This is a genomic window from Pedobacter soli (assembly GCF_900101435.1).
Lineage (GTDB): Bacteria > Bacteroidota > Bacteroidia > Sphingobacteriales > Sphingobacteriaceae > Pedobacter > Pedobacter soli.
This window is the reverse complement of the sequence record NZ_FMZH01000006.1, coordinates 2,902-118,244: the sequence shown is the minus strand read 5'-3', so window position 1 is coordinate 118,244 and position 115,343 is coordinate 2,902. Positions and strand designations below refer to the sequence as shown.

Annotated in this window: 86 protein-coding genes and 4 tRNA genes (1 of these 90 running past the window's edge); 49 read left to right on the top strand and 41 right to left on the bottom strand. The window is 41.7% G+C overall.

What is annotated here, in order from left to right; translation table 11 throughout:
• Window positions 1-5 carry the 3' end of a DUF3570 domain-containing protein gene (locus BLR37_RS14425; protein WP_090769719.1) on the top strand. It extends 1,207 nt beyond the left edge of the window, so the window shows 5 of its 1,212 coding nt (coding positions 1,208-1,212); the start codon falls outside the window, past its left edge; it ends in the stop codon at window positions 3-5.
• A 637-nt stretch (window positions 6-642) separates the two neighbouring features.
• On the opposite strand, the gene BLR37_RS14420 is transcribed toward BLR37_RS14425, so the two are convergent.
• Both BLR37_RS14420 and BLR37_RS14415 read right to left on the bottom strand, forming a co-directional pair.
• Complete coding sequence (locus BLR37_RS14420; protein ID WP_244154669.1) at window positions 643-1,392, bottom strand: LytR/AlgR family response regulator transcription factor; 750 nt, start codon at window positions 1,390-1,392, stop codon at window positions 643-645.
• Between the two features lie 104 nt (window positions 1,393-1,496).
• Complete coding sequence (locus BLR37_RS14415) at window positions 1,497-3,104, bottom strand: sensor histidine kinase (protein WP_090770087.1); 1,608 nt, start codon at window positions 3,102-3,104, stop codon at window positions 1,497-1,499.
• A 1,243-nt stretch (window positions 3,105-4,347) separates the two neighbouring features.
• Between BLR37_RS14415 and BLR37_RS14410 the strand changes: the two genes are divergently transcribed.
• From BLR37_RS14410 to BLR37_RS14390, 5 genes are all read left to right on the top strand, one after another.
• Window positions 4,348-4,914, top strand: coding sequence for an RNA polymerase sigma-70 factor (locus BLR37_RS14410; protein WP_090769716.1), 567 nt, complete (start codon window positions 4,348-4,350; stop codon window positions 4,912-4,914).
• Window positions 4,915-5,002: 88 nt separating this feature from the next.
• Entirely contained in the window at window positions 5,003-6,163 is a 1,161-nt protein-coding gene (locus tag BLR37_RS14405; protein WP_090769714.1) for a FecR family protein, read from the top strand.
• 207 nt (window positions 6,164-6,370) lie between these two features.
• On the top strand, window positions 6,371-9,766 hold the full coding sequence (locus tag BLR37_RS14400; RefSeq protein ID WP_167356613.1) for a TonB-dependent receptor: 3,396 nt from the start codon (window positions 6,371-6,373) through the stop codon (window positions 9,764-9,766).
• 10 nt (window positions 9,767-9,776) lie between these two features.
• A complete protein-coding gene (locus BLR37_RS14395; protein WP_090769710.1) occupies window positions 9,777-11,558 on the top strand; it encodes a RagB/SusD family nutrient uptake outer membrane protein in 1,782 nt (593 codons plus the stop codon).
• Window positions 11,559-11,727: 169 nt separating this feature from the next.
• Window positions 11,728-12,642, top strand: coding sequence for a metallophosphoesterase family protein (locus BLR37_RS14390; RefSeq protein ID WP_090770085.1), 915 nt, complete (start codon window positions 11,728-11,730; stop codon window positions 12,640-12,642).
• Window positions 12,643-12,923: 281 nt separating this feature from the next.
• On the opposite strand, the gene BLR37_RS14385 is transcribed toward BLR37_RS14390, so the two are convergent.
• The 3 genes from BLR37_RS14385 to fucP all read right to left on the bottom strand — a co-directional run bounded on the left by BLR37_RS14385 (window position 12,924) and on the right by fucP (window position 16,851).
• Entirely contained in the window at window positions 12,924-13,706 is a 783-nt protein-coding gene (locus BLR37_RS14385; RefSeq protein WP_090769708.1) for an L-fucose dehydrogenase, read from the bottom strand.
• A gap of 165 nt (window positions 13,707-13,871) precedes the next feature.
• On the bottom strand, window positions 13,872-15,509 hold the full coding sequence (locus tag BLR37_RS14380; protein ID WP_090769706.1) for a UxaA family hydrolase: 1,638 nt from the start codon (window positions 15,507-15,509) through the stop codon (window positions 13,872-13,874).
• A gap of 31 nt (window positions 15,510-15,540) precedes the next feature.
• The gene (gene fucP / locus BLR37_RS14375) at window positions 15,541-16,851 is read right to left on the bottom strand and encodes an L-fucose:H+ symporter permease (RefSeq protein ID WP_090769705.1); all 1,311 of its coding nucleotides are present in this window, start codon (window positions 16,849-16,851) and stop codon (window positions 15,541-15,543) included.
• Window positions 16,852-17,211: 360 nt separating this feature from the next.
• On the opposite strand from fucP, the gene BLR37_RS14370 reads away from it, so the two are divergent.
• Complete coding sequence (locus BLR37_RS14370; RefSeq protein ID WP_090769704.1) at window positions 17,212-18,081, top strand: AraC family transcriptional regulator; 870 nt, start codon at window positions 17,212-17,214, stop codon at window positions 18,079-18,081.
• A 182-nt stretch (window positions 18,082-18,263) separates the two neighbouring features.
• The gene (locus BLR37_RS14365; protein WP_090769703.1) at window positions 18,264-18,476 is read left to right on the top strand and encodes a hypothetical protein; all 213 of its coding nucleotides are present in this window, start codon (window positions 18,264-18,266) and stop codon (window positions 18,474-18,476) included.
• A gap of 379 nt (window positions 18,477-18,855) precedes the next feature.
• Here BLR37_RS14365 and BLR37_RS14360 read toward each other — a convergent pair whose 3' ends face one another.
• On the bottom strand, window positions 18,856-19,815 hold the full coding sequence (locus tag BLR37_RS14360; RefSeq protein ID WP_090769701.1) for a GlxA family transcriptional regulator: 960 nt from the start codon (window positions 19,813-19,815) through the stop codon (window positions 18,856-18,858).
• Window positions 19,816-19,950: 135 nt separating this feature from the next.
• On the opposite strand from BLR37_RS14360, the gene BLR37_RS14355 reads away from it, so the two are divergent.
• From BLR37_RS14355 to BLR37_RS14320, 8 genes are all read left to right on the top strand, one after another.
• Window positions 19,951-20,445: a DinB family protein gene (locus BLR37_RS14355; protein ID WP_090769699.1), complete on the top strand. Its 495-nt coding sequence runs from the start codon at window positions 19,951-19,953 to the stop codon at window positions 20,443-20,445.
• Window position 20,446: 1 nt separating this feature from the next.
• Window positions 20,447-20,962, top strand: a complete 516-nt coding sequence (locus BLR37_RS14350) for a DinB family protein (protein ID WP_090769697.1) — start codon at window positions 20,447-20,449, stop codon at window positions 20,960-20,962.
• Between the two features lie 4 nt (window positions 20,963-20,966).
• The gene (locus BLR37_RS14345; RefSeq protein ID WP_090769695.1) at window positions 20,967-21,386 is read left to right on the top strand and encodes a hypothetical protein; all 420 of its coding nucleotides are present in this window, start codon (window positions 20,967-20,969) and stop codon (window positions 21,384-21,386) included.
• A gap of 8 nt (window positions 21,387-21,394) precedes the next feature.
• A complete protein-coding gene (locus BLR37_RS14340; RefSeq protein ID WP_090769693.1) occupies window positions 21,395-21,790 on the top strand; it encodes a DUF1801 domain-containing protein in 396 nt (131 codons plus the stop codon).
• 33 nt (window positions 21,791-21,823) lie between these two features.
• Window positions 21,824-22,246, top strand: a complete 423-nt coding sequence (locus BLR37_RS14335; RefSeq protein ID WP_090769691.1) for a VOC family protein — start codon at window positions 21,824-21,826, stop codon at window positions 22,244-22,246.
• 253 nt (window positions 22,247-22,499) lie between these two features.
• Complete coding sequence (locus BLR37_RS14330; protein ID WP_090769689.1) at window positions 22,500-22,877, top strand: DoxX family membrane protein; 378 nt, start codon at window positions 22,500-22,502, stop codon at window positions 22,875-22,877.
• Window positions 22,878-22,973: 96 nt separating this feature from the next.
• Complete coding sequence (locus tag BLR37_RS14325) at window positions 22,974-23,405, top strand: DUF2147 domain-containing protein (protein WP_090769687.1); 432 nt, start codon at window positions 22,974-22,976, stop codon at window positions 23,403-23,405.
• 7 nt (window positions 23,406-23,412) lie between these two features.
• Window positions 23,413-24,426 (top strand): WD40/YVTN/BNR-like repeat-containing protein, encoded by a 1,014-nt coding sequence (locus BLR37_RS14320; RefSeq protein WP_167356612.1) that lies wholly within the window; start codon window positions 23,413-23,415, stop codon window positions 24,424-24,426.
• A gap of 278 nt (window positions 24,427-24,704) precedes the next feature.
• Here BLR37_RS14320 and BLR37_RS14315 read toward each other — a convergent pair whose 3' ends face one another.
• The 4 genes from BLR37_RS14315 to BLR37_RS14300 form a co-directional block, all read right to left on the bottom strand.
• Complete coding sequence (locus BLR37_RS14315) at window positions 24,705-25,556, bottom strand: dienelactone hydrolase family protein (RefSeq protein ID WP_090769685.1); 852 nt, start codon at window positions 25,554-25,556, stop codon at window positions 24,705-24,707.
• 62 nt (window positions 25,557-25,618) lie between these two features.
• Complete coding sequence (locus BLR37_RS14310; protein ID WP_090769684.1) at window positions 25,619-26,623, bottom strand: phosphotransferase enzyme family protein; 1,005 nt, start codon at window positions 26,621-26,623, stop codon at window positions 25,619-25,621.
• A gap of 33 nt (window positions 26,624-26,656) precedes the next feature.
• Window positions 26,657-27,379 (bottom strand): LytR/AlgR family response regulator transcription factor, encoded by a 723-nt coding sequence (locus BLR37_RS14305; protein WP_090769682.1) that lies wholly within the window; start codon window positions 27,377-27,379, stop codon window positions 26,657-26,659.
• The gene (locus tag BLR37_RS14300) at window positions 27,376-28,860 is read right to left on the bottom strand and encodes a sensor histidine kinase (protein ID WP_090769680.1); all 1,485 of its coding nucleotides are present in this window, start codon (window positions 28,858-28,860) and stop codon (window positions 27,376-27,378) included. The genes BLR37_RS14305 and BLR37_RS14300 overlap by 4 nt, the downstream gene beginning before the upstream one ends.
• A gap of 224 nt (window positions 28,861-29,084) precedes the next feature.
• Here BLR37_RS14300 and BLR37_RS14295 point away from each other — a divergent pair, with 224 nt between their 5' ends.
• Window positions 29,085-29,981: an ABC transporter ATP-binding protein gene (locus BLR37_RS14295; protein ID WP_090769678.1), complete on the top strand. Its 897-nt coding sequence runs from the start codon at window positions 29,085-29,087 to the stop codon at window positions 29,979-29,981.
• Window positions 29,978-33,496 (top strand): ABC transporter permease/M1 family aminopeptidase, encoded by a 3,519-nt coding sequence (locus BLR37_RS14290; RefSeq protein WP_090769676.1) that lies wholly within the window; start codon window positions 29,978-29,980, stop codon window positions 33,494-33,496. The genes BLR37_RS14295 and BLR37_RS14290 overlap by 4 nt, the downstream gene beginning before the upstream one ends.
• A 950-nt stretch (window positions 33,497-34,446) precedes the next feature.
• Here the strand turns inward: BLR37_RS14290 and BLR37_RS14285 are convergent.
• The 6 genes from BLR37_RS14285 to BLR37_RS14260 all read right to left on the bottom strand — a co-directional run bounded on the left by BLR37_RS14285 (window position 34,447) and on the right by BLR37_RS14260 (window position 43,110).
• The gene (locus tag BLR37_RS14285; RefSeq protein WP_244154668.1) at window positions 34,447-35,388 is read right to left on the bottom strand and encodes a helix-turn-helix domain-containing protein; all 942 of its coding nucleotides are present in this window, start codon (window positions 35,386-35,388) and stop codon (window positions 34,447-34,449) included.
• Between the two features lie 23 nt (window positions 35,389-35,411).
• On the bottom strand, window positions 35,412-36,506 hold the full coding sequence (locus tag BLR37_RS14280) for an efflux RND transporter periplasmic adaptor subunit (RefSeq protein ID WP_090769675.1): 1,095 nt from the start codon (window positions 36,504-36,506) through the stop codon (window positions 35,412-35,414).
• Window positions 36,507-36,523: 17 nt separating this feature from the next.
• Window positions 36,524-39,808: an efflux RND transporter permease subunit gene (locus BLR37_RS14275; RefSeq protein WP_090769673.1), complete on the bottom strand. Its 3,285-nt coding sequence runs from the start codon at window positions 39,806-39,808 to the stop codon at window positions 36,524-36,526.
• A 12-nt stretch (window positions 39,809-39,820) separates the two neighbouring features.
• Window positions 39,821-41,209, bottom strand: coding sequence for a TolC family protein (locus tag BLR37_RS14270; protein ID WP_090769671.1), 1,389 nt, complete (start codon window positions 41,207-41,209; stop codon window positions 39,821-39,823).
• Window positions 41,210-41,394: 185 nt separating this feature from the next.
• Window positions 41,395-41,811 (bottom strand): SRPBCC family protein, encoded by a 417-nt coding sequence (locus BLR37_RS14265; RefSeq protein ID WP_090769669.1) that lies wholly within the window; start codon window positions 41,809-41,811, stop codon window positions 41,395-41,397.
• A gap of 105 nt (window positions 41,812-41,916) precedes the next feature.
• Window positions 41,917-43,110 carry an SGNH/GDSL hydrolase family protein gene (locus BLR37_RS14260; RefSeq protein WP_090769667.1) on the bottom strand — a complete coding sequence of 398 codons (1,194 nt, stop codon included), beginning with the start codon at window positions 43,108-43,110 and terminating at the stop codon, window positions 41,917-41,919.
• A 103-nt stretch (window positions 43,111-43,213) separates the two neighbouring features.
• On the opposite strand from BLR37_RS14260, the gene BLR37_RS14255 reads away from it, so the two are divergent.
• Complete coding sequence (locus BLR37_RS14255; RefSeq protein ID WP_090769665.1) at window positions 43,214-44,032, top strand: alpha/beta hydrolase; 819 nt, start codon at window positions 43,214-43,216, stop codon at window positions 44,030-44,032.
• A gap of 246 nt (window positions 44,033-44,278) precedes the next feature.
• The gene (locus tag BLR37_RS14250; RefSeq protein WP_039481649.1) at window positions 44,279-44,533 is read left to right on the top strand and encodes a hypothetical protein; all 255 of its coding nucleotides are present in this window, start codon (window positions 44,279-44,281) and stop codon (window positions 44,531-44,533) included.
• A 70-nt stretch (window positions 44,534-44,603) separates the two neighbouring features.
• Here BLR37_RS14250 and BLR37_RS14245 read toward each other — a convergent pair whose 3' ends face one another.
• From BLR37_RS14245 to BLR37_RS14230, 4 genes are all read right to left on the bottom strand, one after another.
• Window positions 44,604-46,169 carry a heparin lyase I family protein gene (locus tag BLR37_RS14245; RefSeq protein ID WP_090769663.1) on the bottom strand — a complete coding sequence of 522 codons (1,566 nt, stop codon included), beginning with the start codon at window positions 46,167-46,169 and terminating at the stop codon, window positions 44,604-44,606.
• 111 nt (window positions 46,170-46,280) lie between these two features.
• On the bottom strand, window positions 46,281-48,269 hold the full coding sequence (hepC, locus tag BLR37_RS14240) for a heparin-sulfate lyase HepC (RefSeq protein WP_090769661.1): 1,989 nt from the start codon (window positions 48,267-48,269) through the stop codon (window positions 46,281-46,283).
• A gap of 22 nt (window positions 48,270-48,291) precedes the next feature.
• Window positions 48,292-50,241: a heparin-sulfate lyase HepC gene (gene hepC / locus BLR37_RS14235; protein WP_090769659.1), complete on the bottom strand. Its 1,950-nt coding sequence runs from the start codon at window positions 50,239-50,241 to the stop codon at window positions 48,292-48,294.
• Between the two features lie 15 nt (window positions 50,242-50,256).
• Complete coding sequence (locus BLR37_RS14230) at window positions 50,257-51,456, bottom strand: glycoside hydrolase family 88 protein (RefSeq protein ID WP_090769657.1); 1,200 nt, start codon at window positions 51,454-51,456, stop codon at window positions 50,257-50,259.
• Between the two features lie 377 nt (window positions 51,457-51,833).
• Here BLR37_RS14230 and BLR37_RS14225 point away from each other — a divergent pair, with 377 nt between their 5' ends.
• The 4 genes from BLR37_RS14225 (at window position 51,834) to BLR37_RS14210 (ending at window position 60,031) form a co-directional block, all read left to right on the top strand.
• Window positions 51,834-52,805 carry an ROK family protein gene (locus BLR37_RS14225; RefSeq protein WP_244154667.1) on the top strand — a complete coding sequence of 324 codons (972 nt, stop codon included), beginning with the start codon at window positions 51,834-51,836 and terminating at the stop codon, window positions 52,803-52,805.
• Between the two features lie 708 nt (window positions 52,806-53,513).
• Window positions 53,514-56,666, top strand: a complete 3,153-nt coding sequence (locus BLR37_RS14220; RefSeq protein WP_090769653.1) for a SusC/RagA family TonB-linked outer membrane protein — start codon at window positions 53,514-53,516, stop codon at window positions 56,664-56,666.
• Between the two features lie 18 nt (window positions 56,667-56,684).
• Complete coding sequence (locus tag BLR37_RS14215) at window positions 56,685-58,559, top strand: RagB/SusD family nutrient uptake outer membrane protein (RefSeq protein WP_090769651.1); 1,875 nt, start codon at window positions 56,685-56,687, stop codon at window positions 58,557-58,559.
• Window positions 58,560-58,660: 101 nt separating this feature from the next.
• The gene (locus BLR37_RS14210; RefSeq protein ID WP_090769649.1) at window positions 58,661-60,031 is read left to right on the top strand and encodes a sulfatase family protein; all 1,371 of its coding nucleotides are present in this window, start codon (window positions 58,661-58,663) and stop codon (window positions 60,029-60,031) included.
• Between the two features lie 48 nt (window positions 60,032-60,079).
• Here the strand turns inward: BLR37_RS14210 and BLR37_RS25120 are convergent, their stop codons facing one another.
• On the bottom strand, window positions 60,080-60,442 hold the full coding sequence (locus BLR37_RS25120) for a hypothetical protein (RefSeq protein WP_143009578.1): 363 nt from the start codon (window positions 60,440-60,442) through the stop codon (window positions 60,080-60,082).
• Between the two features lie 1,185 nt (window positions 60,443-61,627).
• Between BLR37_RS25120 and BLR37_RS14190 the strand changes: the two genes are divergently transcribed.
• The 7 genes from BLR37_RS14190 (at window position 61,628) to BLR37_RS14160 (ending at window position 75,702) form a co-directional block, all read left to right on the top strand.
• Entirely contained in the window at window positions 61,628-65,635 is a 4,008-nt protein-coding gene (locus BLR37_RS14190) for a hybrid sensor histidine kinase/response regulator transcription factor (RefSeq protein WP_244154666.1), read from the top strand.
• A 284-nt stretch (window positions 65,636-65,919) separates the two neighbouring features.
• Window positions 65,920-66,513 carry an RNA polymerase sigma factor gene (locus BLR37_RS14185; protein ID WP_090769641.1) on the top strand — a complete coding sequence of 198 codons (594 nt, stop codon included), beginning with the start codon at window positions 65,920-65,922 and terminating at the stop codon, window positions 66,511-66,513.
• Between the two features lie 94 nt (window positions 66,514-66,607).
• Window positions 66,608-67,624, top strand: coding sequence for a FecR family protein (locus BLR37_RS14180; protein WP_167356611.1), 1,017 nt, complete (start codon window positions 66,608-66,610; stop codon window positions 67,622-67,624).
• Window positions 67,625-67,673: 49 nt separating this feature from the next.
• Window positions 67,674-71,276, top strand: a complete 3,603-nt coding sequence (locus tag BLR37_RS14175) for a SusC/RagA family TonB-linked outer membrane protein (RefSeq protein ID WP_090769637.1) — start codon at window positions 67,674-67,676, stop codon at window positions 71,274-71,276.
• An 11-nt stretch (window positions 71,277-71,287) separates the two neighbouring features.
• Window positions 71,288-72,682 carry a RagB/SusD family nutrient uptake outer membrane protein gene (locus BLR37_RS14170; protein ID WP_090769635.1) on the top strand — a complete coding sequence of 465 codons (1,395 nt, stop codon included), beginning with the start codon at window positions 71,288-71,290 and terminating at the stop codon, window positions 72,680-72,682.
• A 22-nt stretch (window positions 72,683-72,704) separates the two neighbouring features.
• Window positions 72,705-74,627, top strand: coding sequence for a TlpA family protein disulfide reductase (locus BLR37_RS14165; protein ID WP_090769634.1), 1,923 nt, complete (start codon window positions 72,705-72,707; stop codon window positions 74,625-74,627).
• Window position 74,628: 1 nt separating this feature from the next.
• Window positions 74,629-75,702 (top strand): alpha/beta hydrolase family protein, encoded by a 1,074-nt coding sequence (locus tag BLR37_RS14160; RefSeq protein ID WP_090769632.1) that lies wholly within the window; start codon window positions 74,629-74,631, stop codon window positions 75,700-75,702.
• 86 nt (window positions 75,703-75,788) lie between these two features.
• Here the strand turns inward: BLR37_RS14160 and BLR37_RS14155 are convergent, their stop codons facing one another.
• On the bottom strand, window positions 75,789-77,828 hold the full coding sequence (locus BLR37_RS14155; protein WP_090769629.1) for a PAS domain-containing sensor histidine kinase: 2,040 nt from the start codon (window positions 77,826-77,828) through the stop codon (window positions 75,789-75,791).
• A gap of 91 nt (window positions 77,829-77,919) precedes the next feature.
• Here BLR37_RS14155 and BLR37_RS14150 point away from each other — a divergent pair, with 91 nt between their 5' ends.
• Window positions 77,920-78,666: a DUF92 domain-containing protein gene (locus BLR37_RS14150; RefSeq protein WP_208599662.1), complete on the top strand. Its 747-nt coding sequence runs from the start codon at window positions 77,920-77,922 to the stop codon at window positions 78,664-78,666.
• A gap of 1 nt (window position 78,667) precedes the next feature.
• Here the strand turns inward: BLR37_RS14150 and BLR37_RS14145 are convergent, their stop codons facing one another.
• The 5 genes from BLR37_RS14145 to BLR37_RS14125 form a co-directional block, all read right to left on the bottom strand.
• The gene (locus BLR37_RS14145; protein ID WP_143009577.1) at window positions 78,668-79,033 is read right to left on the bottom strand and encodes a hypothetical protein; all 366 of its coding nucleotides are present in this window, start codon (window positions 79,031-79,033) and stop codon (window positions 78,668-78,670) included.
• A 627-nt stretch (window positions 79,034-79,660) separates the two neighbouring features.
• Window positions 79,661-80,413, bottom strand: coding sequence for an SDR family NAD(P)-dependent oxidoreductase (locus tag BLR37_RS14140; protein WP_090769626.1), 753 nt, complete (start codon window positions 80,411-80,413; stop codon window positions 79,661-79,663).
• Between the two features lie 27 nt (window positions 80,414-80,440).
• Window positions 80,441-80,728, bottom strand: a complete 288-nt coding sequence (locus BLR37_RS14135) for a hypothetical protein (protein WP_090769624.1) — start codon at window positions 80,726-80,728, stop codon at window positions 80,441-80,443.
• 99 nt (window positions 80,729-80,827) lie between these two features.
• Window positions 80,828-81,973 (bottom strand): chromate efflux transporter, encoded by a 1,146-nt coding sequence (chrA, locus tag BLR37_RS14130; protein WP_090769622.1) that lies wholly within the window; start codon window positions 81,971-81,973, stop codon window positions 80,828-80,830.
• Entirely contained in the window at window positions 81,970-82,863 is an 894-nt protein-coding gene (locus BLR37_RS14125; RefSeq protein WP_090769620.1) for a helix-turn-helix domain-containing protein, read from the bottom strand. Before BLR37_RS14125 ends, chrA begins: the two co-directional genes overlap by 4 nt.
• Before the next feature lie 155 nt (window positions 82,864-83,018).
• Here BLR37_RS14125 and BLR37_RS14120 point away from each other — a divergent pair, with 155 nt between their 5' ends.
• Window positions 83,019-84,077: a flavin monoamine oxidase family protein gene (locus tag BLR37_RS14120; protein ID WP_090769618.1), complete on the top strand. Its 1,059-nt coding sequence runs from the start codon at window positions 83,019-83,021 to the stop codon at window positions 84,075-84,077.
• Window positions 84,078-84,193: 116 nt separating this feature from the next.
• On the opposite strand, the gene BLR37_RS25665 is transcribed toward BLR37_RS14120, so the two are convergent.
• From BLR37_RS25665 to BLR37_RS14110, 3 genes are all read right to left on the bottom strand, one after another.
• The gene (locus tag BLR37_RS25665; protein WP_279615740.1) at window positions 84,194-84,328 is read right to left on the bottom strand and encodes a hypothetical protein; all 135 of its coding nucleotides are present in this window, start codon (window positions 84,326-84,328) and stop codon (window positions 84,194-84,196) included.
• 25 nt (window positions 84,329-84,353) lie between these two features.
• Window positions 84,354-84,437 (bottom strand) — tRNA-Leu (locus BLR37_RS14115).
• Between the two features lie 68 nt (window positions 84,438-84,505).
• Window positions 84,506-84,581 (bottom strand) — tRNA-Gly (locus BLR37_RS14110).
• Between the two features lie 392 nt (window positions 84,582-84,973).
• On the opposite strand from BLR37_RS14110, the gene BLR37_RS14105 reads away from it, so the two are divergent.
• On the top strand, window positions 84,974-85,426 hold the full coding sequence (locus tag BLR37_RS14105; RefSeq protein ID WP_090769616.1) for a GNAT family N-acetyltransferase: 453 nt from the start codon (window positions 84,974-84,976) through the stop codon (window positions 85,424-85,426).
• A gap of 10 nt (window positions 85,427-85,436) precedes the next feature.
• Here BLR37_RS14105 and BLR37_RS14100 read toward each other — a convergent pair whose 3' ends face one another.
• The 6 genes from BLR37_RS14100 to BLR37_RS14075 form a co-directional block, all read right to left on the bottom strand.
• Window positions 85,437-86,216 carry a helix-turn-helix domain-containing protein gene (locus tag BLR37_RS14100; protein WP_090769614.1) on the bottom strand — a complete coding sequence of 260 codons (780 nt, stop codon included), beginning with the start codon at window positions 86,214-86,216 and terminating at the stop codon, window positions 85,437-85,439.
• 28 nt (window positions 86,217-86,244) lie between these two features.
• Window positions 86,245-86,901, bottom strand: a complete 657-nt coding sequence (locus tag BLR37_RS14095; protein ID WP_090769612.1) for a Rossmann-fold NAD(P)-binding domain-containing protein — start codon at window positions 86,899-86,901, stop codon at window positions 86,245-86,247.
• Between the two features lie 7 nt (window positions 86,902-86,908).
• Complete coding sequence (locus tag BLR37_RS14090; RefSeq protein WP_090769610.1) at window positions 86,909-87,937, bottom strand: SDR family oxidoreductase; 1,029 nt, start codon at window positions 87,935-87,937, stop codon at window positions 86,909-86,911.
• 292 nt (window positions 87,938-88,229) lie between these two features.
• Window positions 88,230-88,313, bottom strand: a tRNA-Leu gene (locus BLR37_RS14085).
• Window positions 88,314-88,386: 73 nt separating this feature from the next.
• Window positions 88,387-88,462 (bottom strand) — tRNA-Gly (locus BLR37_RS14080).
• Between the two features lie 94 nt (window positions 88,463-88,556).
• The gene (locus tag BLR37_RS14075) at window positions 88,557-89,045 is read right to left on the bottom strand and encodes a regulatory protein RecX (protein ID WP_090769608.1); all 489 of its coding nucleotides are present in this window, start codon (window positions 89,043-89,045) and stop codon (window positions 88,557-88,559) included.
• A gap of 61 nt (window positions 89,046-89,106) precedes the next feature.
• Here BLR37_RS14075 and BLR37_RS14070 point away from each other — a divergent pair, with 61 nt between their 5' ends.
• The 3 genes from BLR37_RS14070 to arsC all read left to right on the top strand — a co-directional run bounded on the left by BLR37_RS14070 (window position 89,107) and on the right by arsC (window position 92,845).
• Window positions 89,107-91,566: a bifunctional UDP-N-acetylmuramoyl-tripeptide:D-alanyl-D-alanine ligase/alanine racemase gene (locus BLR37_RS14070; protein WP_090769606.1), complete on the top strand. Its 2,460-nt coding sequence runs from the start codon at window positions 89,107-89,109 to the stop codon at window positions 91,564-91,566.
• A 331-nt stretch (window positions 91,567-91,897) separates the two neighbouring features.
• Entirely contained in the window at window positions 91,898-92,488 is a 591-nt protein-coding gene (locus BLR37_RS14065) for a DUF502 domain-containing protein (protein ID WP_090769604.1), read from the top strand.
• Between the two features lie 12 nt (window positions 92,489-92,500).
• Window positions 92,501-92,845 carry an arsenate reductase (glutaredoxin) gene (gene arsC, locus BLR37_RS14060; RefSeq protein ID WP_090769602.1) on the top strand — a complete coding sequence of 115 codons (345 nt, stop codon included), beginning with the start codon at window positions 92,501-92,503 and terminating at the stop codon, window positions 92,843-92,845.
• Window positions 92,846-92,908: 63 nt separating this feature from the next.
• On the opposite strand, the gene BLR37_RS14055 is transcribed toward arsC, so the two are convergent.
• From BLR37_RS14055 to BLR37_RS14040, 4 genes are all read right to left on the bottom strand, one after another.
• Entirely contained in the window at window positions 92,909-93,403 is a 495-nt protein-coding gene (locus BLR37_RS14055) for a hypothetical protein (protein WP_090769600.1), read from the bottom strand.
• 24 nt (window positions 93,404-93,427) lie between these two features.
• Entirely contained in the window at window positions 93,428-93,931 is a 504-nt protein-coding gene (locus BLR37_RS14050; RefSeq protein WP_090769598.1) for a hypothetical protein, read from the bottom strand.
• Window positions 93,932-94,277: 346 nt separating this feature from the next.
• On the bottom strand, window positions 94,278-94,985 hold the full coding sequence (locus tag BLR37_RS14045; protein ID WP_029278019.1) for an LOG family protein: 708 nt from the start codon (window positions 94,983-94,985) through the stop codon (window positions 94,278-94,280).
• 18 nt (window positions 94,986-95,003) lie between these two features.
• A complete protein-coding gene (locus BLR37_RS14040) occupies window positions 95,004-96,512 on the bottom strand; it encodes a sodium:solute symporter (RefSeq protein WP_090769596.1) in 1,509 nt (502 codons plus the stop codon).
• A 298-nt stretch (window positions 96,513-96,810) separates the two neighbouring features.
• Here BLR37_RS14040 and recR point away from each other — a divergent pair, with 298 nt between their 5' ends.
• The 3 genes from recR (at window position 96,811) to BLR37_RS14025 (ending at window position 99,376) form a co-directional block, all read left to right on the top strand.
• A complete protein-coding gene (recR, locus tag BLR37_RS14035) occupies window positions 96,811-97,428 on the top strand; it encodes a recombination mediator RecR (protein WP_039481556.1) in 618 nt (205 codons plus the stop codon).
• A gap of 152 nt (window positions 97,429-97,580) precedes the next feature.
• Window positions 97,581-98,399, top strand: coding sequence for an SDR family oxidoreductase (locus BLR37_RS14030; protein WP_090769595.1), 819 nt, complete (start codon window positions 97,581-97,583; stop codon window positions 98,397-98,399).
• Window positions 98,400-98,545: 146 nt separating this feature from the next.
• Window positions 98,546-99,376, top strand: a complete 831-nt coding sequence (locus BLR37_RS14025) for an alpha/beta hydrolase (protein ID WP_090769593.1) — start codon at window positions 98,546-98,548, stop codon at window positions 99,374-99,376.
• Between the two features lie 290 nt (window positions 99,377-99,666).
• Here the strand turns inward: BLR37_RS14025 and BLR37_RS14020 are convergent, their stop codons facing one another.
• Window positions 99,667-100,608: an ion channel gene (locus BLR37_RS14020; RefSeq protein ID WP_090769591.1), complete on the bottom strand. Its 942-nt coding sequence runs from the start codon at window positions 100,606-100,608 to the stop codon at window positions 99,667-99,669.
• 442 nt (window positions 100,609-101,050) lie between these two features.
• Here BLR37_RS14020 and trpD point away from each other — a divergent pair, with 442 nt between their 5' ends.
• The 9 genes from trpD to BLR37_RS13965 all read left to right on the top strand — a co-directional run bounded on the left by trpD (window position 101,051) and on the right by BLR37_RS13965 (window position 113,072).
• Window positions 101,051-102,040, top strand: coding sequence for an anthranilate phosphoribosyltransferase (trpD, locus tag BLR37_RS14010; RefSeq protein WP_090769588.1), 990 nt, complete (start codon window positions 101,051-101,053; stop codon window positions 102,038-102,040).
• A complete protein-coding gene (locus tag BLR37_RS14005; RefSeq protein WP_244154665.1) occupies window positions 102,034-102,681 on the top strand; it encodes a phosphoribosylanthranilate isomerase in 648 nt (215 codons plus the stop codon). The genes trpD and BLR37_RS14005 overlap by 7 nt, the downstream gene beginning before the upstream one ends.
• A gap of 11 nt (window positions 102,682-102,692) precedes the next feature.
• Window positions 102,693-103,874: a tryptophan synthase subunit beta gene (gene trpB, locus BLR37_RS14000; protein ID WP_090769586.1), complete on the top strand. Its 1,182-nt coding sequence runs from the start codon at window positions 102,693-102,695 to the stop codon at window positions 103,872-103,874.
• A gap of 107 nt (window positions 103,875-103,981) precedes the next feature.
• A complete protein-coding gene (gene trpA, locus BLR37_RS13995) occupies window positions 103,982-104,749 on the top strand; it encodes a tryptophan synthase subunit alpha (RefSeq protein WP_090769584.1) in 768 nt (255 codons plus the stop codon).
• Window positions 104,750-105,093: 344 nt separating this feature from the next.
• A complete protein-coding gene (locus tag BLR37_RS13990) occupies window positions 105,094-105,735 on the top strand; it encodes an NAD(P)-dependent oxidoreductase (protein WP_090769582.1) in 642 nt (213 codons plus the stop codon).
• An 841-nt stretch (window positions 105,736-106,576) separates the two neighbouring features.
• A complete protein-coding gene (locus BLR37_RS13980; RefSeq protein WP_090769578.1) occupies window positions 106,577-107,182 on the top strand; it encodes a TetR/AcrR family transcriptional regulator in 606 nt (201 codons plus the stop codon).
• Between the two features lie 72 nt (window positions 107,183-107,254).
• Entirely contained in the window at window positions 107,255-108,457 is a 1,203-nt protein-coding gene (locus BLR37_RS13975; protein ID WP_090769576.1) for an efflux RND transporter periplasmic adaptor subunit, read from the top strand.
• Window positions 108,458-108,478: 21 nt separating this feature from the next.
• A complete protein-coding gene (locus BLR37_RS13970) occupies window positions 108,479-111,676 on the top strand; it encodes an efflux RND transporter permease subunit (RefSeq protein WP_090769574.1) in 3,198 nt (1,065 codons plus the stop codon).
• Window positions 111,663-113,072 (top strand): efflux transporter outer membrane subunit, encoded by a 1,410-nt coding sequence (locus BLR37_RS13965; RefSeq protein ID WP_090770075.1) that lies wholly within the window; start codon window positions 111,663-111,665, stop codon window positions 113,070-113,072. The genes BLR37_RS13970 and BLR37_RS13965 overlap by 14 nt, the downstream gene beginning before the upstream one ends.
• Window positions 113,073-115,343: the final 2,271 nt, after the last annotated feature.

Here is a 115,343-nt window from a genome sequence, read left to right as displayed (position 1 = left end):
AATAGATCGCACAAGCTAATCTAAAGGATGAAATATCATTGATAGCTTCAATATAGGTACAAAGCGTTTGGTAGAACCAAGCGCTTTGTTATTGAATAGCATTAGATTTCAGGGCGTTTAGGATGTCGCTTGCTACTCAGGTGTGCTTAGGTGTCTCAGGTGGTTGAGCGAGTTTGGAGTTTGGAGTCGGAGGTTCGCGAGGAGGAATGATGGAAGATGTAAAATAGACGATGGCATGAAACACCCAGCTCTATACCCTCTGCGTCTTTTTCCTTTGTGTGCTTTGCGGTTAAAAAAGTCGGAGGTCCGGGGTCGGAGGTCTGATGTCTGGGCGTTTAAGATATCGCTTGCTGCTCAGGTGTGCTTAGGTGTCTAAGGTGGTCGAGCGAGTTTGGAGTTGTGAGTTTGGAGTCGGAGGTTCGCGAGGAGGAATGATGGAAGATGTAAAATAGACGATGGCATGAAACACCCAGCTCTATACCCTCTGCGTCTTTTTCCTTTGCGTGCTTTGCGGTTAAAAAAGTCGGAGGTCCGGGGTCGGAGGTCTGATGTCTGGGCGTTTAAGATATCGCTTGCTGCTCAGGTGTGCTTAGGTGTCTAAGGTGGTCGAGCAAGTTTGGAGTTCTTTGTGGTTAAAAAAAATTAAAGCTGCTGCAAAGCCTTTTTTACCGTCTCCTTATTCGGTTTAGAAATCGGGATTTTTTCTCCCGTGCTCAAAAGCAGGATGCCGCCATCTTCCTTTAACCAGCTTTTTACATATTTCGGGTTCACCAGATGACTTTGGTGTGTTCTTAAAAAGCCATTGGGGCGCAGCAAATCGGCATATTCTTTAAGCGATTTAGAAACCAGTATTTTTTCGCCGTCGGCAAGGAAGAAGTGGGTATAGGTATTATCGGCTTCGCAACGGATAATCTCGGTTAAGCCAATGTACCTGATTTCGTTTTGCATTTGCAGGGCAATTTTGCTCACACTCGCTTCGGGCTTTTTGAGTTGCTGCAGTAAAAAATCGAGCTGGGCAGTTGGTGTTTGCGCTACCAGTTTCCGCCCGGTTTTATTTACGGCTTCTTTCAGTTCTTCAATATCAACAGGTTTTAGCAGATAATCTAAGGCTGCAAATTTTACGGCTTGTATGCCATATTGGTCGTAGGCGGTAACAAAAATAACTTCGAAATTACGCATTGGGAGCAGTTTTAATACTTCAAAACCGGTTTGTTCGCCCATTTGAATATCCAGAAATACCAAATCGGGGGTATGTTTTTCAATGGCAGCAACGCCGTTACTTACGTCTTGAGCTGTGGCCGCTACCGTTACCTGCTGGCAATGTTTGTTAAGCAAAGCCTGCAGGTTTTCTAAGTTGGATATTTCGTCGTCTATTAAAACTGCTCTCATCATATTACAGCCAGTCGGTTAAGGTTAATTATTTTTAGCCACAGATAAACACTGATCAACACTGATTCTACAGGTGTCGAATGACTTAAATAAATATTAATTTATTGTTACAGCCAATCGGTTAAGGTTAGGCTTATTTTAGTGTCACCAGGGTTTGTTTGTACAGCCAAAGTAAAGCGATTTTCTTTATAAATATCATTTAACAGGGTTATTCTGTTGTTACTCAATTGAAGCCCTAAACCGCTACTCTTTTTTGCAGTGTCGAAGCCATTTCCATTATCAGTAACCGTTAATACCAGATCCTTTCCCTGCTGCATAAAGGCGATGCTAATTTTACCCTCGGCAGCCTTTTTAGATATACCATGTTTTACTGCATTTTCTACAAAAGGCTGTAGCAGCATGGCCGGTATTTCGGTAATGTCTAAATCGAGGTTTTCGGGGTGATTGATTTCATAATTAAAACCAAAACGCAATTGCTCCATTTGGAGGTAATCGTCCAGTAAAGTTTTTTCCTGTGCTAAACTGATCAATTCTCTGTCGTGTAGTACATTGCGGGTTAAGCGGGCAAATTTAGACAGGTATTTGTTGGCGTTATCGATCTCGTTTTTGTTCATTAAGTTTTGAATGCCCGAAAGCGCATTAAACATAAAATGTGGGTTTAACTGGGAGCGGATAGCGTTAAGCCGGAGCTTTGCGGTGTTTTTTTGCTGCTCATTTTCTGCCAGCTTTTTTTGGTTTCGTTTTTTAATGAAGTAGAGGATAACAAGAAAGGCGAATCCGATAGCAAGTGCTGCAAACAGTACATACATCCAAAGTTCCCTTTTGCTGTAGTTTTCCTGATCCAAAGTGATGGCGAGGGTATACCTGGCGGTGTATTTCTCCATTTCATTTGCCGGCATTTTAAACCGTGAAAAGGTGGAGGGCTGAATGATAATTTCATAATCGCCCGATTTTTTGAAAATACTTTTATCAACCTGCAGGTAAGGCGAAAACTCATTGGCTTCATCAATATAGCCGCCATACTGCCAGGCAGTTGATTCGTAGATTATTTTTTGGGTTTGCTTATCTTTTATGGTGGTGTAGTAGAGGTAATCGATGGCCGATCTGTCTTTCACAAGGGTTAGTTCATCGTCTTTTTCAGTTAAAGTAAGTTGGGTACTTTCTTTAGGGTCAGTTATCGGGCTGTAGTTAACTCCTTTGTCTGTTACCGTGCGCTTTAAAAATGCTTTAATTTTTGCTTTAGGAAGTGACTTACCATATAGCACGGCTTTTTCAATATCAAGCGGCTTTTCGGTGCTGTATACCAAAGTAGTAATTACTTTGCCCTTTACCGGAAAAGTACCCAGTGTTGCAGAACGGAATATTTCTTCGTCGCCACCTGCGTGGGTATCTTCCAGTTGAGCTTCGTTAATCGATTGATTTACAATCGTTGGTTTGTTATCGATGAGTATAGTATACCTGTAATTTTGTATATGGACTTTTTCCCTGAAATTAATCTGAATATTAACCTGGTTAACCTCAGGTAAGTAACTAAAGGAGGTATTGGGTTGATTGGGGAATACATTAGCGTAGTAGATGTTTTTAGCCGCACTATCTACATGCATCAGCAGTCTCCCACCGGCAGGGTAGGTGCGGGAAAAATTAATGCCTTTTTGCGCCTGTACGGTTGATAGCGCAATGAAGAAGCAGAGTAAAGTAAAAAGTATTTTTTTCATGGTGTTAAGTTTAATATGCATCAAACTTGCCGCAATAATAGCAAAACTAAAACCATAAAACAGTAAAGGCAGGGGGCGAAATAGCAGGGGTAGGGATTGATGCAGTATTTGGATGGATGCACTTCGCTATTAATGCGTGCGGCATTAGAGAATGAATTAATGAAAGTCCTTCGACAGGCTCAGGATGACAGTCAAAAGAGGATTCTCTACACATGCTGCCAGCATTTTTTCCAGCGGCATAGGAGATGATGGCAGGAGAAAACGTTAAAGCTTCTGCACAAACGTTCAAATACTACTGCCCAAGGCAGCGTGTTCTTCCCGACCCTTCGGCGGGACTTGCGCTGCCGCTATAAAAGCTTTGGCGATTTTATCCAACATCAGATCCAAGCCTTTCAGTTATGCCATTTTTGTTGTTGTTTTCATCGGCTGGCATGCTTTCGCTGCGCTCAAGTTTGTTTCTTTTCTATCAAGAGAAAAGAAAGAGCGGTTCGGTGGCTAACCGAGGCAAGATTGAGCGGTGGGAAAGCAACCAGCGTTCGCATTAAGATTAGCTTCGCTGAGCACTTCGTGGTTCCCGCCTGCGCGGGAATGACGATCCCCTCTAGCCGTCACCCTGAATTTCCGCCCGGCTGGTCGGATGGGTGTTTCAGGGGCTCTTATTTACCAACGTAAACAAAAAAGCGTTGCTTCGCTGCGCTCAGCATGACAAAGAGATTATTGAAAGGCGTTACGAAGCATTAGCAAATGAGAGATGCTGATCCCGATGTATCGGGAGGCTCAGGGTGACAACCTTTAAACGCCATACTTCTGCACCCTGCCCTCCGGCATAGGAGATGATGGCAGGAGAAAACGTTAAAGCTTCTGTACAAACGTTCAAATACTACTGCCCAAGGCAGCGTGTTCTTCCCGACCCTTCGGCGGGACTTGCGCTGCCGCTATAAAAGCTTTGACGATTTTATCCAACATCGGATCCAAGCCTTGATCTTTTGTTTCTTTTCTATCAAGAGAAAAGAAAGAGCGGTTCGGTGGCTAACCGAGGCAAGATTGAGCGATGGGAAAGCAATTAGCAAAAGCATTACGATCCCTTCTAGCCTTCGGCCCTGTCCCGGTTTACCACTTATCCTGCTCAAAGTACTTTAGTATTTGTATACAAAAATATTTTTATACTTAACAAATTGTTAATACGCAGAGAATTGTATATTTAACATCAGAATAGTTTTTTTGCAAGAAATTTAGGACGGTAATGGGTGATTATAATCTGAATACTGATGATGAGCTTTTACTACTCCTGAAGGAGCGTAACCACCGTGCTTATGCAGAAATTTACCAGCGCTACTGGGCTATACTATTCCGCTATGCACGTAAGGTCCTTCAAAACGACGAAGAAGCAAGAGATGTGGTGCAGGATGTATTTGTAATGCTGTGGTCGAAATCTGAAGCACTCGAAATTCACACTTCCTTATCGTGTTTTTTATATGCTGCCGTGCGTAACAGTATCCTTAAACTGTTTCAACGCGGAAAAGTAAAAAACAACTACTTAAATTCGCTCGAGAAGTTTATCGAAGCCGGCAACAATACCACCGACCACCTGGTGCGCAACCGCGAACTGGCCAAACGGATTGAGCTCGAAGTGGCGCAGTTGCCTGCAAAAATGCGCGAGATTTTTGAGTTGAGCCGCAACGCACATTTATCACACCGTGAAATTGCGCTACGGATGGAAATTTCTGATAAAACGGTTAAAAAACAAATGAACAATGCGCTGAAAATCCTGCGCTTAAAACTGGGTAGTTTGTTCGTTTTCCTCTTCTGATTTTTCAATTTTAATTTTTTTTTATTTTTTTCTACGCCCAACACCCGGGCAAATGTTCATAACCATACATCAACCGATACTGTAAGTTATGAACCATAAACGAGCTGAAGCATTACTGGAAAAATACCTGGCCGGGAATTGTACACCCGAAGAAGCGGCTATTGTAGAGTCGTGGTACCTGAAGGTAACCGAAAACCAGGAGGCATTACCTTCCGAGCCGGATTATGCTTCGCTTGGGCATTCGATGTGGGCAAGCATACAGGAACGTAACCAGCAGCCCAAAAAAGTAAAAATGCCATGGGGTTGGGCAGCTGCAGCAGTCATTTTGCTGGCATTGGGTTTTGGGTTTTATCAATATCTGCATACCCCTAAATCCGGAGTTCAAAATACCGGATCATTGGTGCAAAATGATATCAAACCCGGCGGCAATAAGGCCTTCCTTACTTTAGCCAACGGCACCAGAATTGTGCTCGATGATGTGCAGAATGGTAAAATAGCCGATCAGGAGGGGGTAAGTATTACCAAAACTGCTAAAGGTGAGCTGGTATACACCGCTAAAAATACCACTGCCCAATTACTTGGCGGAAAACCACAGTTTAATACCATCGAAACGCCAAAGGGTGGCCAATACCAGATTAACCTGCCCGATGGTACCAAAGTCTGGCTCAATGCAGGCTCGTCATTAAAATACCCGACAGCATTTGCCAATACCGGTCGCGAGATACAGCTTACCGGCGAAGCCTATTTCGAAGTAGCTAAAAAAACTGACCATGGACAAAGGGTTCCGTTTAATGTAAAAACCGAAACCCAGTTGGTAGAAGTTTTGGGTACCCATTTCAATATCAACAGCTACGATAATGAAGACAATACCAAAACTACACTTGTAGAGGGATCGGTTAGGGTTACACCTGCAGGCGGAACCGGAAATCTGGCCAAAGTTTTAAAGCCTGGCGAACAGTCGGTGCTAAAAGGCACTTCGGTTAAGGTAAACGCGGTAGATACCGAAGAGGCCGTAGCTTGGAAGGAAGGCCTTTTTATGTTCGATGATGAAGATCTGGAAAGTATTATGCGCAAAGTATCGCGCTGGTACAATGTAGAGATAATATTTAAAGATAAAAGTTTGTTAACCAAAGGTTTTAGCGGTACCGTTTCCAGGTTTGGAAATGTATCGCAGGTGCTGAGCAAAATAGAAGAAACAGGATCTGTTCATTTTAAAATTGAAGAAAGGAGGATTGTAGTAATGAAATAAACCTTAAAACTGCAATCCAAAAAAAAAGTCAGCAATGCTACCAACATTACTGACCCTGAGCCGGCCTAAACCGGCGAATGTTTGGATCAGTTCAATATAAACTATGCGATAGAATAATAGAAACCAAAATCAAACAAACAAATGTATATAAATTCTGCTAATAATTTTTGCAGGCATAGCTCCTGCATGACCAAATTTTTGCGCGTGATGAAACTCTTTATAGTTTTAATGGTAACTGCCCTACCTCAGGCAAGTGCCGCAACAAGCAATGCCCAAAGCCTTTCTTTAGTCAATAAACGCATTACCATTAAGCAGGTTTTCAAAGAAATCAGAAAACAAACCGGCTATAATGTATTGTGGGAAGCCGATAAACTGCAAAGCAGCGAAATCATCAATGCCGTTTTTAAAAATGCCCCTTTAGATGAGGTAATGAAAAAATGCCTGGCTGGTAAACCATTAACCTATACCATTGATGAAAAAACAGTGATTATCAAAGCCACCGAAATTTCGGTATTTGAAAAACTGTTAAACCTGTTTAAAAACATCGAGGTGAGCGGTAAAGTGGTTGATGAGAAGGGTGGAGCCATGCCCAATACTTCGATTCTGATTAAGGGAACCAAAATTTTTCATAAGACCGATGAGAACGGAAATTTTAAATTTACCATAGCCGGAGAGAGTGCTGTGCTAGTGGTATCGTACCTGGGCTATAAAACCCAGGAGGTACCGGTAAATAAAAGCGGAAGTTTAACCATTTCGCTGCAACCTGATCTGGCCGATCTGGAAGATGTAGTGGTAGTGGGTTACGGTACGCAGAAACGCGCCAACTTAACCGGTGCGGTTGATGCCATAGGCGCCAAACAGTTAGAAAACAGGCCAATTGCCAATGTTGGACAAGGCTTGCAGGGCTTAATCCCAAACTTAAACATTTCTATTGCCAACGGCAGGCCCAATACGGCACCCGAATTTAACATCAGGGGCTTTACCTCCATTAACGGCGGTACACCTTTAATATTGGTAGATAATGTGCCTTTCAGCAGTTCAGATTTATTAACCCTTAATCCGGCCGATATCGAAAGTGTATCGGTATTAAAAGACGCGGCCTCATCAGCCATTTATGGCGCCAGGGCACCGTTTGGGGTTGTTTTAATTGTTACCCGTACAGCAAAAAGCAGTAAATTAAACGTAGGTGTAAATGCTTATACCGCCTACCGTACAGTGGGTAAACTGCCGGAAGTAGTTACCGATCCTTATCAGGTATTGAAAGCTAAAAACGAAGCTGCTTTTCCTTTATATAACCCGGCCTATAGCGCTGCACTGGTAGAAGCAGCCAGGTTACGTTCCTTAGATCCTTCGCTACCAGAGGTAATTCTCGATCCGACCGACCCGAATAAATGGTTCTACATCGGATCGACAGATTGGCTTAGAGAAGCTTATAATCAATCGGCACCAACCTACAATGTGGGCGTAACCGTAGCTAAAAAAGCCGATCAGGTAAGCTATTACCTTTCTGCCAATTATTACAAACAGAAGGGCATGATCAAGAACGCCGATGAGAACAACAATATTTATAACTTACGTGGAAAGGTAGATTTGAATGTAACCAAATGGCTTACCCTTTCTAACAACACCATGTTAACCTCTACCTATTACGAGGCGCCTACTTTTATAGATGGGAACTATTTCTGGAATATCAACCGGACCAATGTAACCGATATTCCGCGCAACCCCGATGGTTCGTGGACATCAGCCGGTGCTTCTTTATTGGGTGCGGTACAGGAAGGTGGACGCAAAACCTTAAGCTCGAATACGGTGCAAACTACTTTTTCTTTCGATGCTTCGCTGGTTAAAGATATCTGGAGTTTAAAAGGAGATGCAACTTTAAGGCGCGTAAATAACTTAAATAAATCATACGAAATTCCGGTACCCTATAAAACCGGACCTAATTTATCTCCTCCTTTATCTACTTCTACTTCAGCAAGCGATCAGCATGCCAATACCAAATACAATATTATTAACTTATATACCGAAGCACACAAAAAGTTAGGTAATCATTTTGTATCGGGTTTGGTAGGCTACAATCAGGAGGAATTGCGCTTCAATAGCTTTACCGCCTCGCGCAAACTGTTAATTTCCAATAGCCTGCCTTCTATCAATCTGGCTACCGGCGATCAAACTGTAACGGAAAGTATTTCTGAATGGGCCGTACAAGGACTTTTTTACCGTGTAAACTATAATTTCAAAGAACGTTACCTGTTAGAGTTAAACGGCCGTTACGATGGTTCATCACGCTTTGCGCCAGGTAGAAGATGGGTTTTTGTGCCTTCCGGATCAGCTGGTTGGGTATTGTCTGATGAAAAGTTTTTTGCTCCTGTGAAAGAATTTTTATCGATGAATACGTTTAAAATCAGAGGCTCTTACGGAGTATTGGGCAACCAGGCTGCGGCAGGTGAGTACGATTACCTGTCGAAACTAAGCAGTGGTAAAACCTCACAGATTTTGGGCGGTGCACAGCCAACCTATGTGAGTCCACCGGCAGCTATCTCGAGTACCTTTACCTGGGAAAAAGTATCGTCTGTAAACCTGGGTATCGACGCGGCTTTCTTTAAAAACCGATTGGAAGTAAATTTTGACCGTTACACCCGTTTCACCAAAAACATGCTGGTACCGGGTAAGCCTTTGCCGGGAGTTTTCGGTACAGCATCGCCAACTAACAATGCCGCCGATTTAAAAACCAAAGGCTGGGAGTTAAAGCTGGGCTGGAAAGATCAGGCTACTTTAGGTGGTTCGCCGTTTAGTTACAATGTTGTACTGGCATTAAGCGATAGCAGAACCTACATTACCCGTTTCGATAATCCAAATAAGCTGTTGAGCAACTATTACGAGGGTATGGAATTAGGCGAAATTTGGGGACTGGAAGCAGAAGGCTTTTTTCAGAATGCTGATGAATTGAAAAACCATGCCAACCAAACTGCAGTAGGAACTGATGACCAACGTTACCAGTATTTTGTGGGCGACATTAAATTTAAAGACCGCAACAACGATGGTAAAATCGATTTTGGAAACAAAACAGTAGACAATTCGGGCGATTATTATAAACTGGGCAACAACCGGAACCGGCTTCCTTACAGTATCGATTTATCGGGTGCCTGGAAAGGATTCGATTTACGTGTGTATATTCAGGGCGTAGCCAAAAGAGACTGGTATGCCAGTGGCAGTAACATTTATTTCTGGGGAATTTACGCACAACCCTGGACCAACGTTACGGTACAAAACTTAGATCACTGGAGCCCTGAAACCCCGAATGCTTATTTCCCGAGGATAAAAGCCTATGCTGCCGAAGATACTGGTGAGGAGTTGGGTATTCCGAACACCAGATACCTGCAGGATGCTTCGTACATGCGCGTTAAAAACATCACCCTGGGGTATACCTTACCTAAAAGTTTGTTAAAACGTGCTAAGATCGAAAATGTACACTTTTATGTAAGTGGCGAAAATTTATTCGAACACTCCAACCTGAAAGTGAAACTAGATCCTGAAGGTTTGGATGGCAATATCTATCCATTTCAACGTACTTTCTCATTTGGTATGAACTTTAATTTCTAATCCTAAACAAATGAAAACAAAACATTACATCAACATACTCGTGATTATCCTTACTCTTGGCTTGATGGCCGGATGTAAGAAGGATTTTTTAGACCGGATTCCGGAAACCACCATTACCCCGAACGAGTTTTTTAAAACTACAGCCGATTTAGAAACCTATACCAATGGCTTTTATGGCATGTTTGGCGCCGGTACCAACGATCTTTTTTCCGATAATATCTCGGTTTATCTGGGCGGACACGAATTGGATAATATGATCAGGGGCAAAATCACGCCTGCAAACGTGAGCGGCTGGAATTGGGGCAACCTGCGCACCATCAATTACATGCTTAATAACCTGAAAAATGTAACAGGTGATGCAGCTACCATTAAACACTTTGTGGGTATTGCCCGGTTTTATCGTGGGATATTTTATTACAACATGATCCGCAGATATGGCGATGTACCTTATTACAATACCGTTTTAGGTACCAATGATGAAGCACTGCTTTACAAAGCCAAAGATCCGCGTACACTGGTAGCCGATTCGGTACTGGCCGATCTGGAATATGCTGCAGCAAACGTACTGCCAACCGGAACCAATACCCGCGTAACTAAATGGGCGGCTTTAACTGTATTATCGCGCTTTTGCCTGTACGAAGGTACTTTCAGGAAATACCACGACGAGTTGGGCCTGCAAAGTTCGGCCACTAGCTTTTTGCAAAGGGCGGCGTCTGCATCTAAATCGGTAATGACCGATGGTGGTTTCAGTATTTACAACACGGGAAAAAAAGGAGAAGATTACCAGAAACTGTTTACAAGCGAAGATTTAAGTGGCAATAAGGAAATGATCTTTTACGATGATTATAACCGGGCTTTAAACCGCTCGAACGATACACACTATGTGTTCGATTGGCAATGGTCGTTAAGCAAAAGTTTAATCGATACCTATTTAATGACCGACGGAACCGCTTTTACCTCAACCACAGATTGGGATAAGAAACCTTATGCCGAGATATTTAAAAACCGCGATGCACGGATGGCTGTAACGGTGGCGCCTCCCGGCTTTTCAACTACTTTGGGCGGAGCAGCCAATAAAACAAGGCCAACTTTTGGCGGTTATCCTCAAATTAAATTTTACGCCATCGATCCAACCAGCAAGTCATATACCGAATTTACCGATTTGCCGATATTACGTTATGCCGAAGTATTGTTAAATAATGCCGAAGCAAATGCTGAACTGGGGACTTTAAGCCAGGCAGATTTAGACCAGACCATTAATGTATTGCGTAATCGTGCAGGTGTGGCCCCGTTGAACATGGTTACCGCAAATGCCAGTCCTGATAATGTTTTGGCAGCTATGTATCCTGCAGTTAACGGCATTAACAAAGGTGTACTTTTAGAAATCCGTCGAGAGCGTAATGTAGAGCTGGCTTGCGAAGGTTTCAGATTTGCCGATTTGTTGCGCTGGAAAGCTGGCAAATTGTTAGAAAAACCTACGCAAGGTATGTATGTGGCTAAACTGGGTGCTTATGATGTTACCGGAGATGGGGTAGAAGACGTAGCTATTTTACAAGCCGCAGGACAGGAGGCACCACTGGATGGCTTGCCAGCTGATGTTAAAGCTAAACTGGTAAAATATTATCTGAGCGATAACAGTTTTTACCTGAGTAATGGTACTTCGGGCTTCGTTATGTTCCCCGAAAACCAAACCAGCCCAAGATCGTTTATCGAACCGAAGTATTATTACTTCCCGATCCCGATGCAACAGATTTTGTTAAATCCACAACTTAAACAACCAACTGGTTGGTAATAACCTATTAAGAATCGTCATTGCGAGGTACTGCCTGCCCCGTTTTTCGGGGAAGCAATCTTACAACGATTGCTGGTGTCATACGCTTTAAGATTGCCTGCCTGCAGCAGGCAGGCTTCCATGGCTGAAAAGCCATCTCGCAATGACGATTTTTTTAACACAAATGAACATGAAAAGAAGAAGTTTATTAAAAGCACTGCCTTTGGCTACTGCTGCATTAGCCCTTGGCGATTTAAAAGCAGTTGCTTCAACTGCACCTGCCGAAAAAGATAAAAAAAAGAAACTGGTTTTAACCGTCGCCCATATTACCGATGTGCACATTCGTGAGGGCGATAATGCACCAGCCAGGTTTGAGAAATGCCTGCAAAAAATTAAGGATTTAAAAGTCGATTTTTTTCTCAATGGTGGAGATAGCATCCATGCTGCCGATTATAACGATATTACTCGTGAAAGAGTAGTAGAGCAATGGGCGATTTGGGATAAATGCATTAAACAGCTTGATGGCTACGAATTGCACAGCTGTATTGGCAACCACGATATCTGGTGGGCAGCCCCTTCAAAAGAAGATGAAATGTACGGTAAAGATTATGTGGTAAAAAGGCTTAAAATACCTAACCGCTATTATAGTTTCAGTAAAAATGGCTGGCACTTTATCATTTTAGATGGAAATAATAAAAATACCGCTTTAGATGCCGAGCAATACAAGTGGCTGGAGGCCGAATTGGAAAAACTGCCTGCAAATACGCCGGTACTGCTCATGTCGCATTACCCCATCCTTACCGTTACCGGTACCTGGGAAGGTGGCCAGCATGGCGATCATAAAGAATTGAAACAGCTTTTTTATAAGCATAAAGATAAGGTGAAGGTTTGTCTCAGTGGTCACCAGCATCTGTTGGATAGGGCCTGGTACAATGGGGTAGAATATTATTGCAATGGCGCGATGAGTGGTTTTTGGTGGGGTAAAGGCGATAAACGTTCTGCTCAGCCTTATTATTACCAGGAAACACCTCCCGGTTATGCCATTTTAAAGCTGTATAGTGATGGTACGCTCGAAAACAAATATATAGTAGAAACAGAAAGTTAAGCTACTGTTGATAAAGTGCCGCCGAAAGGTGGCACTTTGTTTTTTATACTTTAAGTAATCCTTATAGTAGATCGTCATTGCGAGAAGGCTTTTTCAGCCGACGAAGCAATCTTTATAGTAAAAGACCCCTGCATGAAAGATTGCTTCGTCGTTCCTCCTCGCAATGACGAATTTCTTTTGGGATCCGTTATTGATGACGAATCCGGGATGACCTCCCCAAACAAAAAAGGATTACCCATTATCCAGGTAATCCTTTTCAATATCTCATTCCATCTATTCTTTTACAACAGCGCCCGGTCTAAATGCACATAGCCACCATCAACATGGATCAGCTGACCGGTGGTATGGCTCGATTTATCTGACAGTAAAAACACAGCTGTATTGGCAATCTCCTCAACAGTGGTCATCCGGTTCTCGAAAGGAATTTTATCGGTAATGCTTTTCAGTTTTTCTTCCGGCTGATCGAAAGAGCTGATCCATTTTTGATAGAGTGGAGTCCAGGCTTCGGCCACAATAATGGCGTTAACGCGGATACCGTAAGGCAATAGTTCTACTGCCCACTCGCGGGTTAGTGCATTACGTGCGCCATTAGCTGCAGCATAACCCGATGTACCTCCCTGACCCGTTTCGGCCGTTTTACTGCCAATGTTTAAAATCGACCCTTTGTTCTTTTTAAGTTCGGGCAAAACGTGCTGTGCCAGTAAATAATAATGTACTACGTTTTTGTGCAGCGATTCCATAAAGCCTTCGTAGGTGCCGCTTTCAAGACCTACACCATCATTAACCCCGGCATTGTTAACCAAGCCATCAATACGGTTGTATTTGGCTAATATGGCATCGATAATGCTTTTGCAACTTTCGGGCGAAGTAAGTTCGGTGGTAAAATAGTCGCCACTCAAGCCAAGGTCTTTAACTTCCTGTAACATGTTCTGGTTATCGCCTTCGTTACGACCAATGATGATTGGAAAGGCGTTTTCGATTGCCAAAGCTTTAACAATTGCTGCGCCAATACCTTTTGCACCACCACTTACCAGAATTATTTTTCCTTTTAAATTTAAATCCATTTCCGGAATATTTTTATTTTTTTAATTTAACCACAGGGGATGGAATGTAAGTTTATAACTGAGGTATAAATGCATTAAGATTCCCGCCTGCGCGGGAATGACGATTTTGCTATGGAAAGCTAAGCTTCCTGATCATCCATCTTACCTCATTCCATCTTCCATTATTTACAAGCTAACACCTCTTTTCCATGGAATAAAATCATCCTGGTTAAGCTGTACAGCTTTAGGTATTTCAAGCCCACTGGCTACTTTAATGCAATATTCTAAAATATCTTCGCCCATTTCGTTAATGGTTTTTTCGCCACTAATAACGGGGCCGGTATCAATGTCGATAATATCGCTCATGCGCTTAGCCAAAACAGCATTGGTAGCCACTTTAATGGTTGGGCAAACCGGATTACCCGTAGGGGTGCCCAATCCTGTAGTAAATAAAATCAGTGTGGCACCTGCAGCAGCCTTGCCTGTGGTGGCTTCTACATCGTTACCAGGGGTACAAACCAAACTTAAGCCTGCTTTGGTTGCCGGTTCGGTATAATCGAGCACATCTACCACCGGCGAAGCACCTGCTTTACGGGCAGCACCAGCCGATTTAATAGCATCGGTAATCAAGCCATCTTTAATATTGCCAGGCGAAGGGTTCATGTAAAAACCCGATCCTACTTTATGTGCCAGGTCATCGTATTCTGTCATTAAGCGGATAAACTTCTCGGCAGTAGGGCGGTCTACCGATCTGTCGATCATTTCCTGCTCTACACCACACAATTCAGGGAACTCGGCCAGCAATACTTTAGCACCAAGTGCCACCAGTAAATCGGCACAATAACCCACCGCCGGGTTAGCCGAAATGCCACTGAAACCATCGCTGCCTCCACATTTTACGCCCACACACAATTTGCTTAAAGGTGCGGCTTCGCGCTCATGTTTATTGATAAACATCAAGCCCTCAAAGGTATTTCTGATGGCATCCTGAATCAGCTGCTCTTCACTTTGTGTTTTCTGTTGTTCAAAAATCAGTAAAGGTTTATCAAAATTTGGGTCGAGTGCCAGCAAATCACGTTTAAAATCGGCCACCTGTAAATGCTGACAACCCAAACTTAAAACCGTAATGCCGGCAACATTGGGGTGATTGGCATAAGCTGCCAATAATTTGCTTAAAGTATCCGAATCCTGTCTGGTACCGCCACAGCCACCATTGTGGGTAAGGAATTTAATGCCATCAACATTTTTAAAGGTACGGGTAGTGCGATCGGCTTTAGGCTCAAAGCTGATGTTGTGGATATTCTCGCCATTTTCGAAAGCCTGAACCAGCTTATGGGTGTACGATTTGTATTTATCGCCCACGGCATAACCCAGTTCGCTGTATAACGATTCGCGGATGATATCTAAATTGCGGTTTTCGCAAAATACCGTCGGGATAAACAACCAGTAGTTTGCGGTACCCACTGTACCGTTTTTGCGGTGATAACCATAAAACTTGCGGTCAGCATATTTTTGTACATCAGGCGCTTCCCATTTGTAATCTACATCGCGGTAAGCAAAAGGTTCGGCAGCATGTTTTGTGTTTTCTACATTCATGCGCATGCCAGCCTTAACATCGAACTGAACTTTGCCAACCAAAACACCATACATCATAACTTCATCACCTGCATGCATATCCTGCATAAAAAACTTATGTTTTGCCGGAATTTCTTCCTGCGTAACATAGGTGTTCCCTTCATGTGCTATTGTAGTACCTTCAGGTAAATCCTGCAAGGCAACTAACACGTTATCGGCATGGTTAATTTTGATGACTAATTTTTTCATCTATAAATTGTGTTTATTATTTTTTATCTGATTAAGCTGCTAAAGTCACCTCTTTTTCAATGTGATTGGGTTTCCATCCTTTCCAACCGAAATAGAATACCACTAAAAAGCAAACAAATGGTACAATGTAGCCATATTGGATATTGTGCGTGGCATCTGAAATTAATCCGAGTACCGGAGGCAGAAATGCGCCACCAACAATCGACATTACAATAAGTGAAGAACCCAGTTTGGTATCTTTACCTAAGCCGGCAATACCCAATGAGAAGATGGTTGGAAACATAATCGACATGAAGAAAGCAACCCCAATTAAGGCGTAAACGGTAATCATACCCGTTGCAAAAATAGAAACAAGGGTTAATACAGCGCTGATTAAGGCATAAAGCATTAGCAGTTTATGTGGAGCCACAAATTTCATGAAAAAAGTGCCGGCAAACCTGCCCAGCATAAACGCAAGGCCTGCTGCACCTGAATACCATGCGGCTTGCTCCTGGGTGAGCCCGGCAGATGAGGTGATGAAACTGATAAACAAGCTTAACACACAAACCTGGGCACCTACGTAAAAGAACTGCCCGATAACGGCCCAACGTAAATGGCTATGACCTAATACATGGCCAAATGTGCTTTTTTCATCAACATGTTCTTCTTCTTTAATATCAGGTAGCTTGGTGAAAATAAAGAGAATAGCTACCACAATAATGAGGATGCCTAAAATTAAATAGGGAGCCTTTACAGTCGATGCTTCCTGTAATACATAAGCTTGTTTGGCTGCAGGTAGCATTTTAGCCAGCTGCTCATCGGTATAAGTCGATTCGGTAAAAATCAGCTTACCACCTACAATAGGGGCTAAAAAAGCTGCTAAACCATTAAACGATTGCGAGAAATTTAAACGCTGTGTAGCCGTTTCAGGAGGGCCCAATACCGTTACATAAGGGTTTGCGGCAGTTTCTAAAAAGGTTAATCCGCAGGCAATAATAAAAAGCGCCCCCAGGAAAAAGACATACTTGGCTGTATTTGCCGCCGGGATAAATAATAAGCAACCAATGGCGAATAAAATCAGCCCCAAAATGATACCACTTTTATAGCCGTATTTGCGCATAATGTAACCGGCTGGTAATGCCAACAAGAAATAAGCAATAAAAACCGACGAATCGACCAGTGTAGATTCAAAAACGCTAAGTTGGAAAGCTTTGCGCAGGTGCGGAATTAATACCGGATCGAGATTGTGCACAAAGCCCCAGAAAAAGAAGAGGCTGGTAACTAAAATTAGCGGGAAAAGATATCCTTTGCCGCTCTTTGCCGCATCGGATGTGGTGAAATTCGTTGATGTACTGTGGCTCATATTGGGTTTTTATATTGGTTATCTGGTTTGAACTGAAATAAAGATAGTTAAACTTCTTGCTCAGTGCGTGCTAAAATGCGTTCCATGAAACAAGTTTGATAACTGGAAAATGGATAGCTATGCCTGTTTTTTCCAGTTGCAATAAGGTAGCAAAGGCTACTTTGGGGTACAGCTGGTCGGTATAGCAAGGAATTCATAAATCCCACCTTCATAGGTATGTTTGTTGAGTTGAAACTTTACAAATTAAGTCCTTAAGCGCTAATAAAAATTTAACTTTATCATCCAATTATTAAATGATATTGGCTAAAATTTATACATTGCGAAATATTACTGCATATTAGATTGATTTTTTAAGATTCTATGAAACCGCATTTACTTAATGTGTCTACTAATTCAGTAGATTCTTTTAGTGCCCGAAGGGATATTATGCCAGATGTAAACAACCTGTGGCATTATCATTCTGCCTTAGAGTTAATTTATATCAAAAAAGGACGGGGAACACAATTTATTGGCGACAGCATTAAAAATTTTAATGATGGAGATGTTGTTTTACTGGGGAGTAATCTGCCACATTACTGGCGCTTTGATCCGGAGTTTTTCGAAACTACAGATGGAGAGCCGGTTGATGTATATGCTGTACATTTTAAAGAGGAATTTTTAGGGAAAGATTTTCTAAACTTACCCGAGAACCAGGAAATAAAACGAATTTTTGCCCAGGCAAAGCAGGGGATTAAACTGGAAGGCGCAGCTAAAGATAAAATTGCTGCTTTAATGCCCCAGATCATCGAGTCAACCGGTACCATGAGGATTATCAGGTTATTGGAAGTGCTAACAGTAATTGCCAATTGCAGCGAAAAGAACATATTGGTTTCACTTGGTTTTAAACCAAACTTCTTAGAAAACGAAAAAGACCGGATCCAATCTATTTATAATTATACCATTAGTAATTACAAAAAGAAAATAGAGCTGAAAGAAATTGCAGCTGTAGCTAAAATTAGCCCGAATTCTTTTTGTAAATTCTTTAAAACCAAAAGCAGGAAAACCTATACCCAGTTCCTTAACGAAATCAGGGTGGGGCAGGCTTGTAAGTTATTAATCGAAAATGATTTAACCGTGAAGGAGATTTGTTACGATTGTGGTTTTTACAACTTTACGAGTTTTCACAAGTATTTCAGAGAGATAACCGGGAAATCGCCACTAAAATACCAGCAGGCTTTTTCCAAACAGTAAATTTTTAAAAAAAATAAATTTTATTTAGAGTTGACACATAAATGTGTTTTACTTGTAATTACACGAAGTTAAACGACAGGAATTAAGATTTCAGGTTTTTTAGCATTAAATCATTTTAATCCTAAACTTATTTTTGATTTCTTGGTTTATAGATTAATTTTGTGCTTCTAACTGAATATTTTATGAGTAATAATTCTAATCCGAAACCGATTAAAAAGGATAATAGGATAGATAATGATCATCATAATCTTGATGAGCCTTATATCCCAGGTTCAAAACACAAATTTGAAGGATGGCCCATTTTGTGGATTTTGATTGCTATATTTTTAATTGCAGCAGTTTTATGGTATACAGGAGCTACCCCTTACTTAATTAAGTGGATAGCAAATAAATAAATATTTATTGATAACCATGAAGGCAGAATGTTTGCAATTAAATACCTGATCTATTTAAGGTATTAATGAGAGGTTAATTTGACGACTAAAAGTAAAGGAATTGATTAAAATTTTTCATCATCGCTGGGAATCTGTTCAGCGGAGAAATAGCAATAAAACATTAATCCAAAGGAAATAATATAAAATGCGGCCGTAATTAAAAGGAATGTGCTCATATCAATTGTTGTTTGGTTATTGTAATAATAATATTAAGTTATCTTAAATTCTGCAGCATTTCGCATTTGTTTGAAAATAATTATCAACAAAATTGATGGTTGTGTTGAAAACTATTTTATTAGTCTGTTTTTGGAGGAGATCTTTTCTACCAGAACATGTATATTTACCTGGCCTGAAACTTTTCCCGGTATTGCCTAGGCGTCATACCAACCGATTTTCTAAATACCTTTCTAAAAGCCTTAGGATCGTTATAGCCTGAGTTATAAATTACCTCGGTCATTTGTTGTGCCGTTTGCTCAAGCAATTTTTTTGCTGCTTCTATACGTGTTTGTTGCAGGTATTCGATAGGGGTAATGCCAATTACCTGTTTAAAGCGGCGCACAATATTCCTCCTGCTCGATGGAATATCTTTGATCATTTCCTCGATTGTGGCTACGTCCTGGTAATTGTTTTCTATTTTTTCTTGTGCAGAGGCTACAATATCGTCGTTATGGTGGCGTATGGGTTGGAAAGTGCTAAAATACAATTGGTTTACCCTGTCCATATCTATGGCGAAAATTTTGGCAACTTTAATGGCCATTTCTTTTCCGCAATGGATTTGTAACAAGTGCAGCAACAGGTGGAAGGTAGAGGTTGCCCCGCCACTGGTAAACAGTTTGCCATCTTGCGTTACCGTTTTATCGGCTTTTAAATGCACCAGTGGAAACGCAGTGGCGAATGCTGCACAGGCATCGATATGTGTAGTGGCGGCCCTGCCATTGAGTAGGCCCGAGGCACCAAGTAAAAAAGCTCCGGTACAAAAAGTGGCAATTTCGGCTCCTGCATGGTGTTGCTCATTTAACCAGGGTAGGAAATGTTTGTTTGCTGCAATACTGGCTGACATGTCATTGGTAGAAAAAGATGGAATTAAAATCAGATCCAGTATTGGTGTATCATGTATTGAAGTTGATGGATGCTCGCTAAAGTTGTAATTTTTGTCATCAAGTGCAATTAAACTAATGGCAAAAGGTGTTTGGAGATTATCATTTCTATAAAAGCCATTTACAGTATCAAATACATCTAAAATGGCGGCTATACTCAGTAATCTGAAGTTTTTGGGCATTAATACACCAACTTGTATCATTTGGTTAAATTTAGGTTCTGGGTACAAGATATAAAAAAATGTCTGAAATGCCCCTCAATATTGACTTTTACGGCAAGGGTAGGTGCTTAAATAAAGCCCTAACTTTATGTTCATAATCAACCTAATCACAATAACATGAAAACAAAACCAATTAGCAACAGAATGTATGGCTTGATGGTGCTGTACGAAATGCAAACCGATTTTTTATTAAGGGCTTTAGAGGGGATTGATGAAAAAGATGCCCAAAAAAGATTAGATACCAAAGCCAATCACCTGGCGTGGATAACCGGCAGTGTGGTAGACGGCCGTTATTTTCTGGCGAAATCGTTTGGAATTGAAATGAAATCTGCCACAGGCGAGCTTTTTGCCGATCACAAAGGGATTGTAGATGATGCTGTTTACCCATCTCTAGCCGATTTTAAAGCCGATTGGGCAAAAATTTCGCCTTTATTGCAGGATGCACTTACCCAGGCTACAGATGAAAAGCTCGATGAAAAACTGGAAATGCCGGGTATGGAAATGACGCTTTATGAAATGATTAGTTTTAATACCTACCGCGAAGCCAATTGCATCGGACAAATTGCTTTATGGCGAAGGTTGTTAAATTATCCGGGAATGAACTACATGTAATATGGAAAAGGTATTTAAAGAAGCAGAAGGAACTTTATCTGCATTGGAAAATCTGTTTTCAAATTTTAGTGCAAAACAAGTTAATGAGGTACCTTTTGCGGGTAGCTGGACGGCTGGCCAGCTGGCCAATCACCTGATTATGGCCAATGGTGGTTTTGTTGAAGTAATTAACGGGCCAACTACCGAGACCAGTAAGCCTGCCGATATTATGGTAGAAAGTATAAAAAACGATTTTTTGAATTTCAATATTAAATTTGATTCACCAGAGTTTATTTATCCTGAAAATAGAGATTACAATCAGGAAGAACTACTGATAAAATTAAAGCAAATCCGCAACAATGTTGCGGAGGTAATTACTAAACTCGATCTTACTAAAACCTGTACCGCATTTGAGTTGCCGGTTTATGGTTTTTTAACCCGTTTAGAAGCTATTTATTTTATCATTTACCATACCCAGCGACACACGCAGCAGTTAAAAAATATTTATAGTAGATTAGATACTGCCGATTTTAACTAAATTTATGAGAAATAAAAAGCTTGATCTGTTAAATCCATATATTGGTAAATGGCAAACCGAAGGGCGAACAAAAAATGGTGAGGTAATTAGTGGTACCGATTGTTACGAATGGGTGGATGGCGGCTTCTTTTTAACACATCAGGTAGATGTGAAGTTTAACGGAAAAGAAATCAAATCGTTAGAAATTACACATTACGATGATATGGATGATGTTTTCAGATCTCAATCCTTTGGTAATGATGGGATTATTTCGATAGCTACGCTAAAAATTATCGACGATATCATTCTGATATTCGGAGATAACGAAAGGTTTAAAGGTAATTTTAAAACCGATACTATAGAAGGGCAGTGGGAACGCTTTGATGGTAAATGCTGGGCACCCTGGATGGATATTACGTTAACTAAACTTAAGGCTGAACAATAGATAAGGCTATGGCAATAAAAAAGAACGTAATTTCGGGCAAAGCCGAAGTGGATCAATACATGCTCCAGTTAACGCATCCTTATAAACAGGAAGTAGCACAATTGAGAGCCATTATTGCCAACGCAAATCCATTGATAATGGAAAGGGTAAAGTGGAATTCGCCCAGTTTTTATTACCTTAAAGATTTCGCTGCTTTTAATTTACGGGCTAAAGATTATGTACAAATCATCTTTATCTTTTACGACGGCAACATGATCGAAGACCCATCGCTCTTGCTGGGCAGTTGGAAAGACCGGCGAGAAGCCAGATTTTATGGTATGGATGACATTGCAGCAAAAAGGCCGGCGCTTGAGGAATTGGTGAACAACTGGATCACTTTAATTAATAAACCAAATCATAATTAAACTTCCCGAAAGGGAACTAACAACAACAAAACAATGGCATCAATTAACACGTATTTAAATTTTAATGGTAACACCGAAGAAGCATTTAACTTTTATAAATCTGTTTTCGGAGGGGAGTTTGCAGTGCTGCAACGCTTTAAAGATTCGCCTGGATGCGAAGGAATGGCTGTTGGCGATCAGGAAAAAATAATGCACATCGCATTGCCGATTGGTGGTAATGTGCTTATGGGAACTGACGTTACCAATCCAATGCCTGCAGCAACTTTTGGTACAGGTATTTCGATTTCTGTTGATGCAGCTACCGAAGAAGAGGCTCACCAGCTTTTTAATGGCCTGTCAGCCGGTGGTACTGTAACCATGGAATTACAAAAAACCTTCTGGGGTGCACTTTTCGGCATGGCAAACGATAAGTTCGGAATCCAGTGGATGGTAAACTACGATTACGAAAAGAAATAAGCGCTAAAGCGAAGTGTATTAGTTGGTTAATGGTTTATAGTCGATCGTCTGTAGCCATTAACCATTCTTTACCGATTTATTATTCAACAAGGGGTATGGTGCTGCAGGAGGATCCAGCTATTAACTTTCAGCCTTTAACTATATACCAATTAAAATATGCAGGGTATTGATTATAGCTATTGACTATTAGCTATTAACCATCAGCCCAATAGCTTTTAATATTTGTAAATAAAGAAACTAAAATTAAATCACTATGAAAATTGCAGTTATTGTTGTACGCGTGCTTTTAGCCGCCATGTATTTATTCGCTTCGGTAAGTTATTTTCTCCATTTAATGCCCAAGGCACCAGAAATGACTCCGGCACAAACCACCTTTATGAGTGGCCTGATGGCATCAGTGTATCTTTTTCCATTACTTAAAGTTACCGAATTGGTTGGAGGTTTACTTTTGCTTATCGGAAGAACAGCGCCTTTGGCAGCGATCATTATCTTTCCGGTTACGCTGAATATTTTCCTCTATCACGCATTTCTGGGACCTAAAGATTTGCCTATGGTTGGTGTAATGTTACTTTTTAATCTTTTCTTGTTTTATGCTTACCGTCAAAAGTATCTGCCAATAGTTGCTAAATAAATTTTAAGGGTTGTAAAACTTTCTTGTATTTTTTAGCTTTAATTAGTGTTGCCTGTAAGGTCAAATGACTATCTTTAAAAACTAACTAGAAAAAATATGAGAAAGTTCCCATTATTAATGCTGCTGTTTTTGGTGGTTTCATTTTCTGCATTTGCACAAAACAAAGATGCAATTGTAGGTAAATGGCTTAATCCATCGGGAGAGGGGCAAATAGAGATTTATAAAAAAGGAGATAAATACTTTGGCAAACTGGCCTGGATGAAAGAACCCAACCTAAACGGTAAACCGAAATTAGATGCCAAGAACCCGGATGAAAACCTGCAGAAACGTGCCTTGTTAAACCTCGAAATCTTAAAAGATTTTGTTTACGATGGTAGTAAATGGACAGATGGTACCATATACGATCCGAAAAGCGGAAAAACATACAGCTGTAACTTAAGCTTAAAAAGTACCGATGTGTTGAACGTTAGAGGTTATGTAGGCATTTCACTCTTGGGTCGCTCAGAAACATTTAGAAGGGTTAAATAATTTATACATGAAGAAAATTTTATGGTGCCTCTTAATGGCACCTTTTTTTTGTGCTGCACAATCGTATTCGATAAAACCATTGAACGAAAGTGCCAAAACGAGTTTGAGGGGTTTAAGTGTGGTTTCTGATCAGGTAATCTGGGTAAGCGGAAGCAATGGCTCGGTAGGTAAAACAACAGATGGTGGTGCAACCTGGAAATGGTTAAAACCCAAAGGTTACGAAAAGATCGATTTCAGAGATATCGAAGCTTTTGATGACCGGCAGGCCATTATTGTTGGTATTGCATCGCCGGCCTATATTTTAAAAACAGTTGACGGCGGCGAAACCTGGACCGAAAATTATAAGAATGTTGATTCGGCCATATTTTTAGATGGCCTGGGCTTTTGGGATAAAAATAAAGGTATCATTTTCGGCGATCCCATTAACGATAAAATGTCTTTGCTCAAAACAACTGATGCCGGGAAAACCTGGCAGGATGTTTCAGCGAATTTAAAATTTCCATTAGCAAAGGGCGAGGCTGGTTTTGCGGCCAGTGGTACAACGATTAAAACCCTGCCAGGCGGCAAAACCTGGGTAGCTTCAGGTGGGAGTGTTTCCAATATTTATTTTTCTCCAGATTATGGACAAAACTGGCAGGTTTTTAAATGCCCGATTTTACAGGGCGAAAACAGCACCGGACCTTTTTCAATTGATTTTTTTAACGAAAAAACAGGTGTAGTGGTTGGTGGTAATTATTTAAAAGATAAAGAAAACTCGAATAATGTGCTGTTAACCAACGATGGTGGCAAAACCTGGCAAAAGCCTGCAACACCTGTACTGGGTTTCCGGTCGGCAGTAAACTATATCAATGCTAAAACCTTAATTGCAACCGGAACCTCAGGAACAGATGTTTCTACTGATGGTGGTCAAAACTGGAAACACATTTCTGATCAAAGTTTTAATGCCGTGCAAAAAGCCAAAAAAGGCAAAAACGTAATTTTAGCCGGAGAAAAAGGATCGGTTTATCAATTGGTACTTTAATTTAATGGCGCTTACTACTTGCTAGTTAGATTCCTCGACTCCGCTGCGCTTGGCTCGAAATGACGGTTACGGAATGGGTGGTACTCAAAATAGGCGATCGTCATTTCGACCGAAGCGCCTGCCCGTACTGGCGGGGAGAAATCTTTTCAAGATAGATTTAATGGCGCTTACTACTTGCCAGTTAGATTTCTCGACTCCGTTGCCCCCCGATAGCCATCGGGGCCGCTTGAAATGACGGGAACTGCGGGATTGTGTTGGAAATGACGATCAGTAATGCACTATCCCAACTTCTGTTTAAACAACTCCATTGTGCGTTGCCAGGCCAGTTTAGCAGCAGCCTCATTATATCGTGTAGGCGATGTATTGTTATTAAAAGCGTGGTTTACCCCATCGTAGATGTAAAGTTTATAATCAATTTTATTGTCTTTTAAAGCCTGTTCATAAGCGGGAATACCGGCATTAATACGTTCGTCCAAGCCACCGTAATGGAGCATTACACTTGCTTTAATTTTGGCAACATCGGTAGCATTGGGTTGCGCGCCATAATAAGCCACAGCCGCTTGCAGTTTAAGATCGTTAACAGCCAGTTTGTTGGCCATACCACCTCCCCAGCAAAAGCCCATACAACCCACCTTACCATTACCATCTTTGCGCTGACGTAAATAATCGAGCCCTTTTAAATAGTTCTGCAGGTTTTTTTCAGCATCCAGTTTCCCAATCAGCTCGCGACCCTTATCTTCATCAGCCGGCGTTCCGCCCAGCGGCGAAAGTGCATCTACACCCAAAGCAATAAAACCTTCGGCAGCCACCCGTTTGGTTACATCAATAATGTGTGGGTTTAAGCCCCTGTTTTCGTGAATAACCAATACACAACCCAGTTTCTTTTTACCTTTAGGTTTAGCTAAAACGGCTTTCATTTCGCCATCTACACCCGGGTAAGTAATATTTTCGACCTCAATATCATCACTGGTAAAACCAGCAGCGGCCACATAATTATTTTCTAGCAGGGGTAAAATGGTTGCCGCTAAAGCAGTACTGCCGGCAAGAATGGCCAGCTTTTTCATGAAATCTTTACGGTTGATCTGGCTGTGGGTGTACGCATCGTACAGGTTGATTATTTTCTGATCCATGGGCTTGATTATGAATGACTATACAAGATAAACAAGCCCGAAGGAATTTAAGCAAGCCTTGCTTAAAAGTTACAATACAGGGATTCCCATTTTTTGATCAGTGCAACACGTTGTTTGACGTACCTTGGTGTTAAAAAAATGTTCGACCAATCGTCGTAATTATCGTAAAAGAATTTTAAAAAGAAAATGTGAAAACAAATGCCCAGATAGGGGATAGCCGCTAATTCATCCTTGCTTAATGGCCTTATTGTTTGATAAGCTTTTAAAAAGACTTCAAAATCTTTTTCAGCCTGCTCTTTGGTGGTGAGCTGATTCATCTGGTGAAAAAAATAATGGTTCAGGAACGACATCAGGTCATTAATGAGGAAACCCTCGCCCGCAAAATCGAAATCAAAGAAAGTAATGTTGCCCTCTTCATCAAAATGAAAGTTTTTCGGGAAGAAATCGTAATGACAGTAACCGCTGCTAAAATTATCTGTATCGAAGGTTTCGAACTTTTTAACCACTTTATTGGCTACTTTACTCAGGTAATCGTATTCTTCGGGCATGATTTCAAAATGTGGCGCCAAAACCCGAAGAGGTTCAAATAAGGTAGTTTCGAAGTTAAATACTGGTCGTGGGTTTTGGAGTTTGATTACCGAAGTAGTTTGGTGCAGTTTGGCTATATCTTTACCCAATTGTACAAGTTGTTCATTTTCTAGCTCGTGGATAACCATTCCTTCGGCATAAGAGAATAAAACACCATTTCTGAGGCCTTCAATGGCATTAAACTGCTGGATTTGTTTCCCCTCATAATCGGTAATGGGATAAGAAACCCGGTTGCCGTTGGCTTTCAGTATGTTGAGTAGTTCAACTTCAGCCTCAATTTCATCTCTTTTCCGGTGAGCATCGCGGTAAATCTTAAAAATGTATTTCTGGCTTTCATTTTCCAGGATATAGGTGTCGCTTACATTTCTGATCAGCAGCCGACAGGTTGATGCCTCATCCAGCTGATAGGCCTCAATTAAATAATCTTTTAAAGCAGCGGCTGATAATGTGGAGTATTGGGCAGGGAAAAAGTTATGCATGAGATCGGTTTGATGAACTCAAATATAAACATTTCAGAGCTGGAGCAATTGCCTGATCAAGGGTTTATAATTTTTACCTATCGGTACCTGCTGCTGGCTTTTGAGTATAATAGAATTGCCTTCAAAATAATCGACCTCTTTCTTGTTAACAATAAACGATTTATGGATGCGTGCGAACATTTGGGTAGGCAACTCATCTTCAAAACTACCCAAGGTGCGTGGGGTGAGCAGAAAGCCATTCTTTTTCCAGACTTTTACATAATTTCCCAGGCTTTCTAAAAAATGTATTTCATCAAGCTGCAGTAAAACATGCTTTTTATCTACTTTGATTGAAATTTGGGCATTTTGCTGTTGTGCTGTGTCGATTGTTTCAATTGGTGAGCCTGATTGCTTTTTTAATTGCTGAAAGGTTAATGCCCGGTTAACGGCCATTAAGAAACGCTCTAATTTGAAAGGCTTTAGCAGGTAATCACAAACGGCAAGATCGAAACTAGCCAGGGCGTATTCTTCGTAAGCTGAGGTAATGATTACCTGAGGTTTGTGTTGCAGTGCACGTAAAAAATCAAGGCCGTTTAATTTAGGCATCCTGATGTCGAGAAAAATCAAATCAACTTCCTGTTTGCTTAAAAAATCCAGTGCTTCAGTAGCCCGGTAACAATGTGCTACAATTTCAATAAAGGGAATGTCTTTGGCATAGGTCAGAATCACTTCGTGCGCAAGGGGTTCATCATCTACAATCAGGCAACGTAAGCTCATGCGAATCGGATTTTTAGGGTTGCCTTAAAGATATTGCCAATCGTGCTAATATCCAAAGTATGTTGATTAGGGTAAAGCAACTCGAGTCTTTTTCGCAGGTTATCAATCCCAATGCCGCTATCGGGACTTATTTCGTCTGGATCAAATGAGTTTTCAGACTGGAAAGTTAATTCACTTTCAGTACTGAATAAGGAGAGTTTAAGGCTGGCGGCACCATCGGCTGGTTCAATACCATGTTTAAAGGCATTTTCGATAAACACAATCAGTAAAAGCGGCGCAATTTCAACCTGATCGTTACTAACCTGCTTTTCAAATTCGAAATGAAGTGTTTTACGCAGCCTGATTTGTTGTAACTGGATGTAATCGCGGATATAATCGAGCTCCTGTGCCAGTTTAACGGTTTTTTCTTTCCCCTTGTAAATGGTATAGCGCATCAGCTCCGATAACTGTAAAATGCTTTCGGGGGTTTTATCTGATTTTTGCAGGCTAAGTGCATACAGGTTATTCAATGTATTAAAGAAGAAATGCGGATTGAGCTGTTGTTTCAATAAATCGAGCTCATTTTGCGATTTTTCTTTTTCTAAAGAAAGGATAATGTTGTTCTGTTTGCCCCATTGTAAGGCCAAAACCACGGGTAAACTAAAAAGCATAATGGCAAAGGCACCAAAGGCATTTTCGAGCTCGAAAGGATTGGCTTCGAATATACTTCTGCCAAAAACAGTATTAATAGGTAAAGAGATAAGGAGTTGTGCGAGTAAAGGATAAAGCAGTGCAACAGTAGCCGAAACGCTTAACAAGTAGATCAACAGCCCTTTTTCTTTAAGTATTTTCGAAACCAGTAATCTACTGTTGATCAGGAAAAGTACGTAGCCGCACAGGTACATGATGAGGAATTGAAAAAAGAAGACCAGAAATGTTCCAAAATTGTGGAACAGCATCTTGATATTAAACTCGAAACCAACCAAACGAAAGCCATTTCTTTGGTAAATCGGGTTGTCTAAACTCGATACGGCCATTACTGAAATGGTTGCCGCAATTAAGATGATTGTAATGAGTACAGCATTCTCCAAACCAATTTTTTTGATCCACTTAATGTGCTGCACCTTTTTTTGATAGTACTGGTTAAGGATGAGCAGAAGCTCGAGGGCTAATGCAGCCATTGCAGTAGTAAGCTTATCCGACAAATCGAGGGGTTCGGTTTGAAACTGAGTGGCCACCAGGGTAAAAATGGGTAGCAGTATTAAAAAGGAACAGCACCAGTAAAGTACATACTTTTTGTTGGGCAATGTTTCTTTCCAAACGGGTTTAAAAAACGCAAAAAGCAATACCGGTAAAAGGCAAAAAACTAAGGTTAAAATGCAGGTGACATAAGTAAGCCAGACATTTGCACTTTGATTATAACAGTTGCATATCGCTACCCAAAGCAAAAGCCCCGTAAAGATGAAAAAGTCCTGGTATTGATAGTTTTTGGTGTTGGGCATAGGGTAAGATAGGTAAAAGCCTGTTAAAATTAGAAAAGGCGCCCTAAGCACTAAAATATTAATGACGAAAGGCTTGTTTTTGATGACGAAAGGCGCGGGAGACCTCAAATTATATCTCAAGGTCAGGTTATTTTACTTTCATCATCACTTTCATTGCCTTCATCACTTAAATATGGAAAACAATTTTCCTGAGCCTAATTTGCGGCCATTCGATATCAAATAACATGGCACGACTTAAAATACAGCAACTTAAAAAAACTTACCCAAATGGCGTAAAGGCACTTGATGAGGTAAGTTTAAATATTCCTAACGGCATGTTTGGTTTATTGGGGCCAAATGGTGCAGGTAAATCATCACTGATGCGTACGCTGGCTACCTTGCAGCTGCCAGATAGTGGTTACATTCATTTCGACGGTAACGATGTACTGCAAAACCCGCAAGAAATGCGTAACAAGCTAGGCTATTTGCCGCAGGATTTTGGCGTTTACCCCAAAATTTCGGCTGTAGATTTATTAACGCATCTTGCTGTTTTAAAAGGCCTGCCCAATACCAACGATTGCAAAGAACAGGTTTTGGCCTTATTGCAGCAAACCAATTTATTTGAGGTTAGAAAAAGATCGGTTGGCACTTTTTCGGGTGGTATGCGGCAGCGTTTTGGCATTGCGCAAGCACTATTGGGCAATCCGCAATTGATTATTGTTGATGAGCCAACTGCGGGCTTAGATCCTCAGGAGCGAAACCGTTTTCACGATTTGCTTAGTGAAATTGGAACAGAGCGCGTAGTAATCCTTTCGACCCATATTGTGGAAGATGTGAATGATCTTTGCCCTGAAATGGCTGTAATGGCCAATGGAAAATTGATTTTGCAGGGTAAACCAGCAAATCTGACCGAAAACCTGGCTGGCAAAATCTGGCGAAAGATTATTACAAAGGGCGATCTGGATCAGTACTCAACTCAGTTCGATGTGATTTCGACCAGGATTATAGCCGGGCAGTTAAATATTTTTGTTTTAGCTGATCAGCTCCCTGCAGTAGGTTTTGAAGCAGTTTACCCGGCACTTGAGGAAGTTTATTTTGCGGCCTTGTTTGGTACAAATGGCAAAAGGGAGGTATTGGTATGATTGGAGCACTACTGAAATTTGAGTTGAAGTACCATTTTAGTCAGATGGCTTTTAAAATAGGCGCTTTGCTGTTTTTAGTTTTGGGCATGGTTTGCGTAGCCAAGGGCGGTTTTGGTACGGACGAGGTACATAAAAACTCACCTTACGTAATTACGAATATCATGGCTTTGCTTTCACTGTTTTCCATATTTTCGGCTACGCTTTTTAGCGCCAATGTGGTATTGAGAGATGCCATGTACAAAATGGAAGCGGTTATTTTTACCACTTCCATTACTAAACGCACTTATTTTTTGGTGAGACTTTTGGGCTTGCTTATTGCTGTTTTTGCTTTGCTGCTACTGGTTGCTGCAGGTATTTTTATCGGTACTTTCTTTGTTGATGCCGACCAGCTGGGGGCTTTTAAGCTTTCGTATTTTTTGCACGCACTTTTGGTATTTGCTTTACCCAATGTGATTTTCTCGGCAGGAGCATTGTACTGCACCAGTTTGCTAAGCAAAAACGTTAGGGCAATTTACGTGGCAGGGGTATTGATTTACATTTTGTATATGCTGGCTTCCATTTTCGGAAACTCGCCTTTACTGGCTACTTCTACCATTAAAGGCACTACTCCCGATGCTTTGCCTATCCTTTTAGACCCTTTTGGACTGGCTTCTTTTTTTGGTGAAACCAGAACGTGGACAAGCTTACAGCGTAACCAGCAACTTTTTCCGGTAAATGGATTATTTCTGGTAAACAGGGTAATGTGGATGGCTATTTCTGGCATACTCCTGGGTTTAACTTACCGCATCTTTAATTTCAGGATACAGCAGCAAAGGCAGGCAAAACAAAAAAATGGCACGCTTGAAAAAGTATCTCTTATTCCATTTAAACATTTACAGGTTATACCAAAAGGTTTAACTTATCAATTGGCCACTTTGAGGGCGCAGCTTCGGCTAGAAATGGTTCACCTGTTTAAAAATATCCCCATTATGGTGATGCTCTTACTTTGGGTATTCCTTTTTGGAGTAGAATTAAAGGATCAGTTATTTAGCGGGGTTTATGGTATCCACAGTTATCCCGCAACCGGCATAATCGTAGAAGAGATCAGGTCGATCAAATTTGCATTGATTTTGATTATATTCTATGCCGCAGAAACCATAGCAAGGGAAAAATCTGTTAATATGCAGTCGCTCATTTATAGCACTCCAGTACGTAGTTCGGTAATGTGGGGGGCTAAAGCGATGAGCCTCTTTGCACTGGTATTTATCCTCGTTTCTTTAAATATTGGGATTGGGATAGTTTTACAGCTTAGTCACGGTTATTTTAACCTCGAACTGCCCATTTATTTTTCACTGTACTATTATAGCGCTTTTCCGCTATTGCTTTTTGTGGTGCTTATTCTGTTTATTCAAAATTTAAGCAGTAATAAATATGTAGGCATGATGTTGAGCATGGTAGTGGTTTTTGTGTTACTTTATGCCGATCGTTTTGGTTTGGAACATTATCTTTTCCGTTTTGCAACGGTACCTGATCTTTTGCATTCTTATTTTAACGGTTTTGGCTATTATGCTGGTGCTTTTAACTGGTACATGTTGTATTGGTTGGGATTTGTAACTATGCTTATCGTATTAACGATTGGGCTTTGGCAAAACAGCATTGAAATTACCGCCGTTAATAAGTGGAGAAAGTTAGCTTCGGCATTAAAGCATTACCGGTGGATATTGATTCCCGCTTTTTTGGTTTGGATTGCGTGTGGTGCCTATATCTATTATCAATCCAACATTGTAGGTGGTTATAAAAATAAAAATGCCTGGTTAAACTGGCAGCTGAACTACGAAAAACGCTATAAGCCTTTGGCCAATGTGCTACAACCTGTTATTAAATCGGTTAAAACTGTGGTCGATTTATTTCCGGATGAAGGGAAATATACCGTTAAAGGTGATTACAAGCTGAAGAACGAAACCCAGCAACCGATATCCAAAATTTGGATCAGCCTGAATCCCGCTGTAAATTCTTTTTCTGCCAATATCGCAGGAACGAAGAAAGCTGAGGTAGACCAAACGTTTAAACAACAGTTTATTACACTAAACAATCCTTTGCTACCAGGCGATAGTACTATGATGAGCTTTGTCATTACTGTCATCAGGAATGGTTTTACCCCCTTTGACAAAGAAAATTCAATTGTGGAAAATGGTACTTACATCGAATTGGAGAAATTTGTTCCACAGTTGGGCTACAGCTCTCGTTTTGAAACCGATGACAAACGTGCAAGGAAGCAACATGGTTTAGCCGCAGAACGTGTTGAACCAACATTTAGCCGAAAATACGAACTAATTGACTTTGAAACCACTATTTCTACCGCGCCCGACCAGCAGGTACTTACAGCTGGTGAATTGCAAAAAAGCTGGCTGGCTAATAACCGGCGCTATTTCAGTTACAAAACGGCTAAACCCGTTAATTTTATGTTTGCTTTAAGTTCGGCCAGATATAATGTGAAACGGGAGCAATTCAAAGGTGTTGACTTAAGTATTTACTACCAGCAAGGGCAGGAGTATAATTTAACAGCTATGTTTAAAGGTATTAAAGATGCATTGGATTACGGAAATGAGAATTTTGCAACTTATCCGCTAAAACAACTCACACTGGCAGAAATTCCACAATATAAGGGTGCTGCAACGGCATATCCTGGTATTATTTTCAGCGCCGAGAACATTAATTTTCTGGGTAATTTTAGTCAGCAAGGAACTATAAACCACAGTTATGCCATAGCAACACACGAAGCCGCACACCAATGGTGGGCGAATATGCTGGCACCATTTGATGGCCCTGGCTATGCCATGCTGACCGAATCATTGGCCAAATACACTGAAAATGTGGTGATAGCAAAAACTTTTGGTAAAATGTACCTGCAGCAATATCTGGATTACGATAACCGCCTCTATTTCTTAAACCGTAACAATACTGAAAAAGAATTACCTCTGGTTAAAACGCTTGATCAGCCTTATGTTAATTACCAGAAAGGAGGCATAAACATGTATGCAGTTAAAGAATTAATGGGCGAACAGAAATTCAATGCGGTATTGAAACAGCTGATTGCCGACCATGCTTACCTAAAACCAAAGGCTTCGGCAAGCGATCTGGTTAATGCCTTGCTTAAAGCAGCTTCACCTGAACAAAGAAAGTTTATTGATGATTGTTTCAACCAGGTAGTTACTTATGATCTTGGTTTGAAACTACAGCAATGCACTTTACTTAAAAACGGAAAATACCAGTTAGATCTGCTGGTTAATGCCGAACGGTTAAGCGATGGCCCGAAACAATCGCCCGATTTTGAAGTTGAAATAGGATGTTTCAATCAGCCCGCACAAGATTGGACCGCCGAAACCAAACCTTTTAATGTGAAGAAATATCACATTAAACAAAATCAAACCCGGTTAACGCTCGTTGTTGATCACAAGCCAGAAACGGTGGCCATTGATCCTTATCGGTATATACTTGATGCTGATAAAAGTGATCATACGGTGGAGTTGAAGTAATGGCATTCCTGTCCGTAGAGTTAAGCGTAGCGTCTCTACGGATTGGTGCATAGAGTTGGGTTTTTGAACTCAATAATGGAACGAGTCAGAGACTCTTATCCATTCTGCATCCGTAGAGCCCTTCGGAACTCTACGGATAGGTACGGCGGAGTTGAAATTGTGCATTCCTGTGCATTCCTGTTCGTAGAGTTAAGCGTAGCTGCTCTCGGATTGGTGCGTAGAGTTGAGTTTTTGAACTCAATAATGGAACGAGTCAGAGACTCTTACCCATTTACATCCGTAGAGCCCTTCAGAACTCTACGGATAGGTATGATCATACGGTGGAATTGAAGTAATGTCATTCCTGTCCGTAGAGTTAAGCGTAGCGTCTCTACGGATTGGTGCATAGAGTTGAGTTTTTGAACTCAATAATGGAACGAGTCAGAGACTCTTACCCACTTACATCCGTAGAGCCCTTCGGAACTCTACGGATAGGTACGGCGGAGTTGATGTAATGTCATTGTCATTCCTGTCCGTAGAGTTAAGCGTAGCGTCTCTACGGATTGATGCATAGAGTTGAGTTTTTGAACTCAATAATGGAACGAGTCAGAGACTCTTGCCCATTTTACATCCGTAGAGCCCTTCAGAACTCTACTGATAGGTATAAGCTATTTTTCTATCGGTCGGTGTCCTCACCATTGCGATTGATGGTTTGTGAAAACGCAATTTGTCATTCCTGTCCGTAGAGTTAAGCGTAGCGTCTCTACGGATTGGTGCATGGAGTTGAGTTTTTGAACTCAATAATGGAACGAGTCAGAGACTCTTGCCCATTCTGCATCCGCAGAGCCCTTCGGAACTCTACGGATAGGTATAAATAAGCTATTTTTCTGTCGATCGGTGTCCTCACCATTGCGATTGATGGTTTGTGAAAACGCAATTTGTCAGATAGAAATATCTGACAACACTATGTTTTAACTAGCTCTGAATCGTTTAGGCGTACACTGCATCTGGCGTTTAAAAAAGATGTTGAAATTGGCAGGATATTCAAAACCGAGGCAATAGGCAATTTGCGCTATATTCCATTCGGTATGTTTCAACAAGGCAACTGCTTCTGTAGTAACCCTTCTCGAAATATGTTCGGAAGTGGTTTTACCTGTCACTTCTTTTACGGCATGGTTTAAATGATTAACATGCACCAATAGCCTGCAGGCAAAATCATGTGCGGTTTTCAATTCGAGTATTTGTTCGGTAGAGCCAATAGGGAATTGCCTTTCCAGTAATTCGATGAAAAGGGCCGTTAAGCGTACCGAGGCATTATTTTGCTTCAACAAGTCGCCCTGTGGTTTAACTTTTAAAGCCTCATGCACAATAAGTTGTACATAGTTTCTCAATAAATCATACTTGTGGATGTAATCGCCATCCATTTCCTTCATCATTTTAGAGAAGATATCGGTCAGGATGAGTTCCTGTTCTTCGCTGATGTGAATCACCGGACAATCGTTAATGCGCCAGAGCAACGAATCGCGCAGGGTTTCGTTGCGGTTATGGATAAAATTTTCGGTAAACAGGCAAAAGTAGCCTGCAGGCTTTGGCGAAGTACTTTCCCAGGAGTATGGAATATTTGGATTGGTAAACAATAAAGCACGACCTTTAATTTCGATCTCGGCATCAGGATAATGCAATATCCCGTTGCCAACAATCAATGAAATTTTATAAAAATCGCGACGGCTAAAAACCGATGGTACGTTGGTACAAACCGTAGCCCGGTTAAAAACGTTAAAATGCCCCAAATCATTAATCATCCCTAAACTTGGCGTAGGGATTTCCGGGCGGTTAATTTTTAACTTATTGTAAAAATCCTCCAGGGTTTCGTTTTTCTGGATGGTAGAAAGCTCCTGATTTTTGGTTAACATCGCTTATTGCTTATTACGTAAAGTTATGGTTTAATCGCCATTCCTTCGTGCATTTCTTCAGTAGGTTCTGCAACTAATTTGTCACCTTCTGTTAAATCGCCAAATATCTCTACACGGTCATCTGCTTCACGGCCTTTTTTCACTTCAACCTTCACTGCCTTATTGTCTTGCACTTTTAGCACAAATAAACCTTCGCTGGTATCTAACAAAGCCTTTTTGTTGATGATGAAGGTACTGGCATTTGCAGGCAGCGGAATATTGACTTCGGCAACCATACCAGGCAACAATATTTTATTGCTATTGGTCACATCCATTTCAATGCGTTCGGCACGTAAGCGTAAATCTAAAGCACCTGATAAACGTTTAACCTTTGCTTTAAATACCTGACTGGGTAAGGATTTAACGGTAAAACTGATTTCATCGCCTGCTTTCAGGTAACCTGTGTAGATTTCTGGAATGGATACCGCCAAACGTAGGTTTTTCTGATCCTGCAAAGTAAACAACGGTAAATCAGACCCTTTACCTGATGGACCTACATAAGCGCCTAAATTTACATTACGTGCAGAGATAATGCCACTGAATGGTGCACGGATGGTCAGATAATCTTGCACAGAGCCTATTTCTTTATAAGCCGCTTTTGCTGCCTCGAGCTGGGCCAGGTCGGCATTCTTTTTCGCCATGGCCTGATCGAGGTCGTTGGTAGAAATAGTACCAGGAGTTTTGCTGGTTTCGTACAAACGGTTATAATTGGCTTTACTGGCAGTATAAATAGCTTCCTGTGCTTTAATGCGCGCTTGACTGGCCGAAAGTTGCGAACTCAACTCCGGTGCTTCGAGGGTCATTAACAGCTGGCCTTTGCTTACTTCCGAACCGATATCCACTTTTAGCGTACGTACGAAACTGCTTACTTTGGCATATAAATCTACCTGTTGTAAGGCAATTAATTCGCCGGGCAAGCTTAATTTGGTCGATAATTTTTCTTTTTTAAGATCGAAAGTGGCAATTGCAGGTGCCTGTTCTTTTTTGGGTTCTCCTTTCGATTCGGCATGACCGCAACCATAAATTGCCGTCAGTACTAAAAAGCCTGCACTTAATAACCCTGTTGAAAATATCTTCATATTCATTTGTGATGATTTTATTCGTTTTCTTCTAAACCTTTAATGTAGTGGATGCTGTCTTTATCTTCCGGATCGAGGGACATCGAATCGGTTGTTTGTTTGCCTTGCACCCAGGCAAAAACCAGTGGTAAAATCAGGAGCACGGCAAATGTCGAAGCCAGTAAACCACCAATTACCGCCCTGCCTAGTGGAGAAACCGCGCCGCCTCCTTCGCCATGCCCAATGGCCATGGGTAGCATACCCGCAATCATGGCAATACTCGTCATAATAATCGGGCGCAAACGTAAAGCCGCTGCTTCACGTGCCGATTCAAGCGCATTTCCATTGTGTTTCCTCAATTGCTCTGCATTAGTGATCAGTAATACCGCGTTGGCAATTGATACCCCAACCGACATGATGATACCCATGTACGATTGCAGGTTTAAAGTGGAACCCGTAATGGTTAAGAGCAGTAAAGCCCCCAAAATAACCGCAGGCACTGTTGCTAAAATAACCAACGGCACCTTAAACGATTGGAAATTGGCTGCCAGCATCAAGAATATCACCACAATGGCTACAAATAGTCCCGATTGTAAGCTGTTTAAAGTATCGGTTAATACAATGCTCATACCAAAGGTAGCAATGTTTAAGCCCCGTGGCAATTCGCCAACATTTTTAATGGCTTTATCTACATCTTTAGCGGCGGTTCCCAAATCGGTATGGTAAAGGTTTGCTGTTACCGAAAGGAAAGGCATGGCGCCAATATTGTCGTTTTCGCCTGCAGTAGTATCGGGTGTAATTTTAGCTACATCGCTCAGCACAGGTCTGGCCGAATTTTTTAATAAAGGTATTTCGCCAATATCATCCTTACTAGCCATCTGGTTCAGTGGTACCTGCACTTGCACGTTATAAGGTAATGATGCTTTTTCATCCAGCCAGATGTTTTTATCCGTATAACGCGATGATGAAGTAGAGGCAATCAGCGATCTTGAAATATCGGCCATATCAATGCCAATTTGCGCTGCACGCGTTCTGTCGATTTCGATATTCAACGATGGATATTTAATCGGTTGCGCAATCTGAACATCCCGCATGTAAGGGATTTCTTTCAGCTCGGCTATAATTTTATTGGCATATTTAGCATTCAGTTTCTTGTTTTTGCCCGAAATACGTACTTCTACTGGGGTAGGAGAACCTTGACTCAATACCTTGTCTGTGAGTTCTATCGGTTCGAACGATAATTTAACATCAGGCAGGAGTTGTTTGATTTTTGTCCTGAACTGATCTTTGAAATCGTCCATGTCGGCTTCGTAATCTTTTAAGCTCACCTGAAATACAGCTTCGTGCGGACCAGCCATGAACTGATAAATGGGGTTTACGGAGAACTGTGCAGGGTGCTGACCCACAAAAACAGAAGAGATGCTTACATGTTCGGCACCAACCATTTTTTTAAGCTCGGCCAAAACCACATTGGCTTTTTCTTCGGTGCGCTCTAAACGGGTTCCATCAGGTGCACGCAAACGCAATTGAAACTGGCTGGAGTTAACCCTAGGTAAAACATCGCGGCCAATGTTTGCCAGTAAGAGTGCTGCCAAACCAATAATTACCACCAGGTAGCCCAATACCACAGGTTTGCGGTAAGGTAAAATCCGGTCGATAAAACGCATAAAGCGGTTTCTGAAACGGTCGAAGACACCAATTTTGCCATCACCACTGAAATCTTCGCGCTCTACCAGCACCCTTTTTTGGTTCAGGGTATCTTTTTCCGATTCGAGGGTAATACCGGTAGCTTTAAAATCGGCTTCATCCTGTGTAATGCCCGGATGGTGTTCGGCACCTTTTTTCGGGTGTGCAATCATCAGCCAGTTGGCCATAATGGGTACAAATGTTTGCGAAAGCAGGAAAGAAACAATCATCGAAAAGCCAATGGCCAGTGCAAGCGGTAGGAATAAGGCTCCTGGAATGCCCGACATGGTAAAGGCTGGTGCAAATACGGCGAGGATACAAAAGAGGATCAATAATTTAGGGAAAGCAATTTCTTTACAGGCATCCCAAATGGCCAATGCCTTGGGTTTGCCCATATCAAAATGCTGGTGTATATTTTCTATCGTAACGGTCGATTCATCCACCAAAATACCAATCGCTAAAGCTAATCCGCTCAAGGTCATGATGTTGATGGTTTGCCCGAATAATTTAAGGAACAATACCCCGGCAATGATAGAAGTTGGAATGGTTAGGATTACAATCAACGCGGCACGTTTATCGCCCAAAAACAGCAATACCATTAAACCGGTTAAAATTGCACCGATAGCCCCCTCACTGATCAAGCTTTTTACGGCATTGATTACATAAACGGACTGGTCGAACTCGTATGAGAGTTTGACATCTTCGGGCAGTGCGTTCTGGATATTGGGTAAGTTTTTCTTTAAGTTTTTAACCACATCCCAGGTAGAGGCATCGCCTGATTTTGCGATACTTAAGTACACCGAACGCTTGCCATTAATTAAGGCATAACCGGCAACTAAATCGGCTCCATCTTTAACCGTAGCCACATCGCGGAGCTGAAGATTTTGTATACTGCCTTTAAACAGGGGAATGTTTTCGAAATCTTTAACCTTTTTGATGGTATAATTGGTAGGGGTAAGGTAGTTTTTATCGCCAATGCGCACGTTTCCTGAAGGGGCAGTTTGGTTATTGAGGCGGATGGCTTCAACTACCTGATCGACCGTTAAGTTGTGCGAACGCAGTAAAGAAGGGTTAACATTAATCTCTATGGTACGCGGGCTACCACCAAAAGGGGCAGGAGAAAGTAAACCCGGAATAGACGAGAAAGTGGGTCGCACATAAGTATTGGCCAAATCCTGAAGTTCGTTATTGGTACGTTTAGGACTGCTCAGCACCAGTTGACCAACGGGAAGTGAAGAGGCATCGAAACGGATAACGAAAGGCGGTTGCGAGCCTGGCGGGAAAATGGCCTGGGCCCGTGTAGAGAGGGCGCTCAGCTCGGCTGCGGCCTGTGCCATGTTGGTACCTTCGTAGTAGGTAAGTTTCATGAGCATTAAACCCTGCGTATTTTTAGTTTCGATACTTTTAATACCATTGGCAAAAAGCAGGATGTTTACATATTGCTTGCCAAAATAAGCCTCCATTTGGTCGGGAGTGTAACCGCCAAAAGGGTGTGCAATGTAAATTACCGGCAGGTTCATTTGTGGCAGAATATCAACCTTAACCTGGTTGATGGCGCCAATACCGAAAAAGAACAGCCCGGCAACTAAAACCAGTATGGAGATGGGTTTTCGGAGTGCGAAACGTATTAAATTCATGGATGGGGCAAATTAAAATTCGTTGATAAATAGGTCGTAGTTGCCAAGTGCTGCAGATTTTAACAGCAAAGCCTGCCAAACATTGGTATAGGCAATATCGCGGTCGGTTTCAGCGCGGTTAAGCGTAAAAAGTGCCTGGGTCAGATCGACCATTGTGGTAAGTCCGTTTTTATATAAGGTGCTTTTTTGCAGGTAGGCGTCAGAAGCTGCTTTTACCTGAACCGGTGCTTCGCGGTAATTGGCCATGGCATTGGTCAGTTTGGTTTCGGCCAGTGCCAGCTGGGCCTTTAATTGCTGATCGACCAGGTTATATTCTGCTTTTAAACCCTCGCTGATGTATTCTTGTGCACGTACCTGCGGATGGTTTTTAAGCAAGGTAGAAAGGTTCCAGCTTATTCCTATGCCAATCAAATAGTTGCCACGGGTTGGGTTAATCCCATCCAGATAACTTGATGAAAAGGCGGTCTGATCTAAAGCATAACCCGGACTAAAACCCGAGCCACGACCCTGCATCACCCCGAATAACGAAAGGGTAGGGTAATAGAGTTTTTTGAAATAACTGGTTTGTTGCTGACTCACTTCCAGCCGGTTCTGATAAAATTTTAAAAGCGGGTGAGTGCTGGTAATGCTATCGCCAAGCAGGTTTTTAGGAATACGCGTAATCGATGCAGTATCTAAATCGTAAGTGGTGGCAGTTAAACCCATTAAAATCCCCAGGCGGTTGGCTTGCTCTTGTTCCAGATCTTTTGCTTTGGTCAAGGCAATTTTAGCGTTCGAAACTTCGGCTTTGGCCAACGATGAATCTACTCCGGCAATCAATCCGTTTTTAGCCCTGATGATGGCCGTGTTTTGAAAGGTAATGGCGCGGTCTAAATTCTTTTGCTGCGATTTAGTGATGCGTTGTGCGGCCAGTAAGTTTAAATAAGCTGCTGAAACCCGGATTTCCTGTTGGAATTTCTCCTGCTCCAGGTCGTTTTTATCACGGTTGTAGGTGGCATTGGCAACTTTTATCCTGTCCTTAATCTTTCCGAAGGTAAAAAAGTCCCAGTTGATGTTGGCCAGGTAAAGCGCACCAAAAGCAGCATTCCAGTTTTGCTTATCTAGTGCCGGACCTGATGAAGCAGTACCTAAACCCCCAAAACCATATTGCGGGCCGTTTTGGCCGTTAATGGTACCGTAATCTTGCTGGGCACTCAGGCTAAAATTGGGTAAATACTCTCTTTTGGCCTGCACCACAGTAGATTTAGATGCATTTGCATAACTATCTTTGGCTTTAATGGTGCCGTAATTGGCCAGTGCGGTGCTAACAGCCTGTTTTAAGCTGAGTGTTTGGGCATTTGCACCAGTGGTAATCGTAATAAATAGAAATAAGGATAGAAAGGATACTGATAAACGGCACATAGTGTATAATTTACACGGCAAATGTAAATTATGGCCACAAAATCAAAGTATTCGGTTCAAATCAAAAATTATGCGAATCAAATAATCATTGAATTGTTACTGTAGGATTATTTTAAGATGATAAAACAGCTAAAAATGGCGTATTCCTTACAGACTTTTCAATCTGTAAGGAATATGCTTAGCGGTTAAGATTCTTCAGTATATTGTTTGAAATTATCCAAAATGGCTTGCCAGCCACCGCGTTGCATTTCAATTGGGTTAGTATCTTCCGGGTCGAAGGTTTCGGTAACGCGGGTGCTTTCGCCCAGCGAATCAAAAATGATGCTCACTTCGCGGCCATCGCCCAGTGCATATTCGATTTTTTTAAGGTGATCTACTGTGGTGTAGGTACCACCAAAATCGAAACTCATGCTGCCGTCTTTGGCTGCCATGGTGCTTTTAAACTGACCGCCAACTCTCAAATCATTATCGGCGTAAGGGGTATGCCAATCGGGCGAAGCAAAACTCCATTTGGTGATGTGCTCAGGATTGCTCCAAAATTCCCAAACTTTTTCTACCGGACTGTTTACTGTTGTTTCGATGGTGATTGCATTGTTTTTCATTTTTTTCTGGGTTTAAATTGTTAATCAAAGTTATTGTAACTTTTGCAACCTGAAAAGTGTAAATGCGACAAATGTAGGGGTGAAATACTCCGCAGGCTTAGCCTTTTAATTCGCGTTTACCAAAAAATGTGCAATCCGGCAGGCATAACCCGATGATTTTTTATTGTGATATTCGCTAATGCGAACGCTCAATTTATGCTCGCCACCGCCTAGTTCATCGCCCAGCAGCAAATACCAGGGTAAATGCAGGCTCGTGCTCCACTGACTAAACAAATCGATTGTTTTTTCTTCTCCGTTATCAATTCGGTAATGCAGCATGCCTGCATCAGGGCCTGATAGCACAGCAATACCTACCGCATTACCTTTAAAAACTAAATCGAAAGTACTGTTGCGGGTAGTGCTTTCGAGTACGGGAATGTTAACGAAACCAGGCCTGGCTTCTAGCGCATCGTTAGGTTTCCAGTTTTTATTGATGTTAAAGGTGTTTAAGTTTTCTGCTGCAGCAACACTCACATACTGCCCTTTGGTATAGGCAAACTTATCTAAAATTTTAGGCAAGCTGCCACTGGCTTTCTTTCCGGAGTTTTTCTCGTTTTCTTCCAGATAGGTTTTAATGGTGTTGAAATAAAGTTGTTGTCCGAAAGGAGCAGGATGCAGGTCTTTAAAATCGCCAGCCCAGGTAAATTCTTTATTGGCAATACGTTTATCTACTTCTAAAGCTAAATTAATAAAAGGCAAATGGTAGTATTCGGCCAAATCGCTATGCACTTTTACCTCTGTGGGTATCTTGCCATTGTCAAAATCATTGTTTTTATCTTCATCAGCAAAAGCCATCAGCACAATATCGGTTTTGGAGTTTTTGCTTAAAGTATGCCTGATGATGCCTTCCAATGCCCGGCGTTGTGTTTTTTCTGCAGTTTGGTTCACATGGTCGTTAACTGCCGATTCGATAAATAAGAGATCTGTTTTACCACTATCCAGTACATCTTGTTGGAGCCTGAAAGCATGTGGCAAACTACCCAATGAAGGGATGCCTGCATTGATGAATTTAAATTTAGTTTGCGGATAGGTTTTAGCGAGGTAATTGCAAACCATTCCGCGCCAGCCCTCCATGTTGGTAATCGAGCCACCTAAAAAAGCAATGGTTACCGGTTCATTTTTTTTGAGTTTTTCGGCGAAAGTATTGCTGTAGCCATTAAAAGTGATGAAACTGGCAGATTGCAGCTTGCTTTGTGCTGTACTTTTAGTAATTAGTGCAGTTACCAGTAAGGCAACGCAAAGGAAAGAGGTAAATTTCATGTTGATTAGAATAAACCAAAAGTAATAAAATTAACACCTGGCAAAGAATGTGGTGTAATTTTATAAATTTAGCATCGTATTGTAACCTCATTAAAAATAACGCATGAAAAATAGCTTTTTAGCAGCCATTTGTTTATTCCTGTTTACCTGTGCTGCCAGCGCGGCAGAAGTAGATACCGCTGTAACTTACAGCAAATCGATGAAAAAAAATATCAAGGCCGTAGTAATTAAGCCGGATAGCTATAAAAATGGAAAATCTTTTCCGGTGGTTTACCTGCTGCACGGTGCTGGTGGTAGTTATGCCGAGTGGGTTAAAAAAGTGCCGGGAATTAAAAATCTGGTCGATCAGTACCAGTTTATTATTGTATGCCCCGATGGGAATGTAACCAGCTGGTATTTCGATAGCCCTATCGACCCCGAATGGAAATACGAAACCTATGTAGCTACCGAGCTGGTGAGTTACATTGATGAACACTATAAAACCATTGCCGAAAAAAAGGGCAGGGCAATAACCGGCTTGAGCATGGGCGGTCATGGGGCGTTTTACCTGGCCATTAAACATCAGGATGTGTATGGCGCCGTGGGCAGCATGAGCGGTGGTGTGGATATTAAACCTTTCCCGAATGGATGGAATATTTCGAAAAGACTGGGTAAAGCGGATGAATTTCCGGAGCGCTGGAAACAGAATAGCGTAATTGATATGATTTACCTGATTAAACCCGGTTCGCTGGCTATTGCTTTTGAATGTGGGGTAGATGATTTTTTCTATAAAGCCAACATCCGCCTGCACGATGAATTGCTTTACAACAATATCCCACACGATTTTACCACCCGCCCAGGTGTGCATAACTGGGATTACTGGGCAAATGCGATTAAATTTCAAAGTGTTTTTTTAAGTAATTATTTTAACCTGAAACCTTAAGCCTGATTGTAACTTGCCCAATCAGGAAATGATTTTCTTTTTGTTGCTGAAAAACAGTGTTTTATAATGTTTTTCCTTACTCGAAAAGTTAATGCGTGGTTCAAATCATACGTTTTGAATTAAAATTGATACACGATTTACCCAAAAAATTAACTTTTAGATTACATGAAAAATACAGACTTCACCTATTTTTGACCGTTCGCGTAATCTTATTTATAAAGCGGGAAACAAAGATTTAAAACAAAAATGAAATACTTAGTCAAAGAAATAAGTGAGGGTAACTGCGATATCACTTTATTGCCGGAAAACTTAAATGACCGAAATCTTTTAGCCGAAACTGCCAAAAACTTTCAAGGCGATTATCAGGAAGCTATTCAAACACACTATGAGCATGCATTAAAGAACGAAGTACACAACAGTGCAGCTTTTGTTTCTTTAAATAATGAGCAAAGTAATTATCCCAAAAGAGTAAATGTAAATTACCAGATCATTTTAAGCTAATTGGCTTAATAATGTTGGAAAAAGGCTTTCTTTAATGGTTAAGAAAGCCTTTTTTGTTTTTTAATCATAACTAAGGCAACGGTAGCACCTGACCATTTACCTGAAAATCGTTAAGCCCTACCAGCAAGTTACCGCTGGTTGCTGTTGCGCCATAAGCATATAACCTGAACGTTACAGCCGTACTGATGTTGGTGAGTGCAGCTGCATTAAACGAAATGAGGGTAGGCGTAGTGGTACCGCTAATGCTGACAGGAGTTGAAATGTTGCTGGCAAAGTTATCAACGCTTGAGCGCAGCACAAAAGTATTAGGATGGCTTGTACCGCCGCGAAGCACCGTAAATTTAATATCGCTGAAATTAAAATAATAACCGCTTTTTGGTGCTAAACGGAGCTCGTAATATTCGGTAAGATCAATTGGTGTGGGAGTACTTGACGATGATGCATTTGCCCAGCCACCCAATAAATAGCGCCCACTCGGGCCCGGCGTACTGCCCGACATACCTGATGCAGCAAGCGTTGATCTTGAAAAATCAGACCACGGCGTACCTACCACATTATCGGCAGGGTTTGGTGCCGGACTGGTGCTATTCACATACACAATATTTTGCGAGTCCTGGTACTGAATATAAGGATGCAGATAAATGTTACTGCTGTTATTGTAATTTGCAGGTAAGCTGATGTTCCCAGCCTTGGTATAAGCGCCGTCTAAGTAGGCTGGGTTGGCATCTGGTATGCTGTTTCCCCAAATCAATCCGGTACTAGTAGGTGGGTAGTTGAGGTTGATAATCCGCAAATCGTCGTGGTACACAATGCGTGTAAGGTTTGGAGGTACCACATAAACGCCCCATTTAACATAGCCCACATTTCCGCTGCCCACATCACCAGTAAAAGTAACCGCATTATTCCTTTCGTTGGCTAAAACAAAATCGGTTTGACCAGGTAATTTCATATAAATCTTCATAGAGCCTGTAGCAGTGGTGGCCCATTTTACATCTACCCTGAAGTGGATCCACTGGTTTACCGAAGGACGCAAATCGTTCAAAATATCTACCACCGTTTTGGTATTATCCATATTGCCATAAACTACACGTAATGCATTTCTTTGGGTACGGATTTGCAGCGGAACGGCTTCACCACCTGACATTTTTAACTGGAAAAAATTGGTTTCATTAATCGGGTCGCCGGTATTCCAGGGCGTCCAGTCTTTTAACAATACGCTAAACTCGTATCGCCGCTCCTCGCCAGGCAGGTAGCAGCTTGCAGGTACGCCATTTGTTGCTGCTTCACTGCGCCAGTTGCCATCAGAGTAGTAGGTAGAATCGCCATAAGTTACTTTGTGTGCAATGGCATAATTTCCCGTAGCCCCGGGCGAAAGAATATAAGCCGCATCAGTAGCTGTAGCATTGGTTGCTGTTAAACCGCTAATGCCCGAATTGAGTGTGCCACTTTCATAATTGATGTTTAAAATGGTATCGCCATAGCCATAGCTGGCCGGGGCTCCTCCACTCATTAACGAAACAGGTTTAAACGTTAAGGTAGGTTGTTCGCTTTCTTTTTCAATTTTACTGCATGCGCTGGCTAAAAATAATACGGCTATAGCCATATACTTTTTAAAGTAAATTGGTTTTTTTCTCATAAATGTTGTTTTGGTTAGTAAGGGATTATTTGAAATTTTTTAGGTCATTTCTATTTTTTTAGGGCTAAATGAAAAGAGGTAATGTTTTACCATTACCTCCTGATTTAATCTTTATGGATTGGTGTTGCCACCGTTCAGTTTTGCTTTTACTATGCTTGTTTTGCCGTTAATGCTAACTGAAATATTGAGCTCGCCGTTTTTATAATCGTTACCGGCATTTTCTTTAATTTTTATCTCTGGTGCTTTGTTGCCGTTGTATGGATAAACTACGCTGATAAACTGTTGTGTTTTATCATCATTTTTTGGCTTTTCGAATACAAATGCAGGGCGTTTCATTTCTTTACCATACTCGTAAGAAACTTTTCCTTCTTCCTCATGCAAAGTAATTTTATCGGTATTGAGCGATTGAATTAACAGGTTATTGCCATCGGCATAAGTGGTGTACACCTTATTATTTGTCCCATCAAATACCGGATTACTATCTTCTTTAAGCTGGAAATGTACGCCCAGGTTGCCTGTAGCGGTGCCCAAAGCTTGATCGATAACTAAAAAGTATTTTTGATCGATAAACAGTACTGTTCTGCGGTGGTTTAAATCTTTGTAGCTGGGATTGGTATAAGTTAAAATATCCAGGTTTTTACTGCTTTGCCATTTGTTTTGTACCGCTTTGGTAATCAGCATATTTTGGTTATCCAAAGTAAGCGTACTGTGTACCCGGGTTTGGCGGTACCAGTTGCGTTGCTTCATAATTTCAGCATCGCCGCTGTAAACAAAACAACCTGCATCGGGCGTAAAATTGCGGCCGTTTACCCAAAGTTCAAAAGTGCCGTTATCGGGTTGTGCATGGAATTCGCCCGGAGGACTTGCTTTCAGCATTAAAATGGTCGATGTGCTATCCCAGCCATTGCGGAAGGTATAAAAACCCGCTGTGCTTAAGGCATTGGATAACCAGTTTGGTTTTTTACCTTTCTGACCATCACTTGCGAAATATTGAATGAATGGATTCTCGGGAATCATAGCTGACCACGATTGAAACTGTTTTAAACGAGTTTTTTTCTCCCGGATCCACGAGTCGCCAAACATGGGTTGGTTATAGTTAGGGAAGGTGATGTTTATAAAAGCCATGGCCATTTTTTCGATGGTTTGCCTGTAGCTTGGAGGAAACTCGCCTTCAACACCTGCTTTTTGTGCGCCCTGGTAAGCTTTAATAAAAATATCGATGGCTGCCGCATGGTAAACAGGCGATAATTCGTATTGTACACCATCGGGAAGTACTTGTTTTTTAATCTCTGCGTTTAACACCTCTATTCCGCTTTTACGCCAGGCCGGAGCGTTTTTGTACTCAGGTAATGATGCTCCTGCAAATAGTGTACGTTGGGCTTCGAATAACCTGTGATTGCCTTCTACCGCGTAATTTTTAGGCAGGTAATCTGCCTGCTCGGCATAACTTTTTAAAAAGGTTAATAAAAACGCCGGGGTAAAATTGGGCGAGTTGATGAAAAAAGTAAGTGTGGGCACTAAACTTTGTATACGGTCTGATACTTCGAGTGGGCGCCAGGCATATTTATCGTTATCGGCAGATAAGCCTAGAGGATTCTTTTTCATCCAGTCTTCAAACTGGAACATCCATTCTTTGGCATATTGCTCATTATGCGTAGCACGATAAGTCAAGGCCATGGGGAGCCACCATTTAACACGGTGAAGTTGCCAGCGTACTTCGTTATCTTTTACGGGCCAAAGCTGCCAGTTAATATCCTGGCCGAAATCGAAATAACCATAACTTTCCTGCGTTTTAAAACGATGCTGCAGGGCATTATCTGCCACCTCTTTTGTTTTTGGAGCTAATTTGCCGGTATCAATTGGTGTTTCCAGATTACTTAAATCTGGTTTTGTACCTAGTTTTTTTCTATAATATTGTAAAAGTGCTTTACCTGCTTCCTGGTATTGGCCGGCATCAACAGCTTGTTTTACTTTCTGCAGACCGGGATAATCCAGATTGATCAGATCGAAGCTTGCTTTGTTGATGGGACTTTGCGCTTTTGCCAGCGTAGCCACCAGCATAAGTGTACAAAACAATATTTTTGCTTTAAAACGTATCATGTTTATGTTGCTATTGGTGTAGTTATAGTTGTTGTTTAATGGTTTTTTCCTTGCCGTTTATGGTTAAGGTTAGGGCTATTGTTCCGGATTCGTAATTGTTGCCTGCATTTTCTTTTAACGATGCTTTAGGAGCTACGGTACCCGAATAAGGCAATACTAAACTTACAAAAGTACCCGGTTGGTTATTAAGCTTCTCTTTCTCGAAAACAAAAGCAAGGCGTGGTGTCTCTTTCTGGTACTCGTATGAAACAAAACTTTCTTCTGCCTTAAGTTTAGTGCCGGCTTTGTTCAATACCTGAATGCTGAGGTTATTGCCATCGGCATAGGTGGTGTTAAACTGGAGGTTGTTTAGGTCAGCATCAGCTTTTGCGTCTTCACTCAGTACGAAATGGATGCCCAATTTACCTGTTAATGGGCCACTTGCTTTATCAATAATAATAAAGTACGATTGATCGATAAACAGGAAAGTACGCTGATGGTCTAAACCTTTATAACCCGGATTGCTATAGCTCAGCACTTGTACATCGCCATTGGGTACCCATTTTATTAATTTGGCTTTATTTTCTATGGTTTTATTGTCAAGCGTGAGGGTTTGATGTGCTTTGGTGCTGCGGTACCAGTCTCTTTTGCTGTTTTCCTGGTTCCCTACGGTAGCATATATAAAGCTTCCGGCGTCGGGCGTAAAGTTGCGGCCATTTACCCAAAGCACAAAGTTGCCATTGTCAGGGTGCGAGTGAAATTCGGCTGGTGGCCCTGCCTTAATTTGCATTACAGTAGCTTTTTGGTTCCAGCCATTTCTAAAAGCATAAAATCCTGCATTGTTTAAAGCGCTTGATAAATATGCCGGTCGGCTGCCCGATTTGCCATCCGTAGCAAAATAAGCGATCTCTTGATTCTCCGGAAATACTTCTGCCCAGGCCTGGTAATTTTTTATCATTGCGCCTTTACTGGTGATAAACGAATTGCCGTATAAAGGGAAAGTATAATCAGGAAAAGAAAATTTAGGTACAGCAGTAATCATCTTTTCAACCAGGTCGCGGTAGCTTTTCGGAAATTCGCTGGCTATTCCGGCATCTTTTGCCATTTTAAGGGCACGCAAAAATGTACCAATGGTACCAATGTGATAAGATGGCGATAACTCAAACTGCATCCCATCGGGATAAACCTGTTTGGCAATTTCTTCATTTAATACAGTTATACCACTTTTACGCCAGGTATTGGCCTGGGCAAATTCAGCGAAACTGGTGCCTGCCAGCAGCAAATGTTCGGCTTCGTACAGGCGGTGATTACCCATATCAGTATAATTGGCCATTACGTAATTGGCTTGCTCATTATAGCTGTTTAGAAAGGTTAACAGGAACTGCGGCGTAAAACTTGGCGAATTGATAAACTGGTTAAAGAAAGTTGCCCAGTTGTTTAGCCTGAACGAAACCACAAAAGCTTTCCAGGCATAATCTTTATCATCGGCGTAAGTACCTTGCTTGTTCTTTTTAATCCAATCCTGCACTTCAAAAATCCATTCTTTAGCATAACGTTCGTCGCCGGTAGCTAAATAAGCGCTGCCCAGCGATTCCCAGAAAGTAGTACGGTGTAAAAATGTACTCAGCAACTGATCTTTAACCGGGCGGTACTGCCAGTTAATGTCTTTCCCGTAATCAAACGTGCCATAACCTTTGTGGGGTTTAAATTTATGCTGCAAAATATCATCGGCAAGCTGCAAGGTATTGGTATTAACCTTATTGGTAGCCTTGTCTGGACTTAAGGCTGTTTTGCGTTTGCGGAAATAGGCAAGTAATTGTGCAGAGGCCTTGTCGTAATCGTTTTTGGCAACAGCTTTAGCTACATTTTCGAGGCCTGGATGAGATAGGTTGATGCTGCTAAAGCTATTGCTGTCTACAGCTGGCTCCTGAGCAATTAAAGCAAGTGCCGAAAGGCAAAAAATACTGACTGTTAACAAATACTTCTTAATCATCGTCTGTATGGTTTATTAACCTTTAATTTTTTTATAGCGATTTAATGCTTCCAGATAATAGTAATCTGCATAATCGAGCGGTGTATCTATTTCAGAATTGTATAAAAATGCCCCTACGCTATGTTTCAGTAAAAAATATTGGTTTTCTCCTGGTTTAGCCAGATAAGCGTCAGAAGATAAGGTTTTCAAAATATCTTCGGCATAGTTAAAATACTTTTGACCATCTTTTACCTGTGTACTTAAATCGAGCAGGGCAGAGGCAATTACAGCAGCAGCAGAAGCATCGCGGGGTGCCGCACCATCAGTATCCAGATCATCAGCATTATGAACATCCAAATCCCATGCCGGAATCTTATTTTTCTGCAGGCTCGGGTGGTTCATAATAAATTTGGCAATGTTTTCTGCCTGTGTTAAAAAGGCAGGGTTTTTACTGTTTTTATAACACATGGTAAAGCCATATAAGCCCCAGGCTTGTCCGCGGGCCCAGGCCGATTCGTCTGTCAGGCCCTGGTGGGTAGCTTTTTTAATTATTTTTCCGGTTGTTGCATCATAATCTACCACATGGTACGAACTAAAGTCTTTTCGGTAATGGTTTTTCATGGTTGTGGTAGCATGCGTATTGGCTATAGTAGCGTAATTAGGGTTGTTAAAAGTTTTGGCGCCCCAATATAAATATTCGAGGTTCATCATATTATCAATAATTACAGGATAGTGCCACCAGGCGAAATCCCACGAACGGATTACGCCCACTTTAGGGTTAAACCGGGCTGCCAGATGTTTTGCTCCATCGGCCAGTACGGGCAGATAGCTTTTGTCGCCGGTTAGCCTAAAAGCATTTCCGTACGAACAGTAAAGCATAAAACCCAGATCGTGCGTATTGGTAATGTTGCGGATCGAATCAAGCGCCAGTGTAAATTTCTTAGCCTCAGCTGCCAGTTGCTCATCTCCTGTAAGCTCATATCCGTACCATAAACTGCCTGGAAAAAAACCGGTGGTCCAATCTGTTAAACCGGCAAGTCTTACAGTTCCGTTCGGATTAACAGAACGCGGATTTTGACCAGGTTTATAGGTTTGGCTGGCTTTGTTCAGCTGAAATGTAATCACATCAGTAGTTTTTTTAAGCCAGCTGGCTGGTGGATCGTTTTGTACAGGCACAGCATAGCTGTTTAATAAAAGTGTAGTGGCCAGCATTATTAAGCAAAAAGCTTTTTTCATTGTGTTAAGGTTTGAATCTTTGATATTTGTTGATAATTGTTTTATAATTGTGAAATTAGGAGCATCCGGACACAAACACTTTTGATTTTTACCAGAAATATTTTGAATTTGGTTAAAACATCATTTTTAGCAGTTGTTTAATGTATTCGAAATGAAATCGTATTTTCTGGAAGGTATTGAGGGGAACACTAGCCAATGTTAAAATATTTTAAGCCGAAACCTAAGGCCTCAATGCACACTACATTTTATTTTTAGCCCGGATTAAAAAGGATGATTATGCCACCAATTTAATAAGTATGATAAGCATGCCGATTGAATTAGAAAATGTTGTGAGCTGGCAGGCAGACTGAATAAACTAAGACTAAAACCTCAAACAAATGATAACTTTAAACAATGCCAACATGGACCAATCTTATGCGATTGGGATTGATGTTGGTGGCTCATCGCTCAAATGCGGTGTGGTAAACCAGCAGGGAGAAATTTTATATTCCACACTGATTTCGCTTAAAAAGGCCAAAACACAGGGTGCAATTATTGCGCTTATTGTAGAGGCGATCCAAACCTGCGCTTCGAAAGTTAAACAACCTATTCTCGGTGTTGGAATAGGATTTCCGGGTACGATATATAACAACAAAATTATTGCCGGTGCCGATAATTTACCGGGCTTTAAACAACTGGCCCTGGGCGAAATTTTGCAGGATGTAACCCGTTATAACATTATCATGGATAATGATGCCAATTTAATGGGCCTTGGCGAAATGAGCTTTGGTGCAGCCAAAGATTGTAGCGATGTGGTTTTTCTTACTGTTGGTACAGGAATAGGAGGCGCGGTGATGATTGATAATAAACTGTACGGCGGGTTTAGAAACAGGGGAACAGAACTAGGACACATTATTGTACAGCACAATGGTTTAGCTTGTGCCTGTGGTGCCAAAGGATGTTTGGAAGCCTATGCTTCGGTAACAGCATTATTGAAACATTATCAGTTTATTCATCCGGGCATACCCGAAACAGATGAAGTTGATGGCAGATATATCATAGAAAAGTACCTGGCAGGTGAGGAGTATGCAGTGAAAGCAATGGAACTACATTTCGATTACCTGGCTACAGGTATCACCAGTTTTATTAATATTTTTAGTCCCGAAAAAATTGTAATTGGCGGCGGGATAAGTGAAGCCGGGGCTTTTTACACCAGGGAAATAGAACGGAGGATCAAGACATTAGCCGTTCCGGTGGCCTCACTCCATGCATTGGTTGTTCCGGCCAAGTTGGGCAACAAGGCAGGCTTACTGGGCTGTGCCGCCAACGTTTTTCAAAAATTTAAAGCATTCGATTACCTAACCACGTAAAATTTAATACTATAGCCCTCGTGTGCAGCGAGGGCTATTCTTCTTTGTATCCATATAGTCCTCGTTTGTAACGAGGATTATTGAGAAGTGCATTTGCAATGCACATTCCATTAACTCATTCTTCAGCGATAAAATCGCTAATCTCAGGCATCCCCGTTGTTCCAAAGGAAAATAAAGCCTTTACATGGTTCATTAATCTGCTTTCTATATAAAGATTGCCATCCGATAGCTATCGGATCAAGCTGGCAATGACGAATAGGTATAGTCCTCGTTTGCAACGAGGATTATTGAGAAGTGCATTTGCAATGCCCATACTACCAATGTCTGATGTGATAAAGCACATTAAAACAGTTCAACATCCAGCCAATAATACCGGTAATTTCTTTTTTGTAGTATTTATACGGCTATATATTTCAGTAAAAAAATAATTTATTTCTTGCTCATTTTGTTATTAAAAGTGCCTGATACGTGTTAATTTGGCGGTATTAGTCAAATTTGATAGTATTTTAAACAAATTTGAAACTCCTTTTTTACCCCGATTGCTAAATTCGTTTCCGTTGATTTAACCAGATAAAGATATAACCTGAAACAAACTAAAAAAACAACTAACCAGACAGCAGCAGGAGATCATGAAAAGAAGAATCACCTAACTATGCGCATCAGCTCATATGCTTTAAGCAGACTTTTACAACTAACCAAAACCAAAAAATGAAAAGAATTATCATATTAATCGGCTTACTCTGCTTTTTTAAAGGATTACAGGCCCAAAATGTAGTCACCGTAAAAGGTGTGGTAAGAGATGGAACCAACCAACCCATTCCCGGTGCTACAATTACAGAAAAAGGAACTAAAAATGTCACGGTTTCTTCTAATTCAGGCACCTATCAAATCAGCGTTAAATCCGATGCCGTATTGGTTTTTAGTTACCTGGGAACAAAAACAGTCGAACAAAAAATAAACGGTCGCACTACTATTGATGCAAAACTGCAGGATGATGTAAACAACCTGAATGATGTAGTGGTTATCGGTTACGGACAAACCGTTCAGCGTAAAGATTTAACCGGAGCCATATCATCATTAAAAGGAGCGGAGATTGCAAAAACACCCGTAGCCAATGTTGCTCAGGCCTTGCAGGGCCGTATGGCAGGTGTGCAGGTAACCATGCCAAGTGGCGATCCGGGTTCTACACCTCAAATTAAAATACGTGGCGGTTCGTCCATTACACAGAGCAACGAACCTTTGTATGTGGTTGATGGTGTGCCTCAAACCGATGGTTTGGCATTTTTAGACCCCACCGATATCGAATCGGTTGACGTGATGAAAGATGCCGCTTCAACAGCTGTTTACGGTGCAAGGGGCGCTAATGGTGTAATTTTAATCACCACAAAACAATCCAAAGGTGGCAAAACAACCATTAGCTACGATGGCTATGTGGGGGTACAAAAGGCTCCTAAGTTTTTACCGGTACTGAGTCCGTACGAGTATATGCTGTATATTTATGAAAACTCAACCCGTGATGCTACCAGGGCACAGAAGTTTCTAAGCACTTTCGGCACTTTCGAATCGCTAGCTGCTAATTATGGAAACAGGGAGGGTATTAACTGGCAGGATGAAATATTTGGCGGAACTGCTTCAAGCCAGTATCATAAAATCAGTGTAAACGGAGGTAGCGGCGATACCAAATATAACTTATTCTATTCGCGTAACGTAAACGATGGTTTAATGCTTAAAAGCGGTGCCAATCGCGATATCGCTAAATTAACCGTAACCAATACACCGGGTAAAAAAGTAAAACTGAACGGGATTGTTAATTATTCTAACCAGAAAATATATGGTTCGGGCGGTACCCAGGAAGGTGGTAATGCGCGCCTGAGCATGTTACAAACCTTATTGCAATACCGTCCGGTAAATTTGCCAAACGTTTCGGATATTGGATTAATAGATGATGTTTTAGATCCGCTGGATGATCCCGGTAACCCTGCATTTCAAAGTCCGATTGTAACCGTAAATACCCGTTTGCGCGATCAGCGTATCCGTTCGTTAAATGCAAGTGCTACCGCCAGATATGCCATCAGCAATAAATTTACCTACAATGGTTTGGTAGGCTTTACCAATACCTCGAGGGTTGATAAAACTTTTAACGATTCAGAATCCATTACGGCAATCCGGAATAAAGGGGCATCAGGAGGCATAGCTACTACTTTTAATAATCGTTTCAATTATAATAATACGCTTACCTATAGCGATAGTTACGGTAAAGACCACAAATTCGACATTACCGTAGGGCAGGAGTATATTTATAACTATTCGGAAAGTGTGAATGCCGGTGCTACCAATTTTCCCAATATAAATAGTGGTTGGTATAATCTGGGCCTCGGTACCGTTGCAGCTTTCCCTTCGTCTTATGCCGAAGAAGATAAACTATTGTCGTTCTTTACCCGCGCCAATTACAGCTATAAAGGCAGGTATATTTTAGCCGGAACATTAAGGGCCGATGGTTCTTCTAAGTTTGGTGAAGAAAACAGGTGGGGTTATTTTCCTTCAGGCTCTTTTGCCTGGAAGGTAACGGAAGAGCAATTCATGAAGTCGTTAAACTTCCTGTCTGATTTGAAACTGAGGGCCAGTTATGGGACCTCTGGTAATAACCGCATAGCCAATTATGCCGCTTTGGGTATTTTTACTTCCGGCCAATATGCCTCGAATACCAGTATTTTACCAACCGTGTTCCAGAATAGTTTAGCCAATCCATTCCTGAAATGGGAGGCCGTTAAAGCCACCAATATTGGTTTGGATATTGGTTTGTTAAAACAACGCATTGCCTTAACTGTCGATTGGTTCGATAACCGCTCTAAAGACTTGTTATACAATACCCGGATTCCGGCCAGTGCCGGTTTCACCCGCCAGTTTCAAAATATTGGCTCAACTTCGAGCAGGGGTGTAGAGTTTACCTTAAATACCGTAAACATTAAAAAATCAGACTTTAACTGGAGCACCAATTTCAACATCACATTCAATAAAACCAAAGTGTTGAAATTAAGCGATGGCGAAAATTCGTTAATCACCAGCAGCTACAACAACAGCTATCAGGATTACATTTTACAGGTTGGGCAGCCGGTAGGTACCATGTTTGGTTACCAGCAGGACGGACTTTACCAGGTAAGCGATTTTAATTACGATGCTACAGCTAAAACTTACAGCTTAAAGCCGGGAGTTGTTCAAGATGCTATTGCTGTACAACCGGGCTACATTAAATTTAAAGACCTTAACGGCGATGGAAAAATTACTGATGCCGATCGTACTATCATTGGCAATGCCAATCCTAAATTTTCGGGAGGTATTAACAACACTTTTGCCTATAAAGGTTTTGATTTAAGCATATTCCTGAACTTTACCCAGGGCAACAAAATTTTTAATGCCAATGTTAAGAATAACTTAGCCATTGCCAGCGATTTTAGCAATAACCTGGCTTTTCAGGCCGACAGATGGAGGACCATTAATGCAGCAGGGCAGGTGGTTACCGATCCGGCAGAGCTGACAGCACTTAACCAGGGTAAAAACTCGGTTGCATCTATACTGGGTAATACCAGCGGACGTATGTACGACAGCCTAATTGAAGATGGTTCTTTTCTGCGCATAAGCAATGTAAACCTGGGGTATACTTTCCCGAAAAGATGGCTCGAAAAGGTTAAACTAGCCAATGCCAGAATATATGTTACCGCTTATAACCTGCATGTATTTACCAAATATTCGGGTTACGATCCGGAGGTTAGTGTTATTGATAATGCGCTTACACCAGGTGTAGATTTTAGTGCCTACCCAAGACCGCGATCATTTGTAGCGGGAATTAATATCTCTCTATAACCAAAATTATATTCCGTTATGAAAATCTTAACATCCAAAATAAAAACATGTGCGCTGGCCACTGCATTAATGGCCGCATCGTTTAGCTCATGTAAAAAAGCCACCGAGGCCAATCCATATTCATATTTTACTACAGCCAATTTTTTCAGCACAGTAGGTGAAGCCCAGCTGGCTACTACCGGGGTTTACGAAATTATGAAGTACCCATCTACTTATGCCTGGTATGTACCCCTTATTTATGATAACGATTCGGATATCCAGTTTATAAGCGATGGGGTTACACCCGATTGGCGAATTATTCCGCATTACCTGGGAATTCCGGAAACGCCATTTTTATACGAAACCTGGAGTGCCTTTTACAATGGTATTGACCGGGCCAACCTGGTAATAGACCGGATCCCGAAAATGGATGTCTACAATAGTGGCAGCAGCGATCAGAAAGCAGCCTTAAACAGGATGCTGGGCGAAGCTAAATTTTTACGGGGTTTCTATTATTCCGAACTGGTAAGGTTATGGGGCGATGTGCCTTTTAAACTTAAAAACTCAGAAACCGGCGATAATTTAAAATTGCCCTTAACCGACCGTTATCAGATCTATGCGCAGATTATTAAAGATATGCAGGAAGGAGCAGATTTATTACCCGCTGCCCTGCCAACCGATGAGCGCGTAAATAAATTTGGTGCCAAAGCCATCCTGGCCAGGGTTGCCTTGGCTGCCGGTGGCTATTCGTTAAGGGCCGATGGAACCATGCAAAGACCAGCCGACTATAAAACCTATTATCAACTGGCGCAAACACAAATTAACGAGGTAATTGGCTCAGGTCTGTATGCCCTGAATCCAGATTATTCGATGGTTTTCAAAAATCAAAGCATACAAAAGTTCGAGCCCAAAGAAAGCCTTTTCGAAGCAGGGGTTTATACCTCTACGTTGGCCACAACCAATCAATCCAGTTATGGAACCTTTAATGCCCCACAAACTGCAGGTAGTACTACATCTCCTTATGGTACTACGCAAAACCGTTGCTTTGTAACCAAAACTTTTTACGATACCTTTAAAGATGGCGATTTAAGAAGGGATTTTTCGATTGCCAAATACAGTCTCGATGCTTCCGGTAACCGGCTGAGTTTGCTTACCAACAACCGGATATGGGCACCAGCCAAATGGAGCCGGGAGTACCAGAACAATTCTAATTTGGAGCGCGTAAATACAAATATTAATACCGTATTGATGCGGTATTCGGATGTATTGCTGATGCGTGCCGAAGTTGAAAATGAATTAAATGGCGGACCCAATGCTTTGGCTTACGAGGCCATTAATACCGTACGCCGCCGTGCATATGGCCAGGCACTGGGCGGAAGTAGGGTAAATGTTACCCTTAGCAACGGCGGTACCGGTTATACTGCCATTCCGGTAATTAAATTTACCGGTGGGGGCGGTAGCGATGCATCAGCCGTGGCTACCATTAGCGGCGGCAAAATAACGGCTATAACCATGTTAAACAACGGTTTTGCTTATACATCCGCACCTGCAATAACCATTACCAATACAGGTACAGCTAATGGGAGCGGTGCTACAGCAACGGTTACTTTAATGGCGCCCGCAACCGGCGTAGATTTACCCGCTGCCTTAAGTCAATCTGCTTTCTTTCAGGCGGTACAGGATGAACGTGCCTGGGAACTGTGCTTTGAAGGCACGCGTAAAGCCGATTTAATCAGATGGAATGTGCTGGCCGATAAAATTAAAACAACCCAGGCTGCATTAAAAGTAATCAACTCGGTTTATCCATATAATGCAGCCAATAATTTTGTTGCCGGTAAGCATGAGTTATATCCCATTCCGCAAAATGAGAGGGATGTAAACAGTGGCATTACCCGCAATAACCCTAAATATTAAAATTAGTTAATCATTGCAGCAGCTATCCCATCAGGTGAAAGATTTAAAGTGCCCGTGATGTGATGAGATAGTCTGCTTCATTCGTTCCGTATATTTATACTATGAAATTCATCCTGGTTTGCCTCAGCTTCCTTATTGGCCTGCAAAAGCTTTCTGCCCAGCAGCAATCGCGTCCAAATATTCTGATCATCATGACCGATCAGCAAACGGCCGAAGCCATGAGTATTGCCGGCAATAAGGACCTGAATACCCCGGCTATGGATAAACTGGCTAAAAATGGGGTTCGGTTTACCAGGGCTTATTGTGCACAGCCTTTGTGCACACCTTCGCGTACTGCCATTTTTAGTGGTAAAATGCCTTTCGAAACAGGCTTTGTAGGCAACGCAACCGAAAAAGACGGACAGTGGCCCGATAGCCTGCTTATGATGGGTAAAATATTTCAGCAGGGTGGTTATCAAACGGGTTATGTGGGCAAGTGGCATTTGCCCGTACCCACCAAAAAAGTGAGTCAGCATGGCTTTACTTACATTGAAAATACCAACTTCTTAGATTATAACGATGGGGCAACGCCCTCTTTTTGCGCGCGTTTTATTAAAGAGAACAAAGAAAAACCATTTTTACTGGTGGCCTCGTTCCTTAATCCACACGATATTTGCGAATGGGCCCGCGATGAAGATTTAAAAATGGATGTACTTGAAAATGCACCTCCTGCAGACCAGTGCCCGCCACTGCCGGCTAACTGGCAAATTCCGGCTAATGAGCCACAAATTGTACGCGATCAGCAAAAAACAGTAGGCTTACGTACTTATCCATCGGTAAATTACACACCCGAAAAATGGCGCCAATACCGCTGGGCCTACAATCGTCTGGTAGAAAAAGTAGATCAGTACATTGATCAGGTATTGTATTCGCTCAAAAAATATGGCGTAGAAAAAAATACCATCATCGTTTTTACGGCCGACCATGGCGATGGTTACGCCGGGCATAGCTGGAACCAGAAACAAATTTTGTACGAAGAAGCCGCTAAAGTTCCTTTTATTGTTGCTAAAATGGATGGCTCATTAAAACCCCGGACAGATGAAATGCTCGTGTGCAACGGAACAGATATTATCCCCACAATTTGTGGTTTAACCGGTATTCAAAAGCCTGCTTACTTAAAAGGTATGGATATTAGCAAGCGAATAAACAATCCGGCTCAAAACCTGCGCGATACACTCGTTATTGAAACTGATTTTGCCGATAACGAACAACTGCTTGGCATTAACGGACGCGCCGTAATTACCAAAGATTTTAAATACATCGTGTACAATAAAGGAGCGATTAAAGAGCAGTTATTTAATTTAGCCAACGATCCCGGTGAGATTAAAAATCTGGCGGTTGATAAAGCCTATAAAAAGAAACTGATTGCTATGCGCAACTATCTTAAACAATGGTGTAAAAGCAATGGCGATCAATTTACATTAGCCCTATAATCCTATAATTTTCTTCCGTCCACCGATTTATCGCTTGTCACTTAGGTGTTAGAAAGTCTGAGGTCGGAAGTTCAGGTACTTAACATCTTCTTCGCACTCAAGTGTACTAAGGTTGCCGGGGTTCGGAACGGGGTCATTGGTGTTCTGAACAGTGTCATCGGAGTTCGGAACGGGGTCATTGGGGTTCGGAACGGGGTCATTGGGGTTCGGAACGGGCTCATTGGTGTTCTGAACAGTGTCATCGGAGTTCGGAACGGGGTCATTGGGGTTCGGAACAAGGTCGCCGGTGTTCGGAACGAGGTCGCCGGGGTTCGGAACGGGATAGTCGGTGTTCTGAACAGTGTCATCGGTGTTCGGAACGGGGTTGTCGGTGTTCGGAACAGGGATAGTTGGTGTTCTGAACAGTGTCATCGGGGTTCAGAACAGGGGCGTCGAGGTTCTGAACGAGGTCGCCGGAGTTCGGAACAGGGTCATTGGTGTTCTGAACAGTTCCATCGGGGTTCGGAACGAGATCGCCGGAGTTCGGAACAGGGATAGTCGGTGTTCTGAACAGTGTCACCGGGGTTCGGAACGGGGTCATTGGTGTTCGGAACAGTGTCGTCGGTGTTCTGAACGGGGTGATTGGGGTTCGGAACGGGGTCGTCGAGGTTCGGAACAGGGATAGTCGGTGTTCGGAATGGGGGGGGCGAGGTTCGAAACAAGGATCATTGGTGTTTAGAGATACAAAAAAGTGTTTTCTGCCATTAAAATTCATCCCTCACCCCCCTTCAAAGGGGGACGGGATTTCCAACGGGGTAAATGCCGCTTTGATTTCGATTAGCATCTCGATTAAAGTAGATCTTTCCCCCTTTGAAGGGGGCAGGGGGATGATAATTGAGATAATATAGTTAATGAGTAATACACAAATTTATCTCCGAACGGAGTCGCCAGAGTTGGGAAAGTTTGGAGTTTAGAGTTTGGAGTTTGGAGTCTGAGGGGGTGAAAAAGACTAAAGCTAAAAGCTTGGTGCCCTTAGGTGTCTTAGGTGGTGAAAAAGCTGAAAGATGTAAAATGGACGAAGGAATAAAACACCCAACTCTGTGTCCTCTGCGTTTTTTTCCTTTGTGTACTTTGCGGTTAAAAGAAAAGTCGGAGGTCGGGGTCAGAAGTCTGGGTGCTTAAGATATTGCTCGCTACTCAGGTGTGCTTAGGTGTCTTAGGTGGTTGAGCAAGTTTGGAGTTTAGAGTTGGGAGTTTGGAGTCTGAGGGGATGTCGCTTGCTACTCAGGTGTTCTTAGGTGTCTTAGGTGGTGAAAAAGCTGGAAGATGGAAAATGGACGATGTAATAAAACCCCCAGCTTTGTGTCCTCTGTGCCTTTTTCCTTTGTGTGCTCTGTGGTTAAAAAGGAAAGCTGGAGGTCAGAATGTGTGCTGTTCAAAAAACAGTTTCATTAATAATGATAAATGTTTAAATTAATGCAGTAAAGCCAAATATATACTTTTCTAAATGAGGCATCAGCTATGTTGAAGGAGAATAATTACGGGATGATAAAAAATATTAAACATCAGATCAGAAAAGGCTGTGTATGCTTTTGCGCTGCATTAATCCCCCTGCTTGTGTTTTCGCAAGTTGCCCGGGCACAGGTAGATGGCCGGCATTTCAGGAACATTTCTGTCGATAAAGGCCTTTCGCAAAGTACCGTTTTTTCAATTAAACAAGATAGCCTGGGCTTTATCTGGATGGCCACTCAGGATGGTTTAAACCGTTATGAAAGTAAAGGTTTTAAAGTTTACCGTCCGGTAGATGGCGAAAAGAACGGCCTGCAATCACATTATATCCGTTGTTTGTTTGTCGATCATAAAGGCCTAATGTGGATTGGTGGCAATAAAGGCGTTAGCCGTTATAACTATGCATCAGACGATTTTGCAAATTATAAGCTGCCGGGAAGCCTCGGCGAGTGGTATATCTCCTCTATTACAGAAGATGCAGCCCATAGCATCTGGGCAACCACCATCACCGGCAGTGTATTTAAACTAGCAGCTGGCGAGTCCCAATTTAAGCAGGTTAATTTCGATGCTGTTGAACATGGTATAAAAAAGATTACCTACATCAGTGTCTGGAACAAAAATATGTTAATGGGTACCGATGTTGGTCTATTTGAATTTAGCGGACAAGGCCACCGGCTTAAAAAGTTAAATTTAGGTGTAGATAAACCGGCCATAAACGATGTAAATATCGACGGCAGCAATTTGTGGGTAGCCACAGAAGGCAACGGACTCATTAAATACGAAAGCCCAAACGCTAAGCTTAAGTTTTTTACCCATCAATCTGCCCAAAATAGCATTGCCGATAACAATGTCAGGTGTATTGGCAAAGATGAGGAAGGTAATTTCTGGCTGGGTACATTTAAAGGATTGTCTGTTTTAAATCCAGGTAACAACACACTGGAAAATTATTTTCATCAAATTTCGCAGCCTTATACCATCAGTCAGAATTCGGTACGTTGCTTTTTTAAAGACCGGCAAAACGGCATTTGGCTAGGTACATTTTATGGCGGGGTTAATTACTACCACAAAAGCGATATCAAGTTTAACCTCTTAAGTCAGAATACCGGCCGCTTATCTTTAAACGATGAAGTAATCAGTGTAATTAAGGAGGATGCAAAGGGCAATTTCTGGATTGGTACCAACGATAAAGGTTTAAATTACTGGAATCGGGCCGCCAATACCATCAGCTATTTTACCAGTAGCGAAAGCAATGCCAACAGTTTAAGCTCGAATAACATTAAAGCTATTGCCTTTGATGATAACCAAAATTTACTTGTAGGTATGCATAACGGTGGTTTTAACATCTTAAATCCTGCAACCGGTAATGTAAAGCGATATCGCCATAACGAGCAAGATCCCAACAGTATTGCAGGCGATCTGGTTTATGCCATTTTGAAAGATTATAAAAGCCGGATCTGGATCGGCACCCGCTCGGGCCTGGATCAGTTTATTCCCTTGAACCAGACTTTTGAGCATATCCATTTAGACAGGGCAGGTAAAAGACCTGCTTCTGATGATATTACTTACCTTTTTGAAGACAGCAAACACCGGATCTGGATCGGAACTACCAACGGCATTACACTTTTCTATCCCGACAATCTGTTGTTTGATAACGACCTCGCCAGGCAGTTGCACGATGAGGTAATTAGTTGTATTACCGAAGATAAAAAGGGGAGGGTGTGGATTGGTTCGCGTGAAGGACTGATTTTATACGATGGCGGCCGGCAAAGCTTTGTAACCTATAAGGATAGGAAAGATTTTATAAAGGGCACTATTTACGGACTGCAGCCCGATAACGAGGGTAATTTGTGGGTTTCTACCAACCGCGGACTCATTCGCTACAATCCCGATACCAAAACAACACAGGCTTTTGATGAAAGTGATGGCTTACAGAACAATCAGTTTAACGATTATGCTTTTTGCAAGGCAAAAGACGGGATGCTGTTGTTTGGCGGTATTAAAGGCCTTTCTTATTTCTATCCATCGGGTATTAAGCAGCAACAATTGCCCTTAAAGTTAACTTTTACCGGCCTGGCTGTTTTTAATAAGAACGTAACCAGTGGAGATGATACCAAAATACTCGATAACCATATCGATCAGAGCGCCGAACTCAAATTTGCTTCAGCGTATAAACAGTTTACCATTCATTTCAATACTTTCAATTATATTTCTGCCAACAGAACCCGATACCTCTATAAATTGGATGGTTTAGATAAAGACTGGCAAAGTACCGAAGATTTAAAAATAACCTACAATAACCTGCGGGCAGGCAGTTATAATTTTCTGATTAAAGCCGTAGGACCAAATGGCGAAACCAGTGCGGTAAGGTCGTTAAAAATAATCATTTCCCCGCCCTGGTATAATGCTACCTGGTTTTACCTGCTCTTGCTGGCGCTGGCAGGTACTGGTAGTTACGTTGCCTACCGCATTATTGCCGAAAGGATTAAGGCTTTGCAGCAGCTTAAATTAGAGCGGGTTGATAAAGAGCGGGTGCGTTACATCAATCAGGTAAAAATGGATTTCTTTACCAATGTTTCTCACGAGTTAAGAACCCCGCTTACCCTTATTCTTGCACCACTGGAAGAGCTGATTAAGAAACCTTCGGCCGATAAGTTAATTACAAAGCGGCATGAAATGATGCTCATTAACGCCAAAAGGCTTTATAACCTGGTTGATCAGTTGTTCGAATTCAGGAAAACAGAAGCCGGCACACGGAAACTCAAAGTAGGTAAAAGCGATATTGTGAGCTTCATACACGAAATTTACGAGTCGTTTAAACCACTATCAGAAAAGAACGAGGTGCAGTACACGTACTACTCCAGCGAAGCGAAATTAGCCTTCTACTTCGATAGTGATGCCATGGAGAAAATACTGTTCAACCTCTTGTCTAATGCATTCAAGTACACGCGTGCACATCATAAAATCAATGTCGAACTCAGCACACAAAACAATTATGCCCTCATAACCGTAACTGATACCGGCGTGGGCATTGCTGCCGACGAAATAGCCAAGGTTTTCGATCGCTTTTATCAGGTTAACAACCAGGAAATGAATTTAGGCTCGGGCGTGGGGCTGGCTTTTACCAAAAGCCTGGTAGAGTTGCACCACGGAACAATTAAAGCAGAAAGTGAGCCTGGAAAGGGAAGTCGCTTTACCGTTTCCATTCCGATGGATGATGCCGCATATCAGCATGATGTAAGAACTGAAGCTACCCGCTACGAACTTTCTATTGTTACCGGTGAAGAAGCCCTCTCCGGAAATAACGACCTTGATACCGATCAGCTACTAACCACTGAGCCTGATGAAAACGATGGGCAAAGAAGCAGACTGCTCCTGGTTGATGATAACAAGGAAATTTTAGATTATCTGCAGGATTATTTTAAAGAAAGTTATGATATTACCACTGCTTTTGATGGTAAAATGGCATTGGATATTTTAGAAAAAGAACAGTTCGACCTGGTGGTGAGCGATGTAATGATGCCCGAATTGGATGGTTTGCATTTTTGTAAAAGATTAAAGCAGAATATCAATACTTCGCACATTCCGGTGGTGTTGTTAACTGCCAAAACAGAAGTGAGTCAGCAAATTAAAGGCCTTGAAATGGGTGCCGACGACTACATGACCAAACCTTTTTCGGTAGATATGCTGGGCGCGAAAATTGCCAGCCTGTTAAAATCGCGCAAACGTTTAAAAGAATATTACAGCGGAAGCAAGGAGGTTGTGCCTCAAAACCTGGCTTTCAACACGCTCGATGAAGAGTTTTTAAAAGAAGCGATTGAGATTGTAGAAAAATACCTCTCCGATTCTGACTTCTCGGTAGACAAATTTAGCCGCGAGATTGGCATGAGCCGCTCAAACCTCTATTTAAAATTTAAAGCCATAACAGGCGAATCGGCAACTGATTTTATTAAACGGATCAGGTTTAATAAAGCCGTAGAACTGATGCAGAGCAAGCGTTACACTATTGCGCAAATTACCTATATGTGTGGTTTTAATTCGCCCTCGTATTTTTCTACCGCATTTAAGCAGTATTATGGCTGCATGCCGAGCGAATATTTTGAGAAGAAAAGTCAGTAAGAAAGCCAGATTATCTTTTCTACTGGCTGGTGTCCACACCTGCCAGCTTTTGATTATCTGCTTCGGTGGATGATATCCCGACTGATAGACTGCGGATATTTGAAGCCAGTTTAACGAAATAGCTATAAAACACAAAAGCCTCGATTTTCATCAGTCTTTTCAGCTGGTTTTTTACCTTTTGAAGTATAGCAGCGCATTTCGCATTTAAACCAACATGCTTTTTTTATTGAAAATGTGTTATTGCAAGCGGTAATTTCCTAAATTGCTTGCAAATTTATAATTGATTGAAAGCAAATTCCGGTAATAATCAATTTTGGCCTCGTTTATTGCAGGGCGATCGCCAGGCTTTAAATGAAATTTATCGATTACATGCAGATGCCTTGTTTCGATACGGGATTCGCTTGTTACATGATGAAAACGCAGTTCAGGATTGCATTCACGATCTTTTTCTAAAAATATGGAGCAACCACGCCCGGTTAAGCGATACCGATAACGTTCGCTATTACCTCATCTCTTCATTAAGGAATACCATTATTAACTACCGAAACCAGCAAGGTAAAATTGAGCATCAGGAGTTACAGGAACGTGATGGCTTTGCCATGGATTTTACCGTAGAATCTCAATATATTTTAAAAGAAGAACAAACTGAAAAGGCTCAAAGGCTTGCTGAAGCAATGAATCAGCTAACAGCCAGACAAAAAGAAATTATTTATCTGCGCTATTTCGAAGAACTCAGTTATGATCAGATTGCCGAGATGATGGATCTCAGCAAAAAGGGTACCTATAAGCTGAGCGCCAGAGCGCTGGAAGCATTAAGGGAAATTCTGCAGGTTGAAAAAGCAGTTCTCATTGCGCTTTTGGTATCGTTAAAACATTGATTTTATTTTTTTCTGAAAAAAATCATTTTCCGTGGGGTAATTATTTAACTTCTGCTGTTTGTATAGTTGAATGGTTAAAAACCATGAATCAACTATGCCAAACTCAAACTACAATAACTTCAATTCAGAAGATTTTTTAGCTGATGCTGATTTTTTGCGATATGTCAAAAAAGCAAATCAACAGGATGTACAATTTTGGGAAAGTTGGCTAAAAGATGAGCCTGAGAACAAAGCCGCATTTTTGCAGGCCAGGCTTCAGCTGCAAATCATTTTAAGCAGTAAGGATCGGGTTATTTCGGCTACTCAGGCTGATGCTTTGTTGGATCGGATTAACCAGTCTATTGATGGATTGGTACACAAACGCCGTTTACGCATCCGTCGCATGATCTGGAGCTCAGGTATTGCGGCAAGTTTACTTTTGATCCTTTTTGGCGTTTGGTTTTTCAACTCAACAGTACATATTAACACCACATTCGGCGAATCAAAATTGGTGTTGCTCCCAGATGGCTCTGAAGTGCGTATGAACGCAAATTCATCGTTAAGCTACCCAAGGGCATTTAAGTGGACTAAAAATCGTATGGTGTTACTTACGGGCGAAGCTTTCTTTAAAGTGAAACATTTTAACCAAAATCCATCAGCTGTTAAAAACGGTGAGCTGTTTATAGCGCAAAGCAATAAACTTAAGGTTGAGGTTCTGGGAACGGTTTTCAACCTGAAATCGCGGCCTAATGTAAACGAAGTTACTTTGATTAAAGGTAAAGTAAGGGTTAAAGCCATTGGCAGTGGAGAAGCGCGAATACTGAAGCCCGGAGAAATGGCAAGACTTGGTACAGACAGCAGGTTTATGGTAAATGTTACCACTACAGTACCTCAAACATCATGGATTGGCAATAAAATATTAATGACACAAACCCGGGTAGGAGATATCATTGCCGAATTTGAAAACCTCTACGGATATAAAGTGATTTTGCCAGATACCACAATGGCCGATAAAAGGATTGACGGTACTATTTCTACCCTTAATGGAGAAAGCATGCTCTTTGTGCTTAAAAATATTTTAAACGTAAACGAAAGACGAGAAGGAAAAACCATTTACCTGGAAAGACGATGAAAAACTAAGTTTAATAAACCAATACTAACTAACCAACCTAAACAATTTAATGAAACAATTTACACAAACCCTAAAAAGGGGCATTGTGCTTATGCTTGTGGGCGTATCTATTGCTGCGGGTGCTTTTGCACAGCAAAACAGCATACCCCTGGCTGATGCACTTAACCTGATTGCGAAAAAGTACAATGCCAAATTTGCTTACGAACACCGCATTGTTCAGGGCAAAACAGCAGATAGAAATGAAGCATCAAAAGCTAAAAACCTGGAAGAAGCACTTAAAGATGTATTGTATCCAAATAATTTACTGTTTTTATATGTAAGCGAAGGCAACTATACCATCGTAACCCGTGATACGAAAACCAGCTTATCGGTGATTATTGAACCGAATGCTGCAAAAGTAAACGATAAATCCAATGAGCACTATATAACAGGCAGGGTAGAAGACGAGAATGGTAACCCTATGCCTGGGGCTACCTTAAAAACCAATGCTACCAATCAAACTTTTTTAACCAATTCCAGTGGCGAATTCGCCATGTTTGTGAGTCCTGATGCAACAGAGCTTAGTGTTTATTACCTGGGCTACGAACCCTTCTCCCAAAAGATTAACGCCAATACCAAAAGTTTAAGAATGGTGTTAAAAGCAACTGTTAATCAATTGGAAGAAGTAAATGTGGTTTCTACAGGTTATCAAAAAATATCGAAAGAAAGGGCTACCGGAGCGGCAACAGTAATTACGGCCAAAGAACTTGAAAAAGTACCGGTTCCAAATGTACTTTACCGTTTAGAAACCATGGTGCCAGGCGTAAAAATAACCCTCAATTCAGGTGATAATAGTTTTGTGTATGGCAATACCATGAACGCTATAAATGGTGGTACACGTACCAGAGGGACCAGTGATTACGGCATGACCGTTCGTGGCAGGGGATCACTGCCAGGTCCGCAGGGTTCAGAAAGTTTTCCGTTAATCGTTATCGATGGAGCCATTTCTGAAAACGATATCTCAACCATTAATCCAGACGATGTAGAAAGTATAACTTTTCTAAAAGATGCTGCGGCCGCTTCAATTTGGGGCGTGCGTTCCGGAAACGGTGTAATGGTAATTACTACCAAAAGAGGGAAGAACAATCAGGCACCAGTTATCAATTTTTCTGTAAATGCTGCGGTTTCCAATCATCCTGACTTAAATAAGTTACCACTTATGAACGCTGCTCAAACCATTGCTTTTGAGCAGGAACTGGTAAACAAAAACTTAATTATTGCGCCAAGCAACACTACGCCGATGGGGCAGCCTTTAGCTACAGTAACCGATTTAACCTTTAAACTTAAGGCCGGAACGATTTCGCAGAGTGATTATAATACAGCCATTGCCCGTTATTCAACGATGGATAACCGCAGCCAGGTAGCGGATTATCTGTTAAGACCTGCTAACAACCAGGTTTATAATTTTTCGGTAAGCGGTGGTAATAATTATTCAAATTATTTTTACTCAGCTTCTTATGCCAATGAAAACCCTTATGCAGTTGGAAACAATGGTCAACGGCTTACCGTTACTTTAAACAATACATTCAAATTATTTAAAGTAGCAACATTATCAACCAATGTTAAGGGTGCTTTCTTAAAATATAAAAATAATGGCATTAGCTTAAATACTTTATATGCACCATCAGCTACTGCGTTTATGCCTTATGATCAATTGGTTGATGATAATGGAAATCGTGTTGCTTATTCAAGAAGGTATTATGCCGGCTGGGTAAATACTTTATACCCTAAAGGATTTTTAAACTGGGGTTATAATGCCCTGGATGAAGTTGAAAATGCCGATAACACGCAAAAGGATAACAACTATAGCGTTAACCTTAACTTAAGCGTTCCGGTATTTAAAGGGCTAACGGCCAACGCATTTTATGCAAATGAGTTTGGGTTTAGTAATGCCCGGAGGTATTATAATGAGCAAAGTTTTTATTATCGTGATTTTGTGAATGGTTATACACCAATACCCACTACAGGCAATGCAACCAATAGCATTGGGCTGGCTAAAGGCGCAGGTATTTTAAATAGCCAGAATACTACTGCCAATAACTATACGCTAAGAGGGCAGTTAAATTACGACCGCACATTTGGTGCCGATCATCAGGTAACGGCCATTGCAGGTAGCGAAATCAGGGAAACCAATGCCGGCCAAACCACGGGTACACTATACGGTTATAACACCGGAACTGGTTTATCGAGACCGGTAGATTTTTTTACTCCATATCCTACAATTGCAGGTTATAGTAGCTCATTAAGTGGATCTTATCCAACGCTTCAGGATAAAAAAAGAAGGTTTTTATCTTATTACAGTAATGCTGCCTATACCTATAAATCAAAATATACACTGTCTGGAAGCGTGAGGTATGATGATTATAATAATTTTGGGTTAGACCGCAGTTTCAGGGCAACTCCGCTGTATTCATTCGGTGCAAAATGGGATGCCTACAAAGAGACCTTCCTGAAGAACGTTTCGTGGATCTCGAATTTAAGTCTGCGCGGAACCTATGGCGTAAATGGCAATATCTCTACACAGCTATTCCCTTTTACCTGGATTTCTGTTGGAGCTGCCGATCTGACTACAGGCTTGCCTTATGCCAGTATTATTTCGCCGGCCAACCCGGAATTGAGGTGGGAGAAAACTTATATGAGCAATATCGCCATAGATTTCGGTTTCCTGAAAAACAGGTTATCGGGCTCGGTAGATTTTTATCATAAAGATGGAAAAGACCTGCTGTACCAATTTCCGATTAACGGTACTTACGGGGTAACAACATTAACCCGCAATTCGACAAGAATGACCGGCAAGGGAGTTGATGTTGCCCTGAACGGAATTATTTATACCGCAAAAGATTGGGATATTACATCAAGGCTTAATTATGCCTATAATACCAATAATGTAGAGGATACGCGTTTTGTTCCTACATCAAGTTTTTATGCCAACCCGGCTTATGGCTCGCTGTTGGCCGGCTATCCAAGTGATAAAATATTTGTTTACCGCAATGCAGGTTTAGATGCAACCGGGATGACTTTGGTTTACGATGAAAACGGAAATAAAGTGGCCGCTAACCAAAACGTAACCAACGTAGCAGCGCTGAAATATGCAGGCAGGAGTGCGCCAAGCCATTTTGGAAGTTTTATTCAGAGTGTAAGGTACAAAGATTTTACCCTGATGGCAGTTGCCAGCTATCAGTTTGGAAGTGTATTCTTAAAGCCTACAGCAAGCAGTTACTCCAGCTCCAGATTAGGAGTGAAGTATGACCTGCACGAAGATGTAGCAAGTAGATGGCAGAAAGCAGGTGATGAGGCAACCACTAACGTGCCCGGGATGGCAGGCACTTTTGCCGGAACCAGCTTGTTGCGTTATCAGCAATCAGATATCAATGTTTTAAAAGGAGATTATATCCGTTTAAGGGAACTTTCATTGAGTTACAGGATTCCGACAGAAAAAATTACCAGTAAAATAAAAGGAGCAACTTTCGGTTTTAATGTGCGCAATTTAGGGCTTATCTGGACAGCAAACAAAGCCGGATTAGATCCTGATGTATTGCCGAACCTATCCAGCACTACGCTGGGTTTACCGCCAACTGTTTCGTATAATTTTTCGCTTAACCTAAACTTCTAAATTCAAAGGTCATGAAAATCAATTATAAAGCTATCGTTTTAGCCGCAACTGCATTGATCTTTGCAGGTTGCAAGAAATTTGTAGAAATCAAGACACAAGGTAATCTGGTGCCTAACCAAACCATCAATTATCGTTATTTACTTAACAATACTTCTGGTTTCGAAACCAATCCCAATTTATTCGATTTTGCTGCTGATGATATCAATATTACGGATGCTACACAGATGACCTCGCTCTCTGGCAGTGCATTTTATTATTACTACGTGGCTAGCTATACCTGGCAGCCAGTATTTTATGTGGCAGGCAGCACCAATGAAAATGACCTTAACTGGAATGCTTCATACGCGGTTATTTTAAACTGCAATACCATTATTAATGAACTGCCGGGAAGCGATGGCACCCAGCAAGATAAGGATGCGCTAATTGCTGAGGCAAAGGTGCACCGTGCAGATGCTTACCTGACTTTAGTAAATGCTTATGCGAAGCCTTTCAACGCATCAACAGCCAGTACCGATCTGGGCCTGCCTTTACTTACCGTTCAAACGGTGAGTCAGAGTTTAAAACGTGCCTCTGTTCAACAAGTGTATACCCAGATTATTGATGATTTAACATCGGCCATACCAGCTTTGCCCAATACACAGGCGTATAATACCTTGCCTAGTAAAGCATCGGCTTACGCCGAACTGGCCCGTTGTTATTTGTATATGAATAATTATGCTGAGGCAAACCGCTATGCAGATTTAGCACTTGCTTTAAGAAATACCTTAAATGATTTGGCGGCCTATACAAGCACCTCAACGAACTATCCACGCCGTATTGCCGATCCTGAGGTAATCCTGTCAAAAATTACCAATGGTGGTACAATGGCTTATACGCCAACAGCCTTTAAATTAAGCGATGAGTTGTTAAGCTTACTGGGTACTGCAGATCAGCGCTACAATTTGTTTACCGTGCCTGGAGCTACCATTGGAAGCGGCTACACCGGCAGGTTTTTTTACAAAGAACGTTTTGTTGGCGAAACCAGAAATGTTGGTCCATCGGTGCCCGAAATGATGTTGATTAAGGCTGAATATTACGCGCGCAACAATGATGCTGCAAACGCCATGTTATGGGTAAACCGGTTACGCGAAAAACGCTTTAAGGCGACAGATTACGTAGCAATGACGGCAACATCACCGGCAGATGCCTTAACAAAAGTAATTGAAGAAAGACGCAGGGAATTTTTTGGCAGAATGCTGCGCTGGTGGGATATGCGCCGGTTAAAAAGTGAGCCCGCATTTCAAAAAACCTATACCAGAACCTTTAACGGAACTACCTATACTTTAGCACCAAACAGCAATCGTTATGTATTTCCGATAGCCGAATCGTTGAGGCAGTTAAATCCTGAACTTGAAGCAAATCCTTAATTAAAATAACAGAAAACCATAAATGAAAAAAAGTATCATCATTGCAAGTGCCATTTCGGTACTTGCAATTTACACCAGCCGGGCTCAGGAAAATTTTTCTTTAACACCCCGTGCAGCTGTTCCCGGAACCACCGTAAAAGTAGCTTACAATCCGGCCAAAACCGTACTTAATAATAAAAAAAATGTGAGTGCAGAGGTTTACCAGTTTCGCAACTATAAATGGAAGAAAGAAGAAATCAAGCTGACTAAAAAAGATAGCCTGTGGACTGCAGATTACATGTTGCCGGCCGATGCAGCCCTGGTAGCTTTTAAGTTTAAAAGTGGCAAGCTCTCTGATATCGGGCATGCTTATGGCTGGATACTTTCAGATAAGGATGGGAAAAATATTCCTGGTGGCTACGCCGGATGGGCTTTTTTGAGGAACGGTTCGGTACCCGAATTCTTCCCTGATTATACCGATAATAAAGAAATGATTGGCGATGATGTGGTAGTTTACTGGATGGAACAGCAAGTAAGACAACATCCGGCAACCAGAAGATATATCGCTTACCCATGGCTCAAAGTATTAAATAAAATCGATCATCAAAAAGCGCAGACACAGGCAGTAAAAGATATTGCCTACCTGAAAAATCTTCAAAACTTTACGGAGCGTGATCTCGGCGATATCAAAAAGATTTATGCAGAGGTGCTTAACAATAAAGTGGCAGCAGATTCTATGTCGAAAGTAATTGCCGGAATCGATTCGGCAGCCATTAAAAAAGCAAACCCCGATAAACTGGCTGCTTTTAAAGCACTGGGCTCGGAACGTGATTATAAAAAGGTACTGGCGCTGAATATTAATTTTTTAGAACGCTATCCATCCGAAAAAGCCGACAGAACTTTTGATCAGAATAACTGGATTGATTACTCCAGGATTTACAGCACCATTGCGATTATTGCCTCGGTAGAAAAAGATACGGTTACCTACAAAAAATACCTGGCTAAAACACCTTTTGCCAGTTTATCTACCATTTTTTATAAATGTATGCAAGTACCTTACGTTTCATTAAAAACGTTTGATGCACAGCAGGCTTATGTGTACGCCCGTCCGATAGTTGATCGTTTTTTTCAGTTTAGTGATGAAAAACCTGAGCATTTTATGGATGTATACTTTGATAGCATGCCTACCTATGCCGATATATTGATGCATTTGGGTAAAAATGAAGTGGCGTTAAGTCTGGCAACTTCTGCCCAGCAAAAATACCAATATGAAAAAGCTACCCTAAACGAATTGCAGGCTGTTTTATTAGAAAAGTTGGGAAAAACGGATCAGCTACAACAGGTGCTGGAAAACAGTATGCGCAAAAATCAAATGAGCCCGGTAATGTTGGATATGTTGAAGAAAAGTTATGTGAACCGTACCAAATCAGAAAACGGATACCAGGCCTATCTATCTACACTGAAAGATGTGAAGCTCGATTCGGCATTGGAAAACAAGGTAAGACAATCGATGATTAAAAAAACTGTTCCAAATTTCAATGTAAAAAGTAACCGGAACGGCAAAATGGTTTCGTTAAATGATTTGAAAGGAAAAGTTGTTGTATTTGATTTCTGGGCTTCATGGTGCGCGCCTTGCAAGGCTGCATTTCCGGGTATGAATATGGCAGTGCAAAAATACAAAGACGATAAAGATGTGGTTTTCTACTTTGTTGATACACAGGAGAAAATGAAAGACTACGAAACTTATGTTAGCCAATATTTAAAAGACCACAATTTTGATTTTAATGTATTGTTTGATGCAGATGCTAATTTTTCGAAAAGCTATGGTGTAGGTGCCATTCCGCATAAAATGGTTATTGATAAGAACGGGATGTTGCGTTTCTCAGAAGTTGGTTACATGGGAAGCCCGTCAGAACTGGTTGATGAAATAAGTATGATGATTGAACTGGCGCGCAAAGGAGAATAACATGAGAAAATTGATTTTTGTAGTAACCTTGCTGTTTTCGGTAAATGCATTATACGCCCAAAACACCGATGTAACATTTAAAAACGGAGATGGAACCATTACTTTCGGAGGAACCTTGTCTGTTCCTGCTGCTGAAAAAAATAGTGGTAATGCTGTTATTTTAATTTCAGGGACGGGTAAGCAGGATCGGGATGGGAATATGGCGGGCCACCCATGGTTTAAAGTGCTTGCAGCGTACCTGGTTGATAAAGGCTTAACCGTATTGCGTACCGATGATCGGGGAGAAGGTAAAACGACCGGGAAATATGAAACTGCCACCACTGGCGATTTCGCAAAGGATGCACTTTCGGCAGTGGCTTATTTAAAATCCAGAAAGGAGCTAAAACTCAAAAAGATCGGATTACTGGGGCATAGCGAAGGTGGTGCCGCAATTACCATTGCAGCGGCAGCATCGAAAGATGTTGCATTCCTGATCAGTTTATCCGGATTGGCCACAAATGGTTACCAGGCGCAGATTTTGCAAAATGAAGATATAGTAGCTGCAGCCCCCATACCAGACCGTGATAAAAAGCGCTACAATGAAATTAATGCGCTGATGTTTAAAACAGCACTGAAATATGCTGATTCATCGACATTAGATACCATGTTGAACCGGGCATATGCCGCCTGGAAAGTAAAAGATGATGCGCTAATCAAATCAGAAGGGGTTGAGTTTGATCATTTCCGTTATCCGATTTACAGCTATGTAAATAATGCAACGGGGCCATGGTACCGTTATTTTATAAAGTATGATCCTGCACCTTATCTTGCCAAAATTAAAGTGCCGATTCTGGCCATCAATGGCAGTAAAGATATTATGGTTAATCCGGCTGTGAATTTGGCGGACTGGAAAAAACTATCGGCCGCAGGTGGGAATAAAAATGTAAAAACCATCGAATTACCTGGGCTTAACCATCTGTTGCAACACTGCAAAACGTGCCAGATTCAGGAGTACAAAGAAATCAAAGAAGATATTGCCCCAGAAGTATTTTTAGAAATAGGAAAGTGGCTTAAGGAGCAGAAAATAATTAATTAGTTAATGATGACTGTAAACGCGGTTGACGGATGTCGCCGCGTTTTACAATAAATCAAGGAAGGGAAATAAATTTTGGATCAGGGATCCTAATTAAGCGGCAGCCTGAATGAAAATGTACTGCCTTTCCCGAATTCACTGTCTACCCATATTTTTCCCTGGTGCCGTATTATAATTTCAGCACACAGGTACAAACCTATTCCGAAACCAGAGATGGTGCTGTTACTTTCGACACGGTAATATCGCTCAAACAGCTTTTGCTGGTGCTCTGGTTTAATTCCAATTCCCTGATCAGTTACACTAATGGTAATGTGATCGTTTTCAGTTAAGTAGCTCATTTTAACCTCACTTCCGGGCATCGAATATTTGAAAGCATTGCCCAGGAGATTTTGAAGTACCTGGCCTATTTTGTTTCGGTCTGCATAAACCATTACCTCATCGGTAACAGATAGGTTAACCGGATAACCGGTAGTTAAAGCTACGGTTTCTTCACGTACTTCTTTCAGCAACGCTGTTATTTCAAATGCCTGCTTATCAATGGCAATCTTACCCGATTCCAAGCGGGAAACATTTAAAAAGCCATCAATCATCCGCGTCATGCGTTTAACCTGGTTTAAAGATTTTTCAATCGTAGCAAGCATTGTACTTTCCTGATTGCGGTTGGCGTGGTGCTGCAGCAATTGCAGATAAGCGTTTATCGAAGTAAGCGGCGTTTTAAGTTCATGGCTCGCCATCCCGATAAAATCATTCTTGCGTTGCTCGTCTTCTTTTTGTTCGGTGATATCTAAAACAGAGCCAATAAAGCGCAGAGGCTGATCATGAACGTCGAAATAAACCTGTCCCTTTGCCCTTATCCACCTCAGTCTTTTGTCTTCATATCCAATGGTTCTGTATTCTATATCATAAATGCCATTGCTGGCCTGCTTGTCAAAAACATAAGCCAAAACCGAATTTATCCTGTCTAAATCTTCTGGGTGGAGGTTTTGCAAAAAATCGCGCTCAAATTCCACCTCATCTGAATGGCTGATTCCAAATAGCAGCCTGCACCGATCGTCCCACTCCAGGCGGCCGGTAACCATATCCATATCAAAAGTACCCAGTTCTGCAGCCTCTTTCGATAACCTGATTTGTTCGTAAGCCTTTTGAAGTTTATCTTTAGATTTGACATATTCGGTAACTTCAGTAGCGGTTTGCATCAAACCAACCACCTGTCCGTTTTCTTTTAGTGGCGTATAGGTCAGATCATAATAGCCTAACATCGATTCGCCATTTTTTACCAGTGTGATGCCAACAGCGGGCACATGATGCGTAAGCCCCGTCCGGTAAGCGTAAAACAGTTCATCAACTACCGGTTGCCCAACGAGTTCAGGTATTGCCTCAAACCAGGTTTTTCCTAAAACTGAGGCATCCCTGCCAATTAAATTCAACATCGGCTCGTTGATCACATCAAAAACCATATCCTCGCCTTTTGTAATCAGCATCGCAACGGGAGAGGAGTGGACCATATTTTTAAACCATTCGCGGCTCCGCTCAAGTTCCGTCCAGCTCTCTAACATTTCGTCCTGCTCACGATCATGTGCCTGAAATTTCAAAGAAAGTGAATCTCCGGGCATGTTGAACTGGTTTTCCTCAGCCATTTGTATATATTCGATACCGGGACGTTTTACTGAAGCTTCCAGCTGGCCTAAGCTCAGGTTATCAGCAACAATTGCATCTATCTGTTCGATTTGGCCTGAAGTTTTAGATATTAACCAAACCGCGATTTTTGACTCGCCTGAAGTCTCTTCAAGCGCGCTGGCAAAATAGCTATAGCCTGAAAACGGCGCTATGCTTGCTTCCAGCGCCGGAATTTGTACCGGTAGCGAAGCTATTCCCGGAGCCGCTTTTAGCTGATGAAAAAAAGCAGGGAGAGTAGCAGATACATGCTCACCAATAATATTGCCGAAATGTTTACCCAAAATTTCTGCATGGCTTCCATTTACCAAATCCAGAAATTGCTCATTGGCAGCCTCCAGCTTCAGATTATTGGGCTCAATAATACATACAGGTATAGGTGCAAGTCTGATGAAATCGGAAATAATGGTCTTGTTCTGCATTTGGATAATCCCCTTAAATACAAAAGTAATCATTCTGATAATTTAGTCAAGCTGGTAGGCTAATTGATACGCTCAAGTTAATATTTTATCTTAGTAACATTTAATGTGGCGAAAAAGCATAGATTTGGAATTAATCACGCCATACCATAACTATATTTTGTCTGATTTCTTTTTTCCGCTTATTATCATCCTGGGAATGGGCTATGCTATACTTGCAAAAAAGCTAACCATTCCGGCTTCCTTTACCGGTGCTATCCTGGCCTGCATTATTTTCCTGGCTTCGGGTTATACCGGGTTTGCAATGATGACTACCTTTTTTATTTTGGGCACCCTGGCTACTTCGTGGAAACGGCATCAAAAGCAGGCATTTGCCAGCAAGGAGGAAACCAGAACAGGGCGATCTGCCTTTCAGGTATTTGCCAATGCAGGTGTTGCCGGTATTGCAGCTGTACTGGCTATACTATTTCCACAGCTCAGCAACCTCATGTTGCCCGCAATGGGCGCCGCTTTTGCTTCTGCTACAGCAGATACACTGTCGTCAGAATTGGGTATGGTTTACGGACGAAGGTTTATCAATATCATCACTTTTAAAGTTGAGCAATCCGGATTGGATGGCGTAATTAGTCTGGAAGGCACCCTGATTGGTATTGCAGGCAGCAGCATTATTGCAATGATTTATGCCTTGGGGCATGGCTGGAATAACAGCTTTTTCTTTATCATAATTGCCGGTACCATTGGCAATTTAACCGATTCTGTACTGGGTGCCCTGCTTGAACGGAAAGGGCATATAGGCAACAATATGGTGAATTTTTTGAATACCTTAATCGCAGCGTTGGTATTACTTGTGCTAATCAAGGCCGGAACCTGCTAAATTAGCGGTATTGTACTTTTTCGAGTATAGAAACTGTTTGCGACAGGTTCTGGATCATTTTATCTTTGAGTTCGATGGTTTTGTTCTTTTCGCTCAACAGGCTTTTTAATCTTTTAATCTCCTCAGCCGAGGCCTTTATCTCTTTTTGATTGTGGTCTGAAAATAACTTTCCCTTTTCATAGTAGCTGAAAAAGTTATAGCCCAATATCTCGCTTACGGTAGCCAGCAGCGCCACATCCAGGCTGGAGCTATTGATGATTTCCTGTGCCTTATTTTTACTGATGGCCATTTTTTCGGCCAATACGGCAACAGAAATTCCCTTGGTTTTCATTTCCTTCCAGATCATCAATCCTATGTGTACACTCATTATCGTCTCCGTTTTAAAATTCAAATTACCAAAATGTTAATCAATCCCCGAAAAATTCCTGTTAATGATAACCAGTCTAATTATATTCTTGGTTTAGACTGTTATGCTATAAATTGTATCGATTGCCGCTGCTTTGGGAAGGCGCTTTAGAATAGGTGGTTTGATATTTAGTGAAATATCTTGTTTTGCTGAAGCTAGTTCCCTGATTTGTAAACAGGATTGGTGGAGCGAATTTATTTAATGAGTGAAAAGGATCTGAAACAAAAAAGCCTCGATTTTCATCAAGGCTTTTCGTTCGATTTTTTTTTTGTACTCTCAAGTATCCAAATTACAAATCAATTTGAAAATGATTTAAAATTATTAGCCACGATTTTAGAGAAATAGCAAGGTTTGGGCCATTGGCGGCGGGAAATTTATTACATCATCGTAAAACCAAACACTCTTGATCAGGGCCTAACATTGATCCGCTAGGCGGTGGGGCTTTACAATGCCATAAGACCGGACTCTCGTTTGGATACAAAACGACAGATCAGATATGTAAAAAGTCCTCGCCGATATTAATCGGCAAGGACTAATTAACCATAAATAAGGAGCAACCTGTTTTAGGATAAGTCACTCATTTTTAGGTTAATTCCTTCCGGCGATAACTCCGCCATCAATGTCCCATATAGCACCTGTTACCCAGCTTGTCTCATCCGATAAAAGAAAATTAATGGTTTTTGCTACATCCTCAGCTGTTCCTACCCGTCCGATAGGATGAAAGCTATTGAAACCCTGTAAGGTTTCGGTGATCTGATCTGCTTCGATAAATGAACTATAGATGGGTGTAACCACAACCGCAGGAGATACCGCATTTACCCGGATATTATAGTCTGCGAGCTCCATAGCCAGGTGATGGGTCAGACTGTGAAGGCCTGCCTTAGCCATGGAATATGCTGATGATGGGGTAGCCTTAATAGCCTGTTTGGCCCACATAGATCCAACATTGACAATAGAGCCTCCGCCATTTTCTTTCATTACCCTGGCAGCGGCCTGGGTGATCAGGAAGAAAGCCTTATTGAAATCGTGATAGATATCATAATCCTCCAGGCTGTGTTCCAGGAAAGATTTGGGTTTAAAATATCCGGCTGCATTTACCAGGTATTTTAATTCCGGTAGTTCCCTACTGAGCTTTTCAGCGAAATTTTTAACTTCTTCAAGGTTCGAAAGGTCTACGGGAAAAATGCGTACTTTTCCTCTGTGTGATAACTCTTTCTCAGCGGCATGAAGGTTATCACCATCCCTTGCGACAATAACCACTTCAATACCTGTAGCGAGCAATATTTCTGCTGTGGCTTTGCCCATACCGGTAGAACCACCAATAATTAATGCTTGTTTCATTTTCTGTTTTTGATTTTATTTAGGGTATTAGGCCACGGTATAGATTTTAACATCCGGGCTGGCTTGAAGCAGTGGCTTTAGTGAGAGCACCACATCTTTATTAAATAGCTCGCTACCCAGATATTGCTGGGCGCTTTCAACACTGTCGAATCCGTGAAGAACCTGAACATTTTCTACATGTACAAGGAGCTCTTTGGACAATGCGCCTTTAATTGTTTCAAGAAATGGCGCTTTGTATTTTTGGTATATACCTGCTGCATTTGCCCTATCAGTATCCTTGATCTGTAAGGTAATTTCTAAATATGCCTTTGTCATAAAAATTGTGTTTTAATTTCTATACAAAGGTCTGTAGCAGGCAGCTCGCAAAAAATGGAGAGAATGGAGAAGATATGGTAATAATCGGAAACAGGGTTTTTAGACAGGCCAGATGCTTAACAGTAAAAATCCCCCCATGCTCCCAATTAATATTATCAGAACGGTATTCATATTTTTAATTAACATGGTCAGTGCAAAACATACGGCTAATATGACGCTGCTTTGCCAGTGCTGGATCGACGATGTGAAAAGATGAAGGCCAACAACTGCTATTATGGAAATCGAAGCCGCACTTAATCCGTCCAGGAACAAGCGCAGCTTTATACTTTTTCTTGCAGCTGATAATAGTCGGTGCAAAAAGAAGGAGATAAAAAAGGAAGGCAGGAAGATAGCAACGGTGGCCAGAACGCCCCCCATCCAGCCATGAATAAGATAACCAGCAAAAGTTGCACTGGATAGTATGGGGCCAGGGGTAATCTGTCCCACAGCGATTGCGTCCATGAGCTGTTGCCTCAAGAGCCAATGGTTATTTCTCACCAGTGCTTCATCCATATAGGCAAACAATACATACCCACTCCCATACAACACCGCACCAATTTTCAGGAAAATCAGAAACAGCTTAGCATCTGTAACGTGGCTATTTGTTTCTGATGTCATAGAGGATAGCATGAGCCCGGTAAATGCTGGCAAAATGTCTTTCGAGTGATGGATGATGTAGTTGATCAAACCTGCACCAATGATCAACAAAACTTCGTTTAAACCAAATAAAGAACCTGCAAAAACAAAGAGGCAAAGGATGATTAACTTAATATCGCTTTTTACAGTTGCATTCCACAAGCGGAATACTGTTCCTATAACAAGGGCTGTAGTAGCTGGACGCAAGCCAAACAAAAAGCGCTGTACGTCTGGAAGCGCACTGTACTTTTGATAAAAGAAACCAAACATCAGGCAAATAAGCATTGCTGGAAATATATAGCAAATGCCTGCTACCACTAACCCCAATCTTCCGCCTCGTTCTTTACCGCAATGCATGACAACTTCAACAGCATTCGGACCTGGAATGATATAGGATGTCGCCAGCACATCCATGAAATGTTGATGGTCGATCCATTTCCTTTTTACCACCATCTCATTTTCAATAGTAGCTACCATACCAGCAATTCCACCAAAGCCAATCGTTCCCAGCTTCAGACAGGATGCCGCTATTTCTTTTAACCTTATTACTTTGCTATCTGCTGCACTCATGAAATTGACTTTCTAAAATCGGAAGGGGCCGTTTGCGTTTGCTTCTTAAAATACTTTACAAAGTAGGAAGGGTCATCAAATCCCAGGCGATAGGCAATTTGGTTTACATTCAGATTGGAGTGTACAAGCAGTCTTTGAGCTTCCAGAACAACTCGCTCCTGAATCACTTGCAATGGTGTTTTATTTAGTGTTTGCGCAGTGAGGTCTGATAAGGTTCTGGACGAAATATTCATCAGGCCTGCATACTCTGCAACGGACAAGCCTCTGGTAAAATGCTCATCTAAAAGATTGGTAAATCGGATCAGTTGTTCCCTCTTCATATCTGGCATAAATGGGAAGCTATGCTTGTCCTGCTCCAGTTGATTTTTTCTTCGTTGAACCTGTATTAAAAAGGCTGTAAGATAGGACTGGAGCAATTCTTCCCGTGCAAAATTTTCAGAATTTATCAGTTCAGTCTGCATTTGTGCAACGTACTGCGATAGATCGACTGCGAGCTCACTGCCAACACAACAAGAAGGGAATTGAAAGGGATTATTAAATAAATTTGATTTTACCAGGAATTCCACGCCACTTTGGCTTTGGCCTAAGAACAATTCACTGAAATGGATAAGGATTCCTTCATAATCAGTTCCATTGTCAAAGTAATGAACCTGGTTTTTGGCAATAAAGAATATCGCGTTCTCAAAAACATCGTATGATTTGAAGTCGACAAAATGCTTGCCTGTACCGTGGGTAAACCAAATGATCTGGTAAAAGCTATGGATGTGGGGCTTGTTCGCCTTGCCCTGGTTCTGCGCCAAATAACTTTTTAAGTCATGTATTAAAAACTGTGGTTTGTCGGGTTGGTGCCGGTTTAAATGATATTCATGAATTGCTTCCTGTTTTTTCATGTTAATAACGTCTTGGCGCAAGGTAGCAATTTTGAAAAGGATACCTGCCCGTGTTCAAAAACAATATACATTATTGCTTAAACTTACCATCAATATTCCCAAAACTACCAGATATGTGCACCATTCAATATTGACCTTTGCAGCATTACACTACTATGGAAAAGCATCAGCATATCATTATCGTAGGAGCAGGGTTAAGTGGTCTCACCCTGGCCTATTTACTTTCAAGCCATGGGGTTAAGGTATCCATTCTGGAAGCTTCGGCCAGGGCTGGAGGCAGGATTCAAACAATAGCAGGAAAATTGGGAACACCATTAGAGCTTGGTGCAACCTGGTTTTCTGATCAGCATATCCATATGCTGGATCTTCTGGATGAATTGGGCTTAGCAAAATTCCCGCAATATGCTGAAGGTGTCTGCTTGTTTCAAACCAAATCCTTTGAACCACCTCAGGAGTTTTATGTGCCGGCCTCTGATACACCGTCTTACCGCATTGCAGGTGGCACACAAAAATTAACTGATGCCTTATTGAATCGATTGCCAGAAGCATCAGTATTGTTCGATAATAAAGTCATTTCGGTTAAACAGTGTGATAACGAAATTGAAATAGAAACTTCTAAAGGGATTGTACAAAGGGCAGATAAAGTAGTGATATGCATGCCTCCCCAACTTGCAGGAAAAGCAATACGCTTTTTGCCAGCGTTACCCCAAGATATGATGACATTACTTCCTACTGTTCAGACCTGGATGGCCGGTGCAGTCAAATTTGTAGTGGAATATGAAAAACCATTCTGGCGCCAAAAAGGATATTCAGGAATGGTATATAGCCATGCCGGTATAATTACCGAAATGTACGATCATACTAATTTTGAGCAAAATAAATATGGGTTTACTGGGTTCCTGAATGGCGGAGCAACATCATTTTCTTTTGAAACCAGAAGAGAAATAGTTCTTCAACAGCTTGCCTTATTGCTTGGCCCAGAAGCGAAATCCATTTCTCTGTATAATGATAAAATCTGGTCGGACGAATTCATCATTGAAGGTAGTCAGTTTATCCAGATGCCCCATCAGCATAATGGCCATCCATTGTTTCAAGAATCTTTCTATAAAGGAACCCTGTATTTCTGCGGTACAGAAACGGCAACGATTCACGCTGGATATATGGAAGGAGCAATCCAATCTGCAAAATTGCTTTTTGCTAAAATTTGCAAATAATGGGACTGCTTGGGGATTTCCGAGAAAATGCGCTATAGACAGACAATCAAATTGGTAGTCGTTTTGATGGAATGCATTATCGAACCACAAAATTGAATGGGGGAGCAGAATTTTTTCTACTGGCAGGTGTCCGCACCTGCCAGCTTTTGGTTGTCTGCATCGGCAGATAAGATCCCAACCGATGGATTGCGGATATTTGAAGCCCATTTACCGGAATAGCTATAAAACACAAAAGCCTCGATTTTCATCAAGGCTTTTCGTTCGATTTTTGTTTTGTACTCGGGGCGGGAATCGAACCCGCACGCCTTTGAAAGCACAGGATTTTAAGTCCTGCGTGTCTACCAGTTCCACCACCCGAGCATTAGCCGCTACCGATCTCCATCGGCTTGGTTAATGTTAAAATAAATGCCTTCGGTTAGGAAGGCATTTGGAGCGAAAGACGAGATTCGAACTCGCGACCCCGACCTTGGCAAGGTCGTGCTCTACCAACTGAGCTACTTTCGCAATTGAAATACTGATGTGTTGTATTCCGTTGGGGTTGCAAATATAGAAATATAAATATCACAATCAAAAATAATTTTACTTTTTTTGCTTCAAATAGTAGGCTGAGGGGCATTTTTCCTCGAAATAACACATAGAAAAAAGCATTATTTTTTTATGTTTTTGAGCTTAAAATTAAAAGATTATCAGTGAGTTAAAAGCAGGTTTGATCACATAGGTAGAGGAGTTTTTTAGGGGTAAAAAAAATAAAAATATTTTTTCTACAGGGTATAAAAAACAGCAAAACTGGTGTTCTGCTCTCCCTTTCTTTAATAATAAATTATTTTTTTGATTAATATTGGCTCCTGCTAAAAGACAATTTTCTAAAAAAAAACTAAAATAAAAATCAATCAGCCATGAAATATCATACCCTTGTTAAAGCATTTTGCGATTTAAGCCCCGATGAACTCTACCAGATTATGCGGTTGCGGATTGAGGTTTTCGTGATTGAGCAACAATGCTTTTATCAGGATGCCGATAATAAAGACCAACAGTGTCATCATTTAATGCTTTTTAAAGACAATGAGCTGGTAGCCTATGCACGAATCGTTCCGGCTGGACTTTCTTTCGAAGAAGCCTCTATTGGCAGGGTAATTACCAGCGCGCAGGTAAGGGGTACAGGAGCAGGCAAGGTTTTAATGGAGGCGGCTATGCAAACCTGCAGGCAAATTTTTGGCAATGTTCCGATAAGGATTGGCGCCCAAACTTATGCTCAGGCATTTTACGCCGCACTGGGTTTCGAGACATCGGGCGATGAGTTTATGGAAGATGGAATACCACATATTGAAATGGTAGCCCATCCTTTGTAAAGAATAAAAACTACAAATGACTTGCCGCTACGCCAAAAGCTTTTTTAAAAGCAAAAGAAAAATGCGATAAATCTTCGAAGCCCAAATCGAGATAGATATCCGTTGGCCTTTGCTTTTTCTCTTCAACCAGGAAGCGGGCTTCCTGTAATCTCCTTTGCGTTAACCAGCGGTTTGGTGTTTGGCTAAAGATTTTTTTGAAATCTCTTTTAAAAGCCGAGAGGCTGCGGCCTGTAAGGAAAGCAAAGCGTTCTAAACCTACGTTAAACTTATAGTGCTGCTGCATAAAAGCTTCGAGGTTTATTTTGCCTGGAATGCCAAAATCAAACAAAATATCCGATAATTCGGGCTGCAGTTGTAACAGGATGAGTAGCAGTTCTTCGCGTTTGGCATCTTCGAAAGCCTTATCCATCTGGTCTGTTTCCGTGTAATAAGGATCTAACGAAAGCAGGAAACTGTTAATTAATCTGTCTTTCTTAATTTTAATAAAAGCATCTTTCGACTGGTAGTTTTGAAATGCAAAAGAATGCTTTTTCAAGAAATCTCTTAAAAATACTTCGTCGAAAATGAAGACTACCTTTTCAAATTCATTGTTATCGCGTTGTTTGTTGTAGCGTGCCAGTCGATTCTTGCGCACCATACAGCATTCGCCAGCTTTAAGCTTATAGTGTTTATGACCATCGTAGCCGTTCATGGAGCCTTTAGCGAGAAATATAAAAAAATGTTCGGCTATAAACTGCTCGGGCGATACTGCCGGGCCAACAAAGCAGGATTTAATTTCTGTTATTTTCATGTCGCCGGTTTACACCATTTAAAATATTTCACGATTTAGCCTGTAACTTAATGTCGCTGACTTCGAGAATGGGTTTGTCGTAGCCCTTAGCTACACATTGGATCATGGCCAAGCCTACTTCGCGCATGGTACAAATCCAGTTCGGGAATAGGAGGTACCATAAAAACGACAGCGCATCAAACACGCGGTAAATAAACCTGAAGTTTTTTTGTCCTTTAACCGGTCGCATAAAACCCGGCCTGAAATTATAAACGGCTTTAAACGGTAATTTAAGCAAGGCATTTTCAGTCCGGCCTTTTACCCGGGCCCACATTACTTTGCCCTGTTCGCTACTGTCAGTCCGGTTGCCCGAAACGTATATGAAAGTCATTTCCGGTTGAATGTTTGCAAGTGTTTCGGCAAATGGTACAACAAAATCGTAGGTTTTGCGGGTAAACGAAGCTTCATCTTCGCCAACAGAGCTAACGCCTGCACAAAAGAAACAGGCATCGTAAGCTATTAGCTGATTATGGTAATTTTTAATTTCAGCGAAATCCTTTACAAGCAGTTCTTTTAATTTCGGATGTTTCAAGCTCAGCGGTTTCCGGCTAATGGCCAGCACCGCTGTAACCAAAGGGTTTTCGAGGCAAACCAACAGAACGCCTTCGCCAACTAAGCCGGTGGTGCCGGTAATGATTATTTTCATGCTGCTTCTATTTTATGATACCTAATTTAATTAAACTATTTGCAGTCGCCAAAATTGCCTCATCGGTGCTGCGGGGTTTCCAACCCAACATATTAATAGCTTTTTCATTGCTTGCCCGTTTTATCATGCCTAAATAAGGGGCAACTGCTTTCAGTTTTGGATTAAATATGCTCAGCAATTTAATCAGCCAGCTGGGTAATTCGGCTGTGGGCACCTTTGCAGCTTTTTCGCCTAGATTTTTCTTCATTACTTTTGCAATATCAATCAACGAGTAGCCTTCACCAGCTGCGGCAATAAACCGCTGACCATTGGCCTGGGGCAGGGTCATGGCTTTAAAATGTAAATCTGCCACATCGCGTACATCAACATAGGCCGAAATAATTTTAGGACAGGCTTTCATTTCGCCATTCAACATTTGTCTGATGCTTTGGATTGAGTGTGAAAAGTCGTTTGAGAGGACAGGCCCCAAGACCCCTGTCGGGTTAACCACTGCCAGTTCCATACCTGCACCTTTGGAGGCCATAAAATCCCAGGCTGCCTTTTCAGAGATGGTTTTCGATCTTTGGTAGGGGGCTACCGTATCGTTTAATACCGTCCAGTCGGCCTCTGTATAAGGCGTGGTTTTTACCGTACCCATGCCCACCGCACCAAAGGCCGAGGTTAGTACCACTCTTTTTACGCCCGCCTTTTTGGCTGCACGCAATACAAAAAGTACCCCGTTTTTAGCCGGAATTACAAAATCATCTTCGGTAGTGGCGTTGGTATAAGGGGTAGGCGAGGCTACGTGGATTACATATTGGCAGCCTTCAACCGCTTTTTCCCAGCTGTCTTCATTTTCCAGGTCGGCTTCGGCGAAAGATAAGTTGTCGAAATTACTGATGCCGCCTGCACCAAGCATTTCTTTTACCAAATCTGCTTTTTTAAGCGAGCGCAGTGTAGCTTTTACCCGGTAACCATTGTTTAGCAGTGCAATAATGCAGTAAGAAGCTATAAAGCCCGAGCCTCCGGTTACCAAAACTGTTTCTTTATTTTTCATTTGTTAAAATTTGATGAAACAAAGTTCGGCAACGTATCATAAAGTCAGTTTGTTTAAAAGTCCAGATTGATTGGGGAAAAGATAAAAGCTACGGGAAAAACAAATTAATAAGCGTAGTGATTAACCGGGATAAAACCGAATATGGCGATAAAATCAGGATCAAAGTCGATGCTAAAGATTACGCCATTTGAGTGATGGGAATAAAGGTTTAGCAAAAATATTTGGCTTCAAAGCAATCTAAAACAAAAAAGCCTCGATTTTCATCAAGGCTTTTCGTTCGATTTTTGTTTTGTACTCGGGGCGGGAATCGAACCCGCACGCCTTTGAAAGCACAGGATTTTAAGTCCTGCGTGTCTACCAGTTCCACCACCCGAGCATTAGCCGCTGCCGATCTCTATCGGCTTGGTTAACTTTAAAATTAAATGCCTTCTGGTAGGAAGGCATTTTTTTGGAGCGAAAGACGAGATTCGAACTCGCGACCCCGACCTTGGCAAGGTCGTGCTCTACCAACTGAGCTACTTTCGCATTTACAAAACTGATGTTGTTGTTTCGTTTTGGTGATGCAAATATAGGCAGATTTATATATCTGTCAAGAGATTTTTTATTAAAAATTTAATATTTAGTTTAAACTGCTGGCTTTCAGTACTAGTAAAATTAAATCAGTTTCAAATCCTTTTGTCTGAAGATAGCTCATCAGCTTCATTTTTCTTTTAAAGGGATCATTTTCGTTCAAACTTTCTGCTTTTTTTACTGCCAGTTTTTCCAAAGCGAGTAGATAATCGTCTTCATCCAGACTGTAAATTGCTTTTTGCAGCAGCTTATCCGGAACACCTTTCTGTTTTAAACCCTGTTTAATTTTGACCCGACCCCAGTGTTTGATGTTAAATTTTCCGGAAGCGTAATTCAGGGCAAACCTTTCTTCATTTAAAAAATTGTTCAGAATCAGGTCTGTAATAATTTCTTCCAGTTCATCGCCCCGCATGCCAAGGTCTAACAATTTGCCACGCACTTCCTTTTGCGAGCGCTCCTGGTACACGCAAAAACTTTCGGCCTTGGCCAATGCCTGCTTTTTATCTAATATTATACCCTCTTGTTTACCGCTTTTCATAATTATTTACTGAAATTCGTAAAAATATAAACGATTACCCTATTTTCTGAATAAAAATAGCATGCAGAACTCCATATATACCATTGCCAGAATAGCCGAAATTTTAAATGCCGATGCTAAATTAATTGATAGCGAGGTGGTTATTCAGTATTTGGTAATCGATAGCCGATCCGTACTTGTTCCTGAAAATTCGATCTTTTTTGCACTTGCTGCTCACCGCGACGGGCATGAGTTTATTAAAGATGCTTACGCCAAAGAAATCCGCAACTTTGTTATTACCGACGAAAAATACATTGCCCAATACCCTGATTGTAATTTTTTAAAGGTAGAAGACGCCCTTGAGGCCTTGCAGCAACTGGCCATTGAACACCGCGAACAATTTAACCTTAAAACCATTGGGATTACCGGCAGTAATGGTAAAACCATCGTGAAAGAATGGTTATACCAGTTGTTGGCAGCCGATTATAATATTGTAAAAAGTCCTAAAAGTTATAATTCGCAAATTGGTGTACCGCTTTCGGTGTGGCAAATAGATGCTGACCATACTTTAGGGATTTTCGAAGCTGGTATTTCGGCAATAAATGAAATGGAAAGCCTGGCGAAAATTATCCGGCCGGAAATCGGTATTTTAACCAATATTGGCGAGGCACATGCCGAAGGTTTCAGCTCAAAAAAAGAAAAACTAACCGAAAAGCTGAAGCTTTTTAAAGATAGCGAACTTTTTATCTATTCGCCTGAATATGTAGGTGAAGTAAGCGCTAAAGATCTGCCTGGTAAAAAACAATTTAGCTGGAGCAGTAAGCAAACGGCCGATTTACAAGTGATTGCGGTGGAGCCGATTGAAGGTAATTGTTACCTGAGGGCCATTTATCAAAACCGCGAAATAGAATGTTTATTGCCCTTTAAAGATAAAGCTTCGATTGAAAACGGCATGATTTGCTGGGCTACTTTACTAGCCTTAGGATATACGCCTGAGCAAGCCGATTTACGTTTGGAAAAACTGAGCCATGTTAGCATGCGCCTTGAGCTTAAAAACGGCATTAACCAGTGTTCCATTATCGACGATTCGTACAGTGCTGATATTTCTTCACTCGCCATTGCCCTCGATTTCCTGAACCAGCAGAACCAGCATGCGCGCAAAACCGTTATCCTTTCCGAGTTATTTGAAACCGGAAGAGACGACCTCGACCTATATACTGAAATAGCTGAGCTGCTTTTGCAGAAAAAAGTAAACCGATTGATCGGGATTGGTACACACATTGCCCGTTTTGCCGATCTCTTTAAATTCGAAACCCAGTTTTTCGATGATACCAATGCTTTTGTAGAAGCTTTTCCGGGTTTACAGTTTAGTCATGAGACCATTCTGGTAAAAGGAGCCAGGCGCTTTGAGTTTGGTCGCATTAGTAAGCTGCTGACCCAGAAAATACACGATACCGTTTTAGAAATTGATTTGAATGCCATGGTTGGTAACCTGCAGTTTTACCGTTCTAAAATTAAACCTGGCGTGAAAATAATGGCTATGGTAAAAGCCTTTTCTTATGGCAGTGGTAGTTTTGAAATCGCTAACCTGCTCCAGTTTCATAAAGTAGATTACCTGGCGGTTGCTTATGCCGATGAGGGCATCGCCTTACGCAAAGCAGGCATTACGCTGCCTATAATGGTGATGAGTCCGGAAGAATCTGCTTTCGAGGCGATAATCAAACATCAGTTAGAACCTGAAATTTACAGTGTTGATATTCTGAACAGTTTTATTAATGCGCTTTCTGATTACGATTTCGATTACCCCATTCACATTAAGATTGATAGCGGGATGCACCGTTTAGGCTTCGATCAATCGGAAATTAGCACCTTAACCGGCTTGTTAAAAGATAATGCCAAAGTAAAAGTGCAGAGCATTTTCTCGCACCTGGTGGCCAGTGGCGAAGCCGAGCACGATGGTTTTACCCAACAGCAAATCGTACGTTTTAATACCATGGCACAACAGTTATTGGAAGTATTAACTTATAAACCTTTGTTGCATATTGCCAATACCTCGGGTATTTCGCGCTGGCCAGAAGGGCAAATGGATATGGTTCGTCTGGGTATTGGTTTATATGGTTTCGATTCGGCATTGCCACACAACCGTGGTCTGCAAACCGTTATGGTGCTTAAAACCACGGTAAGTCAGGTTAAAACATTGGAGCCTGGTGAAACGGTTGGCTACAGTCGTAAGGGGGTTATGCCCCATGGAGGCAAGATTGCAACCGTAAAAATTGGCTATGCCGATGGCTACAGCAGGGCTTTTGGCAATGGGGTAGGTAAAATGCTCATCAATGGTAATCTGGTGCCCACAATAGGCTCTATTTGCATGGATATGACGATGCTGGATATAACCGGGATCGATGTTAAAGCTGGCGATGAAGCCATTGTTTTTAATAAAGAACATACCATTATGCAACTGGCCAGCGATGTAAATACCATACCTTACGAGATTTTAACCAATATTTCGCAAAGGGTTAAAAGGGTTTATTTTTATGAATAAGTTTATTAGTCATTGGTTCATTGGTTATTAGTAAGGCAGATTGCCTACTGGTCCGTTGGTTAATGGTTTGATGGTTCATAGCCTACGCTAACGGCAAATTGCTATGGTATGCAACTTGCACAAATGAACCAATGATTATTCTTTATCGTCCACGTTTGTAACGTGGATGGCTGAGAAAAGCGATTGTATCGCTGTATTTAGGAGCTGCATTATTCAATTTCGATAGTTTATTTCGGTCGGTGGGGCACCAAACGATAGGGTATGACAATGGGTTTTACTAATGAACCCATGGCGAATGAACTATTGAACTAAAAAATGTTATTTTTGCACCATGAACAAAGTAGGGAAAGCCATTTTAAACTATCTGATTAAAGGATTATTAATTGTGGTACCCATTGCCGTAAGTATTTTTATTGTAGTTTGGGCGGTTACCACCGTAGATAGCTGGTTAAACGTAAAGAATGTATTTGGCGTTAATCCAATTACAGGCGAAAGCAGGAATATTCCCGGACTGGGCTTGCTTACTGTTGTAACCATTATTCTGCTGGCAGGTATTTTTGTAACCAATTTGGTTACCGAACCCATGTACAACTGGTTTCAGCGGATGATGCACCGTCTGCCTCTACTTAATTTCATCTACTCCTCTATAAAAGATTTAACTGAAGCCTTTGTTGGCGACGAAAAGAAGTTTAACCACCCGGTACTGGTTGAAGTAGAGGGCGGTTTAAAAAAGATTGGTTTTTTAACGCAGAACGATTTACATAAACTGGATTTACCCGATGAAGTTGCGGTTTATTTTCCGCTTTCCTATTCATTTGCCGGTCAGTTGTGTATTGTACAGCGCAATAAGGTTACCGATTTAAAAATGACTGCTGCCGATGCCATGAAACTGGTGGTGAGTGGTGGTGTAAGCGGACTATAAACAACATTCGAAATGATTACCATTTATCACAATAACAGGTGTAGCAAAAGCCGTTGCGCTTTGCAGGAGCTCGAAAAAAGTGGAAAAGAATTTGAAGTAGTTTATTATCTCGATACACCACCAAACGTAGCCGAACTCACGGCTATTGTAGCCAAACTGGGCATTAAACCTTTAGCACTCATCAGAAAAGGGGAGCAGGTTTTTATCGATAACTATAAAGGTAAAACCCTAACTGATGCCGAATGGATTGAAGCGATGGTTAAACACCCGATTCTTATCGAACGACCAATTGTAATTTCAGGTGATCAGGCCGTTATTGCCCGCCCGACAGAAAAAATACAGGAGATTTTAGGGTAGCTTACGAAGTCTGAAGGAGGACGAACGAAGGAAAGACTTCGTAAGTTTTAGCCCGGCAGTTAGCTAAAAAATATTCCTAAAGCCAATCAGAAAGATCACCAGAAGTATTAGCCCAAACAATATCCTCGAATAATACTCGCGGATAAAAAGCCCCGTGAGTACCAGCATATCATCATCAACACTGCTGTGAATATTGCCATTTCCGGCTGATGCACTGAACAGGATCTGTTTATCTTTAAGGTTATTCAGCGACCATCGACTTAGCCAGCTATTCTGGTAACGCCAGTCGAAAGTTTCGCCAGATGCAAATACAATCTTCGCCTTAAAACCCAGCCAATCGTAGGTAATCGTAGCTAAAGTTTCGTTTTGGTTGTTTACAATGCGGGTTTCGGGTTTAGCAAAGCCTTCGCTTTTTAACAAATAAATACCCGTCTGGGTAGTGGCAATTGCAGAGTTTTGCCAGGAACTAAAATTCATCGAAAATTTCAGTTGCTGCTGATCAAATACCTGATAGCTGCTATCAAATAAACCTTTTCTCCAAAATAATACCTGTTCCATCGCACAAAAGGGTTAAATTAACAATTAATGATGACGCAATGTTGTTGTTGTGATAATCGGAACGATACAGGCAATAACAAAAACTGCACGTTTGTTGTAGACCTGTTTAATAAATAAACCAGCTATTATCAATAATTTATTATCAGTGTCAGAAGAGATTGCGCCACTGTTGCTGCTTGAAGTATACATGATGTGCTCATCTTTGTAATTACTCACCGTCCATTGCGATTTCCATACCCCAGTTGATTTCCATTCGTACTGCTCGCCGGTGTTTAAACTGATTAGCGCTTTCGATTTCCAGCTGTCGTAAGTAATTATAGCAAGCACCTCGTTGGTTTTTTTATCAATTACCTTAGTTCTTGATTGCCAAAATCCTTCGCTCGCAAATTGATAGTTCTTATCTTCAAACATACTTTCGGCATTGCTCGTCCACATTCCAAAAGTAATAGCCCCTTTTTGGAGCCCATCTACAAACAAATGAAAGTTTCCGCTAAACCAATCGCTTTTCCAGTTGATAAATTTCGACATCTTAATTGCGTTTATTTTTAGATGGCACTTCCTTTCAGATGTTACATAAAAAAAGTGCTTATTGTTTGTAAGCACTTTTTTCAGTTACCAGTTATCAATTTGCAATTATCAGTTTGCAATTATCAGATGGATTTGGCTATTAACTATCAACCATTGACTAATTTACAGTTTGCAACTTACAGTTAACCGATTTAAACAATTAACCAGTTAACCAGTTTCAGTTGACAGTTTTCAGTTGACCAATTTAAACAATTAACCGATTAGCCAGTTTCAGTTACCAGTTTTCATTTGACAGTTAACCGATTTAAACAATTAACCAGTTAACCATACCAATGAATCTCTTGCACTAGAAATTCGGCTTCAATACATACTTATCGTAGAAACGGAAAATATGCTCGGCGGCTTCTTCTGCGGTATCAACCAGGCGGAAAAGGTTTAAGTCTTCTTCGTGGATATTGTGCTCTTTCTGTAGCATAGTGCCTTTAATCCAGTCAATTAATCCGCCCCAATAATCTACACCCACCAGTACAATCGGGAAACGGGCAATTTTACCGGTCTGAATTAAGGTTAAGGCTTCGAAAAGCTCATCCATGGTGCCAAAGCCACCCGGTAAAACCACAAACCCTTGACTGTATTTCATAAACATTACCTTGCGCACGAAGAAGTAATCGAACTCCAGTAATTTATTGTGATCGATATATTTATTGTGGAATTGCTCGAAAGGCAACTCAATGTTTAGACCTACCGATTTACCTCCGTTGGTATGCGCACCTTTATTACCGGCTTCCATAATACCAGGGCCACCACCTGTAATTACCCCGTAACCACGATCGGTTAATAACTTGCCGCATTGCTCAGCCAGTTGGTAGTAGCGGTGGGTTTGGGCGGTACGGGCCGACCCATAAATGGTAACACAAGGACCGATTTTAGCCAGTTTCTCAAAACCATCAACAAACTCGGCCATAATTTTAAAAATCTGCCAGGAATCGGTTACTTTAATTTCCTGCCAGTCTTTGTTCTCAAAAGCACTTCTGATTTTTTCTTCACTCGTCATATACTGTAATGCTAAATATTAAAATCTGGTTTGGGCATCAGTCTTTTTGCTGATGAACAACAAACCTATAAATGTGATTAAACCGTTAATTAAAATCAGTTCAACACTAAAAACATATCCGCCCAATAATGCGGCCGAATTGCTTGCAAGCAAGTAACATAAAAAAGGCGATAATATGCAAACTATCGGCACTAATTTATCGTGAAGGCCGCGTTTTTTTACAAACAATCCAAAACTGTATAAGCCTAATAGCGGGCCGTATGTATAAGAGGCGATGGTAAAAATTAAACTCACTACTGATGAGCTGTTCAATGCGTTAATCACAATAATCACCAGAAACATTAAAACTGAAAAGGCTACATGCACAGTGTGGCGCTTTTTAACGGCACTTTTTTCATCGATATCTTTAGCTTTATCCATACCTAAAAAGTCGACACAGAAAGAAGTGGTTAGTGCTGTCAAGGCCGAATCGGTTGTAGCAAAAGTAGCTGCTGTTAAGCCCAGCATAAAAATAATGGCCGGAACAGAACCCAGGTTATTCAATGCAATTTCCGGAAACAATAAATCGGTACGTGGTTTACCTGTAAGGTGATCTAAAGGAATATCGATGCCGTTTTTTGCAGCGAAAATGTATAATAACGCACCTACACTTAAAAAGAAAACATTTAAGATTACAAATACACCGGTAAAGGTGAACATGTTTTTCTGGGCTTCTTTAATGGTGCTCATACTCAGGTTTTTCTGCATCAGATCCTGATCAAGGCCAGTCATGGCGATGGTTACGAAAATACCACCGATAAATTGTTTACTGAAATAGAACTTGTTGGTAAGGAAATCATCGAGAAAGAATATTTTAGAATAGCTGCTGTTTTTAACGGTTTCAAAGGCCTGTGGAATGCTGAAATCGAGACTGTTGCAGATGAAATAAATGGTTAAGAAAACCGATAAAACCAGGAAAAACGTTTGCAGGGTATCGGTAATAATAATGGTTTTTAAGCCGCCTTTAAAAGTGTACGACCAGATTAAGGCTAAAGAAATTAAAACCGTTAACCAAAACGGAATGCCATAATTGTCGAATATAAAGCGCTGTAATACAATTACAACCAGATACAAGCGTGTTGCCGACCCAAGTGTTCTGCTTAATAAAAAAATGGACGCAGCGGTTTTATAACTATAGTGGCCCAACCGCTTTTCAATATAACTATAAATGGAAGTTAAATTCATCCGGTAGTACAGCGGCAGTAAAACCGTGGCAATAATGATAAAGCCAACTGCATTACCCAATACAAACTGAAAATACTGAAACTGGTTTCCGCCGGGGGCACCAACCTCTCCGGGTACCGAAATAAAAGTTACCCCCGAAAGTGCCGTTCCAATCATTCCAAAGGCCACCAGGTACCATTTAGAGTTTCTGTTGGCAACGAAGAAAGTATTATTGTCTGACGATTTTTGAGAGGTTACAAAGGAAATAATAATCAATAGCAGGAAGTAGCCAATTAAAAAACACAAGAGGATGGTTGGTGACATAGTTTTGTTTTAAGCTGATAAATGTAAAGAAAACTATTAAATGAAGCAATACATCAAGTCCGAAGTCAGCAGTCCGAAGTCCGGAGTTTAAAAACCTGAGACAAAATGTATTTAATGACCAATATTCAATAACCAATGACCAATTATCATTTTAAACCGGAATATTGGCTATCAACCATCAACTAATAATCAATTTTCAGTTACCAATTATCAGTTAGGTTGTGGCTATTACTATAAACCATTGAACTAATGAACCAATGACTAATGAACTAATAAACCTTTTCCCTATTTTTGTACTATGAATTTTTCATCCAAACTACTCGAGGATGCAGTAAACGAATTTTCGAAACTGCCTGGTGTAGGACAAAAAACCGCTTTACGCCTGGTATTACATCTTTTAAGCAAAGAACAGGAGGAGGTAAACCAGTTTGGCAATACATTTATTAAACTTAAACAACAGATTAAACACTGTACAACTTGCCATAATATTTCTGATTATGCGGTGTGCGAAATCTGCACCTCTCACAAACGCGATAAAGAAACCATTTGTGTGGTAGAAGATACGCGTGACGTAATGGCCATTGAAAACACGGGACAATATTTTGGTGTTTATCATGTTTTGGGTGGTTTAATTTCCCCGATGGATGGGATAGGACCTTCTGATTTATTTATTGATGGTCTAGTTAACCGTGTTGCTGCTGGAGGTATTAAAGAAATTATTTTAGCATTAAGTCCCAATATGGAAGGCGATACCACTTTATTTTACCTCTATAAAAGACTGAAAGAATTTAATGTGCCGGTTACTACTATTGCGCGCGGAATTGCTTTTGGTGGCGAACTCGAATATGCCGATGAAATTACCCTGGGCCGTTCGATTGTTACCCGTGTACCTTACGAAACTGCGATGATGAAATAAACTAGTACTGAGTATCAAGTAGTAAGTATCAGGTAGCAAGACTTGTTTAAATGCGAACTACTCCATACTTGCTACTCGATACCCCATACTTGCTACTCTATACTTGATACCCGATACTCCATACTCACTACTTATACTCACCAACAACATACATGAACTTAAAAGATAAAGTAATCATCATTACAGGCGCATCAAGCGGAATTGGAAAAGCCTGTGCCGAAGAATTTGCCAAGCGTGGTGCCAATTTAGTTTTAGCTGCCCGCCAATATGTTACCCTTTGTGAAATTACCGCCGATTTAGAAAAAAAATATAACATCAGGGCGGTAGCCGTACAAGCCGATGTGAGTAAAGAAGCTGATTGCGAATTGATTATTAAACAAACGCTCGTTTCTTTTCAAAAAATTGATATTCTGGTTAATAACGCCGGTTTATCGATGCGCGCTTTGTTTAACGATCTGGATTTATCCGTGCTGAAAAACCTGATGGACGTGAATTTCTGGGGAACAGTGTATTGCACCAAATATGCCTTACCCGAAATCTTAAAAACCAAAGGAACAGTGGTAGGCGTATCATCCATTGCGGGTTACCGGGGCTTACCGGGCCGTACAGGTTATTCGGCTTCTAAGTTTGCCATGAATGGTTTTATGGAGTCGTTGCGTACAGAGTTGCTTAAAACAGGTGTAAATGTAATGGTAGCCTGCCCCGGCTTTACGGCTTCGAACATTCGTGTAACTGCCTTGTCAAAAGATGGTGCGGCTCACGGCGAAACCAGTATGGATGAAGGTAAAATGATGTCGTCAGAAGAGGTAGCCAGCATTATTGCCGATGGTATTGAACAGCGTAAACGCACTCTGGTAATGACCAGACAGGGAAAACTGGCCGTATTGATGAATAAACTCTTTCCGGCTTTTGTAGATAAAAAGGTTTTTGATTTGTTTGCAAAAGAGAAGAACCCGCTGATTAAAGGGTAAATGAGGTTAGCGGTTAGGGTTTGGCGGTTTTAATAAAAATCTTGTACTTGATACCTGATACTTGCATCTCAATACCTGATACCCCTCAAGAAATCCACCCTTACAACAATTTCGTTTATTTACACTAGCGATGCTAAATCCTGATTATGTATAAATCCCTTGTTTTATTAATGCTTTTGTTCCAGACTATACTCGCTTCGGCTCAGGTTAAAAAGGTAAAAAATATAAATTACGCAGGCAATACCGATGAAGCCAATACACTGAACATTTTTTACAAAAACGATAGCATCAAGAGTAAGCCGGTATTGGTTTTTATTCATGGGGGCTCCTGGAGTAGCGGTAAGAAAGAAACTTACTGGTGGCTGGGCCGTAATTTTGCCCGTAAGGGAGTAGTTACGGTTATTATCAATTACCCCCTGGCGCCCAGTGTGCAGTACGAAAAAATGGCCGATGATTGCGCATTAGCCGTCAAATGGGTTAAAGCACATATGGCTGATTATTCTGCAAGTCCCGATAAGATTTTTGTAATGGGCCATTCGGCAGGCGGGCACCTGGCTGAACTGATTAACGCTGATCCTAAATATTTTAAACAGGTAGGAATAGCGAACCCGATCAAAGGGTTAATCCTTAACGATCCTTTTGGGCTGGATATGCACGAATATTTAAGCACTGCAGAAAAGGATCATTATTATTTCGATTTCATCAGAACCTTTACCGAACAGGCTGAGGTTTGGAAAACCGCTTCACCGATGGAATATGTAAACGAGATTAAAAACCCACACCTGCTTTTTTATGGTGCTAAAACTTATGGTGCCATTAAACTGCAAACACCAAAACTTTACGAAATACTAAAAGCCAACGGCGTTGCGGTTGAGCTGAAAGAAATTAAAGGCAAAAGCCACGTACCAATGATTAGCCAGATGATTTTTGGTGGCAACCAGTTGTATGAGGATATTTTGAGTTTTATAAACCATTAAAAATTTCCCATCCTGCGGACACCTCTATGAGAGGGGGGGATTGTGAGCCACGGTACTGCTGTTTATTGCACTAACCAACCCGTCTAAACCCGACTGTAGCAGAAATCCTTTTTGCTTGTAGTAACGTTGAATACGAAGTGTTTGTTGCCGATGAAAACAGTTCCTTCATGCTTTAGAAGACCGTGGTGCAAAAAGATTGTAGCGTAAGGCGGGACTGCTGGGACCGACTAGCTATGCAATTGCTTTTCAAAAAAATAAAATGTTGTTTTGGCTGTTGTCAGGATAATCGGTTAAACCGTTCGCGTAACCTCGTCCAGTTTACTGTAATCCATTACCATTTTACCGGCCTCGTTATGGTAATACATTTTCTCAAAGCGTGCATCCATTTCAATTTCTTCGTCCTGGTAACTGGTACGCGTATGGATGGTTTGGGCAAAAGTATCATCAAAAGCCTTTAGCATCACAAACACCTCAACTTCTGCCAGTTGCAATTCGATCAGTGATTTTTCAAACAAAGGACTATCTTCCGTAATAGGATGCACCAGCGTCCAGTTTAAGGAAAGGATACTGATTTTATCGCGCTCCAGATGAAGCGGGTAAAAACGCCTTACCTGTTTATCGTCAACCAGTTCATTGTACGACATCACCATTTGTACTTCCACTTCAATGAGCTGGTTGCGGCGTAAATTAACTAGTCTGCACATTAAACCATGGCCATCCTGGTAAGGTGCAATGACCATTTTTTTGCTGAAACTAACTTTTGAAGTAGGGCGGCTAAAACGTCCATACAATAAACCTGTGGCGAGGGCAAAGGCCAGTAAGCCGAGCATACTCTCGAAAGCAGCCAGCACACTGGTAATAAAGCCTTGCGGGGAAATGTGTCCATACCCAACGGTAGAGATGGTTTGGGCCGAAAAGAAAAAGGCATCGAAAAACTGATCGCGCAGCGTAATGCCATTTGCGCCAACTAAATTTTCGATCCCGATGAGGTTATAAAGTATGGCAAATAAAGTGTTGACCAGCAGGTAAGCCACCAGAATAACCAGAAAGAAACGGGGCCAGCTCATGGTAACCAGGCGTGTGTAGGTATCATCGAACTTAAACCAGGGCAGGCCGGTACGCTCAATATTGGCTGAGCCATCGGGGTTAAGCATGCGCTGATTTTTGGCTACGGGATTGGATCCGAAACCGAAATCATCGTTAAACTGTACTTTTCTTTTAAAAAAGGCCATATATTTTCAGAAAGATTTTGGAATATTAAAAAAGTATATCAATATTTGCTTTATACAAACATGATAATTAAAAACTTAAATAACAATTGGTGGTGGCATAACGAAATTCGTTAGGCATTTCTATTGTTATATATTTTAAAATATTTTATACACAACGAAGAGGATTGCCCAAAAAGCAATCCTCTTTTTTTTCGACCTTCCCCTCCAAAGGAGGGGTGTCCGCAGGACGGGGTGGTTAATAAAAAAAGTAAATGGTTTGTGCAGACACGAACTATGGAAATGAACCACAGATAAAAATGATAAACACAGATAAATCTGTGTTATCTGTGGCAAAAAGAATAGGCAAACGGAGTTTAAATAAATGGTTCGTGCGGACACGAACCGCAATAAAAATAAATAAATGGTTTGTGGAGACACAAACCATTGCGATTGAGCAATAAACATGAAAAAGATATTAAACCATTTATTTGAGAACAAAAGCTTTAGCAGGGAAGAGGCTAAAAACATCTTAATTTCCATTTCGGAAGGTGCTTTTAATTCCTCGCAAATTGCAGCTTTTATTACGGCCTATGCCATGCGCAATATCACGGTGCAGGAGTTGCAGGGCTTTAGAGATGCCATGCTGGATATGTGCGTAAAGGTAGACCTTTCGGCTTACGAACTGATTGACCTTTGCGGTACCGGTGGCGATGGCAAAGACACCTTTAATATTTCTACCTTATCATCGTTTGTGGTGGCGGGAGCAGGTCATCATGTTGCCAAACATGGCAACTACGGAGTTTCTTCGGGTTGTGGCTCATCAAACGTGATGGAATACCTGGGCTATAGCTTTACCAACGATGAAGCTACCTTAAAGCGTAATTTAGATTCAGCAGGTATTTGCTTTTTGCATGCGCCGCTTTTTAATCCGGCCATGAAAATTGTAGCGCCAATAAGAAAAGAACTGGGCGTAAAAACCTTTTTCAATATGCTGGGACCAATGGTTAACCCGGGGCAGCCCAAACACCAGATGGTAGGCGTATTTAGCCTGGAGCTGGCCCGCCTGTACGCTTATTTATATCAGGATACCGATAAAAATTATACCATTGTGCATGCACTGGAGGGCTACGATGAGGTTTCGCTTACCTGTGATGTGAAAACCTTTAGCAACAAAGGTGAGCAGATTTTAACCCTCGAGGATATGGGCTTCGAAAAAGTGGATGTAAATGCCATTAAAGGAGGCGATACGGTAGAATCATCGGCTAAAATATTTATGGATGTACTGAATGGCGAGGCCACAGATGTGCAGAATAACGTGGTACTTTGCAATTCGGCATTGGCCATCCGGACGATAAAACCAGAACTGTCGTTTGCCGATTGTTATTACGAAGCAGAAGAATCGCTGATGAGCAAAAAAGCGTTACACAGTTTTAAACAATTACTGGCATGCTAAAATTAAAGGTTTGCGGTATGCGTTTGGCCGCTAATATTGCTGCGGTTGCCGGGCTACAACCCGATTATCTGGGCTTTATCTTTTATGAAAAATCTCCGAGAGCCATCAGCGATGTTTCGGCAGAATTAATCAAATACATTCCTGCTGAAATTAAAACTGTAGGCGTGTTTGTAAATGAAGACATTGAAACCGTAAAAGAGAAAATAAGCTCCTTAAAGTTAAAAGCCGTTCAGCTGCATGGGAGCGAAACGCCTGAATATTGTGCCGAACTAAAATCAGACTTTCCTAATTTAGAAGTGATTAAAGCCTTTGGAATAGATGAAGATTTCGATTTTTCGGCTTTGGAAGCTTACTTAGCTACGACAGATTATTTTCTGTTCGATACCAAAACGAAGGCACATGGCGGATCGGGCAAAACCTTTAATTGGTCTGTTTTAGACCGATATACTTACACTAAACCCTACTTTTTAAGCGGTGGAATTGATTTGGAACATACCACTGCTATTAAAAATATAAACGACGACCGTTTATATGCCCTGGACATTAACAGCCGGTTCGAAACGGAACCAGGCCTGAAGGATGCTGAAAAAATTAAAGAATTTATAAAAGAAATCATTACCCCTGGTTTCAATCAGGGGTAAAAACAAAAGATATGAAATACAAAGTAAACGAAAAAGGATATTACGGAGATTTTGGAGGCGCGTACATCCCCGAGATGCTTTATCCGAATGTAGAAGAACTGCGTCAGAATTATTTAAAGATTATTGCTGATCCTGATTTCCAAAAGGAGTTTCATCAGCTGTTGAAAGATTATGTTGGCCGCCCTTCGCCATTGTATCTGGCTAAAAGGTATTCTGAAAAGTATGGCGCCAATATTTTCCTGAAAAGGGAAGATTTGAACCATACCGGAGCGCATAAAATTAACAATACCATCGGACAGATTTTACTGGCCGAGAAGCTGGGCAAAAAACGGATCATTGCCGAAACGGGCGCTGGTCAGCATGGTGTGGCTACAGCTACAGTTTGTGCGTTGCGCAACCTGGAGTGTGTAATTTACATGGGCGAGGTAGATATTGAGCGTCAGGCACCGAATGTGGCCCGTATGAAAATGCTGGGTGCAAAGGTAGTTCCGGCAAGTTCGGGTAGTAAAACTTTAAAGGACGCTACTAATGAGGCCATGCGCGACTGGATTAACAACCCTGTTGATACGCATTATATCATTGGTTCGGTAGTGGGACCGCACCCTTACCCTGATATGGTAGCCATTTTCCAGTCTATCATCTCAGAAGAAACTAAAAAACAACTGTTAGAGCAAACCGGCAGCGACCAACCCGATTACGTTCTGGCTTGTGTAGGTGGTGGTAGTAATGCCATGGGGATGTTTTATCACTTCATGGACGATGAAAATGTGAAACTCATCGCAGTAGAAGCTGCAGGTAAAGGGGTTTCGAGCGGATTCTCAGCTGCAACAACCTATCTGGGTAAAGAAGGCGTTTTACATGGTAGCCGGAGTATTTTAATGCAAACCGAAGATGGTCAGGTGGTAGAGCCGCATTCGGTTTCTGCCGGATTGGATTACCCTGGTATTGGTCCGCAACATGCGCATTTGTTTAAAACCGGTCGTGGCCAATATGTTTCCATTACTGACGATGAAAGTTTGGAAGCGGGTTTATTGTGCACCAAACTGGAAGGCATTATTCCGGCGATAGAAAGTGCACATGCATTGGCGTACCTGGAAAAAATGGAATTTAAAGGTGGCGAAAATGTAGTTGTTTGCTTATCCGGCCGCGGCGACAAGGATCTGGATACGTATATTAAATATTTTAACTTATAGATTTGAGACGATAGATATGAGATATGAGTAGGCGGGCTTTCCAGAGAGGAGCTAAGTCTAATATCTCAAGTCTCACATCTCAAGTCTCAGATCTCAAATCTCAGAAAATGAACAGAATCAAAAAACTCTTCCAGGAGAAGAAAAATATATTATCAATTTACTATACGGCTGGCTACCCTAATCTGGGCGATACCATTCAAATTGCCGAAGCTTTGCAAAAATCGGGTGCTGATATTCTCGAAATCGGCTTTCCGTATTCAGATCCTGTTGCCGATGGACCGGTAATTCAGGCCAGCAGCAAGCAATCTTTAGATCAGGGGATGACGCTTAAGGTGCTTTTCGAGCAGTTGAAAGACTTACGTAAAAATGTAACTATCCCGGTTTTATTGATGGGCTATGTGAACCCGGTTTTGCAGTTTGGTGTAGAAAACTTTTGTAAAGCCTGTGCCGAAGTAGGGGTAGATGGCTGCATTGTACCCGATTTGCCGATGGCAGAATATGAAGAATTTTACCAGGAATGCTTTGAAAAACACAACCTGAGCAATGTATTTCTGATTACCCCGCAAACCGCTGAAGAACGCATCCATAAAATTGACGGGCTAACCAACAGCTTTATTTACCTGCTTTCATCGTCGGCTACTACAGGTAAAAATTTAGAAGTGGGTAATACCACCGAAGCATATTTTGGCCGCATTAAAGCCCTGAACCTGAAAAACCCAACGATGATTGGTTTCGGGATCAGCGATAAACAGACTTTCGATAAAGCCTGTAGCTACGCCAATGGTGCTATTATAGGTACCGCTTTCGTTAAAGCCATTGCCGAAGGTAATTTAGAAGAAAGCGTAAGCAACTTCATGAAGAAGTTTAGGGATTAAATAATCTCAGATACTTCATTGCTAGGAGGTACGACGAAGCAATCTTACATGCTAGTGAGATTGCTTCGTAGGCAGAAAAAGCCTTCTCGCAATGACGATCACTCTTGCGGTTCGTCACCCTGAACTTCCGCCCGGCCGGTCGGACGGGTGTTTCAGGGTCTTTTATGCAAAGATAGATTTCTCCATTCCGTTGCACTTCAGTCGAAATGACGGAAAATTTCGTATATTAGTCTCATTAAAATCTCTTTATAAAATATTTCCGCGACAGAACCCTGTTCTGAATTGCCCTTATCATCCGATACAGGGGTAAAACATTATTTTCCAAATTTTATAAAGAGAACATCATGCAAGATTTAAAAATTGCTTTAATTGGTGCTACAGGTAAAGCTGGTACTTATATTTTAAAAGCGCTGCTGGCGCAAAACTTCCAGGTAAAAGCCTTGGTCAGAAATCCGGAAAAAATCAGGTTTAATCATTCAGCTTTAACGGTTACCACAGGCGATGTTGGCGATGGTGAGGTGGTGCAGGATCTTATCAATGGTTGCGATGTGGTAATCAGTGCGCTGGGTTTAGGTAATCCGGCGAGTGAGAAGACTATATTTACCCAGTCGACGGTAAACATTATTACTGCTATAGAAAGCTTGGGCTTAAAGCGCTATATCGCATTAACGGGCTTGAATGTAAATACGCCTTTAGATAACAAGGACGAAAAGACCCGCTTAGCTACCCAATGGATGTACGATCATTTTCCGGTGTCGACTGCCAACAGACAAAAGGAATATGACATCCTGACTGAAAGTAAGCTGGACTGGACGCTGATCCGTTTACCGTTGATTATGCAAACTGACGAACAAACATCAATTGGCATGGGGTTAATCAATTGTACCGGCGATCAGATTAATGCCGCTAATCTTGCGCAGTTTATTATGGATCAGTTAAGAGCAGTTGAGTTTGTAAGGCAGGCACCTTTTATCTGGAATAACTAAGTTATTTAACTACTAAGGCGCTAGGAACCAAAGAAATAATCACTTTGTATTCCGTTCTTTTTTACCATATAAGGCAGTTAAGCATAAATTAAGAACCAAGCTTACATGTATCTTATTTGTCTTATATGGTTCATTACTAATATTATATTTTACCACCTAAGACATGTAAGAACACCTGAGGTAAAATGCTTAGGTGGCCTAAGGTGTCTGAGGTGGTTATACACCATAATTTACCACCTAAGACATGTAAGAACACCTGAGGAGAAATGCTTGGGTGCCCTAAGTTGTCTGAGGTAGTTATACATCATAATATTACCACCTAAGACATGTAAAAACACCTGAGATAAAATGCTTAGGTGGCCTAAGGTGTCTGAGGTGGTGAGTAAATATACTATGAACAGATTGCTTCGGCCAATGAAAAATTGTCCTCGCAATGACGATCCCGGAGGTGTGGTTAGACAACAACAGGGGCTTTTAGTGGATGAGGGGAGCCTGGAAGTTTGAAAAACAGGCCCTGCAAACTAAACCTGACCGGAATGGAAAACACGCATCCCGGTTATTCGCCGGGAGCGGCTTTGTAATAAAGGGCAGGGCTGCACTGCCAAAAAGACCACTGTACTTGCTTTCCAAAATAAAAAAATGTCAGGTCTTGTCAGTAATGAAAAATAATGGTAAAAATATTCATCGGGATATTGGCACAATTGAAAAAGCTTGTTTCAACGCAGTGGAAGGCTATTTTAAGGCTGCGAATTTCTATTTGACAATTGCATGATGGTGAATTCTGGAATTGGTTCTACATTTGCTTAACGGTGTTAGATTATTTACACCTTATATTCCAGTCATGGGAAGCAAAGAAAGAATACTACGTTTAAAAGATGAAACCAGGACCAAAATTCTGGATGCTGCCTTGAACATTGTTCAAACAGAAGGCTGGCAGGCATTGAGTATGCGTAAAATTGCCGATCAGATCGAATATACTGCACCGATTATTTACGAATATTTTTCTAACAAAGAAGGCATCCTGCTCGAGTTAACCAGAAGAGGATACCTGATGCTGGCCAAAGACATTCGAGAAGCCCGCGACCAGCACGAAGCACCAGCCGACCAGATGGAAGCCATGTGGATTGCCTACTGGAACTTCGCCTTTGCGCATAAAGAATTTTATCAGTTGATGTACGGTGTGGATATGGTTTGTTGCACCGTTAAAAACTCGTTACCCGAAGCAGAAAATGTGGGCGGTATGCTGGGCGATGTAATTGAATCGTTATTCGATAAAAAGCCGGTATCGGAAGATGATATCTGTAGAAAGTACTACACCTATTGGTCGATTATACACGGTTTGATCTCCATCAACCTGGTACGCCCCGACGGCAGAACAACCAACGAGCTGAACCAGCAAATTTTAAAAGACGCTATTAAGGGAATTACCTTATCTATTAATAGTTAATTTTTTTTTACCCTGCTATTTAACACTGTTAAATAGTTTATACATCTTAAATCCATTATAATTTAAAATCATATGAAATCTCTACATCGTTTGTTTTTATTATTTAACACTGTTAAACGATTTACATTTGTTAAATATACTTTCGCTCTCGCTTTTGCGGCAATTGTATTGGCGAGTTGCAAATCGGCACCCCAGCAAGGTGCTGCTGCGCCACCACCACCCGTTTTACCGGTAAGTTCGGTTAACGGAGGTGCCGAAACGACCTATATCGAATATCCGGCATCTATACAAGGTGCTGTTGATATTGATGTACGCCCACAGGTAAGTGGTTATTTACAAAGTGTACTGGTTAACGAAGGTGCTTATGTTACTGCCGGTCAAACCCTTTTTAAAATTAACGAAAACCCTTACCGCGAGGCTTTAAACAATGCCAAAGCCAGTTTACATGCTGCTGAAGCTGCTATTTTAAATGCCCAGCTGGAGGTAGATAAGTTAACGCCATTGGTGCAAAACAAGGTTGTTTCTGATATTCAGTTAAAAACAGCTAAAACTGCCTACAAAATTGCACAAGCCAATGCCGAGCAGGCTAAAGCCAATGTAGCTTCGGCACAAATTAACCTGGGTTATACCAATGTGAAGGCTACCGTAAGCGGTTATATTGGCCGGATCCCGAAAAAACAAGGGAGTTTAGTATCTCCAACCGATCAGGTTGCTTTAACCCAGTTATCGGATATCCATGAAGTGCATGTGTATTTCTCGCTGGCCGAAAACGACTTCAACAGCTTTAACAACAATTACCCGGGCAATAGCCCTGCCGACAGGATTAAACACTTACCTGCAGTAGAACTGGTATTGGCCGATAATTCTACTTATCCGGTTAAAGGAAAAATAGATATGATTGATGGCCAGTTTGATAAAAACACGGGTGCCATTACGTTAAGGGCCAGTTTCCCGAATGCCAATGGCGTGCTGCGCTCGGGTAATACCGGTAAAATCCGTTTGGGTTTATTGCATAACGATGCCATCCTGGTACCGCAATCGGCTACGGTTGAAATGCAGGATAAAGTATTTGTGTTTACCCTTGGCGATAGCAGTAAGGTTAAAAAACAAGCCATTACCATTGTGGGTAAAGCCGGCGAAAATTACCTGATTAAAGAGGGGGTTAAAGTAGGCGACCAGATTGTGTTAAGCGGCATTGATAAGTTACAGGAGGGCATGGTGATCCAACCTCAAAAAGCAGCAGATAAAGTAGCTGTTGCTAATACAAAAAAATAAAAACAATAAACTTTAAAAGTCATGTTTCAGAAATTTATAAACAGGCCGGTACTTTCAACTGTTATTTCCATCTTATTGGTAATAGTTGGTATACTGGGCCTAACAAAGTTACCCTTAGAGCGGTTTCCGAATATCGCGCCTCCATCGGTATTGGTAACTGCTGTGTACCCGGGGGCTAATGCCGAAACAATATTACGTTCGGTTACTCCATCTTTGGAGGAAGCAATTAATGGTGTGGAAAACATGACCTACATGACTTCCTCTGCCAGTAACGATGGTACGCTGGCCATCACGGTTTACTTTCAGCAAGGTACCAACCCCGATCAGGCAGCGGTTAACGTGCAGAACCGGGTTTCGCAGGCTACGAGCCAGTTGCCTGCCGAGGTAGTACAATATGGTATTACCACTACGAAACAGCAAAACAGCTTTATTGGTGCAATAGGGGTGTACTCCGAAGATCCTAAAAAATACGATGCGGTTTTCGTTAACAACTATGCGCAGATTAATATCATCCCAGAAATTAAACGTATTCCGGGAGTAGGTTCTGCCAGTGTATTTGGGGGGATTAAAGATTATTCGATGCGGATCTGGTTAAACCCAAGTCAGCTGGCTACCTATAAGATTACCCCTAACGAAGTAATGCGTGCGATACAGGATAAAAACCTGGAAGCAGCGCCGGGCCGTTTGGGCGAACGCAGTAACGAGGCTTTTGAATATGTAATTAAATATAAAGGTAAGCTTACGAAACCTGAGGAGTACGAAAACATTGCCATCCGCTCTAATGCTGATGGTTCGATATTGCGCGTAAAAGATGTGGCCCGTGTTGAATTGGGTGCTTATAGCTACAGCAGTGTTAACCGTTTAAACGGTCGTGATGGGATTACGATTGGGGTAATTCAGTTATCAGGCTCTAATGCCAATGAAATCCAGATTGCGATTGATAAACTGATGGCCAAACTATCGAAAGATTTTCCTGCGGGAATTAAATTCAACCAGTTTTACCGTACTAAAACAGATCTTGATGAATCGATTAACCAGGTGGAACATACTTTGATTGAAGCCTTCTTACTGGTATTTATTGTAGTGTTTATCTTCCTTCAGGATTTCAGATCGACCTTAATTCCGGCTATTGCAGTACCGGTAGCCATTATTGGTACCTTCTTCTTTATGCAGCTGTTCGGTTTCTCAGTTAACCTGTTAACCCTGTTTGCCCTTGTACTGGCCATTGGTATTGTGGTAGATGATGCGATTGTGGTGGTAGAAGCGGTGCATGCCAAAATGGAAGAAAATCCCGGCATGAGCCCTAAGGTAGCCACTACCGAGGCCATGAACGAAATTACCGGGGCCATTATATCGATTACGCTGGTAATGGCGGCGGTATTTTTACCGGTAGGCTTTATGACAGGTTCTACAGGGATCTTTTACAAACAGTTTGCCTTAACCATGGCCATCGCCATTATTATCTCGGCGGTTAACGCTTTAACTTTAAGTCCGGCGCTGGCAGCTTTATTTTTGAAGAACAAACATGCCGAAGGCGATCACCATGCCCCTAAAAAAGGTTTTGTAGAGAAGTTTTATGCAGGCTTTAACGGTGGCTTTAACTACATGACCAACCGCTATATTGGCGGCTTAAAAGTACTTATCCGTAATAAATGGATCAGCATGGCTGGTTTGGCTATCATTATTGCAATTACGGTTTTACTGGTAAGCAGAACAAAAACCGGTTTTATCCCGACAGAGGATCAAGGCTTTGTGGCCATTGCGGTGGCTAGTCCTTCGGGAACTTCGTTAGCCAATACCAATAAAATATTGCAACAGGCCGAAAAAGAATTGCGTGCGATGCCATCGGCGAGGTTCGTGATGTCGCTGGCGGGTTATAACTTCTTAACGGCATCGAACAGTCCTTCGGCCGGACAGATTTTCTTATTGTTAAAACCGAATGAAGAAAGGGGAGCCGTAAAAAACATCGATGAAATCCAGAATATTGTAAGGGCTAAAATGGCCGCGATATCTGCGGGTACTTTCTTTGTATTCAGTTTCCCTACAGTGCCAGGCTTTAGTAACGTGGAAGCGATGAATGTGATGTTGCAGGATAAAACAAACGGCAGGCTGGATAAATTTAGTGGTGTAGCCAATAACTTTATCGCCAAATTAATGGCTAAACCAGCCATTGCCTTTGCCTTTACTTCTTACAAAGCCGATTATCCGCAGTTGCAACTGGATGTGAATAATGAAAAGGCCGATCAGCTGGGCGTAAGCGTAAAAGATATTTTGCAAACCATGCAAACTTATTTTGGTACGGCGCAGGCTTCGGATTTTAACCGCTTTGGTAAATACTACAGGGTAGTGGTGCAGGCCGATATTGCCGACAGGACCGATCCGGCGAGTATTGACCGTGTGTTTGTGAAAAACAAAGACGGTGAAAGTGTGCCAGTTAATACGCTGGTTAAATTAACCCGTGTGTATGGTTCTGAAACGGCTTCGCGTTATAACCTGTTTAACTCTATCGAGGTAAATGCCATCCCTAAACCGGGTTTCAGCTCGGGTGATGCGATTAAAGCAATTGAAGAAACGGCTAAAGAACAATTGCCAACAGGTTATGCCTACGAATTCTCGGGCCAAACCCGCGAGGAAATTTCTTCGGGTGGACAATCGACTGTGATCTTCCTGCTTTGTCTGGTATTTGTGTACTTCCTGTTATCGGCACAGTACGAAAGTTATATCCTGCCATTGGCGGTAATCCTTTCTATCCCTACCGGTGTATTTGGGGTGTTTGTGGTATTGGGCTTAACTGGTATCGAAAACAACATCTATGTACAGGTAGCACTGATTATGCTCATCGGGTTGCTGGCTAAAAATGCGATCCTGATTGTAGAGTTTGCGGTGCAGCGACGAAGGGCAGGGCTGAGCCTGTTCGATTCGGCAATAGAAGCCGCGCGTTTAAGGATCAGGCCAATTATCATGACTTCACTGGCCTTTGTGTTTGGTTTGTTCCCGATGAGTATTGCAACGGGTCCGTCGGCACAGGGTAACCACTCTATCAGTATCGGTGCTGCCGGAGGGATGGTATCTGGTGTGGTTTTAGGTTTATTTATCATCCCTGTACTTTTTGTCATCTTCCAGGCTTTACAGGAAAAACTATCTAAAAAAGAAAAAGCGGTTGTTCGTCACCATGAAGAACCGGTAAATAATAATCATGCAGTTTATGAAACGGTTTAATCTATATACCATCCTGCTCCTTGCTTTGGTGTGGAGCGGATGTTCGGTTTCTAAAGACCTGGCCCTGCCTGAAGGTTTGGCGCCTAAAATGTTTAGAAATGCAGTGCCCCAGGACTCATCAAGCGTTGGCGATATGCCGCTGAAGAGTTTTATTAATGACCTTACGGTACAAAACCTGATTGATACGGCGCTGGCCAAAAATTACGACATGCAAATTGCATTGAAAAATATCGATGCGGCCGAAGTGTTGTTTAAACAATCGAAACTGGGCAATATACCTGAGCTGAAGCTACAGGTAACGGCCAGTTCGAGTCGCCCGTCTGATAACAGTTTAAACGGATTGAGTTTAAACCAGTTTACAGGTTCTACGCATATTGAAGATTACAGTGCCAACCTGGGCCTGTTCTGGGAAGCCGATATCTGGGGTAAGATCCGCAACCAAAAAGCAGGTGCTTTAGCGAGTTTTTTACAAACTGCCGAAGCACGCAAAGCGGTACAAACGCGTTTGGTAGCCAATGTAGCACAAGGTTATTATAACTTGCTGATGCTGGATGCGCAACTGGAAATTGCCCGCAAAAACTTAAAGCTGAACGACAGCACGCTACGGATTATTAACCTGCAGTTTGACGCGGGTCAGGTAACTTCGCTGGCGATACAGCAGGCACAGGCACAACAGTTGGTTGCGGCACAGCTGGTACCGCGCCTGGAGCAAAATGTAGCTTTACAGGAAAATGCTTTAAGCGTACTGATTGGTACTTTGCCCAAAGCGATTAACCGTGCCAGTCGCTTAGATAAAATGAGTATCCCTGCTAATTTAAATGCAGGTTTCCCTTCGGCGATGTTGAGCCGCAGGCCGGATATTAAAAGTGCCGAACTCGCACTGGATGTAGCGAATGCTAAAGTAGGGGTGGCGAAAGCGAGTTTGTACCCTTCGCTTGTAATTACGGCGAGTGGTGGGGTTAACTCTTTTAAAGCAAGTAACTGGTTTAACGTGCCGGCTTCGTTGTTCGGTCTGGTATCGGGCGGTATTACACAACCTATTTTTCAACGCGGACAGCTGAAAGCGAATTTGGAACTGGCTAAGATAGACCGCGAGAAAACGGTGATTCAGTTTCGTCAGTCGGTTTTAAATGCGGTAGGCGAAGTTTCTGATGAACTTACTAAAGTTGAGAAACTGAAAGACCAGTATAGCATTGCTGAAAAAAGGGCACAAACGCTGCAACAGGCATCGCACAATGCGAGCTTGCTGTTTAAAAGTGGTATGGCCAACTATTTAGAGGTAATTACGGCACAAGGCAACCTGCTGCAAAGCGAACTGGAACTGGCAACGATTAAAGCGGAGCAGTTAAATGCAGTAGTGGGTTTGTATCGGTCGTTAGGGGGAGGATGGAATTAAGTTCTTTTTTTAACTGCTAAGGCATAAAAGCACAAAGAAACCTATAAGGTCGTAATGATCTTATAGGTTTTTTGTTTTATGAGGTGTTCTTCTTCTTGTCGTCATGCTGTCCCGATTCATCGGGATCAGCATCTCTTTACAGCTCGCGTCGATTCAGGGTGACGGCGGGTAGTGATCCCCTTCAACGATCCGTCATTCCCAACTTGATTGGGAATCTTAAAGCTATCGCTGCTTTCTTTCCCCTCGCACCGTCTTGCCTCGGTTAGCCACCGAACCGCTCTTACTTTTGGCTTGATCCAAAAGTAACAAAAGATCAAGGCCTGGATCTTTTCTTGTAAAAACCTACGAAAACCTTAATGGCGGCAGTTCCTAGGCGCTTACCCACGCCTTGCCCAATACACGCGCTTGTTCCTGCCTTGGGCAGTGGGGGCATGAATGGCAGTGCAGAGCTTTTCGTGCTTTTTCCTGCGAAAATCTCCTATGCCGGAGGGCAGGGTGCAGATAGCAGGGTGCAGAGGTTTTATACATTAGCTTGTCATCCTGAGCGTAGTCGAAGGACGTTCATTACTCCCTTCCGAGATCCGTCATTCCCAACTTGATTGGGAATCTTAAAGCTATAGCTGCTTTCAGCAGCTTTTATTTCTTCCGCTCACCGCCGCGGGGGCTCTTACCTTTTTCTTGATAAAAAGGTAACCAAAAATCAAGGCCTGGAGCCTTTCTTGTAAAAACCTACGAAAAGCTGAATGGCGGCAGTTCCTAGGCGCTTACCCATGCCTTCCCCAGTACACGCGCTTGGTCCTGCCTTGGGCAGTGGGGGCATGAAAGTAGGTGCAAAGTTTTTCGTGCTTTTTCCTGCAAAAATCTCCTATGCCGGAGGGCAGGATGCAGATAGCAGGGTGCAGAAAACCCCCAGTGCGCGTTCTCCCTCTTGTCGTCATGCTGAACACTTGCCAGGGCAGGTGGAGAGGGGTGGTTCAGCATCTCTTTATTGCTCGTGTCGGTTATGGAGAGACCCTGAAACAAATCCGATAGCTATCGGATCAGGGGGATGGACTAATGAATTGTACCTCTTAGTTTGTCATCCTGAGCGTAGTCGAAGGACGTTCATTACTCCCATCCACGATCCGTCATTGCGAAGCCGGGTTGTGCGAGCTGAAGCCTGCCTGCTGCAGGCAGGCAATCTGTTTAGAAGAATATTTCCAATACCTTAGCAAATCCGTCATTCCCGCGCAGGCGGGAATCTTAATGCTTTCGCTATCTATGCCGTATACACAGGCTTTCTTCCGCTCACCGCCGCGGGGGCTCTTACCTTTTTCTTGATAAAAAGGTAACCAAAAATCAAGGCCTGGAGCCTTTCTTGTAAAAACCTACGAAAACCTTAATGGCGGCAGTTTCCAGGCGCTTACCCACGCCTTGCCCAATACACGCGCTTGTTCCTGCCTTGGGCAGTGGGGGCATGAATGGCAGTGCAGAGCTTTTCGTGCTTTTTCCTGCGAAAATCTCCTATGCCGGAGGGCAGGGTGCAGATGGCAAGGTGCAGAGGTTTTATACATTAGCTTGTCATCCTGAGCGTAGTCGAAGGACGTTCATTACTCCCTTCCGAGATCCGTCATTCCCAACTTGATTGGGAATCTTAAAGCTATAGCTGCTTTCAGCAGCTTTTATTTCTTCCGCTCACCGCCGCGGGGGCTCTTACCTTTTTCTTGATAAAAAGGTAACCAAAAATCAAGGCTTGGATCTGATGTTGGATAAGCTAGTCGAAACTTTATTGGCAACAGCGGCTAGGAACGAAGAAAAATCGTTCTTGCCTCTGTTTTGGTTCTGTGGGGTATTGTGGGGCTGTGCATAAGTTTCAACAGCTTCTCCTGCCATCATCTCCTATGCCGGAGGGCAGGGTGCAGAAGATCCCGGTGCGCGTTCTCCCTCTTGTCGTCATGCTGAACACTTGCCAGGACAGGTGGAGAGGGGTGGTTCAGCATCTCTTTAAAGCTCGCGTGGGTTGTGGAGAGACCCTGAAACAAGTTCAGGGTGACGGTCGAGGGATGGATGGCGCTAGAAAGGAGCTGCATTATTCCCTTAGCAGATCCGTCATTCCCGCGCAGGCAGGAACCACGAAGTGCTCAGCGATGCTAATCTTAAAGCTCTTGTTGTTTTATTTCTCCTTGTCCCCGGCAAAAAGGGTGATAAGGTTTGCCTGAAGTATTGGTTCTATGCTTGCAGGCGTTAGTTCTATGCTTGCAGGTGTTAGTTCTATGCTTGCAGGTGTTAGTT

What these genes read in the sequence shown, in the direction of transcription:
- BLR37_RS14175 (WP_090769637.1), top strand. Translation starts at nt 67,674, where the DNA reads ATGAAACAATTTACACAAACCCTAAAAAGGGGCATTGTGCTTATGCTT.
- BLR37_RS14370 (WP_090769704.1), top strand. Translation starts at nt 17,212, where the DNA reads ATGAAACCGCATTTACTTAATGTGTCTACTAATTCAGTAGATTCTTTT.
- BLR37_RS14125 (WP_090769620.1), bottom strand. Translation starts at nt 82,863, where the DNA reads ATGAAAAAACAGGAAGCAATTCATGAATATCATTTAAACCGGCACCAA.
- BLR37_RS14045 (WP_029278019.1), bottom strand. Translation starts at nt 94,985, where the DNA reads ATGACGAGTGAAGAAAAAATCAGAAGTGCTTTTGAGAACAAAGACTGG.
- BLR37_RS14040 (WP_090769596.1), bottom strand. Translation starts at nt 96,512, where the DNA reads ATGTCACCAACCATCCTCTTGTGTTTTTTAATTGGCTACTTCCTGCTA.
- BLR37_RS14210 (WP_090769649.1), top strand. Translation starts at nt 58,661, where the DNA reads ATGAAATTCATCCTGGTTTGCCTCAGCTTCCTTATTGGCCTGCAAAAG.
- BLR37_RS14030 (WP_090769595.1), top strand. Translation starts at nt 97,581, where the DNA reads ATGAACTTAAAAGATAAAGTAATCATCATTACAGGCGCATCAAGCGGA.
- BLR37_RS14005 (WP_244154665.1), top strand. Translation starts at nt 102,034, where the DNA reads ATGCTAAAATTAAAGGTTTGCGGTATGCGTTTGGCCGCTAATATTGCT.
- BLR37_RS14405 (WP_090769714.1), top strand. Translation starts at nt 5,003, where the DNA reads ATGAACCATAAACGAGCTGAAGCATTACTGGAAAAATACCTGGCCGGG.
- BLR37_RS14055 (WP_090769600.1), bottom strand. Translation starts at nt 93,403, where the DNA reads ATGGAACAGGTATTATTTTGGAGAAAAGGTTTATTTGATAGCAGCTAT.
- BLR37_RS14250 (WP_039481649.1), top strand. Translation starts at nt 44,279, where the DNA reads ATGAAATACTTAGTCAAAGAAATAAGTGAGGGTAACTGCGATATCACT.
- BLR37_RS14285 (WP_244154668.1), bottom strand. Translation starts at nt 35,388, where the DNA reads ATGTTAACCAAAAATCAGGAGCTTTCTACCATCCAGAAAAACGAAACC.
- BLR37_RS14335 (WP_090769691.1), top strand. Translation starts at nt 21,824, where the DNA reads ATGGCATCAATTAACACGTATTTAAATTTTAATGGTAACACCGAAGAA.
- BLR37_RS14330 (WP_090769689.1), top strand. Translation starts at nt 22,500, where the DNA reads ATGAAAATTGCAGTTATTGTTGTACGCGTGCTTTTAGCCGCCATGTAT.
- BLR37_RS14050 (WP_090769598.1), bottom strand. Translation starts at nt 93,931, where the DNA reads ATGTCGAAATTTATCAACTGGAAAAGCGATTGGTTTAGCGGAAACTTT.
- BLR37_RS14355 (WP_090769699.1), top strand. Translation starts at nt 19,951, where the DNA reads ATGAAAACAAAACCAATTAGCAACAGAATGTATGGCTTGATGGTGCTG.
- BLR37_RS14070 (WP_090769606.1), top strand. Translation starts at nt 89,107, where the DNA reads ATGCAGAACTCCATATATACCATTGCCAGAATAGCCGAAATTTTAAAT.
- BLR37_RS14090 (WP_090769610.1), bottom strand. Translation starts at nt 87,937, where the DNA reads ATGAAAAATAAAGAAACAGTTTTGGTAACCGGAGGCTCGGGCTTTATA.
- BLR37_RS14365 (WP_090769703.1), top strand. Translation starts at nt 18,264, where the DNA reads ATGAGTAATAATTCTAATCCGAAACCGATTAAAAAGGATAATAGGATA.
- BLR37_RS14360 (WP_090769701.1), bottom strand. Translation starts at nt 19,815, where the DNA reads ATGATACAAGTTGGTGTATTAATGCCCAAAAACTTCAGATTACTGAGT.
- BLR37_RS14220 (WP_090769653.1), top strand. Translation starts at nt 53,514, where the DNA reads ATGAAAAGAATTATCATATTAATCGGCTTACTCTGCTTTTTTAAAGGA.
- BLR37_RS14120 (WP_090769618.1), top strand. Translation starts at nt 83,019, where the DNA reads ATGGAAAAGCATCAGCATATCATTATCGTAGGAGCAGGGTTAAGTGGT.
- BLR37_RS25120 (WP_143009578.1), bottom strand. Translation starts at nt 60,442, where the DNA reads ATGACACTGTTCAGAACACCAACTATCCCTGTTCCGAACACCGACAAC.
- BLR37_RS14400 (WP_167356613.1), top strand. Translation starts at nt 6,371, where the DNA reads ATGAAACTCTTTATAGTTTTAATGGTAACTGCCCTACCTCAGGCAAGT.
- recR (WP_039481556.1), top strand. Translation starts at nt 96,811, where the DNA reads ATGAATTTTTCATCCAAACTACTCGAGGATGCAGTAAACGAATTTTCG.
- BLR37_RS14305 (WP_090769682.1), bottom strand. Translation starts at nt 27,379, where the DNA reads ATGAGCTTACGTTGCCTGATTGTAGATGATGAACCCCTTGCGCACGAA.
- BLR37_RS14320 (WP_167356612.1), top strand. Translation starts at nt 23,413, where the DNA reads ATGAAGAAAATTTTATGGTGCCTCTTAATGGCACCTTTTTTTTGTGCT.
- BLR37_RS14135 (WP_090769624.1), bottom strand. Translation starts at nt 80,728, where the DNA reads ATGACAAAGGCATATTTAGAAATTACCTTACAGATCAAGGATACTGAT.
- hepC (WP_090769659.1), bottom strand. Translation starts at nt 50,241, where the DNA reads ATGATTAAGAAGTATTTGTTAACAGTCAGTATTTTTTGCCTTTCGGCA.
- trpD (WP_090769588.1), top strand. Translation starts at nt 101,051, where the DNA reads ATGAAAAAGATATTAAACCATTTATTTGAGAACAAAAGCTTTAGCAGG.
- BLR37_RS14180 (WP_167356611.1), top strand. Translation starts at nt 66,608, where the DNA reads ATGCCAAACTCAAACTACAATAACTTCAATTCAGAAGATTTTTTAGCT.
- BLR37_RS14155 (WP_090769629.1), bottom strand. Translation starts at nt 77,828, where the DNA reads ATGATTACTTTTGTATTTAAGGGGATTATCCAAATGCAGAACAAGACC.
- BLR37_RS13975 (WP_090769576.1), top strand. Translation starts at nt 107,255, where the DNA reads ATGAAATCTCTACATCGTTTGTTTTTATTATTTAACACTGTTAAACGA.
- BLR37_RS14105 (WP_090769616.1), top strand. Translation starts at nt 84,974, where the DNA reads ATGAAATATCATACCCTTGTTAAAGCATTTTGCGATTTAAGCCCCGAT.
- BLR37_RS14390 (WP_090770085.1), top strand. Translation starts at nt 11,728, where the DNA reads ATGAAAAGAAGAAGTTTATTAAAAGCACTGCCTTTGGCTACTGCTGCA.
- BLR37_RS14270 (WP_090769671.1), bottom strand. Translation starts at nt 41,209, where the DNA reads ATGTGCCGTTTATCAGTATCCTTTCTATCCTTATTTCTATTTATTACG.
- chrA (WP_090769622.1), bottom strand. Translation starts at nt 81,973, where the DNA reads ATGAGTGCAGCAGATAGCAAAGTAATAAGGTTAAAAGAAATAGCGGCA.
- BLR37_RS14325 (WP_090769687.1), top strand. Translation starts at nt 22,974, where the DNA reads ATGAGAAAGTTCCCATTATTAATGCTGCTGTTTTTGGTGGTTTCATTT.
- BLR37_RS14215 (WP_090769651.1), top strand. Translation starts at nt 56,685, where the DNA reads ATGAAAATCTTAACATCCAAAATAAAAACATGTGCGCTGGCCACTGCA.
- BLR37_RS14315 (WP_090769685.1), bottom strand. Translation starts at nt 25,556, where the DNA reads ATGGATCAGAAAATAATCAACCTGTACGATGCGTACACCCACAGCCAG.
- BLR37_RS14410 (WP_090769716.1), top strand. Translation starts at nt 4,348, where the DNA reads ATGGGTGATTATAATCTGAATACTGATGATGAGCTTTTACTACTCCTG.
- BLR37_RS14160 (WP_090769632.1), top strand. Translation starts at nt 74,629, where the DNA reads ATGAGAAAATTGATTTTTGTAGTAACCTTGCTGTTTTCGGTAAATGCA.
- BLR37_RS14350 (WP_090769697.1), top strand. Translation starts at nt 20,447, where the DNA reads ATGGAAAAGGTATTTAAAGAAGCAGAAGGAACTTTATCTGCATTGGAA.
- BLR37_RS14420 (WP_244154669.1), bottom strand. Translation starts at nt 1,392, where the DNA reads ATGATGAGAGCAGTTTTAATAGACGACGAAATATCCAACTTAGAAAAC.
- BLR37_RS14020 (WP_090769591.1), bottom strand. Translation starts at nt 100,608, where the DNA reads ATGGCCTTTTTTAAAAGAAAAGTACAGTTTAACGATGATTTCGGTTTC.
- BLR37_RS14415 (WP_090770087.1), bottom strand. Translation starts at nt 3,104, where the DNA reads ATGAAAAAAATACTTTTTACTTTACTCTGCTTCTTCATTGCGCTATCA.
- arsC (WP_090769602.1), top strand. Translation starts at nt 92,501, where the DNA reads ATGATTACCATTTATCACAATAACAGGTGTAGCAAAAGCCGTTGCGCT.
- BLR37_RS14230 (WP_090769657.1), bottom strand. Translation starts at nt 51,456, where the DNA reads ATGAAAAAAGCTTTTTGCTTAATAATGCTGGCCACTACACTTTTATTA.
- BLR37_RS14075 (WP_090769608.1), bottom strand. Translation starts at nt 89,045, where the DNA reads ATGAAAAGCGGTAAACAAGAGGGTATAATATTAGATAAAAAGCAGGCA.
- BLR37_RS14300 (WP_090769680.1), bottom strand. Translation starts at nt 28,860, where the DNA reads ATGCCCAACACCAAAAACTATCAATACCAGGACTTTTTCATCTTTACG.
- BLR37_RS13990 (WP_090769582.1), top strand. Translation starts at nt 105,094, where the DNA reads ATGCAAGATTTAAAAATTGCTTTAATTGGTGCTACAGGTAAAGCTGGT.
- BLR37_RS14245 (WP_090769663.1), bottom strand. Translation starts at nt 46,169, where the DNA reads ATGAGAAAAAAACCAATTTACTTTAAAAAGTATATGGCTATAGCCGTA.
- BLR37_RS14100 (WP_090769614.1), bottom strand. Translation starts at nt 86,216, where the DNA reads ATGAAAATAACAGAAATTAAATCCTGCTTTGTTGGCCCGGCAGTATCG.
- BLR37_RS13965 (WP_090770075.1), top strand. Translation starts at nt 111,663, where the DNA reads ATGAAACGGTTTAATCTATATACCATCCTGCTCCTTGCTTTGGTGTGG.
- BLR37_RS14395 (WP_090769710.1), top strand. Translation starts at nt 9,777, where the DNA reads ATGAAAACAAAACATTACATCAACATACTCGTGATTATCCTTACTCTT.
- trpB (WP_090769586.1), top strand. Translation starts at nt 102,693, where the DNA reads ATGAAATACAAAGTAAACGAAAAAGGATATTACGGAGATTTTGGAGGC.
- BLR37_RS14065 (WP_090769604.1), top strand. Translation starts at nt 91,898, where the DNA reads ATGAACAAAGTAGGGAAAGCCATTTTAAACTATCTGATTAAAGGATTA.
- BLR37_RS13980 (WP_090769578.1), top strand. Translation starts at nt 106,577, where the DNA reads ATGGGAAGCAAAGAAAGAATACTACGTTTAAAAGATGAAACCAGGACC.
- BLR37_RS14295 (WP_090769678.1), top strand. Translation starts at nt 29,085, where the DNA reads ATGGCACGACTTAAAATACAGCAACTTAAAAAAACTTACCCAAATGGC.
- BLR37_RS14145 (WP_143009577.1), bottom strand. Translation starts at nt 79,033, where the DNA reads ATGAGTGTACACATAGGATTGATGATCTGGAAGGAAATGAAAACCAAG.
- BLR37_RS14380 (WP_090769706.1), bottom strand. Translation starts at nt 15,509, where the DNA reads ATGAAAAAATTAGTCATCAAAATTAACCATGCCGATAACGTGTTAGTT.
- hepC (WP_090769661.1), bottom strand. Translation starts at nt 48,269, where the DNA reads ATGATACGTTTTAAAGCAAAAATATTGTTTTGTACACTTATGCTGGTG.
- BLR37_RS14265 (WP_090769669.1), bottom strand. Translation starts at nt 41,811, where the DNA reads ATGAAAAACAATGCAATCACCATCGAAACAACAGTAAACAGTCCGGTA.
- BLR37_RS14095 (WP_090769612.1), bottom strand. Translation starts at nt 86,901, where the DNA reads ATGAAAATAATCATTACCGGCACCACCGGCTTAGTTGGCGAAGGCGTT.
- BLR37_RS14260 (WP_090769667.1), bottom strand. Translation starts at nt 43,110, where the DNA reads ATGAAATTTACCTCTTTCCTTTGCGTTGCCTTACTGGTAACTGCACTA.
- BLR37_RS14225 (WP_244154667.1), top strand. Translation starts at nt 51,834, where the DNA reads ATGATAACTTTAAACAATGCCAACATGGACCAATCTTATGCGATTGGG.
- BLR37_RS14140 (WP_090769626.1), bottom strand. Translation starts at nt 80,413, where the DNA reads ATGAAACAAGCATTAATTATTGGTGGTTCTACCGGTATGGGCAAAGCC.
- BLR37_RS13970 (WP_090769574.1), top strand. Translation starts at nt 108,479, where the DNA reads ATGTTTCAGAAATTTATAAACAGGCCGGTACTTTCAACTGTTATTTCC.
- trpA (WP_090769584.1), top strand. Translation starts at nt 103,982, where the DNA reads ATGAACAGAATCAAAAAACTCTTCCAGGAGAAGAAAAATATATTATCA.
- fucP (WP_090769705.1), bottom strand. Translation starts at nt 16,851, where the DNA reads ATGAGCCACAGTACATCAACGAATTTCACCACATCCGATGCGGCAAAG.
- BLR37_RS14290 (WP_090769676.1), top strand. Translation starts at nt 29,978, where the DNA reads ATGATTGGAGCACTACTGAAATTTGAGTTGAAGTACCATTTTAGTCAG.
- BLR37_RS14170 (WP_090769635.1), top strand. Translation starts at nt 71,288, where the DNA reads ATGAAAATCAATTATAAAGCTATCGTTTTAGCCGCAACTGCATTGATC.
- BLR37_RS14275 (WP_090769673.1), bottom strand. Translation starts at nt 39,808, where the DNA reads ATGAATTTAATACGTTTCGCACTCCGAAAACCCATCTCCATACTGGTT.
- BLR37_RS14310 (WP_090769684.1), bottom strand. Translation starts at nt 26,623, where the DNA reads ATGCATAACTTTTTCCCTGCCCAATACTCCACATTATCAGCCGCTGCT.
- BLR37_RS14165 (WP_090769634.1), top strand. Translation starts at nt 72,705, where the DNA reads ATGAAAAAAAGTATCATCATTGCAAGTGCCATTTCGGTACTTGCAATT.
- BLR37_RS14345 (WP_090769695.1), top strand. Translation starts at nt 20,967, where the DNA reads ATGAGAAATAAAAAGCTTGATCTGTTAAATCCATATATTGGTAAATGG.
- BLR37_RS14025 (WP_090769593.1), top strand. Translation starts at nt 98,546, where the DNA reads ATGTATAAATCCCTTGTTTTATTAATGCTTTTGTTCCAGACTATACTC.
- BLR37_RS14255 (WP_090769665.1), top strand. Translation starts at nt 43,214, where the DNA reads ATGAAAAATAGCTTTTTAGCAGCCATTTGTTTATTCCTGTTTACCTGT.
- BLR37_RS14385 (WP_090769708.1), bottom strand. Translation starts at nt 13,706, where the DNA reads ATGGATTTAAATTTAAAAGGAAAAATAATTCTGGTAAGTGGTGGTGCA.
- BLR37_RS14340 (WP_090769693.1), top strand. Translation starts at nt 21,395, where the DNA reads ATGGCAATAAAAAAGAACGTAATTTCGGGCAAAGCCGAAGTGGATCAA.
- BLR37_RS14280 (WP_090769675.1), bottom strand. Translation starts at nt 36,506, where the DNA reads ATGAAGATATTTTCAACAGGGTTATTAAGTGCAGGCTTTTTAGTACTG.